The 115343-nt window shown below is 28.4% G+C and carries 104 protein-coding genes and 1 pseudogene (2 of these 105 cut by a window edge); 70 read left to right on the top strand and 35 right to left on the bottom strand.

Features of this window, described 5'->3' with window-relative positions; genetic code table 11:
• Nucleotides 1-1930: the 3' portion of an SH3 domain-containing protein gene (locus tag QIA27_RS01340; protein WP_301403709.1), read on the top strand. 77 nt of this gene lie to the left of the window's left edge; the window shows 1930 of its 2007 coding nt (coding positions 78-2007); its start codon lies beyond the left edge, outside the window; it ends in the stop codon at nucleotides 1928-1930.
• A 46-nt stretch (nucleotides 1931-1976) separates the two neighbouring features.
• Here the strand turns inward: QIA27_RS01340 and infA are convergent, their stop codons facing one another.
• Nucleotides 1977-2198, bottom strand: a complete 222-nt coding sequence (gene infA, locus QIA27_RS01335) for a translation initiation factor IF-1 (RefSeq protein ID WP_002556767.1) — start codon at nucleotides 2196-2198, stop codon at nucleotides 1977-1979.
• Between the two features lie 165 nt (nucleotides 2199-2363).
• On the opposite strand from infA, the gene QIA27_RS01330 reads away from it, so the two are divergent.
• The gene (locus QIA27_RS01330) at nucleotides 2364-2741 is read left to right on the top strand and encodes a TraR/DksA family transcriptional regulator (protein ID WP_301403485.1); all 378 of its coding nucleotides are present in this window, start codon (nucleotides 2364-2366) and stop codon (nucleotides 2739-2741) included.
• A gap of 11 nt (nucleotides 2742-2752) precedes the next feature.
• Here the strand turns inward: QIA27_RS01330 and QIA27_RS01325 are convergent, their stop codons facing one another.
• Nucleotides 2753-3922: an OmpA family protein gene (locus QIA27_RS01325; RefSeq protein WP_301403484.1), complete on the bottom strand. Its 1170-nt coding sequence runs from the start codon at nucleotides 3920-3922 to the stop codon at nucleotides 2753-2755.
• A 140-nt stretch (nucleotides 3923-4062) separates the two neighbouring features.
• Here QIA27_RS01325 and malQ point away from each other — a divergent pair, with 140 nt between their 5' ends.
• The 4 genes from malQ to QIA27_RS01305 all read left to right on the top strand — a co-directional run bounded on the left by malQ (nucleotide 4063) and on the right by QIA27_RS01305 (nucleotide 10393).
• On the top strand, nucleotides 4063-5583 hold the full coding sequence (gene malQ / locus QIA27_RS01320) for a 4-alpha-glucanotransferase (protein ID WP_301403483.1): 1521 nt from the start codon (nucleotides 4063-4065) through the stop codon (nucleotides 5581-5583).
• A 119-nt stretch (nucleotides 5584-5702) separates the two neighbouring features.
• Entirely contained in the window at nucleotides 5703-7547 is a 1845-nt protein-coding gene (locus QIA27_RS01315) for a putative glycoside hydrolase (protein WP_301403482.1), read from the top strand.
• A 27-nt stretch (nucleotides 7548-7574) separates the two neighbouring features.
• Nucleotides 7575-8561, top strand: a complete 987-nt coding sequence (locus QIA27_RS01310) for a calcium/sodium antiporter (protein ID WP_301353459.1) — start codon at nucleotides 7575-7577, stop codon at nucleotides 8559-8561.
• Nucleotides 8562-8641: 80 nt separating this feature from the next.
• Complete coding sequence (locus QIA27_RS01305) at nucleotides 8642-10393, top strand: hypothetical protein (RefSeq protein WP_301353458.1); 1752 nt, start codon at nucleotides 8642-8644, stop codon at nucleotides 10391-10393.
• A 26-nt stretch (nucleotides 10394-10419) separates the two neighbouring features.
• Here the strand turns inward: QIA27_RS01305 and QIA27_RS01300 are convergent, their stop codons facing one another.
• Nucleotides 10420-10587: a hypothetical protein gene (locus QIA27_RS01300; protein WP_110521921.1), complete on the bottom strand. Its 168-nt coding sequence runs from the start codon at nucleotides 10585-10587 to the stop codon at nucleotides 10420-10422.
• A gap of 76 nt (nucleotides 10588-10663) precedes the next feature.
• Here QIA27_RS01300 and QIA27_RS01295 point away from each other — a divergent pair, with 76 nt between their 5' ends.
• Entirely contained in the window at nucleotides 10664-12265 is a 1602-nt protein-coding gene (locus tag QIA27_RS01295; RefSeq protein ID WP_301353457.1) for a hypothetical protein, read from the top strand.
• Here the strand turns inward: QIA27_RS01295 and alr are convergent.
• The 6 genes from alr to QIA27_RS01265 form a co-directional block, all read right to left on the bottom strand.
• Entirely contained in the window at nucleotides 12257-13375 is a 1119-nt protein-coding gene (alr, locus tag QIA27_RS01290; protein WP_301403708.1) for an alanine racemase, read from the bottom strand. The genes QIA27_RS01295 and alr overlap by 9 nt on opposite strands.
• A gap of 46 nt (nucleotides 13376-13421) precedes the next feature.
• Nucleotides 13422-14096, bottom strand: coding sequence for a S2/P23 family protein (locus QIA27_RS01285; protein WP_301353456.1), 675 nt, complete (start codon nucleotides 14094-14096; stop codon nucleotides 13422-13424).
• A 23-nt stretch (nucleotides 14097-14119) separates the two neighbouring features.
• Nucleotides 14120-14839: a S2/P23 family protein gene (locus tag QIA27_RS01280; protein ID WP_301353455.1), complete on the bottom strand. Its 720-nt coding sequence runs from the start codon at nucleotides 14837-14839 to the stop codon at nucleotides 14120-14122.
• 162 nt (nucleotides 14840-15001) lie between these two features.
• Entirely contained in the window at nucleotides 15002-15418 is a 417-nt protein-coding gene (locus tag QIA27_RS01275; protein ID WP_301353454.1) for a hypothetical protein, read from the bottom strand.
• A gap of 3 nt (nucleotides 15419-15421) precedes the next feature.
• Nucleotides 15422-15850 carry a hypothetical protein gene (locus QIA27_RS01270; protein WP_301403481.1) on the bottom strand — a complete coding sequence of 143 codons (429 nt, stop codon included), beginning with the start codon at nucleotides 15848-15850 and terminating at the stop codon, nucleotides 15422-15424.
• Between the two features lie 27 nt (nucleotides 15851-15877).
• Nucleotides 15878-17014, bottom strand: coding sequence for an LIC_12708 family protein (locus QIA27_RS01265; protein WP_301353451.1), 1137 nt, complete (start codon nucleotides 17012-17014; stop codon nucleotides 15878-15880).
• A gap of 61 nt (nucleotides 17015-17075) precedes the next feature.
• On the opposite strand from QIA27_RS01265, the gene secA reads away from it, so the two are divergent.
• Complete coding sequence (secA, locus tag QIA27_RS01260; RefSeq protein WP_301386247.1) at nucleotides 17076-19775, top strand: preprotein translocase subunit SecA; 2700 nt, start codon at nucleotides 17076-17078, stop codon at nucleotides 19773-19775.
• Nucleotides 19776-19792: 17 nt separating this feature from the next.
• Nucleotides 19793-20404, top strand: a complete 612-nt coding sequence (locus tag QIA27_RS01255) for a superoxide dismutase (protein WP_301353449.1) — start codon at nucleotides 19793-19795, stop codon at nucleotides 20402-20404.
• A gap of 30 nt (nucleotides 20405-20434) precedes the next feature.
• Here the strand turns inward: QIA27_RS01255 and nagB are convergent, their stop codons facing one another.
• Both nagB and nagA read right to left on the bottom strand, forming a co-directional pair.
• A complete protein-coding gene (gene nagB / locus QIA27_RS01250; RefSeq protein WP_301353448.1) occupies nucleotides 20435-21241 on the bottom strand; it encodes a glucosamine-6-phosphate deaminase in 807 nt (268 codons plus the stop codon).
• 26 nt (nucleotides 21242-21267) lie between these two features.
• Nucleotides 21268-22473, bottom strand: coding sequence for an N-acetylglucosamine-6-phosphate deacetylase (nagA, locus tag QIA27_RS01245; protein ID WP_301386245.1), 1206 nt, complete (start codon nucleotides 22471-22473; stop codon nucleotides 21268-21270).
• A gap of 171 nt (nucleotides 22474-22644) precedes the next feature.
• Here nagA and fliD point away from each other — a divergent pair, with 171 nt between their 5' ends.
• The 5 genes from fliD (at nucleotide 22645) to QIA27_RS01220 (ending at nucleotide 28850) form a co-directional block, all read left to right on the top strand.
• Nucleotides 22645-24642, top strand: a complete 1998-nt coding sequence (fliD, locus tag QIA27_RS01240; RefSeq protein WP_301403480.1) for a flagellar filament capping protein FliD — start codon at nucleotides 22645-22647, stop codon at nucleotides 24640-24642.
• A 125-nt stretch (nucleotides 24643-24767) separates the two neighbouring features.
• Nucleotides 24768-25778, top strand: coding sequence for a flagellin FlaB (gene flaB / locus QIA27_RS01235; protein ID WP_301353444.1), 1011 nt, complete (start codon nucleotides 24768-24770; stop codon nucleotides 25776-25778).
• A 150-nt stretch (nucleotides 25779-25928) separates the two neighbouring features.
• A complete protein-coding gene (locus QIA27_RS01230) occupies nucleotides 25929-27044 on the top strand; it encodes an ATP-binding cassette domain-containing protein (RefSeq protein ID WP_301353443.1) in 1116 nt (371 codons plus the stop codon).
• Nucleotides 27045-27050: 6 nt separating this feature from the next.
• A complete protein-coding gene (locus QIA27_RS01225; protein ID WP_301353442.1) occupies nucleotides 27051-27950 on the top strand; it encodes an ABC transporter permease in 900 nt (299 codons plus the stop codon).
• A gap of 15 nt (nucleotides 27951-27965) precedes the next feature.
• On the top strand, nucleotides 27966-28850 hold the full coding sequence (locus QIA27_RS01220) for a glycine betaine ABC transporter substrate-binding protein (RefSeq protein ID WP_301353441.1): 885 nt from the start codon (nucleotides 27966-27968) through the stop codon (nucleotides 28848-28850).
• On the opposite strand, the gene yidD is transcribed toward QIA27_RS01220, so the two are convergent.
• Nucleotides 28839-29129 (bottom strand): membrane protein insertion efficiency factor YidD, encoded by a 291-nt coding sequence (yidD, locus tag QIA27_RS01215; RefSeq protein ID WP_301386241.1) that lies wholly within the window; start codon nucleotides 29127-29129, stop codon nucleotides 28839-28841. The two genes, QIA27_RS01220 and yidD, sit on opposite strands and share 12 nt — an antisense overlap.
• Before the next feature lie 114 nt (nucleotides 29130-29243).
• Here yidD and QIA27_RS01210 point away from each other — a divergent pair, with 114 nt between their 5' ends.
• From QIA27_RS01210 to QIA27_RS01190, 5 genes are all read left to right on the top strand, one after another.
• The gene (locus tag QIA27_RS01210; RefSeq protein ID WP_301386240.1) at nucleotides 29244-30479 is read left to right on the top strand and encodes a TolC family protein; all 1236 of its coding nucleotides are present in this window, start codon (nucleotides 29244-29246) and stop codon (nucleotides 30477-30479) included.
• Nucleotides 30480-30500: 21 nt separating this feature from the next.
• On the top strand, nucleotides 30501-31466 hold the full coding sequence (locus QIA27_RS01205; protein WP_301403479.1) for an efflux RND transporter periplasmic adaptor subunit: 966 nt from the start codon (nucleotides 30501-30503) through the stop codon (nucleotides 31464-31466).
• A gap of 18 nt (nucleotides 31467-31484) precedes the next feature.
• A complete protein-coding gene (locus tag QIA27_RS01200) occupies nucleotides 31485-34697 on the top strand; it encodes an efflux RND transporter permease subunit (RefSeq protein WP_301403478.1) in 3213 nt (1070 codons plus the stop codon).
• A 1-nt stretch (nucleotide 34698) separates the two neighbouring features.
• Entirely contained in the window at nucleotides 34699-35007 is a 309-nt protein-coding gene (locus QIA27_RS01195) for a PG0541 family transporter-associated protein (protein WP_301353436.1), read from the top strand.
• Nucleotides 35008-35464: 457 nt separating this feature from the next.
• Nucleotides 35465-37357 (top strand): AMP-binding protein, encoded by a 1893-nt coding sequence (locus tag QIA27_RS01190; RefSeq protein WP_301403477.1) that lies wholly within the window; start codon nucleotides 35465-35467, stop codon nucleotides 37355-37357.
• Here QIA27_RS01190 and QIA27_RS01185 read toward each other — a convergent pair whose 3' ends face one another.
• Entirely contained in the window at nucleotides 37358-39247 is a 1890-nt protein-coding gene (locus tag QIA27_RS01185) for a penicillin-binding protein (RefSeq protein ID WP_301403476.1), read from the bottom strand.
• Between the two features lie 130 nt (nucleotides 39248-39377).
• On the opposite strand from QIA27_RS01185, the gene hisS reads away from it, so the two are divergent.
• On the top strand, nucleotides 39378-40751 hold the full coding sequence (gene hisS, locus QIA27_RS01180; protein WP_301353433.1) for a histidine--tRNA ligase: 1374 nt from the start codon (nucleotides 39378-39380) through the stop codon (nucleotides 40749-40751).
• A 46-nt stretch (nucleotides 40752-40797) separates the two neighbouring features.
• Here hisS and QIA27_RS01175 read toward each other — a convergent pair whose 3' ends face one another.
• The gene (locus QIA27_RS01175) at nucleotides 40798-41925 is read right to left on the bottom strand and encodes a hypothetical protein (RefSeq protein ID WP_301353432.1); all 1128 of its coding nucleotides are present in this window, start codon (nucleotides 41923-41925) and stop codon (nucleotides 40798-40800) included.
• Nucleotides 41926-42107: 182 nt separating this feature from the next.
• Here QIA27_RS01175 and QIA27_RS01170 point away from each other — a divergent pair, with 182 nt between their 5' ends.
• The 16 genes from QIA27_RS01170 (at nucleotide 42108) to rseP (ending at nucleotide 57719) form a co-directional block, all read left to right on the top strand.
• Nucleotides 42108-43052, top strand: coding sequence for a tetratricopeptide repeat protein (locus QIA27_RS01170; RefSeq protein WP_301353431.1), 945 nt, complete (start codon nucleotides 42108-42110; stop codon nucleotides 43050-43052).
• 36 nt (nucleotides 43053-43088) lie between these two features.
• The gene (gene greA, locus QIA27_RS01165) at nucleotides 43089-45791 is read left to right on the top strand and encodes a transcription elongation factor GreA (RefSeq protein ID WP_301403475.1); all 2703 of its coding nucleotides are present in this window, start codon (nucleotides 43089-43091) and stop codon (nucleotides 45789-45791) included.
• Between the two features lie 13 nt (nucleotides 45792-45804).
• Nucleotides 45805-46902, top strand: a complete 1098-nt coding sequence (gene recA / locus QIA27_RS01160) for a recombinase RecA (RefSeq protein ID WP_301403474.1) — start codon at nucleotides 45805-45807, stop codon at nucleotides 46900-46902.
• 11 nt (nucleotides 46903-46913) lie between these two features.
• Nucleotides 46914-47681, top strand: a complete 768-nt coding sequence (locus QIA27_RS01155) for a hypothetical protein (RefSeq protein ID WP_301403473.1) — start codon at nucleotides 46914-46916, stop codon at nucleotides 47679-47681.
• Nucleotides 47668-48417: a pseudouridine synthase gene (locus QIA27_RS01150; RefSeq protein ID WP_301403472.1), complete on the top strand. Its 750-nt coding sequence runs from the start codon at nucleotides 47668-47670 to the stop codon at nucleotides 48415-48417. The genes QIA27_RS01155 and QIA27_RS01150 overlap by 14 nt, the downstream gene beginning before the upstream one ends.
• Nucleotides 48401-49066, top strand: a complete 666-nt coding sequence (gene cmk, locus QIA27_RS01145) for a (d)CMP kinase (protein WP_301353423.1) — start codon at nucleotides 48401-48403, stop codon at nucleotides 49064-49066. Before QIA27_RS01150 ends, cmk begins: the two co-directional genes overlap by 17 nt.
• 2 nt (nucleotides 49067-49068) lie before the next feature.
• Entirely contained in the window at nucleotides 49069-50724 is a 1656-nt protein-coding gene (locus QIA27_RS01140) for a 30S ribosomal protein S1 (RefSeq protein ID WP_301403471.1), read from the top strand.
• Nucleotides 50724-51335, top strand: a complete 612-nt coding sequence (locus QIA27_RS01135) for a tetratricopeptide repeat protein (protein WP_301403470.1) — start codon at nucleotides 50724-50726, stop codon at nucleotides 51333-51335. The genes QIA27_RS01140 and QIA27_RS01135 overlap by 1 nt, the downstream gene beginning before the upstream one ends.
• 86 nt (nucleotides 51336-51421) lie before the next feature.
• A complete protein-coding gene (locus QIA27_RS01130; protein ID WP_301403707.1) occupies nucleotides 51422-52117 on the top strand; it encodes a hypothetical protein in 696 nt (231 codons plus the stop codon).
• Between the two features lie 19 nt (nucleotides 52118-52136).
• Complete coding sequence (locus QIA27_RS01125) at nucleotides 52137-52415, top strand: hypothetical protein (RefSeq protein WP_301353420.1); 279 nt, start codon at nucleotides 52137-52139, stop codon at nucleotides 52413-52415.
• A gap of 223 nt (nucleotides 52416-52638) precedes the next feature.
• The gene (gene rpsB, locus QIA27_RS01120) at nucleotides 52639-53427 is read left to right on the top strand and encodes a 30S ribosomal protein S2 (RefSeq protein ID WP_301403469.1); all 789 of its coding nucleotides are present in this window, start codon (nucleotides 52639-52641) and stop codon (nucleotides 53425-53427) included.
• Complete coding sequence (gene tsf, locus QIA27_RS01115; RefSeq protein ID WP_301403468.1) at nucleotides 53424-54263, top strand: translation elongation factor Ts; 840 nt, start codon at nucleotides 53424-53426, stop codon at nucleotides 54261-54263. Before rpsB ends, tsf begins: the two co-directional genes overlap by 4 nt.
• Nucleotides 54264-54300: 37 nt before the next feature.
• Entirely contained in the window at nucleotides 54301-54855 is a 555-nt protein-coding gene (gene frr / locus QIA27_RS01110) for a ribosome recycling factor (protein WP_301353417.1), read from the top strand.
• A 4-nt stretch (nucleotides 54856-54859) separates the two neighbouring features.
• Nucleotides 54860-55552 carry a polyprenyl diphosphate synthase gene (gene uppS / locus QIA27_RS01105; protein ID WP_301403467.1) on the top strand — a complete coding sequence of 231 codons (693 nt, stop codon included), beginning with the start codon at nucleotides 54860-54862 and terminating at the stop codon, nucleotides 55550-55552.
• Nucleotides 55542-56399, top strand: a complete 858-nt coding sequence (locus QIA27_RS01100) for a phosphatidate cytidylyltransferase (protein WP_301353415.1) — start codon at nucleotides 55542-55544, stop codon at nucleotides 56397-56399. Before uppS ends, QIA27_RS01100 begins: the two co-directional genes overlap by 11 nt.
• Nucleotides 56400-56417: 18 nt before the next feature.
• Nucleotides 56418-57719 carry an RIP metalloprotease RseP gene (rseP, locus tag QIA27_RS01095; RefSeq protein WP_301386224.1) on the top strand — a complete coding sequence of 434 codons (1302 nt, stop codon included), beginning with the start codon at nucleotides 56418-56420 and terminating at the stop codon, nucleotides 57717-57719.
• Here rseP and trhA read toward each other — a convergent pair.
• Nucleotides 57716-58417 carry a PAQR family membrane homeostasis protein TrhA gene (gene trhA / locus QIA27_RS01090; RefSeq protein WP_301403466.1) on the bottom strand — a complete coding sequence of 234 codons (702 nt, stop codon included), beginning with the start codon at nucleotides 58415-58417 and terminating at the stop codon, nucleotides 57716-57718. The genes rseP and trhA overlap by 4 nt on opposite strands.
• A gap of 204 nt (nucleotides 58418-58621) precedes the next feature.
• Between trhA and QIA27_RS01085 the strand changes: the two genes are divergently transcribed.
• The 6 genes from QIA27_RS01085 to dnaB all read left to right on the top strand — a co-directional run bounded on the left by QIA27_RS01085 (nucleotide 58622) and on the right by dnaB (nucleotide 63559).
• On the top strand, nucleotides 58622-60316 hold the full coding sequence (locus QIA27_RS01085; protein WP_301353412.1) for a PTS transporter subunit EIIC: 1695 nt from the start codon (nucleotides 58622-58624) through the stop codon (nucleotides 60314-60316).
• A gap of 143 nt (nucleotides 60317-60459) precedes the next feature.
• Nucleotides 60460-60885 (top strand): 30S ribosomal protein S6, encoded by a 426-nt coding sequence (rpsF, locus tag QIA27_RS01080; protein ID WP_301403465.1) that lies wholly within the window; start codon nucleotides 60460-60462, stop codon nucleotides 60883-60885.
• An 11-nt stretch (nucleotides 60886-60896) separates the two neighbouring features.
• Nucleotides 60897-61346: a single-stranded DNA-binding protein gene (locus tag QIA27_RS01075; RefSeq protein WP_301353410.1), complete on the top strand. Its 450-nt coding sequence runs from the start codon at nucleotides 60897-60899 to the stop codon at nucleotides 61344-61346.
• Nucleotides 61347-61360: 14 nt separating this feature from the next.
• Nucleotides 61361-61651 carry a 30S ribosomal protein S18 gene (gene rpsR, locus QIA27_RS01070; RefSeq protein ID WP_004792283.1) on the top strand — a complete coding sequence of 97 codons (291 nt, stop codon included), beginning with the start codon at nucleotides 61361-61363 and terminating at the stop codon, nucleotides 61649-61651.
• 15 nt (nucleotides 61652-61666) lie between these two features.
• Complete coding sequence (gene rplI, locus QIA27_RS01065; protein ID WP_301353409.1) at nucleotides 61667-62167, top strand: 50S ribosomal protein L9; 501 nt, start codon at nucleotides 61667-61669, stop codon at nucleotides 62165-62167.
• Nucleotides 62168-62191: 24 nt separating this feature from the next.
• The gene (gene dnaB, locus QIA27_RS01060; RefSeq protein ID WP_301353408.1) at nucleotides 62192-63559 is read left to right on the top strand and encodes a replicative DNA helicase; all 1368 of its coding nucleotides are present in this window, start codon (nucleotides 62192-62194) and stop codon (nucleotides 63557-63559) included.
• A 10-nt stretch (nucleotides 63560-63569) separates the two neighbouring features.
• Here the strand turns inward: dnaB and QIA27_RS01055 are convergent, their stop codons facing one another.
• Nucleotides 63570-64940, bottom strand: coding sequence for a hypothetical protein (locus tag QIA27_RS01055; RefSeq protein ID WP_301403464.1), 1371 nt, complete (start codon nucleotides 64938-64940; stop codon nucleotides 63570-63572).
• A 139-nt stretch (nucleotides 64941-65079) separates the two neighbouring features.
• Here QIA27_RS01055 and QIA27_RS01050 point away from each other — a divergent pair, with 139 nt between their 5' ends.
• The 7 genes from QIA27_RS01050 to QIA27_RS01020 all read left to right on the top strand — a co-directional run bounded on the left by QIA27_RS01050 (nucleotide 65080) and on the right by QIA27_RS01020 (nucleotide 72500).
• The gene (locus QIA27_RS01050) at nucleotides 65080-66273 is read left to right on the top strand and encodes an acetyl-CoA C-acyltransferase (protein ID WP_301353406.1); all 1194 of its coding nucleotides are present in this window, start codon (nucleotides 65080-65082) and stop codon (nucleotides 66271-66273) included.
• An 83-nt stretch (nucleotides 66274-66356) separates the two neighbouring features.
• Nucleotides 66357-67367: a peptidylprolyl isomerase gene (locus QIA27_RS01045; protein WP_301353405.1), complete on the top strand. Its 1011-nt coding sequence runs from the start codon at nucleotides 66357-66359 to the stop codon at nucleotides 67365-67367.
• Between the two features lie 38 nt (nucleotides 67368-67405).
• On the top strand, nucleotides 67406-67834 hold the full coding sequence (gene nusB / locus QIA27_RS01040; RefSeq protein WP_301354310.1) for a transcription antitermination factor NusB: 429 nt from the start codon (nucleotides 67406-67408) through the stop codon (nucleotides 67832-67834).
• A complete protein-coding gene (locus tag QIA27_RS01035) occupies nucleotides 67821-69488 on the top strand; it encodes a tetratricopeptide repeat protein (RefSeq protein WP_301353404.1) in 1668 nt (555 codons plus the stop codon). Before nusB ends, QIA27_RS01035 begins: the two co-directional genes overlap by 14 nt.
• Nucleotides 69481-70236 (top strand): type I methionyl aminopeptidase, encoded by a 756-nt coding sequence (map, locus tag QIA27_RS01030; protein WP_301353403.1) that lies wholly within the window; start codon nucleotides 69481-69483, stop codon nucleotides 70234-70236. Before QIA27_RS01035 ends, map begins: the two co-directional genes overlap by 8 nt.
• Before the next feature lie 66 nt (nucleotides 70237-70302).
• Complete coding sequence (gene htrA, locus QIA27_RS01025) at nucleotides 70303-71727, top strand: DegQ family serine endoprotease HtrA (protein ID WP_301353402.1); 1425 nt, start codon at nucleotides 70303-70305, stop codon at nucleotides 71725-71727.
• Nucleotides 71728-71906: 179 nt separating this feature from the next.
• Nucleotides 71907-72500: a phosphoribosyltransferase gene (locus QIA27_RS01020; protein ID WP_301353401.1), complete on the top strand. Its 594-nt coding sequence runs from the start codon at nucleotides 71907-71909 to the stop codon at nucleotides 72498-72500.
• Here the strand turns inward: QIA27_RS01020 and QIA27_RS01015 are convergent.
• Both QIA27_RS01015 and asnS read right to left on the bottom strand, forming a co-directional pair.
• Entirely contained in the window at nucleotides 72497-73015 is a 519-nt protein-coding gene (locus QIA27_RS01015) for a hypothetical protein (RefSeq protein WP_301403463.1), read from the bottom strand. The two genes, QIA27_RS01020 and QIA27_RS01015, sit on opposite strands and share 4 nt — an antisense overlap.
• Before the next feature lie 21 nt (nucleotides 73016-73036).
• Nucleotides 73037-74425, bottom strand: a complete 1389-nt coding sequence (gene asnS, locus QIA27_RS01010; protein ID WP_301386599.1) for an asparagine--tRNA ligase — start codon at nucleotides 74423-74425, stop codon at nucleotides 73037-73039.
• A gap of 163 nt (nucleotides 74426-74588) precedes the next feature.
• Between asnS and murI the strand changes: the two genes are divergently transcribed.
• The 14 genes from murI (at nucleotide 74589) to QIA27_RS00940 (ending at nucleotide 90252) form a co-directional block, all read left to right on the top strand.
• On the top strand, nucleotides 74589-75371 hold the full coding sequence (gene murI / locus QIA27_RS01005; protein WP_301353399.1) for a glutamate racemase: 783 nt from the start codon (nucleotides 74589-74591) through the stop codon (nucleotides 75369-75371).
• Nucleotides 75368-76291 carry a ribosome small subunit-dependent GTPase A gene (gene rsgA, locus QIA27_RS01000; RefSeq protein ID WP_301353397.1) on the top strand — a complete coding sequence of 308 codons (924 nt, stop codon included), beginning with the start codon at nucleotides 75368-75370 and terminating at the stop codon, nucleotides 76289-76291. The genes murI and rsgA overlap by 4 nt, the downstream gene beginning before the upstream one ends.
• Nucleotides 76281-78617, top strand: a complete 2337-nt coding sequence (locus tag QIA27_RS00995) for an endonuclease MutS2 (RefSeq protein WP_301403462.1) — start codon at nucleotides 76281-76283, stop codon at nucleotides 78615-78617. The genes rsgA and QIA27_RS00995 overlap by 11 nt, the downstream gene beginning before the upstream one ends.
• Before the next feature lie 5 nt (nucleotides 78618-78622).
• On the top strand, nucleotides 78623-79009 hold the full coding sequence (locus tag QIA27_RS00990; protein WP_301353395.1) for a hypothetical protein: 387 nt from the start codon (nucleotides 78623-78625) through the stop codon (nucleotides 79007-79009).
• Between the two features lie 184 nt (nucleotides 79010-79193).
• Nucleotides 79194-79793 carry a V-type ATP synthase subunit E gene (locus QIA27_RS00985; protein ID WP_301403461.1) on the top strand — a complete coding sequence of 200 codons (600 nt, stop codon included), beginning with the start codon at nucleotides 79194-79196 and terminating at the stop codon, nucleotides 79791-79793.
• 9 nt (nucleotides 79794-79802) lie between these two features.
• Nucleotides 79803-80348 (top strand): hypothetical protein, encoded by a 546-nt coding sequence (locus QIA27_RS00980; RefSeq protein ID WP_301353393.1) that lies wholly within the window; start codon nucleotides 79803-79805, stop codon nucleotides 80346-80348.
• A 12-nt stretch (nucleotides 80349-80360) separates the two neighbouring features.
• Entirely contained in the window at nucleotides 80361-82088 is a 1728-nt protein-coding gene (locus QIA27_RS00975; RefSeq protein ID WP_301353392.1) for a V-type ATP synthase subunit A, read from the top strand.
• Nucleotides 82089-82109: 21 nt separating this feature from the next.
• Nucleotides 82110-83414 carry a V-type ATP synthase subunit B gene (locus tag QIA27_RS00970; protein ID WP_301353391.1) on the top strand — a complete coding sequence of 435 codons (1305 nt, stop codon included), beginning with the start codon at nucleotides 82110-82112 and terminating at the stop codon, nucleotides 83412-83414.
• A gap of 2 nt (nucleotides 83415-83416) precedes the next feature.
• Nucleotides 83417-84013, top strand: a complete 597-nt coding sequence (locus QIA27_RS00965; protein WP_301353390.1) for a V-type ATP synthase subunit D — start codon at nucleotides 83417-83419, stop codon at nucleotides 84011-84013.
• A 10-nt stretch (nucleotides 84014-84023) separates the two neighbouring features.
• Complete coding sequence (locus QIA27_RS00960) at nucleotides 84024-85850, top strand: V-type ATP synthase subunit I (RefSeq protein ID WP_301403460.1); 1827 nt, start codon at nucleotides 84024-84026, stop codon at nucleotides 85848-85850.
• A 16-nt stretch (nucleotides 85851-85866) separates the two neighbouring features.
• Nucleotides 85867-86301: an ATP synthase subunit K gene (locus tag QIA27_RS00955; RefSeq protein WP_004790144.1), complete on the top strand. Its 435-nt coding sequence runs from the start codon at nucleotides 85867-85869 to the stop codon at nucleotides 86299-86301.
• A 70-nt stretch (nucleotides 86302-86371) separates the two neighbouring features.
• Nucleotides 86372-87352: a hypothetical protein gene (locus QIA27_RS00950; protein ID WP_301403459.1), complete on the top strand. Its 981-nt coding sequence runs from the start codon at nucleotides 86372-86374 to the stop codon at nucleotides 87350-87352.
• A gap of 3 nt (nucleotides 87353-87355) precedes the next feature.
• Entirely contained in the window at nucleotides 87356-89182 is a 1827-nt protein-coding gene (gene lepA, locus QIA27_RS00945; protein ID WP_301403458.1) for a translation elongation factor 4, read from the top strand.
• Nucleotides 89183-89301: 119 nt separating this feature from the next.
• Nucleotides 89302-90252 (top strand): L-lactate dehydrogenase, encoded by a 951-nt coding sequence (locus QIA27_RS00940; protein ID WP_301403457.1) that lies wholly within the window; start codon nucleotides 89302-89304, stop codon nucleotides 90250-90252.
• Nucleotides 90253-90281: 29 nt separating this feature from the next.
• On the opposite strand, the gene QIA27_RS00935 is transcribed toward QIA27_RS00940, so the two are convergent.
• The 3 genes and pseudogenes from QIA27_RS00935 to QIA27_RS00925 form a co-directional block, all read right to left on the bottom strand.
• Entirely contained in the window at nucleotides 90282-91817 is a 1536-nt protein-coding gene (locus QIA27_RS00935) for a YifB family Mg chelatase-like AAA ATPase (RefSeq protein ID WP_301403456.1), read from the bottom strand.
• A pseudogene (locus QIA27_RS00930) lies at nucleotides 91814-92243 on the bottom strand (iron-sulfur cluster assembly scaffold protein). Before QIA27_RS00930 ends, QIA27_RS00935 begins: the two are co-directional and overlap by 4 nt.
• A 59-nt stretch (nucleotides 92244-92302) precedes the next feature.
• Nucleotides 92303-93571 carry a cysteine desulfurase gene (locus QIA27_RS00925; RefSeq protein ID WP_301386211.1) on the bottom strand — a complete coding sequence of 423 codons (1269 nt, stop codon included), beginning with the start codon at nucleotides 93569-93571 and terminating at the stop codon, nucleotides 92303-92305.
• A 178-nt stretch (nucleotides 93572-93749) separates the two neighbouring features.
• On the opposite strand from QIA27_RS00925, the gene QIA27_RS00920 reads away from it, so the two are divergent.
• Both QIA27_RS00920 and QIA27_RS00915 read left to right on the top strand, forming a co-directional pair.
• Nucleotides 93750-94070 (top strand): hypothetical protein, encoded by a 321-nt coding sequence (locus QIA27_RS00920; RefSeq protein WP_040351356.1) that lies wholly within the window; start codon nucleotides 93750-93752, stop codon nucleotides 94068-94070.
• Entirely contained in the window at nucleotides 94063-95355 is a 1293-nt protein-coding gene (locus QIA27_RS00915; RefSeq protein WP_301403455.1) for a hypothetical protein, read from the top strand. The genes QIA27_RS00920 and QIA27_RS00915 overlap by 8 nt, the downstream gene beginning before the upstream one ends.
• A 9-nt stretch (nucleotides 95356-95364) precedes the next feature.
• On the opposite strand, the gene QIA27_RS00910 is transcribed toward QIA27_RS00915, so the two are convergent.
• The 13 genes from QIA27_RS00910 to QIA27_RS00850 all read right to left on the bottom strand — a co-directional run bounded on the left by QIA27_RS00910 (nucleotide 95365) and on the right by QIA27_RS00850 (nucleotide 109900).
• Nucleotides 95365-96618 carry an ABC transporter permease gene (locus QIA27_RS00910; protein ID WP_418906221.1) on the bottom strand — a complete coding sequence of 418 codons (1254 nt, stop codon included), beginning with the start codon at nucleotides 96616-96618 and terminating at the stop codon, nucleotides 95365-95367.
• Nucleotides 96615-97295, bottom strand: a complete 681-nt coding sequence (locus QIA27_RS00905; protein ID WP_301386597.1) for an ABC transporter ATP-binding protein — start codon at nucleotides 97293-97295, stop codon at nucleotides 96615-96617. The genes QIA27_RS00910 and QIA27_RS00905 overlap by 4 nt, the downstream gene beginning before the upstream one ends.
• Before the next feature lies 1 nt (nucleotide 97296).
• Entirely contained in the window at nucleotides 97297-98550 is a 1254-nt protein-coding gene (locus QIA27_RS00900; RefSeq protein WP_301386209.1) for an ABC transporter permease, read from the bottom strand.
• On the bottom strand, nucleotides 98551-99579 hold the full coding sequence (locus QIA27_RS00895) for a hypothetical protein (protein ID WP_301386208.1): 1029 nt from the start codon (nucleotides 99577-99579) through the stop codon (nucleotides 98551-98553).
• Nucleotides 99576-100421 (bottom strand): signal recognition particle-docking protein FtsY, encoded by an 846-nt coding sequence (ftsY, locus tag QIA27_RS00890; protein WP_301386207.1) that lies wholly within the window; start codon nucleotides 100419-100421, stop codon nucleotides 99576-99578. Before ftsY ends, QIA27_RS00895 begins: the two co-directional genes overlap by 4 nt.
• Before the next feature lie 33 nt (nucleotides 100422-100454).
• Nucleotides 100455-101864 carry a hypothetical protein gene (locus QIA27_RS00885; RefSeq protein WP_301403454.1) on the bottom strand — a complete coding sequence of 470 codons (1410 nt, stop codon included), beginning with the start codon at nucleotides 101862-101864 and terminating at the stop codon, nucleotides 100455-100457.
• Nucleotides 101846-102923, bottom strand: a protein-coding gene (gene prfB / locus QIA27_RS00880) for a peptide chain release factor 2 (protein ID WP_301403453.1) whose coding sequence is annotated in 2 segments (ribosomal slippage) — nucleotides 101846-102869 and nucleotides 102868-102923 — 1080 coding nt in all. Because the reading frame shifts where the segments join, the coding sequence is not laid out codon by codon here. Before prfB ends, QIA27_RS00885 begins: the two co-directional genes overlap by 19 nt.
• A gap of 15 nt (nucleotides 102924-102938) precedes the next feature.
• Nucleotides 102939-103499 carry a hypothetical protein gene (locus QIA27_RS00875; protein WP_301403452.1) on the bottom strand — a complete coding sequence of 187 codons (561 nt, stop codon included), beginning with the start codon at nucleotides 103497-103499 and terminating at the stop codon, nucleotides 102939-102941.
• Nucleotides 103496-105811, bottom strand: coding sequence for an RnfABCDGE type electron transport complex subunit D (locus QIA27_RS00870; RefSeq protein WP_301403451.1), 2316 nt, complete (start codon nucleotides 105809-105811; stop codon nucleotides 103496-103498). The genes QIA27_RS00875 and QIA27_RS00870 overlap by 4 nt, the downstream gene beginning before the upstream one ends.
• Nucleotides 105812-105818: 7 nt before the next feature.
• On the bottom strand, nucleotides 105819-107279 hold the full coding sequence (locus tag QIA27_RS00865) for a hypothetical protein (RefSeq protein WP_301403450.1): 1461 nt from the start codon (nucleotides 107277-107279) through the stop codon (nucleotides 105819-105821).
• 15 nt (nucleotides 107280-107294) lie between these two features.
• A complete protein-coding gene (locus QIA27_RS00860) occupies nucleotides 107295-107756 on the bottom strand; it encodes a divergent PAP2 family protein (RefSeq protein ID WP_301403449.1) in 462 nt (153 codons plus the stop codon).
• 14 nt (nucleotides 107757-107770) lie between these two features.
• Nucleotides 107771-109009 (bottom strand): aminopeptidase, encoded by a 1239-nt coding sequence (locus tag QIA27_RS00855; protein ID WP_301353372.1) that lies wholly within the window; start codon nucleotides 109007-109009, stop codon nucleotides 107771-107773.
• On the bottom strand, nucleotides 109010-109900 hold the full coding sequence (locus QIA27_RS00850) for an HAD family hydrolase (protein ID WP_301353371.1): 891 nt from the start codon (nucleotides 109898-109900) through the stop codon (nucleotides 109010-109012).
• A gap of 113 nt (nucleotides 109901-110013) precedes the next feature.
• Here QIA27_RS00850 and QIA27_RS00845 point away from each other — a divergent pair, with 113 nt between their 5' ends.
• The 5 genes from QIA27_RS00845 to QIA27_RS00825 are packed head-to-tail and all read left to right on the top strand — an operon-like array spanning nucleotide 110014 to nucleotide 115005.
• Entirely contained in the window at nucleotides 110014-111792 is a 1779-nt protein-coding gene (locus QIA27_RS00845) for an aminopeptidase P family protein (protein ID WP_301403448.1), read from the top strand.
• The gene (locus QIA27_RS00840; protein WP_301403447.1) at nucleotides 111789-112475 is read left to right on the top strand and encodes a hypothetical protein; all 687 of its coding nucleotides are present in this window, start codon (nucleotides 111789-111791) and stop codon (nucleotides 112473-112475) included. Before QIA27_RS00845 ends, QIA27_RS00840 begins: the two co-directional genes overlap by 4 nt.
• 31 nt (nucleotides 112476-112506) lie before the next feature.
• Nucleotides 112507-113004, top strand: a complete 498-nt coding sequence (gene def, locus QIA27_RS00835) for a peptide deformylase (protein WP_301403446.1) — start codon at nucleotides 112507-112509, stop codon at nucleotides 113002-113004.
• Nucleotides 113001-113948: a methionyl-tRNA formyltransferase gene (fmt, locus tag QIA27_RS00830; RefSeq protein WP_301403445.1), complete on the top strand. Its 948-nt coding sequence runs from the start codon at nucleotides 113001-113003 to the stop codon at nucleotides 113946-113948. Before def ends, fmt begins: the two co-directional genes overlap by 4 nt.
• Nucleotides 113949-113997: 49 nt before the next feature.
• Nucleotides 113998-115005, top strand: coding sequence for a PASTA domain-containing protein (locus QIA27_RS00825; RefSeq protein WP_301386199.1), 1008 nt, complete (start codon nucleotides 113998-114000; stop codon nucleotides 115003-115005).
• Between the two features lie 31 nt (nucleotides 115006-115036).
• On the opposite strand, the gene QIA27_RS00820 is transcribed toward QIA27_RS00825, so the two are convergent.
• Nucleotides 115037-115343: the 3' end of a 16S rRNA (uracil(1498)-N(3))-methyltransferase gene (locus tag QIA27_RS00820; protein WP_301403444.1), read on the bottom strand. It continues 410 nt past the right edge of the window; the window shows 307 of its 717 coding nt (coding positions 411-717); its start codon lies beyond the right edge, outside the window; the stop codon is at nucleotides 115037-115039.

The raw sequence follows: 115343 nt of genomic DNA, 5'->3' as shown, positions 1-115343 counted from the left end.
TAAAGTTTTAAAAGGTGACAAATTTATTCAGATTGTAAGGCTTAACAATCCTTTGCAAGATATTGATATAAGTTTATTAAAAGTTGAAATTAATAAAGAAGTTCAATCCAATTCTAATGTTTTGTCAATATCTAGGGAAACGGATAATAATAACCTTTCTTTTGTTGAGATTAAAGTTGAGTATCTTTTTGAGGATCTAGGATTTATTAAGATTCCCCCATTAAAAGTAATTTATAAGGGTGATTTCTATTTATCCTCAGAGGTTGAAGTTAGTGTTCTAAGAGCCGATGAAATAGATTCTTTTGGTTTGCCAGTTGATTTATATTGGGATCTTGATGAAAAAGAGGTTTATGAATATCAAAGCATTGGGCTTGTTTTGCGTTCAAATTGGCTCTCAGATGGCAATTCTAATGAAATGTCTGTATTTTTGCCTGCTATTAAGGATGCAATGGTTGAAAAGATGCCTATATTTGGGGATATTAAATATAGAACTTTTAATAATAAAGAAATTTTAGATGTACCTTTTTATAACTTTGTGCTAACTCCTCTTAAAGATTCGAAAAATGTTTTAATTCCTAGCTTTTCTTTTAATATTGATTCTGGCCTTGTTAGGAAAACCCCCGAGCTTTTATTAAAAGTTAAACCAATTCCCAAAGAGGTTAAATCTCTAGCAGTGGGAACCTTTAGAATTGATTATGAGACCCCAACTTATTCGACAATTGAGCAAGATATATTTACTATTTTAATAAAAATTACAGGTCAAGGGAATTTTCCACATTTTTACTTTCCAGAGATTGAAACTTATAATTCTAAAATTCTTAATAAAAAGAAAAATTACAGTTTTAAACCTTCTAAAAGTGGGTACAAGGGCAGTATTTCTCAAATTTATACAGTTAAGCCCGGCACTAAAGGCAGTGTGTTTTTGAATATTGGTGATTTTAATTATTTAGATCCCGATAATGGAACAGTTTATACCCTTAAAGGAAAAAAATTGAAGTATGAATATTTGGGAGGGTTTAATAACATAAACAAAATACAGAATAATGTAGATTCTGATTTTAAACTGCTATCTTATGCTGATATTTTGAATTACAAAAATAAAACGTTTTTATTTTTTGTTTCATACTATTATTTACTTTTGATTCCGGGATTTTTATTATCTTTGGCTATTTTAATTAGCTATAAAAAATTTTTTGCAGCATCAAGTTTTGGGATAGTTATTTTAATATTGGCTGTTGGCATTAGTTTAAATGCTGTAAATGATGGCCTATTGTCAGAAAAAAATATAAATGATTTAATTGAAAATTATAATACCCAAAATTATGATGCGGCACTTATTAAGATTGATAATATTCTTAAAAAATATCCAAATTATTCAGGACTTTGGCTAAATAGAGCTCTTGTTTTAAGTAAAATGGATAGAGACTTTGATGCTATTTATTCAGCTTATAAGGCATTTTTGGCTTCTCCAAATAATGAGGCTCCCTATAAGGTGATTGATTTAATTGAAGCTAAAAATGGAGTTACAGATAGTATTCGTAACAATAGTTTTATCTTTTCTAATATTTTTTTTATTATTAGCTTATTTTTAATAAATTTTTTAGTCGTATCTATTTCTTATAGATTTTTAGCAAAAAATTTAAAAAAAATAATTATATTTTTACTTTTTTCTGCGATTTGTTTTACTATATTTGAAACATATTATTTTTATTCTGAGCAACAATCTGAGGTAGGAATAATTAAAGGCGATTTAGTCTCCCTTTATAAAGTTCCTGACAACTTTTCAAGGAGTTGGAGATTTTTAAAAGGGAATGCGAGTGTTTATATCCTTGACAGCAAAGACGATTTTGTTCTTATTGAAACAAGTTATGGACTTCAGGGTTGGATTCACAAAAATTTTGTTGTGTCTTTAAAAGATAATTTGATTTAAAAAATAAATATTTACATATTTTAAAATTTTTTAAAAGGGCTTAATTTTATTTTTCCCTGTATACTATTCTACCTTTTGTAAGATCATAAGGAGATAGTTCAACTTTTACTTTATCACCAGGAACTATTTTAATGAAATGTTTTCGCATTTTTCCAGATAGATGGGCAAGTACAATGTGTTTGTTTTTAAGTTCTACTCTAAACATTGTATTTGGAAGGGATTCTTTTACAATTCCTTCAGTTTCAATAGCTTCTTCTTTAATGTTCAAGACAACCTCCATATTTTTCTCTAATAGGATAAATTTTACATGATTAAACATATCATTTCAATTATTCTTTTTAAGAATAAAAGCATTATTTTTTGTTTACATTATAAGAAATTGTGTATATAATTACACGGAGTTTTTTAAAAATGTAATTTATAGGGAGGTATCATGCAAAAAGCTAGTTCTGGGCATGAGTTTATTGAAGAGATAAGAAAGTTTCTTTTAACTGAAAAAAGAGAGATATTGGATTCTATTAAGTCTGTAGAAAATAGCAAAAAGGAAATAATTAATAATGATATGTATCCAAAGGATGTTGTTGATATTGCTTTTGATAATATGGATGGAAATAATCTTGAAGCATTAGGTTTTGTTGAAAAGAGGAAGTTGAATTTAATAAATCAAGCGCTTTATAGAATTTCTCAAAATTCTTATGGTAAGTGCTTGGCTTGTGAAAAAGAGATTGCTAGAGAGAGACTTTTGGCGATTCCTTATGCCTTTTTATGTATTAGTTGTCAGACAAAAAAAGAAAAAAAGAGCAAAAGATGATACATCTTAAGCTAGTTATTTAATATTGTAATTTCTACTCGTCTATTTTTAGCCGTTAATGGGGACGATTTAGGATATTTGGGTTTTTTAGATCCCCATCCTTTAAATAGTATTTGGTCTTTGTTTTTTACTTTCATTTTTATTAAATAATTTCCAATTGCACGAGCTCTTTTTTCAGAGAGTTCGTGCATCTCTTCTTCCAATCCAAACTTGTCAGTATGTCCTTCTATTAGCAGGTTATTTTTTTTAAATTTTTCAAGAAGTTTAGCTATAAGGTCAAGTTTTTTATATTCTTTTTCCAGTATTTGGAATGAGTCAGGATAAAATTCAATATCGAAACTTAAATTAATTCCCTTGTTATTTTTTTCAACGCCAATAGATTTTATTTTTTTTTCTTGGAGGTAATTTTCAATTTCAGTTTCAATGAAATTATCATTTGGAAGTTCAATTGAAACTACTCTGCCAAGGGAGTTCCCAATCATTTTAAAATGTTGGTTGTTATTTTGCGTTATTTCAAATATATATTCATCGGTGTATTTATATGTATTGCCAATTTTATTATCAAAAAAAATTTTTTGGTTTACTTTTTGATAAAAAGAGATGTTTTTTATATTGTATTGTGATTCATAATTCGAGAGAATTATGTGGTAATGTTTCCCGTTGTACTCTTCTTTGCCTTTATATTCATAGTTAACATTAAATTTTACAACGAAATCTTTTATAGTCCTATCTATTTTTGACGCTTCTATATATTCTTCTGCAGGATATGTCCATTTTTCATTTATTTTAATAGGTGTTTTTGGAAATCTTGGAATGCCTCTAACAGAGGGTCTTTTTTGATTTGCTCCTATTATATATTCTCCTTGCTTATTTACGCTGAAGGTTTCTTCAAACTCTTCATTTAATAAATAAGGTTCATTAATATTTTCTCTTTTTAAGATTCTAAAAAAAGCTTTAATGTTTGCAAAGTTTTCTTGTGTGTCTTTTATTTCACTTGAAATTTGAATATTGGTTGTAGAATTTGAATTATGACGGTTGTTGAAATATATTTTTTGATTATCTGTACCTTCTAATCTAAACTTTGCACCCTTAATGTATTTGAATTCAAATATCTCAGAAGACAAAGCTAAGGTTTGAACCAAAAATAATAGTAACAATAGCACAACTGCTTTGGCACTCATTTATAGATTTTATCATAAAAGTATTTAATTTTTAAATTTTTCTTAAAATTGCTATTTAATATTTTGTTCTTATCTGATATTGATTATAATTTATAATACACCAAGCAATTGTTTAAATTATTAATTAATAGAGGTTTTATATGAAATATAAAAAAATAAGGATTAATTTAAATTTAAAAAGAAAAAGCGGTATTATGCTTAACATAAGCTCTTTGCCATCTAAATACGGCATTGGAGATTTGGGTAAAGGGGCTTATAAATTTATAGATTTTTTGTTTGCATCTTCGCAAAGTTATTGGCAAATGTTTGCTTATTCCCCTATTGATTTTACAAGATCTCCCCCCTATTCAATTTTTTCGGCTTTTGCTGGCAATGTTTATTATATTGATTTAGAAGCTCTTGACAAATTTATAGATTCAGATTTGAATCTTTTAAAGGAAAATGAAACTAGGTATTCTGATTTAAAAAAAATAAGCTTTAAAGATAAATTTCTTAAAGAAGCTGCTTTAAATTTTATTAATAGAGCTTCGTTTGATGAGGTTAGAAGCTTTGAAAAATTTAAAAAAAAGTCTTCTTATTGGCTTTTGGATTTTGCAAGTTTTGTTGCATTTAAAGAATATTTTTTAAAAGAACCAAAGGACGCTTTTAATGTTCTTTTTGATAGAGGAATTCTTAAAAGAAATGAAAAAGACTTATTTAAATTGAGAAATATCCTCTCGAAAGAGATTAAAGTGCAAGAGGTGTTGCAGTATTTCTTTTTTTCACAGTTTCAAGCTTTAAAACGCTATGCAAATGATAAGGGAATTGAGCTGGTTGTGAACGTGCCTCTTTTTATGGCATATGATTCTGCTGATGTTTGGGCACATCAAAAATATTTTAAGTTGAGATTTGATGCAAGCAAAGATAAGGTTGCAGGAATTTCTCCGGATTATTTTTTAGAACAAGAGCAAGCGTGGGATAATCCAGCTTATAGCTGGAATGTTTTAAAAAAAGTTAAGTATGAATGGTGGGCAAAAAGGATCGGGATTTTAAGAAAGTATGCAGATGTAATTAAAATTGATCATTTCAGAGGTTTTGTTTCTACTTGGGAAGTTAGTGTTGGAGAGTCTTATGCTTTTAATGGGCTGTGGGTAAAGTCGCCAGGACGAGATTTTTTTAATTTTATTTTAAGTGAAATTAAAGATTTAAAAATTTGGGTTGAAGATTTTGAAAATGATCTTGAAGATGTTTCAAGACTAAGAGATTTTTTTAATTTTCCAGGAATGAGAATAATGAAGCTTGCTTTTGATTTTGATTCGGGCAATCAGAATCTTCCTCATAATTATATTAAAAATTGTATAGTTTACACAGGAATTAATGATAATGATACAATACGAGAATTTGTTGACTCTTTAGATGATTTGCATAAAAAGTATATTTTTGATTATTTAAATACAAATGAAGATTTTGTTGTTTGGGACATGATAAGAAGTGCTATGAGCAGTGTTTCTGACAATGTAATAGTGCCAATGCAAGATTATATTAATTTAGGAGATGAATTTAGGGCAAATAGCTCAAAAAGTGCTTTGGATAATTGGATTTTTAGATTATTAGAAAGTGATTTAGATACTACTTTGAGTAAAAATATAAGTTTTATTACAAGGCTTTATGGCAGAGCTTAAGATTTTACAGAGGAGATTTGTTATAAAATTTCAACATTTTTGAATTTAATTGAAATTCAATTGGTCAAATAAAAATCATTGTTATTTAATATTTTTTGATTTGCAAGTATCATGTATTAATGTATATGAAAATTTTTATCTATTGGATAGTTATTTTCTCCTTTTTTGTTTTTAAAGTTTTTAGTACATATGCATTAACTGATGAAGAATTTTTTAAAAAATATAGTTTATTTTTTGTCCATAAAGGATTTTTGAGTAAAAATGTTAATGGAAAAATAACTAAAGTTCAGGTTAAGGGGATAGATTCTAGGTGGGTTTACCCTTTTTTAAAACTTGCTCCTAGTCGAATTACTTCTATTTATGAAGATGTTTATTCCCCAACTTCATTTGTGACTACAAGCAATAATTTATACGTTTCTCATGATTATTCAAAAAATTTTAGAAAATTAGTGGGAATTAATAAGTTTAACAGTAGTGCGTATATTACATCTAGTGCCTTTTCCCAAGGAGAGGATAAGCGTATTGCTATTGGAACTGCGATTCATGGTATTTATCTTAGTGTTAATGGGGCTGTTAGTTTTAGAAATTTAAATCGTTTAATTCCGCAGATTTATTTGGGTGCAGGGTATTATGACATTATTAGTGCTATTGAATTTTCAAAAGAAGATACAAATAGTTTATATTTTTCTTCTGGGGTTTATGGAGATATTTTTTTAATTAGCCAGAAAAGTGGATTTATTAAAAAAATTTCTTTTCCTTTTAAAAAACAAATAATACGTATTTTAGATTTATCTAGCAATAATTTGGAAAAAATTTTAGTGAGAACATATGACAATCATTTTTATTCTTATTTTAATGAGCAATGGGTATTTATTGGAAAATTATCTTTGCAAGATCAGGATTTTTTCGAAAAATCTCAAAGGATGCAGCTTGCTAAAAATAAAGGTTCTATTTATTTAACATCATATACATTGCGTAATAACAAGGCAGTTGATGAAAGATTTAAATTTATTAAAGATTCGGGTATGAATGCTGTTGTAATTGATTTTAAAGATGATAATGGTAATTTAACTTATTCTAGTAAGCTTTCTTTGCCCAATAATTTAGGATCTGTTAAAAATTTGATTGATGTTTCTTATATTCTTAAAAAAGCTAGAGAATTTGGAATTTATGTTATTGCTAGATGTGTTGTATTTAAAGATGCAAAATTGTATTATTATAACAATTTTAAGCATGCTCTTTGGAATAAAAAGACCAATAAACCTTGGGCTCATTTTATTAAAAACGTTGATTCTAATGGTCTTGTGAAATATGTGCAAGTAGAGCATTGGGTAGATATTTTTTCTCCTGCTACTTGGGAGTACAATATTTCTATTGCAAAAGAAATACAATCTTTTGGAGTTGATGAGATACAATTCGATTACATTAGATTTCCATCAGATGGTCCTGTATCTCTTGCAACTTCAAGAATGAATAAGTATGAGATGCAACCTGTTGATGCTCTTGAATCTTTTTTGATTATGGCAAGAGAACAACTTCATATTCCTATTTCTGTTGATATTTATGGGTACAATGGTTGGTTTCCTACTAATAGTATTGGGCAAAATATTGCAATGTTATCAGAATATGTTGACGTCATATCTCCTATGTTTTATCCTTCGCACTATACTAATGATTTTTTGTCGAGCAATTCTTATTATACAAAAAGAGCTTATAGGATTTATAAAGAGGGGAGCGATAGAGCATTTATGTTTTCTTTAGACGGGGTTGTCATTAGGCCTTATGTTCAAGCTTTTTTATTAGGAAAAGAAAAGTTTGTGGATGACGAGATTTATTTGAAATATTTAAAGTTTCAGCTTAAAGGGGTCAAAGAGTCATTTGGTAGTGGCTTTAGTCTTTGGAACGCATCTAATGTTTATTATATGGTTAAAGGTAGTTTGAAAGAATATTTAGATTCTTTTTAAATGCTGTTTCTTGTAAAGGAGATTCATTTGGAACATTTAATTCAATTTTTTTATGTAGGATTTGGTATTTTTTTATTGTATCTTGGTGGTGATTTACTTCTAAAAAGTTCAGTTGGCATTGCTAATTATTTGAAAGTTCCAACACTTTTAATAGGAGTTACAATAGTATCTTTTTCAACAAGTGCTCCAGAGCTTTTTACAAGTTTAGTAGCGGCTTTTAAGGGTAAAAACGAAATTGTTGTTTCTAATGTTATTGGTAGCAATATTATTAATATGTTACTTGCCCTGCCTTTAGCGGGATTCTTTTTAAGTATTAAGGCAGATTATAAAAGACTTAAACTTTCTTTTATGTTTCTGTTTTTATTAATGTTTCTTCTTTTATTGCTTTCATTTGATTTTAAATCTTATTCTTTTTTTGTAACACCTTATAATCGGTTCAGTTCATTGAGTATTTTAATTTTGTTTTTATCCTATTTATTATTCTTTTATAGAGAAGAGAAAGCACATGCTAGCTTTGAAAATTCTTTTCAAGAAGGTGTAAGCAATTTAAATCAGAGTTTAAATTTCATATTTATTAATACGTTAAGCTTTTTTATTAGCATGTATTTTCTTTATTTAGGGTCGAAATTATTAGTGGATGGAGCTCTTTATATTGCTAATAATGTTTTTAATGTTAGTGAAAAGTTAATTGGAATTATAGTTGTAGCTTTTGGGACAAGTGTTCCTGAGCTTGTTGTATCTCTTTTTGCAATAATTAGAAAAGAATCAGATATTGCATTTGGGAACATTATTGGTAGCAATATTTTTAATATTGGGTTTATTTTAGCTAGTAGTAGTTTTTTCAGCCCTATCTTGTTGCAAGATATTTATATTTTAGATTTTAGTATAATGGTTTTTATAACTTTAGTTTTATTTTTAGTTGTTAAAGTTAAAGGGGTTTTTAGTAGAGGCATTTCTTTAATTTTTTTGCTTTTATATATTTTGTATAATTTAATGTTATTTAACTTTTATTGATTATATGATCTTAATTTTAGCTTGTTAATATATTTTTATGTAATATGCTTTATTATTTTAATGTAATATAAGGGAACAATATGAAAAAATTACCAGAAATTTTTTATATGAGTAGCAAAGAAGTAGATATTTTAATTTCTCAACTAGGAATATCTTCTGATACCCAAAAATCAATTTTGAAAACGATTTTGTCTTATAAAAAAGATGCCATAGATTACTCTTCTTTTATAGAAGAGCATTCTGTAAAAATACGAGGTTTAAAAGGGGAGCTTGATTTTTTATTTCGAAAGCTTTATGAAGTTAAAAGAGGAATAATTACTAATAAAATAGCAACGGATGGAGAATTTTTGCCAGATGGCATAATTTTGACCGATGAAGCCAGTTATGATTTTTATTATTATTCTATTGACGATTTATTTTTAAAAACTTATATAGGAATAGAGCTTTTTAGTTCTTTGCTTACTGTTAAGAATGTGGAATCTAGTTTGTTGGTTTTTCAAAATGAATTTATAACTATTACAGATTCAGATATTAACTATAAATTTTTTGAAACAAAATCACAACTGAAAGAAATATTGATTTGGAAATCATTAATAATTCCATCGAGCAGGGCTTTATATTTTATTGATTTTGTTAAAAAAATATTTTTTAATATTGCTTCTAACAATATTGTAAAAGATGTTTTCGTTAGAGTAAAAGGATTAAAGCTTAGTGACTATGAGAGAGCTTTAGAAGAGGGTAAGAATGTTATTGGTGCTATTTCCAAGATTCTCTCTGGCATTATTGAAATTAAGGATGAAGTTCTTGGCAAGAAAGGAATCACCTTTTCAAAAAATTATTTTGTTTTTTTGGATTTTCTTAATCTTTTTATTAAAAATGAAAAAGACTTAGAAGAGCTTAAGGCTTTAGAAGCTATTAAAATTGATGAATCTTTAAAAGCAATTGAAAAGACTTTGGAGTTTAAAAAAGGTTCAATTGATACGGGAGAGTTTTTTAGCATTCTAAAAGTTTATTCTGAAGGTCTAAACGATCCTGAAAATTTTTTATTAGTTGCTAATATGTATTTCTTTGAATCTAAAATTCATGATATTTTGCCCAAAATATTTCAAGTAAAAGAAAATTTTTATTTGTACAAACCTTTTGCATATGAATTTTTCCTAGAAGAATATGAAAAGGTTTTGCAATTTCTTAATAGTGAATTGAGAGTTAGTATATTTAAAATTCTTAGTTTTGGGGATGATCCTTCTTCTATTTTCACAGAAGAAGGCTTAGAAGAAGTTATCAATAGATTAGTGGTATCTCGGTATATTATGAACGAGTATTGCTTAAAAAATAAAGTCAAATTTCTTGATCTTATTGTTTCTCATTACAGAAGAATTTATAAAACACAAAGTGTTCAAGTCCATATTAAAGATTTAATTAAAGTTGAAGCAGCGAAATATTTTAAGAATAGTAATGAACTGCTACCTTTATATAAAATATATAAACTTGATTTGTATTCACTTTTGAATGCTGCTTATAAAGATTTGAGTTTGTTTAAAAGAATTATTTTGTTTTTGACAGGTAAACATCAAAGCTATAAAGAAGCTTTGTCCAGATTGGATTTTAGAGCTGGTTTGAACAAAAGTGGAAGCGGTCTTTTTGATTCAAACGAAAGAGTTAAAAGACAATTGGAAAAAATTAGAAAACAAAGAGAAGAAATAAAAGCGCAAGTTAGAAATTCTTTTCCCAAAAAAGGTGCAACGTCTAAGCAAGCAGTAAATAAGAACTATACAAAACAAGAACAAGACGAAGCATGGGTCAAATTTGGTGATAGGATACAAAAAAAATAGTGTTTACAAGTAAGTGGATTTATTTGTTAAAATAAATCCCTTGGCTTTCTTGCTGTATTTTTTGAAGTTTGACATTCTGCATAATGTTTTATTTTTCCATTTTCAAATTTTGATTTCATTACAATTTTCCCTCCCCATCGACTTATTAGTTCTTTTGAACCTACTCTTTGTGCGTTTTTAGAAATTTTTGCCATTTTAAAGCTCCTTTTGATGGATTTATTGTATAATAAAATCTATCAAAATAAGGTTGATTTATCAAGGAATTTATTCATGTTATTTATAATGTTTTTTGTGAGCGCTTCTCTTTTTTCAAAAGAAGTTTACTATAGGTTTGCAGATTATTCTGTTAATTACAGCATAGTAGGTAAATATGAAATTACAAAAGAAGAGTCTGAGGAAGAGTATGGATATAAATTCACTTATGATCGCAATAATAATCTTATTTTAGTTGATTATATTGGTAAGCTTAGCATTTTAATGCCTTCTTTTTTTAATGCAAACCAAATTAAAATAGAAAGATCTAAGCACAGTGAAAGACGCATATTTCTAAATAGGGGACTTGCTTTTAAAAATAATAATGGCGTTTACATTGAACGTATAGAGTACATGAGTGATGGCAGGATTAAAAATATTTTTAATTATAATAGATCCAATGAAATGGTTAGGGATAGATATGATGTTTCTTATTATCATTTTTTATATGATAATGAGAGAGAGTTTAGTGTTTACAGATTTAATGAGTCAGGGATTCAAATTAAAGATTTAAATAATGTGTATTTTACAAAGATTACTTATGATCATGGTAAATTTGTTAAAACGGTTTTGTATTACGATGAGAATGGTTACATTGTAAGATCAAAAAATGGTACTTGTGGATTTAGATTGACTTATGATGCTAATCATAATCTTATTAAAGAGGAATATCTTGATAAATCAGCTTATATTGCTTCAAACCCATTTTCTGTAGCTACTAAAATATATCATTATGATGTTGATGGAAAAGTTATTGAGATTTTAAATTATGATATTAATAATAACTTAACCCCTGATGAAAATAATGTAGCAATTTATCGTTACGAGTATTCTTTTAAAGAAAAAGATTGTTATTATAAAGAATATAATTATGACAATGATAATAATTTAACAATCAGTCAAAATGGTTATGCCATGAAGAAGACTATTTTTTATATTCAAAATAATGAAAAAAGGATAATAAATTATAGTAATAAAATCAATAAAAATTATAATAGGGATATTCCGACTGTTTATGAGGAAAAATATGAAATAATGGATAATTTTAAAGGCATTGCTATTTATAGTTATAAATATGATGACAAATTTTATCTAATAGAAAATATTTTTTTTGATAAAAATTTCAATTTAATAGCTGATGTTAAAGGTGTGATGATTTACAGATATTCTTACGACAAAGAAGGATTTTTGATTGCTCAAGAACATTTTGGTGGAGATTTTGTTAACCCAATAGATGATTTTGAAGGAGTTTCAAAGTATAAATTTAGTTACGATTCTAATGGCAATATGATTTCAAAGAAAAATTATTCTAAGGATGGAGTTTTGGTTGCTGATTGTAATTTTGTTTTTGAATATTTATATGAATATGATAAACAAAATAGGCTTATTTCTCAAAAGAATTTTGGTAGCTTGGGACAATTGCAGGACGATATTCATGGAGTTAGTGTTTATAAATATGAGTACAATAAATTTGGGAAAATATCAAAACAGTCAAATCATGGTCCGGATTTGAGATTAAGAGATGACGTTGGGGGATTTTCAATTTATAAGTGGATTTATGATGCTAGAGGCAATTTAATAGATTTTCAAAAATTTGATTCTTTGGGTAATTTAATCTAAGTATTTTCTCTTTTCATATTTTCCTATATTACATAGTAATTCATAAGGACTTCTTTTAGAAAATTTACTCATTTGATTTATACTTAATTTTTCTGATACAATTTCTACTTTTGCACCCGTTTTAACTTTTAAGTCTTTGGGGATTTCTACTATTGTTATATTCATGCAAACCTTTCCTCTTATTTTACATTTTTTATTGTTTATTAAAAAATAAAAATTATTGTTGATATTTTGAGGTATTCCATCAAAATATCCAATTGGAATAATTCCTACTTTCATATCCTCTTGGGCTTGAAATATGCCTGAATATGAAATTTTTTCCCCTTTTTTTACATTTTGAATAAATGTAACTTTTGAAAATAAATTTAATACGGGTTTAAAATTTAGGATAGGTTTTTTGTTTTTTAGGAATGGGGAATACCCGTAAAGAATAAGACCCGGTCTTACCATATTAAATTGTGGGTTTAGTTTGTAGTTGAGAATGTGTCCCGAATTAGAAATATGAACAAATTTTGGATTTATATTTTTTTGTTTAAGTGTTTCCAAAAAAAATAAGAATTGTTCTATTTGTTTTTGTGTGGTTTTAAAGTTTTCTGTTGTTGGGAGATGTGAGCAGACTCCTTCTAGCTCTAGAAATTTTGAATTTTGAATATATGTGGCTATTTCAAGGGCACTATCTGTTTTTATTCCATATCTATTCATGCCAATATCAATTTTTAAGTGAACTTTTATTTTCTTTTTTTGCAATTCACATTCTTTTTCTATTAAAAATAGATATTCAAAATCAGCAACAAATGGTAATAATTCAAGTTTAATCAAATTTTTAATTTCTTTTTTATCCACTTTAATGTACAACAATATTTTTGTACTTTTATCAATTTTTTTAAGTGTTTTAGCATCTTTGATATTGGAAAGTCCAAAATAATTTATTTTTTTTGATTTTAAAAATTTAAAGATATTAATAAGTCCGTGGCCATATGCGTCGGCTTTTAAGGTGGCCACTATTTCTTTTTCACCAATTTTATTTTTAATTAAATTTAAGTTATGCTCTAAATTATTTAAATTTATTATTATTGTTTTGTTACTGCTCATTGCTTTATTATCATATATTTAGCTTTCTTAGAGAAGTAAAAATCTTTTTCTATTAGTTTGTGATTTATTCTATAATGGGTATTGGGAATTTTTTTACTTGGTTGTCTTTAAAATGTAATCTCAATTTTTTTTGGAAATCGTTATATATTTTAGGGTTAATTCTAATTTCATATCTTTTAGTTTCTTTGTTTATATTGTTTTCTACTGTTATTGCTGCCAAAATATAATACCAATTGTTATTTTTGTAATATTCTGCAATTGTTTTTGAGAGAGATTCAGTTCTTAATGTACCAAATGAATAAGCATCTTTTGAAAGCTCTTTTTCTGATTGTTGCTTTCCACTAGTGAGGATGCTTAGATTATTAATAAAATTTCCTTTATCTGGAGTTAAAAATTCTAATTTTGTGATTTTGTATTTTTTAGAAGCTTCGTTTGATAGGTCAAATGAAATAATAGCAGAAGATCCAATTTTTGAAAATACATTTATAAATGAGTAGCTAATTCCAACAAGTTCTTGTATCAAGGTTCCATTTAAATCTACCAATTCCATGTAAGGCTGGCTAATGGCAATATCAACAGATGAAAGTAAAAAACTTTGTTTTATTTTTTTAATTTTTGTTTTTACATTTTCTTTTACAATATAATTGTTATCTTCGAATATATTAATTTCGTTTTTAGAAAAAATATTTTTAGTTAGAAGAAGAATTATCGCAGTTAAAATAAATTTTCTAAGACTCATAAAATATTCCTTTTTGTTTATATTTATATATCTTCAAATAGATCTCCGGCTATGTCTTTTAATATAGGATTTTCTTGTAGTACTTCTTTTAAAAGTTCAATAATTAATTTTGAATTAAGAGAAATTTTATAAATTTTAGTTTTTTGAGTAAGTTTGTTTTTGACAGTTAAATTTGCAAGCATATAATTCCAATGACCATTTTGATATGTTAATTTAAAAGCATTCTTAAGTTCGTCGCTCATTAATATTCCAAATGGGTATGCAGTAACATATCCTTCTTCTTGTGAATTTTCAACAACTAGAAAAGAATTTTTAAGCTCTAGGTTAGAACCAGCTGTTATAAATTTAATATCTTCAATTTCATATTCTTTATCTCCATTTTTAGTTGTTTCAAAAAGGATTAATAGTGATGTGAAATTACTATGTTTATCGTCCATTTTTATAGGAGATAGTATATAGGAGTATCCAAATTTGTTTTTAAATTCTGGTATTGCTTGTCCATATTCATTTAAGATTGTCATTGCTTTTGTTTTTATCCAGGTTATGTCATGATTGCCATGTATGACTGGCAATTTTTTATTCAAAATTTTACCTGATATTAAATATAATTTTTCATCGCTTATTGGCTTTCCAGTATAGCTGTCTTGTTGTACAGACTGTGGTTTTTTAAAAAAAGCACAACCTAGCATCGACATAAGTATTATTATCATTAATTTTAAACGTTTATATGTTCTAAATATCATTATATCTTTTTCCTTTATACCATTTTAAGGTTTTTATTGGGTGGTAATTAAAATCACATTAAATTGTAATAATTAAATCCTAATAATATTAGAATACACATGTCAAAGTCAAGTTGCTTTTTAGTAGTTTTATTCTTTAAAAATTGCATCTTTATTTTTAATCTACAACAAAGGTATTTCTGCTGCTAAAAAATGAATTATTCCTATAATGATTGATATAATTCCGATTAACTGCTGATTATTCTCAAGTATTGATTTAAATTTGCCATATTTTTGGTTATTTTGAACTTCTGTAGGCAATTTTTGTTTTAAAAACAAGATAAATCCAATTAAAAATAAACTTATAGCTGGAATCAAATTTCCAATTATTGGCAATTTGTAGGGCTTAATTATTTCAAGGGTACTAGTTATTAAAAATAATAATCCAAAAACGCTTTTAACCTTTTTGTTATCATTTATTAAATTTACAAAATCTTCAAAAATTTTAAAAAATTTTATTTTTTCTACTAATATTGGGAATGCAAGTACTATTCCCCCTAAGATGTTAAGCAAAACAGACATGAAGTATATTTGCATCATATTTTATCCCCTAGTTTTTATTCTTTTGCTATAAAAAACATTTTTACTACCAGCTCTCTTTAGTATTATACTTAATAAACTTTCATTTTGATAGATTATATTAGCATATGTTGTAAAGTTTTTGCTGCTTATATAAAGCATATTGCTTTCAATTAATCTGTTATCCAGGTAAATATCTATCTTGGCTTTTCCCAGGTTAGATATTTTTTTTGTTTTTATGTTTATTTTTAAGGATAATCTTCCTTTGTCTTGTTTATAGCTTATTATCATTTTGATATTGTTTTTATTATTTTCGTAATTTTGAATCCTGGGAATTAGTAAAATTTTAAAAAATAAAAGAATTATAACAAAGATTATTCCAACAATGATATGTTTTTTTAATTTTTTTTGGTATTCAATTTCTAATTGTTGATTGCAATTAATCTTTTTCATTAGATTTGCAAATTTAACCTTTTATAATTACAGCTTTAATAACGTATTTAAGTTCCACCAATAGACACTAACACCAGTTTTTCCGCCATAAAGTATGCTAAGTATTCCGTCGTTAGATAAACTTTCACAGAGAAATATTAAATTTGAAGGCTCAATTAAAGCTATTTGGTCTTTTATTGAGCCTTTGTTATCCAATTTCCATATTAAATTGTTAGATAAATTTTTCATATTAGTAGATGCTATTATTTTATCTTTTTGTATTTTTATAATGTTTATAAAGCTTTCCTGTTTATCATTTAGCAAGTTTTTAGGAAGAGCAATTTTACTTATTATTTCCAGTTCTTTATTTTTTTTTAAACTCATTTTATAGATATATTGATCTTTAATTTTAATTCCAAGATCGTTTATGTTTTCATTGTCTCCAATGTTTTCATAGTAAGTGATTTTTACATAAAGAGTTTTTTTGTTAACTTCAAAAAAAACCTTGTCTATTGAGATATTGTATTTTTTATTTTGGTCGTCTACCATATTTAGTAGGTTTTTATTGACGTAAATTTTATAAAGCGGGGAAAATTCTTTATTATAAGAATATATTATGTATCCTTCGCTATATATTGATATTATTGCAATGTTGCCATTTTCATCAACGTTAACATCGTAAATTTGCGGGAATGGTGTGCCGTTTAAACCTTCTTGACCCAAAACTTCTACAGACGAGTTTTTGTTTAATATTAATATTCTCATAAAGTAGGCAATATTTTCTTTTTGATTGAACTTTGATTTTTTATTATTTAGCTTATCTGCAACAATAATAAAATCTTTTAGTGGATATATTGCTTGAATTCCTTCAAAATCTATTTTTTTTATTTTTAAATCGGGGTTTGTTTTAAATATTCCATTTTGATAAGTTTGTATTAATTTTCCGTAAGAGTTAAAAATCATTAATTTATTTGTTTTTATTTCTGCAATGTATACTAGTCCATTATACGTTTTGATATCGAAATTTGAATTTGTAAATTTGTCATCCAGGGGCATTATTGCGCCAGGAAGTGTTCCGAATGGTATTTTGAATTGTTCTTCTCCCAGTTCGTTTAAAGTTTTAGTATTACATGATATAATTGCAAAAAGCAAGCTGAATATAAAAATTTTATAGTGCTTTTTCATATTTTTATATTATTATTTAAAATGACTTTAAGTCAATTATTTAGGAGAATTAATACCTACCATGTTAAAAGCAGTACTTGAGACAACTATTGGCTCAAAAAGTAAAAGAGATTTAAAAGACTATCTTCCAACTTTAAGAAATATTAATAAACTTGAGCGTTGGGCATTATTGTTAGCAGATGAAGATTTTTCAAAAGAGACTGAAAAGCTTAAAGATGAATTAAAATCGGGGAATTCTTTAGAAAATATTTTAGAGCGAGCTTTTACCCTGTCTAGAGAAGCTGCTAGAAGGCGTCTTAAAGAAAGGCCTTATGATGTGCAAATCATTGCAGGACTTGCTCTTCACAAGGGCAAAATAATAGAGATGAAAACAGGAGAAGGAAAAACCCTCTCGTCAGTTCAAGCCGCTTATTTAAATAGTTTGACAGGAGATGGAGTTATTATTGTTACTGTTAATGACTATCTTGCGGAGCGTGATTCCAATTGGATGAAGCCAGTTTTTGATCTTTTGGGCGTTAGTGTTGGGGTTGTTCTATCTAATATGGATTATGAGTTAAGAAAGGCTCAATATGCCAAAGATATTACTTATGTTACAAATAATGAACTTGGATTTGATTACTTAAGAGATAATATGCGTTATGACTTGAATGAAAAATCTTTAAGAAAGTTTAATTATTGCATTATTGATGAGATCGATTCTATTTTGATCGATGAGGCAAGAACACCTTTGATTATTTCGGGGCCTACTGAGGGAAATACCAATGCTTATCTTGAGGTTAATTCTCTTGTATCTTTTTTAAAAGAGTGTTCCAAAGACCCCAAAACAGGTGATTATCCTTTAGAGATAGACGATCTTGATGGTGATTATACTGTTGATGAAAAAGCCAAAAGAATTTCTTTTACCGCTAAAGGACTTAATAATCTTGAGCAGCTTTTAGTTTCCAAAGGCATTATTAGTGGGTCTATGTATACTGATTCAAATTTCAATTATGTTCATTATATGACTCAAGCCTTGAAAGCACATTTGCTTTTTTTAAAAAATAGAGAATATATTGTTGGTGATTCTGGGGTTGAGATTGTAGATGAATTTACTGGTCGAGTTTTAACAGGGCGAAGATATTCTGATGGACTTCATCAAGCCATTGAGGCTAAAGAAGGGGTTAGAGTTGCTAATGAAAATAAGACCATGGCAACCATTACTTTTCAAAATCTATTTAGAATGTTTGATAAAATTTCTGGTATGACAGGTACAGCCGATACAGAAGCTAAAGAATTTCATAAAATATATAATCTTGATGTAGTTGTAGTTCCAACAAATAGATTGTTAGCACGAATAGATGAGGACGATACTATTTATTATACGGAAGAATTTAAGTTTAATGCAATTACAGATGAGGTTTATAAAACTTACAAAAAGGGGCAGCCGGTTTTAGTGGGAACTGTTTCTATTGAGAAATCTGAGATTTTATCAGCTATGTTTAAAAATAGAGGGATTAAGCACGAAGTTCTTAATGCAAAAAATCATTCTCGAGAGGCAGTTATTATTGCTGAAGCTGGAGCAAAACATGCAGTTACAATAGCAACAAATATGGCAGGTCGTGGTACGGATATTAAACTTGGAGGCAATATTGAACACAGGGTTAGAAAAAAAATTGGAACTAATGTAAGCCTTGAAGAATTTCAAGAGGCTGTTAAAAATGAAAGAGAAAATTATCTAAAAGATTATAATGAGGTTAAAAGTCTTGGTGGGCTTTATGTTATTGGTAGTGAACGTCACGAATCGAGGCGAATAGACAATCAGCTTCGTGGGCGTAGCGGCAGACAAGGTGATCCTGGGCGTTCAAGATTTTATGTGTCGCTTGAGGATGATTTAATGCGTCTTTTTGCTGGAGACAACCTGAGGTCATTAATGGGTAAGCTTGGAATGGCAACAGGAGAGCCTATTACGCATTCTCTTTTAACTAAATCTTTGATTAATGCCCAAAAAAGAGTAGAAGACCGAAATTTTGAAATTAGAAAGCATTTGTTAGAGTATGACGATGTTATTACAAAGCAGAGAGATTTTATTTATGCTCAGAGAAATTCTATTCTTGAAGATACAGCTATTAAGGATCGTATCCTTATTGCTTTAGAAGAATATCTTAGTTTTTTGCTTGAGGGGACAAAAAGTAGTGTAGTTTCAAATGTTTTTTTAAGTGAAGTAAATTTGATTTTTGCCTATATGCTTGAGAGTCTTGGTTCTATTGAAAACATTAATCCTTTTGATTTAAAGGCTAAATTAATGCAAATAGCAAAGGATAATTTAGATGAGAAGGAAAATTTGATTGGTAGGGATCTGTTTAATGGATTTTTAAGATATGAATATTTGAAGAATATTGATTTTAAATTTCAAGAACATCTTGCAAATTTAGACTCTTTAAGAGAGGCTGTTTATCTAAGGTCTTATGCTAATAAAAATCCAATTACAGAGTACAAGGAAGAGGGGTTTTCAATATTTAGCGAGCTTATTAAAGACATTAAAGTTTCTACCATAAGGCGTGTTCTTCAGTTAAAATTGGATAGCAGTTTTTCTGATTTTAAGTCAACAAAGAAATCTAAAAATGTTAATTCAATTCATAAAGAACTTTCAGAAATTGTTATTAATGAGAATAAAAACGTTTCTAATGTTCAAGTGGTTAGAAGTTCCCCTAAAATAGGCAGAAATGAGCCTTGTTATTGTGGAAGTGGGAAGAAATATAAAAATTGTCATGGTAAAAGTTAGAACCGGAGGAGGTTTTTATGTTTAAATTGCCAGAACTTGGTTATAATTATGATGCTGTTGAGCCTTATATTGATGCTAAAACTATGGAAATTCATCATAGCAAGCACCATAATGGGTTTGTAATGAATTTGAATTCTATTTTGGAAAAAATGGGAAAAAGTCATTTAGAAGACGTGTCATACATATTAAAAAATATTCATGATTTTCCAGAGGAGTTTCAAACTTTAATAAAAAATAATGCTGGGGGTTATTCGAATCATACTTTATATTTTAGAACTTTAAAACCAGGAAACAAGAGTAATCTTTTGGAAAGGTTTGAAAATGATGTTAATACAACTTTTGGAAGCTTAGATGTTCTTAAGTCTAGCTTGAAAGATACTGCGATGAAAATTTTTGGAAGTGGTTGGGCATGGTTAGTGTTGTGTCCTGATGGTGGGCTTAAAGTGATTTCAATGCCTAATCAAGATAGTCCTATAATGATGTCTTATAAACCAGTTTTGGGCATTGATGTCTGGGAGCATGCCTATTATCTTAAATATCAAAATAGAAGAATTGAATATGTCGATGCTTTTTTAAAGGCTTTGAATTGGGAAGAAGTTTCAAAAATTTATAATGAATCTAATAATTAGTTTTTATTTTATTCTAAAATGTTAAGTAATTTATTTTAAGTCATTGTTAAAGTTTTCTCTTTCTATGTCGTTAAAGTATTCTACTGTTCCAACTTTTAATTCATAAGTTGCATTTTTATCAGATACTATGATTGCGTTTTTGTGCAATTGAAGCGCGCTAATTGTCCACATATGATTAATACCTTTTTCAATAGCATGCTTTAATGCCCTTGCTTTGTTATGCCCATTTACTATTATTAAAATTTCTTGTGAATCCATAATTGTTCCAATTCCAACAGTTAGTGCACTTTTGGGAACTTTTTCCACATTCCCTTCAAAAAATCTTGAATTAGCAATGATTGTATCTTGGGTTAAAGTTTTAATTCTTGTTCTTGATGTTAAAGAGGAGCCTGGTTCGTTAAAAGCAATGTGACCATCAGGTCCGATTCCACCTACAAAAAGCATGATTCCTCCTAAAGATTTGATTTTTTTTTCATACTCTTCGCATTCTTTTTTGAGATTTAAAGCATTTCCATTTAGTATATTTATGTTTTCTTTTTTAATATCAATGTGAGAAAAAAAATTTTTCCACATAAATGAATGGTAACTTTCAGGATGGTTTTTTTCAATTCCTATGTATTCATCCATGTTAAAAGTTATGACATTTTGAAATGAAATTTTTTCATTTTGGTTTAATTCAATTAAATTTTTGTACATACCGATTGGGGAGCTACCTGTTGGAAGTCCAAGGATAAACGGCTTTTCTTTTGTTGGAGAAAATTCTTTAATTTTTTGCGCTACATGATTGGCTGCCCACTTTGATATGTCTTCATATGTAGGTCTGATTATTAGTCTCATTGCGATCTCCTTAAAATGGTTTAAAGTTAGAGATTGTTAAAAATTATTTCAGATTCTATCATTGTTAACTTTAGGTTAAAATCTTTATCTAAGACATTGATGTTTGCATCATATCCATGACATATTAACCCCTTGTTATCAATATTGAGAATTCTTGTTGGATTATAGGAGCTTGCTTGAACAGCATCACTTAAACTGTAGCCGAATTCTACTAAATTTTTAAGACCTTGTATCATTGTGAGTGTTGATCCAGCTATTGTATTGCTTTTTACGCTGTGGAATAATCCATCTTCTGCAATATAAACTTCATCTCCGTTTGCAATTAGTTTTCCAGAAGTTTGAAAATTTGGAGTAAGTCCATCAGTTACAAGTACTATTTTACTTATATCCTTAAGCTTCCTAATCATTAAAACTAATTTTGGATGTATATGATGGCCATCCGCAATAATTTCACAAGAAACATCACCGTGAATTAATACTGCCCCTATTGCATTTGGATTTCTGTGGTCAAGTTTTGACATTGCGTTGAAAAAATGGGTTGTATGAAGTATTCCAACTTGAAATCCTTCTATCATATTTTCATATTTTGCGTTTGTGTGTCCCGCTTGAAGGTTTATATTGTTTTCAAGGCAAAATATTGCAAGCTCTCTCATGCCTTTAAGCTCAGGAGCAACAGTCATTGTACTTATGTGTGTTTTTTTTTTGCCATTTGATCCTGCAAATACTCCCCCAGCTGCGTCTATTAGTTTTTGCATAACTTTAATACTAGGTTCGTGAAGATAAGAAACAGGGTGTGCTCCTCTTTTTTCGGGAGAAAAAAATGGCCCTTCAAGGTGAAGCCCTAAAATTTTAGCTCCCTTTTCTTTTCCAATTGCTGCTGTGCAAGCTTTTATTGTTTGAATCATTTCATCTATTGGTCTTGGATAAAGAGTTGGTAAAAATCCAACTACACCGTATTGTGCTAAATGTTCTGACATTTTAAGTATTGATTCTGTTGAACACTGATCTGTACCATAACCGTGAAATCCATGAATATGATTGTCGTAAAGTCCAGGAGTTATATAATTGCCTTTTGTGTCAATCATTTGGTATTCTTTCAGATCCATTTTTTTAAGTCTGTCAGATGTTACAATGTCAAAAATCTTATTATCTTTAATTAGGACTGCTGAATTATCTAGTTTGTCATTTCCAGTTAAAACGGATTTTGAGTTGAATAAGCAAAAATTTGGCATTTTCATGTTCCTTTTAATTTATTTTACTATAAACATTAATCTTTTTTAAATATTTTGCTTTTTAAATTTTTATTTTAAAGGGTTTGAATGCTTTAAAGTTTATGTTTTTAAATTTATTATATTTTATTTTCAATTTTATTAATGATATAATATGCTTTGGAGGGCATTATTATGGCATCAGGATTTTTTGTTCCTGGACTTGAGAGCAAATATAATATTAAAGAAATCCGTGAATCCATTTTAAAGCCTGATAAAGCCAAAATTGATTCTTCTTTTAAGAAACTTGAATCTTTGGAGCAAGAAAAAAATGCTTGGCAGTCAATTAATAGGAAAATTTCTACTTTAAATTCTCTTGCAAAAGAAATCACATCACTTAATAGTCCTTTTAATCTAATGTCAGGAAATTCTAGTAATAGCGAAATTTTAACCTTGTCTACTCGGTATGGATCTAAGAATGAGACTCACAAATTAATTGTTGATCAAATAGCTTCAGCTGATGTATTTTTGTCTTCAAACTTTGATCCTAAAAAAGTTACAATTCCAGAGGGTGATTATATATTTTTAGTTGGCAAGAAAGAAATTAATGTAAAAAGTAATGGTAACGTTGATTTGCTTGTGAGGGATATTAATAATAAGGGAAAGGGCTTTTTGTCTGCAAAAATAGTAAAAAGTGATAAAAATGGGAATAGTCGTTTTATTTTAGAATCCTTGAAGGAAGGTAAAGAGAACAAACTTGTTATCAAAGGGGAAGGGTTGTCTTTTGCTAAGCAGATTGGCATTTTAAGCGAGCTGAAAACCAATTTTAGTCCCACTCTTTCAGATATTGCTGCAAATCAATCTAGTAGTAATAATAGACTTGCTTTTGAAAATGATAGTCTTGTTTTAAATCCGCTTTCAGAGATATCGATTGAAATTCCTGAAGATATTGAAATTACATCTAGGAGTAAAATTAAATTTGAAGTTAAGTATTTTGATACAGGCTTAGAAGAGCCTGATAGTAAGATTATTTTTAATCCCGGAGAAGCTACATTTAAGGATGCAAAAGTTGACAGTGAAGATAGTGTAGTTGATCTTGGATCTGATTTAAAAACTTCTTTGGAAAAAAAATATATTCAAATGAATATGGTTAAAATATCTAGCAAGGAAGGTTCTTTGGAGCTTCCTTCAATAAATATTTCGAATAACTTTGAAGAAATTGAACTTGATGTTGGAGCTCTTTCTAATCTAGAAGAAATAAATATTGAAAATAAAGCAAATAATAAGGTAGTTGTGATTAGTAATGTCGAAGTTTTTGATCCAAAAAATAGAGACGGCCATTTGCCAATAAATGCTAAAAGTTTTGCTGAGAATGCAAAAATTAAATTTGATGGAGTAGATGTTGAGAGAGATTCAAATGTTATTAATGATTTAGTTCCGAATGTAACATTAAGTCTAAAAAAGGCTTCAAGTGATATGGTTGAGGCTAAAATTGAGCCTGATTATGAGGGGATTAAGAGAGTTCTTTTGGATTTTATTGGCGCTTATAATGAAGTTCTTGCTGAGATTAACATTGTAAGTTCCAATGAAGATCAATTTGGTAATCAAAAGTCTAATATAGTTGAAGAGCTGACTTATCTTAGTGAGTCTCAAAAAGAAGAGGCTTATAAAAACTTAGGCGTTCTAAGGTCTGAATTTTTATTAAAAAATCTTAAATCTAGATTAGAATCAATAATTTTTAAACCCTATGTTACTAGTGATCCTAATTTTTCAATAATTAATCAGATGGGAGTGTTTACCAACTCTATTTCTTCTTCTGGTGGGCTTTCTAGATATTTGAGACTTGATGAGAAAAAGTTTGATGAATCAATTCGCAATAACATCGATAATGTTAGAGAACTTTTTTTATTTGACCTTAATGGTGACAGAGTATATGATAATGGGATTGCCAAAATGCTAGGAGATTGCTTGTCGCCTCTTGTGACTTCTGGAGGAGTTATTTATAATAAAATAAAAAATTATGACTTAAAAATTGTTAATCAAAAAAATAAAGTCGAAGATTATAAAAAAAAGTACGACGATAGAGAGAGAAAAGTAGAAGGCGAGCTTAATACTTTAGATTTTACCGTTAAGCGAATGAAAGATCAGGAAAATACATTAAGGGCTTTTGATTTTAATCAAAGAAATAGGTAATAACAATTATTTTAATGCTATTGTTCTCTGTGTTTCTTTTTTTTAATTTTTTGTGCTATTCTTTTTAAAAGGCAAAAGGATTTGCCAAAAATAAATAATTAAACTTTATCATGGAGGAATGATATATGATTATAAATCATAATACATCAGCTATTAATGCTTCAAGAAATAATGCTATTAATGCTGCTAATCTTAGTAAAACTCAAGAGAAGCTTTCTAGTGGGTACAGAATTAATCGAGCTTCTGATGATGCTGCTGGAATGGGGGTTTCTGGTAAAATTAATGCTCAAATAAGAGGTTTATCACAAGCTTCTAGAAACACTTCAAAAGCTATCAATTTTATTCAGACAACAGAAGGTAATTTGAATGAAGTAGAAAAAGTTTTAGTAAGAATGAAAGAATTAGCGGTTCAATCAGGTAACGGCACATATTCAGATTCAGACAGAGGTTCTATACAAATTGAAATAGAGCAACTTACAGACGAAATTAATAGAATTGCTGATCAAGCTCAATATAACCAAATGCACATGTTGTCAAACAAATCTGCTGCTCAAAATGTAAAAACAGCTGAAGAGCTTGGAATGCAACCTGCAAAAATTAACACACCAGCATCACTTTCAGGATCTCAAGCTTCTTGGACCTTAAGAGTTCACGTGGGCGCAAATCAAGATGAAGCGATTGCTGTAAATATTTATGCAGCTAATGTTGCAAATCTGTTTTCTGGTGAGGGAGCTCAAACTGCTCAGGCTGCACCTGTTCAAGAAGGTGCTCAACAAGAAGGAGCTCAACAGCCAGCACCTGCTACAGCACCTTCTCAAGGCGGAGTTAATTCTCCTGTTAATGTTACAACCACAGTTGATGCTAATACATCACTTGCTAAAATAGAAAATGCTATTAGAATGGTAAGTGATCAAAGAGCAAATTTGGGTGCTTTCCAAAATAGGCTTGAATCTATAAAGAATAGTACTGAGTATGCTATTGAAAATCTTAAAGCATCTTATGCTCAAATAAAAGATGCTACAATGACAGATGAGGTTGTAGCTGCTACAACTAATAGTATTTTAACACAATCTGCAATGGCAATGATTGCGCAAGCTAATCAAGTTCCTCAGAATGTTTTGTCATTGCTTAGATAAAATTTTAAGTTAATTAGTATAAGTTATTACCAAAAGATCCCTTAAAGGATCTTTTGGTTTTTTATTTCAGATCGGCAAAATTTAATAATTTTAGTATAATTTATAATAATGTGTTATAAAGTATAATGCAGGCTTATTGAGGAGTTTGCTTTGAGTAGGGTTGCTGTTAAAATTAAAGATTGTTATAAAGTATTTTCTTATTATGTTGACAAAAAGCAGATAAGTCAAGCTATAAAAGACTATGAAAACGGCAAAGATAGAATGCAAATTTACAAAGAATCTTCTATTTTTATTGCAAATGCCAATATTAATCTTAATGTTTATGAAAATGAAATTTTAGTTATTATGGGTATGTCAGGCTGTGGCAAGTCTACTTTGGTCAGATGCTTAAATGGTATTTACAAAATAGATTCAGGATCTATTTTGGTAAATAACATGGAAATGAATGCTATAAATCGAAAAGATCTTTCTAATTTAAGAAAAGATAAATTTGCAATGGTTTTTCAAAACTTTGGACTTTTTCCCCATATGAATGTATTGAGAAACGTTACTTATGGGCTTGAGGTCAAGCATATCCCCAGAAAGATCAGAGAAGAACGTGCTATTGAGGTATTAAATCTTGTAGGGCTTGAAGATTCAAAATATAAGTATATTAATGAACTTTCTGGAGGAATGAAGCAAAGAGTTGGAATAGCAAGAGCATTGGTGGTTAATCCAGATATTCTTTTAATGGATGAAGCTTTTTCGGCGCTTGATCCATTAATTAAAGGAGAAATGCAGGAAGAACTTTTGAGGTTAGTAGCTAAGCTTAAAAAAACAGTTGTGTTTATTACTCATGATTTAATCGAAGCTTTTAAATTAGGACATAGAATTGCTTTTATGAGAGATGGAAAAATTATTCAAGTTGGAAAACCTTTAGAAATTTTAACCAATCCTAGTACTGATTTTATATCTCATTTTATTAAAAATTTGCCTGTTTTAAATATTTTAAAAATTAAAGATATTTTAAAAGATGATTTTGATTTAACTGGTAGTGATAATGATTTAAATGTCGTTATTAAATATCAAGGTGAAAATTTTAGTTTATACGATAAAGTTCTTAATAAAAGATATGATAATATTGTATCTTTAAATTTAGAGCTAAATGACGAAATAAAAAAAATTGTTGAATACTTGAATAAGCAAGACTATTTAATAATAAAAGAAAAGGGAAATATTGTTGGATATATTAATTTAAATGAAATTTCAAATTTATTGTCAAGATAGGAATTTATGAGTAAAGATTTTTTTATATTAAAAATAGATAATTTTTTTGATTTTTTGGTTGATAATTTTTCAATTTCTGATGGGGTAGGTTTTTCTAAGAGTATAATTTTTTTATATGAAAATTTAAAAAATTTATTTCTTTTTGTTAATCCTATTCTTTTTATTTTGATTGTATGCTTACTGAGTTTTGTTTTCTTGAAAAAGAGATTAATATTTTTAATTTTGCCCGGATTCTTTTTTATTTTGTATTTTAATCTTTGGGAAGCTTCAATGGATACAATCGCTATTATATTTGTTTCTGTGTTTGTTTCTGTTGTTTTGGGAATTCCTATAGGTATTTTTGGTGGATATTTCCCAAGATTCTACGTTTTTTTAAAACCCATTCTAGATTTAATGCAAGCTATGCCCCCATTTATTTATTTGATTCCCGCTATTCCTTTTTTTGGAATGGGTACAGCTTCTGCTATTTTTGCTACAATAATTTTTGCTATGCCTCCTGTTATTAGATATACAAGGTTGGGAATTGTTCAAGTTTCAGATGAAGTAATAGAAGCGGCCAAGTCTTTTGGCAGTAGTAATTTGCGTATTCTTTTGCAGGTTCAGCTTCCCCTTTCTCTTCAGAGTATAATTGAAGGTATTAATCAATCAATAATGATGGCGATATCTATGATAGTAATTGCTGCAATGGTTGGATCATCCGGGTTGGGTAGGACTGTGATTTACTCTATAGAAAGATTAAATTTTGGTGAAGGGTTAATATCTGGATTAGCAGTTGTTATTATAGCTATTATTTTAGATAGAATTATGCAGTCTATCTTTATTAAATTTAGTTATTTAAATACAGATCATTATGCAGGAAAGCGAGAAAATAAGTTTAAAAGATTTTTAGAAATATATAATAAGTAAATGGGGGGATATTTTATGAATTTTATATGTAAATTATTCATTGGATTTTGTGTTTTTCTTGTTTTTTTGTCTTGTGATGAAAGTAAGAATTCAAAAAATTTGAAGTCGGTAAAAATTGGATATGTAAATTGGGGTGGAGAAACAGCAGCTACAAATGTATTGAAGGTTATTTTTGAAAAAATGGGTTACAATGCAGAAATATTTTCAGTTACCACATCCGTAATGTATCAATATTTAGCGTCTGGCAAAGTAGATGGCACAGTATCTTCTTGGGTTCCCACAGCTGATAAATTTTATTACGAAAAGCTGAAAACAAAATTTGTTGATCTTGGTGCAAATTATGAAGGCACCATTCAGGGGTTTGTGGTGCCAAGTTATGTTCCAATTTCTAGTATTAGTGAGCTTAAGGGTAAGGGTTCTAATTTCAAAAACAAAATGATTGGCATAGATGCTGGTGCGGGAACTCAGATTGTTACAGAACAAGCACTTGATTATTATGGATTAAGCAAAGAGTATGAGCTAGTTCCTTCAAGCGAGAGTGTTATGCTTGCAAGTTTGGATTCTTCAATAAAGAGAAATGAGTGGATTTTAGTTCCTTTGTGGAAGCCCCATTGGGCTTTTTCTAGGTATGATATTAAGTTTCTTGACGATCCTGATTTAATTATGGGGGGTATTGAGAGCGTGCACACTCTTGTTAGACTTGGTCTTGAAGAGGAGGATCTTGATGCATATTATGTTTTTGATCATTTTTATTGGAATGATGATTTAATATTACCTTTAATGAATAGGAATGATAAAGAGCCTGGCAAAGAGTATCGCAATGCAGTTGAATTTGTTGAAAAGAATAAAGAAATTGTAAAGATGTGGGTTCCAGAAAAATATAAGACTTTATTTGATTAATCTTTTTTGAAATTCTTTTAAAGATGTTAAAATAGGATTGTATTTAGGAATAAAATCATTTCCTCCTTTGAATAATGCATTACATCTTGTTATTCTTAGTGTCATTAATATTAATGCTGTTAGTAAGTTGTATTTTTTAAGACATTCAATTGAATATTTTGAGCAAGTAGGTTTGTATATACATTGTAGTCCAAATACTTTAGATAAAGTGTTTTGGTAAATTTTTATTAAAAAAATAAGAGTATAATTTAAGATAAAGAAAATCTTAAAAATGTTCATATTTAGAATTGTATTATATTATAATAATTAATCAAACGGATTGAAAATATTAATTAGGTTTTATAATTTTTATTACAAAGGTGGCTTCAAATTAAAAAATTTTTTTTAATTTTTGTGACTGTCTCTTTTTCTTTTGCTGAAATTATTCAAATATCACCCGAACAAGCTGTAAATATGGCCTTAAAAAGCAGCTTGGATTCAGAAAATGCTTTATATAAGGAAAATATAAAAAAACTTTATAAAAATAATGCATGGAATGTTTTTGTTCCAAATGTTAATCTTAGCTCTACACTCAGCAGGAATTCTTCTGCTTTGGGTGAGTTTGAGAGAGATTATTGGGGTTTGGGTTTTGGGGTTGCGATTAGTCTTTCTTTGTCTCCTTCTGTTTTAAAGAGAATTGAACTTGTTATGTTAGAGTATGAAAATGCAAAAATAGAAAGGGAGAGCGCTGTTCGTAACATTAAGCTAAATGTTCTTAAATCGTACAATCAATTGATAGCGCTAAAGAGTACTTTAAAAGTTTTTGAGAGTCAAATACAAAATAGTAAGCTTAAATTTGAGCAAGCTAGAATTGCTTATAATAATGGACTAATATCAGAAATAGATTTTCTTGATGCACAGCTTAAGCATAAAAAATCGCAACCAGATTTAGATGGTCAAATTATTAATTTTGAAAAATCGAAAGAAATTTTCAAATTATTAATAGGATTAGACCCGGATCAAGATTTTGAAATTATTGGAGAATTGCCAGACGAGACGATAAATTTTTCCGTATTTAATGAGGCGTTAGATTTTAATGAAGCATTAGAGATTAGAGAGCTAAATATGCGCTTAAAAACGGCAGAGCAGCTTATTGATTCGCTTTGGCTGGATACTTTTTTACCAAGTCTTTCGTTGTCATTTTCTTACTCTCCTTATAGATCATTTCATGAAAATTCTAAAGGTTTTTCAAGTGGATTTTTGGCGTCTTTTAGCTTAAATTATGGTTTAACTGAAATATTTCCATTTTCAAAGAGTTTCACAAAAATTCAAGATAACAATTACCAACTAAAAATATTGCAAAACAATATTGAAGCTAAAATTAGAAATTTAAAATCTAGTATTGTACAAAAAAGAAAAGATATTAGAAGATATAAAGCGATTCTTGATGCTTCTAAAATTAATGTAGAATTAGCCAATAAAAATTATCAAATGGCATTTAATGCTTTTAATTCCGGAGTCATGGATCTTTCTAAATTAAATGATATTGAGCTTGTTTATAAGCAGAGTGATTTGAAGTTCATTGAAGATAAATTGAATTATTCCAATTCTATACTTGAATATAAGGATTTAATAAATTCATTAGATTAAGAAGCATTAAGAGGTATTTTTATGAATTTGATTTTTAATATTAACTTATATTTAAAGAAATATTTTACACTTTTCTCATTAGGCTTAGTTTTAATTTTGGTTGCCTGTGTGGGTAAGAACAAGCTAGATGAAAAAAATATTAATAAAGAGAAGGAAAGTTCTTATAGATTTCCAGTAATTGCTATAAAAGCCAAAAAGGGAATCTTGAGCGATTATTTGTCTTTAAATGGAGATGTAGATACAAAAGTTAAGGCAGATATTTTCCCAGATGCTGCAGGTAAAATAACCTCTTTGAGAATAAAACTTGGAGCTTACGTTCAAAAGGGACAAATAGTTGCAACTCTTGATCCTTCAAGGCCTGGTTCTGTATATTTGAAAAGTCCAGTAAGAGCGCCAATCTCAGGATATATTTTAAATATTAGAAAAAAAATTGGTGAAACGGTTAATCCCCAGTCCAGCATAGCAGTGGTAGGAAGAATAGATGCAAAGCAAATTTTAACTTATGTGTCTGAAAAATACATTTCAAATATTAAGGTTGGAAATGATGCTATTATTGAGGTTGGAGCTTATCCTAACGAAAAGTTTAAAGCTAAAGTTTCAGAAATATCTCCTGTTTTAGATTCTAAAAGTCGCACTATTGAGGTATATCTTACACCTATTGGTAGTAATTTAGATAAACTGATTATTGGCATGTTTTCTAAAATTAAACTTATTACTAAACGCTTTAGAGATGTAATTAAAATTCCAAGAGAGGCTGTTGTTGAAAGAGAAGGTAAAAATTTTGTATTTAAGCTTGATTTAGAGGGTAAAAGTGTTCAAATGTTACCCGTTACAGTACTTTTTGAAATAGATAACATTGCAGCTCTTTCGGGCGAGGTTGAAGAGAATGATTTAATTGTAATAGAGGGTATGTCTACTCTTTCTAATGGAACTCTAATAAATTTGGTAGATACAAGAGAAGGTCTTTCAGCTGAAAGCAATATTTAATTTATTGGGAGATGTGTTATGTTGGTAAAGAGAATAGTTAGCAAACCAATAACAATGTTAATTTTATTTTCATTGTTAATGATGATAAGTTTGTATACCTTTTCAAGATTAAAAGTAGACCTTTTGCCTGGAATTGATATTCCTCAAATAAGTATTCATACTGTTTATCCTGGTGCTTCTCCTAGAGAAGTTGAAGAGAGTGTTTCTAGAGTTCTTGAAAGTGGCTTGAGTTCAGTAAAGAATTTGAAAAATATATATAGTATTTCTTCTAAAGAGAGTAGTACTGTTTCACTTGAATTTTATCATGGAACCGATTTAGATTTGGTTCTAAATGAAATTAGAGATGCTCTTGAATTGGTAAAGTCCTCATTACCCAGTAAATCGCAGACACCCAGAATTTTTAGATACAATCTTAAAAATATTCCTGTAATGGAAATTGTTATTAATTCTGTAAGGCCAGTTTCTGAGCTTAAAAGATATGCTGAAGAGATCATTAAACCTGGACTTGAAAGGCTTGATGGAGTTGCAATTGTTACTGTTAATGGCGGAAGCAAGAAACGCGTTTTAATTGAAGTTTCCCAAAACAGATTAGAGTCTTATGGGCTTTCTTTGTCAAAAATATCTTCGATTATAGCATCTCAAAATTTTGAACTTTCAGCTGGTAATATATTGGAGAACAACTTAGAATATTTGGTTCAGGTGTCTGGAAAATTTAAATCAATTGAAGAGATAGGCAATGTGGTCATAGCTTATAAGATACCAGACATTTCTTCTGGCATAAATTCATCTGCTATTGAGATAAAACTTAAAGATATTGCTAATATTAAAACCGATTTTGAAGATTTGTCAGAATATGTTGAATATAATGGTTTGCCTTCAATTTCTTTATCGGTTCAAAAACGTAGTGATGCTAATTCTATTGCAGTTTCTAACGTTGTTATGAGCGAAATAGAAAAATTAAAATTATCTATGCCTAAAGATATGAAATTGGAAATTGCTTCTGATAGTACTAATTTTATTAAAGCGTCCATTTCAACGGTTGTAAATTCAGCCTATTTTGGGGCTATGCTAGCAATATTTGTTATTTTTTTCTTTTTAAGAAGCTTTAGAGCCACAATAATTATTGGAATTTCTATTCCAATAGCAATTGTTTTGACCTTTTGTTTAATGTATTTTGTAAATATTTCTCTTAATATTATGAGTCTTGCAGGTCTTGCACTTGGGATTGGAATGGTTGTTGACTGTTCAATTGTTGTAATAGACAATATATACAAATATAGGCAAAAAGGAGCAAAGCTTATTTCATCTTCCATCCTAGGAGCTCAAGAGATGATGCTGCCTATTACATCTTCAACTTTTACTTCTATTTGTGTTTTTGGTCCATTTCTTATTTTCAAATCAGAACTTGGGGTATATGGAGATTTTTTTAAAGACTTTTCATTTACGATTGTTATTTCTTTGGGAGTTTCTCTTTTAGTTGCGATTTTTTTGGTTCCTGTTTTATCAAGCCATTATGTAGGTTTGTACACAAGTTTTCAAAAAAATATTAAGAGTGCTTTTATTAGAAAAATCGATGCTTTTTTTGCTAGTGTTTATTATTTTTTAGAATTTTTGTATATCAATTTATTAAATATAGTTTTAAATCACAAATTGATTTTTGGGCTTATTGTTTTTTTTAGTTTTATTGGTAGTTTGCTTTTAGGATTATTGTTAGATGTGACAACTTTTGATAGAGGAAAAGACAACTCAATTTTTATTAATTTGAATTTTCCTCATAAAACTAATTTGGAATATGCAAAATTTTATTCTAATAGATTTTTAGAAATTGTAAAAAGTGAGGCTAAAGGATATAAAAGCATTATTTCTACTTCGAATGCCGAGAGAATAACTTTCAACGTATTGTTTCCTCTTAAGGAGGAGTTAAAAGGCAAGTTAATTGAAAGTATAGATTACGATGCTATTAAGTATAAAATTATGAATCGTATTGGTAATCTTTATCCCGAATTTAATATTGAGTCTTCCAGCGGCAATGCTTTAGGTGGTGGAGATTCTATTAAAATTAAAATTTCAGCAAATGATTTCGAATATATAAAAGATTATGGAAAAACTTTAGTTTCTATGTTAAAAAAGGAAATTCCAGAACTTGTAAATCCAAGGCTTAGTGTAAGTGATTTTCAGCTTCAAATTAGTGTTGAGATAGACAGAGCGTTAGCATACAATTATGGTATTGACATGAATACCATTTTAAATGAGTTGAAGGCCAATGTTAATGGTGTTGTTGCTGGGCAATATGTAGAGAATGGGCTTAATTATGATATTGTTCTTAAGCTTGATAGAATGGATGTTCAAAATTTAAAAGATTTAGGAAAAATATTTATTACAAATCCATCTGGAGTTAAAATTCCTTTTTCGTCAATAGCTACCTTTGAAAAAGCTAATAAAGCCGAATCTATTTACAGAGAAAATCAGGCTTTAACTATTTATCTTAATGCGGGCATTTCTCCAAATGATAATTTAACTCAAATAACCGCAAAAGTTATAGATTTTATTAATAATAAAGTACCCCATAAAGAGGGCACAGCGCTTAAGGTTGAAGGAGAGTATAATGAATTTTCAAATATTATGAATCAGTTTAAAATAATTATTATGATGGCTATTATTGTTGTGTTTGGCATTATGGCTTCTCAATTTGAATCTTTCTTAAAACCTTTTATTATTATTTTTACAATTCCTTTAACGGCTATAGGAGTTGTGCTCATACATTTTCTTGCAGGAGAAAAACTTTCTATTTTTGCTGCAATTGGAATGCTTATGCTTGTTGGTGTTGTTGTAAATACGGGAATTGTTCTTGTAGACTATACTGGTTTATTGATCAAGAGAGGATTTGGCCTAAGAGAAGCAATTATTGAATCTTGCCGTTCAAGGTTTAGACCAATTCTAATGTCTTCTTTAACTTCAATAATAGGGCTTATTCCGATGGCATTTTCTAGTGGGAGTGGAAATGAACTTCTAAAGCCAATTGCATTCACTTTTATTGGTGGAATGACAGCTAGTACATTTCTTACTTTGTTTTTTATTCCCATGCTTTTCGAAATTTTTTCCAATATTGTTTCAAGTTTTAAACTTAGGTTAAAAAGAGTGTCGTCTAATGTAGATGTTGAAAAACCATTCGAAATTAATAATTTAACTAAAAGTAGTTATAATAATCTATTTGAAGAAGATGGGGATTGATATGATTAAATTTTATAGATATAGAATTGAAATAATTTCTAACTTATCTTTAGAGCTTGATGTTCTTGAATGTATGGAAAAAATAGAGCAAGAGTTAGGAGAGCCTATATATTATTCTAAGATAGAAAATGTTTACGGAAAAGGCAAGAAAGGGGAAAAACATGGAAATGGTGTTTGGCCTGAAGAAAATTTTATTTTGATTATTTATACCTCCAATCAATCTATTGTTAATAGGTTGAAAGATATTGTAGATAATTTGGATCGTTCTTACCCTACAGAAGGGATTAATTTTTTTGTTTTGAGGAATTAATGCTTGAGAGTAGAATTTTACTTACTTTTTTGGGTTTTCTGTAATAAGTAAAGAATTTCTCTTTTACACCTTATGTCTTTTGTTAAATTAATTATATTTCTTGCATTTCTAAAGAAAATAAAGAGATTTTTTAGAAAGAGTGACTGATTATCTTAAAGGTGATAAAATAAATCTTAGCAATAGAATTGTTTTTATATTTATAAAAACAATTTGATGTTTTAGGTATTTTGAGGAAAAATATTATTTGTGAAAACATTAAAACGGAAATTTAATTTTAGATTCTAAATTATTTTTTTATTAAATATTTTTTAAACTTTGTTTTGATTTTTCAAGTTTTTATTTTTATTAGCTTTTTGTATGTTTTTTACAGCAGGAGGCTTTGTAAATAATTTTTTATGAATTTATGGTTAATAATGATATAATAAACCATGTTAATTTTTGTTAAAAGGAGGATTATATGTCAATAGCAAAGGCATTCTTTGAAGTGGCTGATCAACAAAAGGATAAGATTGCTCAAATATATAAAGTTTGCAATGGATATGCCCATGTTACTTATAGCGACTTAAAAAACAATGTTTTAAAGCTTGCTTCCTTTTTAAAGTCAATCAATGTTAAACATCAAGATAAAATATTTATTTGTTCTGAAAATAGGGCCGAATGGACCGTGATAGATTTTGCAATTTTATCTTTGGGTGCCGTTGATATTCCAAAAGGTTCTGATGTTACTCTTTTTGAAGCTGAAATTATTTTTAACTCTGTTCTTCCATGTGTAGTTATTTTAGAAAATTTAAATCTTCTTGATATGTTTGTTCAAATTAAATTTGCAGTAAAACCGATATTTATTATTATTGAAAATTTAGCCAAAGAAGATAGATTAAAGTATAGTGATTTTGAAATTTATACTTATAGCGATTGTATTTCATTTGGGGAAAAATTAAGAAAGGACTTAGAAATTATTGACATTGCAAGTAAAGTTGATTCTAATGACATGGCAACAATAATATATACTTCTGGAACAACAGGTCATCCAAAAGGGGTAATGCTTAGTCATGCTAACCTTCTTTATCAGGTTTCTAGTTTTAGCTTAATGGTTGATACGCAAGTGGGTCAAATATTTATGTGCATTTTGCCAATTTGGCATTCCTTTCAAAGATCTTTTTCTTACAATATTTTTCTCAAGGGTATGGTTTGTTTATTTTCCACTATTGTTCCAAGGGCAATGCTTGATGATATTAAGAATATTAATCCTCATTATATTGCAGCTGTTCCTAGGCTTTGGATTGCAATAAGGCAAAATATTTACAAAGAAGTTTCTAAGAAACCGTTTATTTCTAGAATAATTTTTCATTTTTTTATAAAATTGGCATTTCTTAGTGATATTTGTTATAGATCGGTAATGGGGTTTTATCCGGACAATGGGTTTAGTTTATTTTTCCCTATAAAGAAAATTTTGGGAATATTTGGGTTAATCTTATTATTCCCTTTTAAAGCTTTGGGAAATATTTTGATTTTTAATAAAATAAATAAGATTTTAGGTAATAGTTTTGTTGTTGGAATTACTGGTGGCGGGAGCATGCCTTTATCTGTTGTTAGATTTTTTAATTCAATTGGTATTGAACTTGCTAATGCTTATGGATTGACAGAAACTTCTCCTGGAGTAGCTTCTAATAAGTATAAAAAAGTGATTATTGGGACTTGTGGTAAAATTTTACCTGGAACTGATGCTGAGATTAGAGATGCTGATGGAAATAAACTTAAAAAGCCCGGAAAAGGAATTTTGTTTGTAAAAGGACCCCAAGTAATGCTTGGATATTACAAGGACAAAGAAGCAACTTGTAGGATTATTGGTTCTGATGGTTTTTTAAACACAGGTGATATTGTAAAATTATCTAAGGACAATGTTGTTCAAATTATTGGCCGAGAAAAAGATACAATTGTTTTGAATAATGGAGAGAATGTTGAACCTGCTCCAATTGAGATTAAGCTTGAAGAATCAGCATTAATAGAAAAAGCGGTTGTTGTAGGGCAAGATCAAAAATTTTTAGGCGCTCTTATTCTTCCAAATTTTGAAGAAATAAATAAATATTTAGAAAGTGTTGGACAAAAAATTTTTGATGCTAGCAATAGACAACAAATTATTGCAAATAATATTGTTCTTAAGGCTATAAATGATGAAATAAAAAAATTAATCAATAGAACTAATGGGTTTAAGCCTTTTGAGCAGATATTGAAGTTTACTCTTTTAGAAAAACCATTTGAAGTTGGTAAGGAAATGTCAATTAAAATGGATATTAAGCGAAGCTATATTTTAAATTTTTATAAAAATGAAATTAAAAATTTATTTATCTGATTATTTTAAATACAGTTCAAGTTCTGCTATATCTTCTAATTTTGTATTGGGGGATATACTTTGCTTGTAGACAAATCCATCGCCATTTATTTTTATTTTTATGGTATTTTTATAGTATTTTAATATGTCTACTACTTCTCTTTTGGAAAGATTTATAAAATTGGGCAAGTGTGTGTCGTTTTTATAATTAGTAGTAATTTTAGGAATTTTGATTTTTGATGGCATTTTGATTTTTTTATATGCGCTTGTATTTTGTTGGTATTCAATAAATTCTATTATTTCTTTTGCCATTGGAGCTGCTATTCTTGTTCCATATATTATTTTTTTTGGATATCTGTATACAATGTAAATAATATATTTTGGTTGTTCTGTGGGGTATATTGCCAAGATAGAAGATGTATAGTCTTCTTCTGAGTATTTGCCGGTTTTTCTGTCAATAGCTTGAGATGTTCCGCTTTTTGCAGAAATGTCAAGGTTTTTAATTTTAAGATTTGGAATTCCACCTTTATTTACAACTTCTCTCATCATTTTTAAAACTTTTTGTGCTGAACTTTTGGATATTGCTCTTTTTATTTCTTCTTTATCAAATTCTTTAATAATTTCTTCTTTATTGTTGCTTATTTTTTTTATTATTCTAGGTTTTAACATTATTCCATTGTTGCCTAGTATGCTTGCAGCTTGTAATATTTGAACCGCTGACACCCCTATTTCTTGTCCAAATCCAATTGTAGCTTTACTTCGTCCTGACCATTTTGAGTAATGATTTAAGAGTCCTTTTGTTTCTCCGGGAAATGGAAATCCAACTTTTTTACCAAATCCAAAATCTAAAAGTTTTTTGTAAAAGTATTCATTGCTAACTTTATCGGTAATGTAAGCTATTCCTACATTTGATGAATAAATTAAAATCTCTGTAGAGTCGATATACTTATAGGGAGGATTTAAAGTTTTGATTGTAATTTTTTCTCCCGATGGAAATTGTTTTTGATATATTCCGTTGTCTAAAAATTTTTCTTCTAAATTTAATTTTCCACTTTCTAATATTATTGCAACTGTAAAAATTTTATTAATACTTCCAGGCTCATAGGTTAACGAAGAAGAAAGGTTTTTTCGTATTTCTTCAGGATATTCAGAATAAAAGTTTGCATCATATTGAGGAAATTGAACCATAGACAATATTTCTCCATTTTGAGAGTTCATTACTAAAGTAATTAAACTTTCAGGATTATTTTCTTCAAAGTATTTTTTAGCTATTTTGCTAATACCTTGTTGTATATTCATGTCTATTGTTAAGTAGATGTTGTTTGTTTCTAATTCTTCATTTAAAAATTGTTGTTTGGTCTGATCTTTTCCTAATATACTATTTAGAGAAAATTCAATACCCTCAAGGCCAAGATTATCTGTTCCCACAAAGCCAGTAATATTACTTGTAGCATGGCGGAAAGGATAAATTCTTGTGTAATCAGGATATAAAGCAATGTTTGAGAGTCTGCCTTCAGCTTGAATTCTTTTAATTAAATCCGATTCTTCCCTTTTTATTTTTCTTTTTATATATAAAAATCCTTTATTGGAAGAGAGCTTTTCCTTTAAAATTTTTGAATCAATTTGGAGTATTGCACCAAGAGTTTCAGATGTACTGACAATATTTTCTATTTTTTGAGGATTTGTTCCAATTGAGTAGGACTTTGAAGAGAATGCTATTGGTTTGCCATTTCTATCGTAAATTGTTCCTCTTCTGACAATATCACTTGACTTTGAAGATATCATGTTGTCTGGGATGTTATTGAAGACCATTAGTGTGAAATATTTGTAAATAGTTAGCAGTGTTATGCCTAAGAATATTGTTAATATTGTTTTTATTCGATATTTGTTATTAAGTATTCTTTTGGTCATGAATTTTGGACCTCTTAAATTATTTTATGATTATATGAAGTAAAAAATTATTCATTTTTTTTTGTATCTATATTATTATATGTTATTATATTCTGAAAAAGTAGATACTATGTAGCGAGGGTATAATGTAATGGATATTAAAACTTTAAAAGGCTTTAAAGATTATTTACCGAAGGATTCTTTGATTCGAATTCATATTGTTAGGCAGATATTTAGTATTCTTAATTCTTATAATTTTGAGTTAATAGATACTCCAGTCCTTGAATATTCAGAGCTGCTTTTAAAAAAGGGTGGGGATGAGACTGAAAAGCAAATTTATAGATTTAAAGACAATGGAGGCAGAGATGTTTCCATGCGATTTGATTTAACTGTTCCTTTTGCTAGATTTATTGCTACAAATATTTCTGGTTTAAAATTTCCTTTCAGACGTTCTCAATTTGGAAAAGTTTTCAGAGGAGAAAATTCTCAAAAGGGTAGATACAGAGAATTTATGCAATTTGATTTTGATATAGTTGGAGAGGATAGTTTTAGAGGCGATGCTGAGATTCTTTCTGTTGTGTATTATGGACTTGAAGAGATTTTTTTGAATTTTATAGAAGGCATTAATAAAAAATTTATTATCCATTATTCTCATCTTGGTATATTAAATTCTTTTTTTGAACAGTTGGGAATTAAAGAAAAATCTATTTTTATCTTAAGAAATATTGACAAAATAGATAGAATAGGAATTGAGAAGGTTAAAGAGGAGTTGCTTCTTGAAATCGAAGAAGAAGCAGTAGATTTAATCTTAAGTTTAGTGAACTTGCAAGGTACTTTTAAAGATAAAATAAAAACCCTGAAAAGTATTTTAGGCGATAACAACGAATCTATTAAGAGAGTAGAAGATGTTTTCAAGCACCTTAGTTTATTAAAAATTCAAGATTCTTTTAACTTAAATCTTAAAATAGCGCGTGGGCTTGATTATTATACAGGAATTGTTTTTGAATCTGAGGTGTTTGGTAGTAATATGGGAAGTGTTTGTAGTGGGGGAAGATATGATAATTTAGTTTCTTCGTTTTCGAATTCTATTCAAAAAGTTTCAGGAATTGGGGGATCTTTTGGTGTTGACAGAATAAAGGATATAATTGATCTTGAAAAGTTTAGTTATATTAAAATATTTGTAACTAAGGCTAGATCTAAAGTTTTAATTGTAAACCTAGATAGTGCTTTGCAAAATTATTATTATGAACTTGCTACTAGGTTTAGAAATCATGATTATTCTAAGATCAAAAATATTTCTTGTGAAGTATATTTTAAAAATAAAAATGGTAAAAATATTAAAGAGCAAATAGAATATGCTTTAAGCAAAGAGATAAGATTTTTAGTTTTTGTTGGTCAAGAAGAATACAAGGAAAATAAAATGAAAGTAAGAGATTTAACGAAAAAAGAAGAGTTGCTGCTTTCTTTTGAAGAGTCAATAAATCTTATTAAATGTAATGAAAAGTTGCTGTGCACTCCTTTTTAATCTTAAATGTTGATTGTATTGAAAAATTTTAGCAAAGATATTAAGATTAATTTTCATTTTTATCTATTTTTCTAATTGTTATTGCATTTAAGGCAAGTTTATTATTTTTGTATTCTATTTGTCCAAGTATTTCAACACTGTCTTTAAAATCAATATCAATATCAAAGGTTGTTTTTGTTGGGATAATTCCCGAGAGTACATTTTTGTTGTATCCCACGTAAAAGTCGAACTGAATTATGTTGTCTTTTTTTTCGACATTATTTACTACGCCTTCCCATTTTACATATACGTTTGAATAGATTGATGGATCTTTTTTAATATCTTGCAAGTTTAGATATTCATTAAAGCTAATAAAATCTGGTCTTGATATAAAACTTGCAAGATTTTTGGCTTTTAGTTTTATGGATTCGGATGCATTTGAATTTAATATTTTGTTTATTTCTACTCTTGCAAAATTATCTTTTCCTGTTTTTAAATAAGCTTTGATTTTTTCAAAAGAATTTTTAATTTCATCGCTGGTTAGTATTAATATAAATTGGCCTTCTTCATTTTTTATTTTTTCTTTGCTATTTATTTTAATGCCGTCAATGTAAGCAGCAATGTTGTTTAAATTTTTGTTTATTTCTGTTTTTCGATTTGTGGATATTGTTATTTTTTGTTCATAAAAAATAAAATAGATTGCTAACATTGAAATAAATACAATGCCCCCAATAGCAATTATTATGATTAACTTTGTTAAAATTTTATTGGGTATTGCCTTAATTGTTGGAAACAGTTTCTCATATAAGTTGCTATTTTTTAAAAAAACGGATCCTTTGATAGGATTTTTTCGAATAATTTCAAGAGACAGCTCTGATCGATCGACTTCTTGATTTTCTTCTATCATTTTAAGCCATATTTGAATAGCTTTTTCTTCTTTGCCTTGGCTTACTAAAAGTATAGCAATAGCTTGTTTTATATTTGATTCGCTAGGGTTTAAAGTGTAAGCTTTTTTAAGATATGTTTGAGCATTGCCAAGGTTTCCAATACGAAGATAAGACATTCCTAAGACATAGTGATACAAATAGTAATTTTTGTAGAAAAAAATTTCTTTTTCTAGGAGCTTTATTGCTTGTGAATATTTTTTTGAATTATAGTAATAAATAGCCCTGTTAATAATTTTATTAGGTTCCATATAGCTAGAATTTGACCCCACAATTTTCTTTTTAATATTATAATATAAGATTTTATTTTAAAAAGATAATAAGTAGAATATTGTTATTTTGCCTTAATTTCTTGTTTGACTAAAAATTGATAAATGATATAATTATATTAAGTATAACGGGGGTTTTTGTATATTTTTAAAATGGTGGGGATGTGTCATCAGAAAGAATCGTTGAATTGATCAAAGAGATTTATTTAGATTTTAGAAAAGGCAATTTCAAAGAGGCTTTAGTAAAATCCGAAGAAGCTCATTCTCTTGATTTTGATAATATTGAAATTTTAACGGCTTTGAAAAGCTCTGTGTATTGGAATGGTCAAGTTGAAAGCCTCGATAGAATAGGGCAAGATTATGAAAAGGCAGAATTTTTAATAAGAGAGTGGAATAGTTTTGCAGGTCGATATTTGAAAAAAATGGGTTGTAATTTTTTGCAAGGTCGTAATTCTATAAAATATTTTGTGTTTCAGACTTGTCTTTACATATATAAAAATATATACAAACTGCATCCAGAAAATTTGGACCTTTTAATAAAAATTGCTAAGTCTTATAAAGGTATGGGAAATTACGAGAGAGCAATTAATGTCTTTTTGCAAATATTAGGAGATGCTAAGGAAAACGCAGATGTTGTTGCAGAGCTTGCTGATTCTTATGCGCTGGTTGATGAAATTAAAGAGGCTAAAGTCTTATTCAGAGAGGCTTTTTTTATCAATCCTCAAAAAATAGATATATATTCTCTTGAGTCTGATATGATTTTAAGATTAATAGATCTTATTAAGTCTGACAGAAACATTTCAGATGATCTTATAAAAGAATGGATTCCTGTTTATGGTTCTCTTAATGGTGTTTTTAATGTTAAAAGAGAATTAAGGCCCATAGAGCTTGGACAGCTAAAGCAGTCTGTTTATAGTTTGCGTAATGAACTTAAAGAAAAGTCTTATAGATCAATAAATGAGAGTATATTACTTCCAAGGCTTATTAATAAGTATTTTTGGCTTATTGATCATTATGTAAGGATAAAAGAGGATAGAGCACGCATTGATGAAATTTTGTTGTACATAAAAGAAATAGACTTGGGAATTTATCAACAGTATGTAAATTAGTTGCTTGACACTAAAAATCAATGTTAGGAGAGTTTAATGTCTAATGTTACCATAGAAAAATTAGATAGTATTTTGCAAGAAGATAAGTGGACAAGAATAGTTGTTAATAACTATTCTCTTGCCAAAATAAAAGAATTGGATGATTTGATAGATAATATAATTGATGAGGGGTTAACAGAGGATGTGCTTGATATTTGTGGCAGACATTTAAAGGATGTTAAAAAAAGCATAGCAGGTCTTTATATTTCTGGAATGCTTATATATAGTAGGCGCCCGCTAAATGATATGAATTTGCTTGCTGTTATTGATTTATTTTCTCAGAATTTAAAATGGGCCCTTGTTGAGCATATATGTAATGAAATGCTTTTTATTTCTGAGAATAAGCATGCTCTTTATACTCTTGCAAAAATATATGCCCAAAATAATGAAAATGATAAGCTTCCAAGTATTTGGACTAGAATTGTTGAAGCAGATATTGATGACACTGTATTTGTAAGGCAACTTGCTACTTATTATGAAACTATTGATTTGCAAAAATCAATTTTTTATTTTAGAAAGGCTATTTATCGTTTTATTGATAAAAAACAAATGTCAGGAATCAGAGAAGTATGGGCCAAACTTATTCATTATGTTTCAGATGATTTTGATTCTTTTTTGCTTATTTTGCAAAAAATTGAAAAAGATCTTGGATTTAAAAAGGCTATAGTTCTTTATGAAGATTTATTTGATCATTATTCTTTGACTGATAATGTTGATGAGACAATAGAAATTTTAAAAGGTATTTTGAAGCTTGATAATAAAAATCATAAAGCAAGAGAAAATTTAGTTAAATTTTTAAGAGAAAGATATAAAGATGTAAAGAATATTGAGGATTATCTTGTAAAGTCTGATATTGAAAACTTGGACAAAAATTTTGTTGACGTATATTCGGATTTTGAAAAATATTTATTTTTTGCAAAGGGCAACTTTGTTTATCATCAGACTTGGTCTGTTGGAATAGTAAGGGATGTAAATGATCATGGCATTACCGTTGATTTTGTTTCAAAAAGAGGTCATTTTATTGGCTTTGATATGGCGATGTCGGCTCTTTCTCCTCTTAGCAGGGAGGATATTAGGGTATTAAAGGCTATAACACCCAAAGAGGAACTTGCAGATAGAGTAAAAAAAGATATTGAGTGGGCTATAAAAGTTATTATAAAAAGTTATAAAGCTATTGATTTAAAGGGAATAAAAAAAGAGTTAGTGCCAAGCTTGATGACTCAAAGTTCATGGAATTCATGGAGCTTGAAAGCAAGGCAAATCTTAAAAGATAATCCCCATTTTGTTATGGATTCTGGAAAGCTTGATTGTTATATATATAATGAGAGATCTTCCAATTTGAATGAAAAAATGTATGATAAATTTAAAATTGAGAAAGATTTTTATAAAAGATACGAAATATTTATAAACTATTGCAATGTTAAGGGAATTGTTAAGGATTTGCATATTGAAGAAGAGATGCTTAACTATTTTTTGATTTATGTTAACAATTTTACAAAGGTTGATCATCATGTTATAAGTTCTTACGTTATTCTTAAATCTTTAGGTAATTTTTCTGAAGAATTATCATCAAAAGTTAATATAGAAAAAGATGTTAATTTAGAATCCCTTTTAAAGGAGTATTCGAAAGGAATAGTAGATCTTTTTGATTCAATTTTGAATGCAGAAATTAAAAAAGAATTGGTTGTTTTAATTAAAAGCGAACTTAGTAATTGGATTTTGTACTATAAAGAACTTTTTCCTCATTCTGTTAATAAGAAATTGGTTGAATCACTTTACAAAGAAGATCCCAAAGAAGTGGAAAAATTATTTAATTATGTTATAAAAAATTATAAGATCTATAAAGATGCTTATATTTGGATTTTAAAGCACTGTAAAACCTATTTTATTGAACTGAGTTATTCAGATTCAGATCTTTTGGTCAATTTGATTAAAATTTTAACAGACAGTGTTATCAAAATTAATAATAAAAATAATTCTGTTGCAAGTAAAAGAATTTATAAAATGATAATTAATCTTTTAGTTAAAGACGGTTATCTTAAATCAGTCTTAGGATCTGTGAAAGATGAAGAGCTTGCTAAGAGAGTTTATATGACCTGTTTTTATGTAAAAGATTTTCCCCCCAAGGATCTTCTAGAGATTAAGTCTATAATAAGGCAATTATTTGATTCGGTTGAGTTTGAAGATGAAAAGATGCAACTTGCAGGCGAGAGAATGGAAATTGGATTTTTAACCATATTAAGTTCTTTGAATAAAAAGCAAAAAGAGCTTAAGCATTTAAAGGAAGTTGAAATTCCAGAAAATTCAAAAGAAATTGGGAAAGCTCGTGAACTTGGCGATTTAAAAGAAAATGCTGAATATCATTCTGCTAAGGAAAAGCAACAGTTTTTGACAAAAAGATTAAATTCCTTGATGTTGGAAATAGAGAGTGCAAAAGTTATAGATACTAAAGATCTTCAAAGTTCTGTTGTTGGTTTTGGGACTAAGGTTATCATTTTAAATGAAGCTACGGGTAAAGATGAATCTTATTTGATACTTGGACCTTGGGAATCAAACCCTGATGAAGGCATTATTTCGTATAAATCACCTTTTGGAGAAAATTTGCTTGATTCTAAGGAAGGAGATAGTCTTAATTTTGTTATAAATAATACTAATTTTAGATATTTTGTAAAGAAAATAGAACCCATAAAATTTAGCTAGGAAAAATTTAAGAATGTCAAAGTTAAAGGAAAAAAGAGAAAAAGTTGTTAGTATGGAGAGAGTAGGCAAAGAGGAAGCTATTGAACTTGCAAGAGTTCAAATAGAAAAAACTTTTGGAAAAGGAAGTCTTATTAAGATGGGAGAATCTCCCGTCGGGAAAGGCATAAAGAGTATATCAAGTGGATCTATTGTATTAGATGAAGCTCTTGGTATTGGTGGATATCCTAGGGGACGCATAATAGAAATTTTTGGTCCTGAGTCATCTGGCAAGACCACTTTGACTCTTCAAGCAATTGCTGAAGTACAAAAAGAAGGAGGTATAGCTGCTTTTATTGATGCTGAGCATGCTCTTGATCCTGTTTATGCAAAAGCTTTGGGAGTTAATGTTGCAGAACTTTGGCTTAGTCAGCCTGACACTGGAGAACAAGCTCTTGAGATTGCCGAGCATTTAATCAGAAGCGGTGGTATTGATTTAATCGTAGTTGATTCTGTAGCAGCTTTAACCCCTAAATTAGAGATAGATGGAGAAATGGGAGATTCTCAGATTGGCCTTCAAGCAAGGCTAATGAGTAAGGCTCTTAGAAAGATTACGGGTATACTTTCTAAATCTAATACTTGCATTATGTTTATTAATCAAATAAGAATGAGAATTGGTATTATGTTCGGCAATCCCGAGACTACTACTGGTGGGCATGCTTTAAAGTTTTATGCATCTCTTAGGCTTGAGGTTAGAAAAATCGAACAAGTAACCAGGTCAGGCTCAAGTGATGATGTTATTGGCAATAAGATTAGAGTCAAGATTGTGAAGAATAAGGTTGCCCCACCTTTTCGTAAAGTAGAATTAGTAATTTATTTTGGGAAAGGTATTTCTAGAGAAGCTGGGATTTTAGATGCTGCTATTAAGTATAATTTAATACAAAAAACAGGCTCTTGGTATTCATTAGGAGATAATAAGTTGGGACAGGGGAGAGAGAGTGTTATTGAGTATCTTGGCAGAGAAGTAGAACTTACAAATGATTTGGATAAGAGACTTAGAAAAATAATTTTTAATAATTTTGATCAAGAGGATGTAAATTTTATTAGATTTAAAGAAGATGAATGTGAACAGTAGGGAAAGTTTAAGTGTCAGAATTAGGTAGTTACTCTATCAGTCTTGATAATTTTACAGGCGGAATAGAGCTTTTTTTTGAATATGTTAGTATGAATAAGCATGTTTTAAGAACTTTAAGTTTAAATCAAATAATTGAAGAGTTCATAGATGTTTCAAGTGATCTTAATATAAGTATTAGAGGATTGATTGATTTTTTTTATCTTGCTAACAATTTGTTTTATTGGAAAACTCAAATTTTATTCCCATTAAAGCTTGAATACAAAGATAAAGTGGAGCGCAAAGCTGTGGAAAAGTTAATAGATCGTAGCAAGAATAGAGAAAATGAAAAATTACAATTAAATCAAGTAAAGAGTTTTAAATTCTATGACTCAAAAATGATTAAAGATTTTATTTTTGGCAATAGTGATAATTTTGTTAAAAATATTAATGCGATTGCTAATGATAATAATAAAAAGAAAAATTTAAAGAGAAAGTCTAGTGCATTAAAGAAAAAAGTTGTTAATAAAAATTTTTTGTGCAATAAAAAATTTAAAGTTGTTTGTAATAAATATGAATTGAAAATTTTTGAGAAAAAAATGAAAATTATTTCTATCTTAAATAAAGAGAATAGTATAATTTTTGATTCTCTTTTAGATTTTAATGCTGACAATTATTCTTTTGAGAGATTTTCTTATTTTTTAGTATCTCTTGAATGCAAAATGCTTAATATTGTGAATTTAGGATATCTGAATAATAAGTTAGTATTGTATCGAGGTTGTGAAATTAATGATTGCACTTAAAACCTCCAGAATTCAAGTGTTTTTAGCCGAAAAGGGGGTAGGGTCAAGAAGATTTTGCGAGGAGCTGATAAAAAAGAAGCTTGTAAGAGTTAATGGCTCTATTGCTAAGCTTGGTGATAAAGTATCTTTAGGGGATAGAATAATTTATAAGAAACAGGTTTATGTTTTTAAAGACTTTCAAGGTAAGAGTAAAATTTATCTGGCCCTTAACAAGCCTAAAAATTATTTATGTTCCAATTTTGATGTTAATGGAAGAAAGCTGGCAATATCCTTAGTTCAGCCTTTGTTTAAAGAGCGTATATTTTCAATTGGTAGGCTTGATTTTAAAAGTTCTGGACTTTTATTATTCACTAATGATGGTAAATTTGCAAATGATATTATTCATCCAAGGGGAAAAGTTGAAAGAGAATACATTATTGAATCAAAAAAAGATATTGATGAAAATTTGCTTATTTCTTTTAAATCGGGTATAAAGGTAAAAAAAGAATTTTTTAAATTAAAGTCTTATGAAATTTTAAATAAAAATTCTGCTAGATTGATTTTAGATGAAGGGAAAAATAGGGAAATAAGAAAAGTGTTTTTAAGCAAAAATGTTTTTTTAAAAAAAATTCATAGAATTAGAATTGGCAATATTAATTTGGATAGTTTAAAGGAAGGTCAGGTAAAAATTGTTCCTTTGGTTAAGATAAATAGATTAAAATCCAGGCTGGAGAAGTTAAATGATAATAGCAATTGATGGACCTTCAGCATCAGGAAAAAGTTCAATTGCAAGAGAGCTTGGTGCAAAACTGGGTTATAAATTTATCAGCTCCGGTTATCTTTATAGGATAATAACTTTAATTGCCCAAAGATCTTCCATGAATAGCTGCGATTTTATTAGCGAGAGCAGACTTTTAAATTTGATTCTTGAGAATGATATAAGTTTTAATAATTCCAGCTTTTTGCTTAATGGAGAGAATGTTGAAAATCAAATTTTAAATGATAAGATTGATTTTCAAGTTTCTTTTTATTCTTCTTATGTTGGAATAAGAAATATTGTGAATAAAAAATTAAGAGAGGTTGTTAAATTTAGCGATGATAATTATATAATAGAAGGTAGAGATATTACTACTATTGTTTTTCCAGAATCTGAATTCAAAATTTATCTTGATGCTTCTGTTAAAGTTCGAGCCTTGAGGCGATATAAGCAAAGAAATGGAAATGAGACTTTAGAAGAATTAGAGCGTACTCTAGAAATAAGAGATGATGTTGATAAGAAAAAACAATATGGTAAGTTAAAATTATCAAAAGGGGTTTTTTACCTTGATACAAGCTACAAAGGATTAGACGATGTATGTAATATTATAATAGAAAAGTTTAATTTGAAAAAAGTAAGAGAGAGGTGAGAATGGAAAATCAAAAAGATTTACAAGAAAATTATTTGAAAGTACTTGAAAGAGTAGAGCTTGGAAGTCGAGTTTCTGGTACTATTGTTAACATTATGAAAGATTATGTTCTAGTAGATATTGGTTATAAATCAGAAGGCTTTGTCAAGATTGAAGAATTTGAAAATATTCCCAAAATTGGCGATAAGCTTGAAGCAATCGTTGTAAGAATAGGTGGAGAATTGGGTCTGATTTTAAGTGTTGAAAAGCTTGAGTCTTTAAATTTTCAAGATAAAGTTAATGAATATATTCAAAATAAAAAAATAATCAAAGGTAAAGTTTTAGCTGAACTTCCGAATGGTTATAAGATTCAAATTAATGAAAATGTTTCTGGCTTTATGCCTTTTTATTTAAGCTCTAAATCTAAGGATGAGAAATTAAAAAGAGGTCTTATTGTTGAATTTTATATTCTTGAAGCAAGCGAAACGGATGGTTTAAGACTTATTCTTGATAGGCGTACTTTAGAAAGAGAAAGAGAGCTTGCTAAGAGAATAGAGTTGGTAAGTTCTTACAACGAAGAAGATGTGGTTGATTGTGTGGTTGATCGTATTACAGAATATGGTGCGATTGTAAAAATTAAAAATTTTGTTACAGGAATTTTACATAAAAGAAATATTGCTTTTAATCAAGTTGAAAATATTGAAGATTTTGTTAGGGTTGGCGATAAGTTAAAATTGAAAATTATTAAGATAAATCCACAGACAGGCAAAATGGAACTATCTCTTAAGGCCTTAAAAGCAAATCCTTGGGATTCTGTAGATATTAAATATAAAATTGATAGCATTGTAAAAGGGAAAGTTGTAAAAATTTTACCCTTTGGAGCTGTTATTGAGCTTGACAGCGAATTGTCGGGGTTTTTACATATAAGTAATTTTTCTTGGATAAGAGTAATAAAGAGTCCTCAAGAATTAATAAAACTTGGTCAGATAGTAGAAGTCAAGATTTTAGAGATAGATAAAGAAAATCAAAAAATATCATTGGGTATTAAACAGATCAATGAGAATCCTTGGGAGAGATTAACTGAGAAATATCCTATTGGAAACGTTATTCAAGGCGTTGTTACTAATATTACAAAAACAGGTGCTTTTGTAAATATTGAAGAAGGCATAGATGCTTATGTGAGTAAGTTTGATATTTCTTGGCTTGAAGAGATTGATCCTGAAGAATATTTCAAGATAGGTGATTTAGTGAACGGGAAAGTGCTTGAGGTTGACAGACGAAAGAGAAATGTTAGATTGGGAATTAAGCAGTTAGAAGAGAGTCCTTGGGAAGATTTTTCTAAAAGCTATAAAAAAGGCGATGCTATTGAGGTTGAGATTGTAGAAAAAAAGTCAAAAGGCTTTCAAGTGAGAGTTTATAATAAAATAATGGGATTTATTAGCAAAATTCAACTAGGAGACACAAAGGAATCTAGTTTAGAAACTTTTGAAAAATTAAACATTGGGGATAAGCTTAAAGTGGTAATAACAAGTATTGATTCTAAAGACAGATCGGTGCTTCTTTCTTATAGGGAGTATGAAAATCAAAGATCAAGAGAAGAGATTTCTTCTTATTTGTTTAAGGGCAATGATGAGGAATCTTATAAGCCATTTGAAAATTTGCTAAAGAGGGATGAATAATGGCTAAGAACGGTCTTTTAGTTTTCTTTAGTGCTATTGTTTTTGTTTTCGTATCTATTGTTGTTGTTTTTTATAATTCTTTAGGCAAAGATTATGTAAAGAGTGGTGGAGAAATAGTAGAAAATCTTGAAAAGGATTTAAATGACTATTTAAGAGAAAATGACGCTAAAGAGAAGGAAAAAATATCTCTTAAGATAAAGGAACTTATTTCAAAGGAAAAAGAAATTTCATCTTACTTTATTCCAAGGTTTTATTTAGCCAGATCTGTTTATTTGCAAAGTCAAGCACAGTATGATGAGGCTATTAAAGATTTAGATATTGTTATTAAGGCAAAAGGGATTGAAAGCGAAATTGCTTTTATTAATAAAGCTGCAATTTATGAAAAAATGGGATTAAAGGAAGATGCTTTATTGGTTTATGAGGATCTTATTAATAGTACTAGTTTGGGCTTTTTAAAGGTAAGAGCTCTTTTGAGTAAGGCAATATTGATCGAGGAAAAAGATAAAGATCTTGCTGTGAAAGTATATGAAGAGATTGTTAAATTTCCTTATGAAAATAATTTATACATAAATATAGCAAATAATAAAATTTTAGAACTTAAGCAAAATTAATTTGTATTTTTGGGGGAGGTTTTATAATTTTTTTTATCTTATATTTTGTATTTTGTCTAGGGTTTTTTGGATGTGGTCTAGACAATATTTTAATACTTCCTTCGCCAGAAAAGATTGATAATCGAATTTCTAGAGATTCTGTAGCCTTTTTTTTGCCAGCAGGCTATTTTTCTAATCAAGCAGCTGAAAAGCTAAGGGGTTTTGATATCTATTATAAGTTTTATCCAGAGGGCGCTAATTATCATATAAGTAGTTTTCGCAAAAGTGTAGAAAAAGATTTTGAAGCCTTAAAGGGTGTTTTTGACAATGTTAGTGAATTTAATAATAGAGGGTTTTATAAAATAAATTTGAGTTCTACTATTTATTCGGGTAAACCTGTTTTTAAATTAAATAAAGAATGGGTCGATAGCAAATTACCTTTATATTTTGAAATAAATTTTGGAGAATTAAGAAAAGATGTTCCCGGTGAAGCTTTTATTATTGTAAGAAATGGAAATACTTCTTCGTCTCCCGTTATTCTTGAGAAGCAAAACATATATAGATCCTACATTGATAAAGGGGAATATATAGGTTTCTCAAAATCTATTAAAAAGTCTAATTTTTTAGATAAAGATAAAAGGCCGCTTGATCTAAAACATATAAATGACGATTTTTTTACAAAAGATATTGCCCCTAAATATAATTTGGCAATTTTTGTTATGGGTGTGGGCAGTATTGTTGACGATGCTTACAGTGTTCTTATTGATCTTGGGGATTTGTCGGGATTTAGTTTGTCTGACTAGTTGGTTTTAAGGGGTAAGTATGATAGTATTTTTTTTTCATTTGATTTTAACAAACATTGTTATTTCTTTTTTAGTAAGCTTTTTTGTTATGTTTTTAAACATATTGAATTTTAAGTTTGTAGTAGTTTATTTAATAAGTTTTTTAGGTGGCATTGTATTTCTATTTTTTATTCCTTTTTTCTATTCTGATTATTATGAAAGGCAAATAGATCTTGTTCTTTATTTTTTTCCTAGTTTAGGTTCAGTTGTTTTAATAGGTTTGATTAAATTCTCTGAAAGAAATAAGAACGATTTATAAAAGAATGGTTTTTAAAGGAATTGTGTAGAGATAGATATCAACTTAGCTTTTAATATTTTTTATTAATGTGGTTTGTTAATAATTTTATTAAAGAGAAAGATGTTTGTTTTTGATTTAGTGGACTTATTAATTGGATTGTTTTATTATATTCTTATAAAATAGTGTATAATTTCCGCTATGTGATGTCATAGTGAGTAAAAGAGAAGGATAATAGGAGGTTGATTTGGCAATTATTACAATGAAGAGCTTACTGGAAGCTGGAGTTCATTTTGGCCATCAGGTAAAAAGGCTTGATCCTAGAATGAAAAGATTTATTTTTTCTGAAAGAAATGAAATACATATTTTAGATCTTCAAAAGACTTTACAGGGCATTAAAGATTCTTATGAGCTTGTTCAAAGGGTGATAAAGGATGGTAAAAAGGTGCTTTTTGTTGGAACCAAAAAGCAAGCTAGTGAGATAATCGAACAAGAAGCAAGAAGAAGTGATATGCCATATGTTAACAATAGATGGCTTGGGGGCATGCTTTCTAATTTTAATACAATTAGAAAATCTGTTCAAAAATTAAAAAAGCTAGAAAAGATGGAAGTTGATGGAACTTTTGATATGATAAGTAAAAAAGAAATTTCACAACTTAATCGTGAAAAATTAAAATTAGCTAAAAATTTAACAGGCATCAAAGACATGGAAACACTGCCCGGCGCTATTTTTATCATTGATCCTAAGCGAGAACAAATAGCTATTAATGAGGCTAGAAAATTAAAAATTCCTATTATTTCTGTGGTTGATACAAATTGTAATCCGGATGTTATTGATTGCCCAATTCCTGGCAATGATGATGCGATTCGTTCTGTTGCTTTGTTTACCAAAATAATATCTGATGCTATTTTGGAAAGTGATAAAGAGGTCGGTATTCAAATAATTGAAAATTTGAATGAAGAAGATTTGATGAAAGAAATTGAAATTAAAAATGATAAAAGTGATTCTATTGAAGAAGGGGAGAGTGATTTATGAGCATTATTAGTCCTCAAGATGTAAAAAAGCTTAGAGAAGAAACCAATGCTGGTTTTGGAGATTGTAAAAAAGCTTTATCTGCTGCTGGTGGAGACTTTGAATTGGCTAAAAAAAAACTTAGGGAAATGGGAATTGCATCTGCTGAGAAAAGACTTAACCGAGATGCAAAAGAAGGCAGAGTATTTTCATATTCAAACAATATTCATGCTGGGCTTTTGCTTGTTTCTTGTGAAACAGACTTCGTTGCTTTAAATCATAATTTTGTTAGTTTGGGCAATTCTTTAATTAAAGAATTGGTAGAGAGCGGAAGAAATTCTTTAACTGCTTCTCAAGAGTCAGAGCTTAAAAATTTAGCAGCTACGATAAAAGAAAATATTCAGGTTAAAAAAATTTTTATTACCGATATTCAATCTAATGAATTTGTAAAAATTTATTTGCATGGTGAACAGTCCAAGATAGGTGTTTTAGTAAAATTGAAAGTGGATGATTTTTCTAAAACTGAAGATGAAATGTTACAAAATTTTGCTATGGATTTAGCGTTGCATGTGGCTGCGTTTGCTCCTATTTATTTGAAAAATGATGATGTTTGTCCAAATTATATTAAGGAGCAAGAAGAGATATTTGCTAAACAATTAGAATTTAGTGGTAAGCCAGAAAGCATAGTCAAAGGTATAGTTGCGGGGAAAATAAAAAAACATCTTGCTGAAATTTCTCTTCTTGAACAAAGTTTTGTAAAAAATGATAAAATCACTGTTAGGGAAATGTTGGAAGAGATTTCAAAATCAATTGCAAGTAAAATAGAAATAGTTGAGTTTAAGTATTTAAGAATAGGGTAGATAATATACTGCTTTTTATCAGCAAGGAGGAGTTTGTATGGAAGATTATAGGGCTTTTCTAGATGAAAAGATGAGTAAGGTTCTTTTATCACTTGATAATGAATATAAAACGTTAAGAACAGGCAGAATTAGTAGTAATATTTTTGATAAGATTTTTATTCAATACCATGGTCAAAAAACACCTATAACCCAAGTGTCAAGCATTAGGATTCCTGAAGCAAGGCTTGTTGTTATTCAACCTTGGGATAAAAGTATCTTGAATAAGATAGAACAAGCCATACTTAATTCTGATCTTTCTATGAACCCTTCAAGTGATGGTTCGGTTATTAGAATTAAGGTTCCAGCTTTAACTAGTGAAAGGCGGCAAGATATTGTAAAGCATGCTAAAAAAATAGCAGAGGAACATAAAATTTCAACTAGAAATATACGACAGGATTTAAACAATAAGGTTAAAAAGCAAGAAAAAGAATCGGAAATCACAGAGGACAGTTTAAAAAGAATTTTAGATGATATTCAAAAATCCACTGATGTTTATATTAAAAAGATAGATTCTATTTTAGAATCTAAAATTCAAGAAATAATGGAAGTTTAAAGCCATGAATAAAAGTTCTCTTCCAAGGCATGTTGGAGTCATCATGGATGGCAATAGAAGGTGGGCTTTAGGTAAGGGATTGTCTTTTTTAGAAGGTTATAAAGAAGGTCTTAAAAGAGCAAAAGAAATAGTTAAGCATTCTTTAAAGGTAGGTATCAAATATTTATCTTTTTATGTATTTTCTACTGAAAATTGGAAAAGGGATGATTGTGAAATAGAAAATTTAATGTTTTTAATTGCTAGTTATTTAAGGGCAGAATTTAATTTTTACAAAAAAAATGGAATAAAAATAATAGTTTCAGGAGATATTGAGTCTTTAAGTGAAGAAGTAAAAAGTTCTATAAAAGATTCTGCTAGCTTTTCTAAAAATTTTAACAATCTTATTTTAAATTTAGCAATCAATTATGGGGGTCGCAATGAAATACTTAGAGCTGTTAAAAAATTTGTTTCAAGCGATTTTGATTTAGAATCTTTAGATGAAAATACTTTTTCCAATTTTTTGGATAATCCAGAATTGCCCGATATTGATCTTTTAATACGTACAGGTGGAAATATTAGAATAAGTAATTTTTTCTTATGGAGGATTGCTTATTCTGAATTAATTTTTTCAAATGTTTTGTGGCCTGAATATTATAACAATAGGTATATTAAAGATTTGGAATGTTTCCAATTTAGAATAAGAAATTTTGGGAGATGATTTATTGAGCAAGGTTAAGAGATTCTCGTTTTTTGCAAGGTTGGGAACATTTTTATTTTTTGTTCCTTTAATTTTATTTTTAATATTTTTAGATTTTAAAAATTATTTGTTTCTTAACATTTTAATTTTTATATTTAGTGGCTTTGCTGCAAAAGAAGTTAATGATTTGTTAAAATTTAAATCGTCAGGACTTTCAGGCACATTATCTTTTTTTTTAGGGTTTGTTCCTCCAATTTTAACTTATATTCATTTTAATGTTTTTTATTTAGGCATGAATGTGGTATATTACTTGGTTATAGCGTTAGTGTTTAGTAATTGGATTGTTAATTTGGTGTTTATAAAAGAACATGAGATTGGAAACTTTTTATCTCAAGCAACGTCAATACTTTTTATCCTCATATATCCTGGTGTATTAATGTCTTTTATAGTTTCTATTACAACTTTACCTAAGGCTCCATTTTTAATGTTAATACTTTTTGCCATGGTAAGCGGAAATGATACTTTTGCATATCTTTTTGGATATTTTTTAGGGAAAAACAGCTATCGTCCTACTATTATTAGTCCAAATAAAACATTAATGGGTTTTTTTGGGGGTATTTTGTTTTCTGTGTCTACTGCTATATTTGCAGTAGTTTTTAGATTAATAAATTTAAGCTATGGAGAATCTATTATTTTTGGCATTTTGATTGGAGTTCTCACCATTATTGGTGATTTATTTGAATCTGGATTAAAACGAAGTGCTGGGGTAAAAGATTCTGGGAAAATCATTCCTGGTAGAGGTGGGGCTCTTGACTCGATTGACTCTTTTCTTTTAACAGGTCCGATATTTTATTTATACTTATCTTAGTGATTTTTGGAGGAAATTATGTATATTCTTTTTAGTGTACTTGCTCTTAGTTTTATAATATTTATTCATGAGCTGGGGCACTTTTTATTTGCTAAACTTTTTAAAGTTAAGGTTGAAGCTTTTTCTGTGGGCATAGGTCCTAGCATATTAAAGTTTAAAATTAATAATACTGAGTATAAACTTTCTCCAATCCTTTTAGGAGGATATTGCAAGCTTAAAGGATTTGATCACTTAGAAAAAGAACTTAAGGCAAATAAAGAATTAGAAGCAGATAAGGATTCTTTGTTTGGAATTTCACATTTTAAAAAAATTTTAATATATTTTGCAGGCCCTTTGTTTAATTTGATTTTTTCATTTATTGTTTTCATTTTTATAAGTATGATGGGTGTTATATATTTTGATCATTCTTCAAAGGTTAATCTTTTAAATAAAAATTCTTTTTTAAAAGATAAATTTAGAGATGGTGATGTTATATTAAAAGTTAATAATAAAAAAATTGAATATTTTTCTGATTTGAGAAATATTATTCCGGAGGCAAAATCCACAGTTACATTTGATGTTTTAAGGGAAAAAGAAAATATTACTTTTGAAGAGACCGTTAGTTTGCAAGATTTTTTAAAAGAAATTGGCCCTTGGGTTGATCTTGTGATAGCAGATGTAGTTTTAAATTCTCCTGCTACGATTGCAGGAATGAAATCGGGTGATAAAATAATTAGCATTGATAATATTCTTTTGAAAAATAAGAGAGATTTAGATAATTTGCTTAAGAATTTAAATTCGGATGTTGTGGAGATTAAGTTTGCTAGGAATGGAGAAATTTTTTCTTCAAAATTAGTATTTCAGGATAAAGATAAAATTGTTGGCATATATTTTTCACCACCTTTAAAAAGGATAATTAAAGTAGAAAATGTTTCAAGTGCCGTTAAAAATTCTTTTTTTAAGGTTTTAAGTGCTTTGCAAGACATTTTGTATTCTATTTTTTTATTGATAACAAATTTTTTAAATACTTCTAAGAGTATATCAGGCCCTGTTGGAATTGTAAGTATTCTCTCTTCATCCTATTCTTTAGGGCTATTGCATTGGATTAATAGCGTTTCTGTATTAAGCTTAATTCTTGCTGGTATGAATCTGTTTTTTATTGTAATACCTATTTTTGATGGAGGACAAATTTTTATAACCTTTATTGAACTTTTACGTGGAAAAAGATTTAAGGCCAAAACCATTTATTCTTTTTATAGCTTTGGTATTTTTTTAGCGCTGTTTCTTTTTGGCTTGGGCCTTTTTAACGATTTGAAAGGTCTTTTACATGTATTTAATTAAAAATTAGAAATATATTTTAACATAAGCCAAAAGTGTGATACTGATGCGATTATTATTAATATATGAAATACATCATGCATTTTCATGTTAATTTTTGGATTAAATTTTTTACTTAAAATGTATACTATTCCGCCTATTGTATATACGATTCCACCAAAAACTAGCCAAAAAAATCCTTTTCCGTTAAGGGCTCTGTAAATGGGTTTAATTTTAAAAAGGACGATCCATCCCATAATTATAAATATGGATCCATTGATCCACCCAGGACTATTTGTAAATATTGCTTTAAAAATTATTCCGATTATAGCTAGACTCCATACTATACATAAGATTATTAGTCCTGATTTGTTTGGTACAAGAATTGCACAGGCAGGAGTATATGTTCCTGCTATTAGAATAAATATTGAAATATGATCAAATTTTCTAAATATTTTTTTTATTTTACTTCCTTTTGGAAATATGTGGTAAAGAGTACTCATTGCATATAATAGAGTCATTGAAAATCCGTAAATAAAGAATACAAATATATGTAAATCTTTTTTCTTAAGAGCAGATATTGTAATAAGAATTGTTGTTCCAATTATAGACAAAATAATTCCAAAAAGATGGGATATAGAACTAAAAAGTTCATTTTTTGGTATTTTGCTTGTATTGTCATCGCTTAATGAGCAATTTTTAAGTTCGGCTTTTGTAATCACAATTTTGCCTCCGTTTAATCGTTTGTTTATAAAAAATATATAATACATTACTTTAATTGTAAGTTTTTCTCAAGATTAAATTAAATTCTTACGGAATTTATTCAATTTTATTATTTGACTTGTTTAATAAGTAAAGTTTTTTTTTGTAAAAAAAGCTTTATAATAAATAGTGTTTGCTGGAATTAGTATTGGGAGAGGCTTAGCATGATTAATTTTATTAAAATAATTAACTTTTCAAGTTTGCAAAAATTTTCTAAAGCACTACGAGTGCCTATTTCTATTTTACCAGTTTCATGTTTATTGATTGGTATTGGATCTGCATTTTCAAATCCTTCTGGTTACGTTTATATTGATAAATTTTTCTTTCAAGATATTTTAGGTTTAATGAAGGCAATAGGCAATGCTATTCTTCTCAATATGCCTTTAATTTTTTCTATTGGAATTTCTATTGGGGTTGCAAGAATGGGGCAGGGAACAGCTGCTTTAGCAGGGCTTGTTGGTTATTTAACATTTAATATTACTGAAAATTATTTTATTGAGACTTTCTCAGGGCTTGTTGAAGCAGAGGCAATGTCTTCTGTGGGTCGCATAAATTTTCTTGGTGTTCAAACTTTAAATACGGGAATTGCAGGATCTTTAGTTGTAGGTCTTGCAGCTGGATATTTACATAACAAATTTTATAATATGAAGCTGCCAAAGCCTTTTTCTTTTTTTTCAGAGTGTCATTTTGTGCCTATAGTAATAATTGTGCCTTTTTGTGTTATTTTAGCCATATTTTTTTGCTTGATTTGGTCAAGTTTTGACAAATTAATTGCATCCTTAGGTATGTTTGTTTTTAGATTTGAATATTTAGGTAGTTTTCTTTATGGATTTTTGAATAGACTGTTATTGCCTTTGGGATTACATTCTATTTTATCTTTTCCTTTTGAATTTACTTCTTTAGGGGGGGTGGAGACGATTAATGGCGAGACATTTAGAGGTCTTAAGAATATATTTTACGCTCAGTTACTAGACCCATCACTTGGTAAATTTTCATCAGGCTTTGCTAAGATTAGTAGTGGATTTTATCTTTCTATCATGTTTGGACTGCCCGGAGCAGCATTGGGGGTTTACAAGGGAATTGTCCATGAAGATAAAAGTAAGATTGCAGCTCTTCTTTTTTCTGGGGCTTTGACGGCTTTTTTAACAGGAATAACCGAACCTTTAGAATTTTTATTTATCTTTACAGCGCCCTTGCTTTATTTCGTTCATGCCATTTATTCGGGATTTGCATTATTGCTTGCTAATTTTTTTGATGTTACGATTGGCAATACCTTTTCTACGGGTTTTTTGGATTTTTTTATGTTTGGGATACTTCAAGGAAATTCTAAGACAAATTGGATTAGTGCGGTGCCTTTAGGAGTAATCTTTTTTACCCTTTATTATTTTACTTTTAGTTGGCTTTATAGATATTTTGATTTTCAGATATTTGTTGCAGATGATCCATTTTTTGAAGGTCAAGAAGGTAAACTAGAGAGTCTTGGGATTGCACACCTTTTAATTCAAGGTCTTGGTGGATTTGATAATATTACAAAGCTTGATGTTTGTTCTACAAGATTACATGTAGATGTTGTTAATACCGAGCTTGTTGATAATAATTTGCTTAAAGAAGCCGGAGTTCTTAAGATAGGGTTTGTTAATGGTAAGGTGCAGCTTTTTTATGGATCTAATGCATATTATATTAAAAAGGCTATTGATACCTATTCTCCAAAAAGCCTTTTTGAAGCTAGTGTTATGGTTGCAGTTGATAATGTAAAAAAAGGCTTTAAGACTTATATTGAGATGAAAGAAGACAAAAAACTTGAGAAGCAAGGCAAGTTGGGAAAAACCTATAAACTTAGCGAATCAGAAGAAGATTGAGAGTTGAGATTGTGTTTTAGTTGCTTTTTTGCGTTTGTAAATAAAGTTTTTTATTGTTGAAAAAAATTAATCTCTTTTATATACTAACTAAGTAGCCTTTGTTGCATATTTTGCAATGCGATAGACCGTAAGGAGTTTTAATAATGATTAAAAGATATGAGGCATGTTTTTTGTTTAAAAGTGAAGAGATTGAGTATAAAGGTTCTTTGGAAGAAGTTAAAAAATCTTTGGAATTGTTTGGTGCAACTGATGTTGTTAGCAATTTTATTGGAGAGAGAGCCTTAGAATATCCTATCAAAAAACAAGCTAGAGGTCGTTACGAAATAATAGAATTTAGTATGGAAGGTAATAATTTAAAAGAACTTGAATCAAAGCTTAAGTTAATTAAAAACTTGCTTAGGTATATGATTTTGGTCAAAATAGTTAGAAAGATCAATACTAAAAAAATTAAAAGAAGAAATTTTAGGGAATTTAGAGACAATATTGACAAAGACAAAGACAGTCTTAAGGGTGGTTCTAAAATTGAAACACCAACGGGTTCTGAAAACGCAGATATTCAGGAAAAATAAAAGGGTTTTTAATGGCTGATATTAATTCATTAGTATTATCTGGTAGACTTACAAGAGATTCTGAGCTTTCTTATACAGAGAGTGGTATGGCTGTTCTTAGGTTTTCTTTAGCTAATAATAGAAGAATGAAGAAAAATGATGAATGGATTGATTATCCGCAATATTTTGACTGTGTTATTTTTTCAAAAAGGGCCGAAAGTCTCAATGATTATTTGAAAAAAGGTAAACAAGTTGTAGTAAGTGGATCTCTTAAATATGAGAGCTGGCAAGATAGGAATACAGGTGATAAGAGAAGCAAGGTGAATATATTTGTAGATAATTTACAAATGTTTAGCTCAGGTTCTAATACTTTTCAAATGCAAGATTCAGATATTAATAGTTTGTCAAACTATAAAAAAGAAGATGTAAGTAAGGATATTGATATTGTTGATGATAAATTTAGCGAAGATATACCTTTTTAATGGAGTTTAAATTTATGTATAAAGATAGAGATGTAAATCAAAGAGATTCAAGATTTGAAAATCAGCAAGATGGTTTCAAAAAAAATTCAAATTTCAGATTTTTTAAGAGAAAGTCATGTAAATTTTGTGATTCTGGTAAACATCCTGATTATAAAGATTTTGATTTTCTTAAAAAGTTTATTACCGAGCAAGGTAAAATTTTACCTAAAAGAATTACTGGGACTTCTGCTAAGCATCAAAGGCGCTTGGCATTAGAAATTAAACGGGCAAGATATATGGCCTTGTTGCCTTTTGTAAAAAAATAGTTGTTTGGGGTAATTATGAAAGTTATTTTAAAGGAAGATTTTATTAACCTTGGAAGAGAAGGAGATACCGTAGAGGTAAAAGATGGATTTGCAAGAAATTATTTGCTACCCAAAGGTTTTGCAGTTTTTTCAAATAAACATAATGTTGAAATTTTTAATCAAAAAAGAAGATCAATATTAAAAAAGCAAGAGGCAAAAAAGCAAGTTGCCAATGATCTGAAATCTAAGCTTGATCTTGTTAAATTAGAATTTTTTATGAAATCCAATGATTCTGGTAAATTGTTTCATAGCATTAACAGTTTGAATATTGCTGATGAACTTTTTAAGCTGGGTTTTGACATAGAGAGAAAAAAAATAGATATACATCATGGAACTTTAAAGACTTTTGGAATTTATGATGTGACAATTAAGCTTTATGAAGGCATTAGTTCTATTATTAAAGTAGAGATAAAAAAAGAAAAAAAGCAAGAGGATAAAAAGTCTTTAAATAAAAAATTAAATAAAGTAGATGAGTAAATTAAAAGAGAAAGGGTGTAGTTTGTGGCTTTAGCAGCTTTTTCAAATTCTGCACTTCTTTTTAATGATGGTGCAGAAAAAGCGGTAATTTCTAGTATATTTTATAATTCAGATAAATTAGAGCAAATTGCTTTTCATGTAAGAGCTGATGATTTTTACAATGAGACTCACAAGTTGATTTTCAAAGCAATGGTTTCGCTTTATGAAAAAAGGGAAAATATTGATCCTATTACTGTTTTTGAAGAAGTGTCTAAGAATGTTTCAAAGACACAACTTTTGGTTAAAAAAGATTTAATCAATTTGCCAGATTATTTAGATTCACTTTCAGTTTATTTGCCAACAGATAGAACTATAAATGTTTATGCAAAAATTGTAAAAGAACAGAGTATCCGTAGAAGCATTTTAAATGTTTCTAAAGAACTTAATGATTATATAAATGATTCTACTAAAACTATTAATGAGATTGTTGAAGAATCTCAACAAAAGATTCTTTCAATTGAGTTAGATTATTCTAGTAAAAACCTCTATCATGCTAAAGTTATTGCAGAACGTGTTCATAATGAGATATATGAACGTAGCATGAAGAAAAAGGAAGCAAATTTTGGTATTCCGAGTGGCTTTAAAAAGGTCGACTCTCTTATTGGAGGGTTTAGAAACAGTGATTTTATTATAGTTGGTGCTCGTCCTAGTATTGGTAAAACGGCATTTGCTTTAAATATTGCATCTGCTATAGCATTGAGAAAAGAAGGAAAGAAAAAAGTAGGATTTTTTTCTCTTGAAATGACAGCGGATGCTTTAATAAAAAGAATAATATCGTCTCAATCTTGTATTGATAGCTTTAAAGTTCAAAATAGTATTTTATCTGGACAAGAGATAAAATCATTAAATGATATTGTAAATGAGATTAGTGATTCTGAGCTTTATATTGAAGATACTCCCAATATTAGTTTACTAACTTTAGCAACTCAAGCTAGAAAGCTTAAGCGATTTTATAGTATAGATATAATATTTGTTGATTATATCAGTCTGATTTCTTTTGAAACAAAAAATCTCCCAAGGCATGAGCAAGTTGCTTCGATTAGTAAATCTCTCAAAGAGCTTGCTAGAGAGCTTGAGATCCCTATTGTTGCATTATCTCAGCTTACAAGAGATACAGAGGGGCGTGAACCTAATCTTGCTAGCTTAAGAGAATCAGGGGCATTAGAGCAAGATGCTGATATTGTAATTTTACTTCATAGAGATAAGGATTTTAAATTTGAGTCTTCTGCTGAGATAGAACCAATAGAAACTAAGGTTATTGTAGCAAAACATAGAAATGGTCCTACAGGTAGGGCAGATATATTGTTTTTACCGCACATTACTAAGTTTGTTAACAAGGACCACCATTATTAATTTAATGTTGTTATTTAATGACTATTCCAATTCCCAAATAATTGAAGTTAATAGAATGTTTTTCTAATTTTTTTTCATCTAGATTATAAGCTAGAGGAACATAGCTGACTTTTGAATATATTTTGAAAGTATACTCGGTGTTGTGGTATTTTAGCATTTTGAACAAAAATCCCAATTCATTTTCAATTCCAGCTTGAATGACGTTGCTTATTCTTATTGGTCTAAAGATGTTTTTAATATCTCGGTTATTTTGATTATAGGCAAAAAATAATCCCGAAATGATGTAAGGATTGAATGTTTTTTGAGGTAAAAATTCATACATGATGCCCGACGATAATCGATTTGTAAAACTATTAGTTTCATTATAATTGGTGTAATAATTTGTTGATAGTGAAAAGTAATGATTGATGTTTTCATTTATTTTATAAAATATCGAATTTCTTATTTTAAGTGGGATCATAATATCAAATCCAAAGTAAAAATTATTACTTACAATATTAAATTCATTTTTAGATTCTGATATTTTTGTATATTCTTCAGGCGCAATGATTATTCCAAATCCCCCAACGCTTAAGAAATTTTCTTTGGTTGAAAAATTTTTAATGTTTAAATTATTTGTTATGAAAAAATTTTTAGAGTAAAATTGATAATTTATTCCAATTCCTGTTTCTGCTTCTTGTATTTTTGAATATGTTTTAAGGCTTTTAATTTGATTTTGAATTTGGGTGTAAAATTTTATATCAAATCCGATATTTTCATTTTTTAAAGTAATTCCAATACTGTTTTTGATAAAATAATCTGCAAAATAAGATAAATCTATATAATTTTCTAAATTTAAAAAATTCATGTAAGAGTAATTTAGAGCAAAGCTTAAAAATCCTCTATAATTGTAGCTATCGTAGCTTTTTATACTTGGAATTGGACGGTGTTGATTTAAGATAAGGTGAATTATGCTTTGCATTAAGTGACCTCCCCAGTCTCCAAATAATAAGTTTTTAATTCCAATTCCCAAGTCTATTTCTCCGAAATTTTTTCCATTAATTAGCAATAAAATTGGAAAATAATACATGAAACCTATTTCAATTAAGTCTGTTCTACTAATTAAAGATTTTGGGGAGTCTTTATAACCTCTAAAAGTTAACATGTGTGCTTCTAAATTTACTATAAAATTGTATTTTGAAGCATAGGTGAAAATTAGAGAACCACTTCTTGAATCATCAAAAAAATCGCTTAATGAAAATCCAAATCCATCATTTAGTATTTCAAAATAATATTTGTCAATACCTTCATTTTTGTATTGGATTGCATGATTATAAGAATAAACTTTTAAAGTAGAAATTATAAATATAAATATTATTAAAATTATTTTTTTAAAGTGCATTACAAAATTATAACACTTTAGCTTTTTTATTAAGCAATTTAAGTTAAATAGTTTATTTTTTAATTGAATAAACTTAGTTTTTATAGTGAGCTATTGTATAATTCAATGGAGTTAGCAAAGACTTTAAGGAGTAATTGTGATGAAAAAAGTAGCTATTATTGATGGGCTTAGAACACCTAATGCCAAGTTTGGAGGTTCTTTTAGAGGTTTGGATATTATTAATGAATCTTCAAAAGTTGTTAAAGCTTTACTTGGAAGAAATAAGTTATGTAAAGTGGATGAGGTCATCATTGGAAATGTAATATCTGCGGGACTTGGTCAAAATGTTGCAAGGCAAATTGCCCTAAGGTCTGGTTTAGGTGATGCTGTGCCCGCATTTAGTGTCAATAAAGTTTGTGGTTCTGGTCTTAAATCTTTGGAGCTTGCATTTAATTCTATTGTTCTTGGAGAAAATGATATTGTTTTAGCTGGAGGAGTGGAAGATTTAACCAACTCTCCTTATTTATTACCTAGAAAGATTAGATTTGATGGTCTTAAATTTGGCAATTTTGGACTTGAAGATTCAATCCAGAAAGATGCCTTAACAGATTCTTTAAATTTTATTTCCATGGGACTTACAGCAGAAAATCTTTCAGAAAAATATAAAATAACAAGAGAAATGCAAGATGCATTTGCATATAATTCTCACTTAAAGGCGCTAAAGGCAAGAGAACTTGGATATTTTGAAGATGAAATTTATCCCTTGACTGTTTTTGATAAGAAGACTAATTCTAGTAGGGTTGTCTCAAGTGATGAAGAAATAAGAGATAATTTAACTCTAAATAAGCTGGCATCTCTTAATCCTGTTTTTAAAGAATTAGGCACAATAACCGCGGGGAATTCTTCTAGTTTGAATGATGGGGCTTGTTTTTTGATTTTGGCAAGTGAAGAAGGAGTAAAAAGATTAGGGGTAAAGCCATTAGCTTATATTGGAGGATTTAAAAGTGTGGGGCTTGATCCGCTTTATATGGGTTTTGGAGCTTATATGGCTATTGAAGGTATTATTAGTAAATTAAGTTTAAACCCCAGCGAAATAGATTTGATTGAGGTGAATGAAGCATTTGCAGCTCAAGCATTAAGCGTTGAAAAGGCCTTGTTTGAGAAATATAATATAACTAGCGATATTATTAATGTAAATGGTGGCGCTATTGCTTTGGGGCATCCATTTGCAGTTAGCGGTTCAAGAATTTTATTAACACTTTCTCGTTCTATGAAAATGAATAATAAAACAAAAGGAATAGCATCTGTTTGTGTTGGCGGTGGGCAAGGAATTTCTAGTTTTTTGTATAGATAGATGAAAATGCTTTATTAACTAGATTTAAATGTAAAATTTTGTTAAATTAGTGGGTAAGTGATTCTTTAATAAGAGGTTATGTTATGAAGGGTTTTTTATTTTTGGTAATATTGGGAACTGTGGGGATTAACTCTTTTGCTCAAAATACTCCCGTTGCTATTATTAATTTACATAAAAATGAAATTATTACTAAAACTGGTTTTGACTCTAAGGTTAATATATTTAAAAAGACTCAAGGACGAGATTTGACTATTGCTGAGAAAAAGCAAGTTTTGCAAGTTTTAATAGCAGATGTTCTTTTTAGTCAAGAGGCTTCAAAACAAGGAATTAAGATTTCAGATGATGAGGTTATGCAAACAATTAGAACTCAATTTGGACTTGTAAATCTTACTGATGAGCAAATAAAGCAGATGATAGAAAAACAAGGTACAAATTGGAGCGAGCTTTTGTCTTCAATGAAAAGATCTTTGTCTTCTCAAAAACTTGTTTTAAAGCAAGCTCAGCCTAAGTTTTCTGAAGTTAAAACTCCTAGTGAGAAAGAAATTATTGAGTATTATGAGGCTAATAAAACTAAATTTGTAAATCCTGATATTTCAAGAGTTAGTCATGTATTTTTTTCTACTAAAGATAAAAAAAGATCAGATGTTTTAGATCAAGCAAAAAATATCTTAAGTCAAATAAGATCAAAAAAAATTACTTTTGAAGAAGCTGTAAGAAAATATTCAAATGATGAGTCTTCTAAAGCCAAAAATGGAGATCTTGGATTTTTGTCAAGAGGCGATCAAAATGCTCAAAATCTTCTTGGGGCTGATTTTATGAAAGAAGTTTTTAATTTTAATAAGGGAGATATATCTTCGCCTATTGCTTCAAAGGAAGGATTTCATATTGTTAAAATTACAGAAAAATATGCTCAGAGATTTTTAGGCTTGAATGATAAAGTGTCACCTACTACAGATTTGATTGTCAAAGATGCAATAAGAAATAATATGATTAATGTTCAACAACAGCAAATTGTTGTTCAAGTGCAGCAAGATGTGTATGGTAAGCTTAACAAGTCTGCAAATATTCAAATTTTGGATTCTAGTCTAAAATAAAACATATTTTTATTTATATGATTTTGGGTATGGATTTAATGCATGAAGTTAGAGTTTTGGCTTTTCAAAAGATTTATAGTATTGATATTAATCAAAGCGCAATGGACGATATTTTTGATATTTTTAATATTGAGGATAAAGGATTAGATATAGAAAATGAATCTATTAAGTCTTTTTATTCTTCTTTAGTGAATGGTACTTTTAATAATTTAGAATATATTGATAGCTTGATTAGGGATATTTCTTTAAATTGGTCCTTAGATCGAATGGATAAGGTTGATCTTGCAATACTTAGAATGGGCGTTTATTCTTTAAAGTTCCAAAATTTTGAAAATTCAAAGCGTGCTGTGATTGATGAGGCAATTTTGATTGCCAAGAAATATGGCAGCAGAAACTCTTACAAATTTATAAATGGTATACTTGATGCTTTATTAAAAAATATGGAGAATTGTATTGAAAAAAAATAAAACTTTAGCGTTCATTTTATTATTCTTATTAACGGGCTTTTTCGGTGTTTTTTATTTCTATTTCAATCCCAATGTTTTGTATTTTTTAAAAGGTGAGAAAGATTTTAGTAAACTTATTATAGAAATTGATTTTTATATTGATAAAAAAAAATTTTCTGATGCCAAAAAATCAATACAATTTTCATTATATTATGCCAATACTGAATTTAAATGGCTAGCTCTTATTAAAAGAGCTAAGGTTTTGGCTTTAAATACAGGCGACTACCGTCTTATGGGGGATGTAGTAAATCTCAGTGTTAAAGCTTTGCCGGGTAATTTGAAGCTGAGAGCTTTAGAAGTTTATTCTAAACTTAAAATTGGGTCTTTAAAAGACGCTTATAGAATTGCAAATCAATATCTTTCAAATAGTGAAGAGTATCGCGGTCTTTATAATGAAGTTTTTATGAAAAATTTAAGTGCAGATAATGAAGTTTTGGATTTTAACAAATTTATTGATAAAATTTATAAAGAAAAGGATGCTCGTGTTTTTGAAGAGATAGGTTTAAATCTTAAAAATAATGCATTTTTAGTAAATGCAATGTTTTTGTATATAGAGAAAAAAAACATGGAGGCTGCCAAGCGCATACTTTTTAAAATTAAAGAAGACAAAAACTTTTTCAAAGAGCTTGCATATATTTCATACAATCTTAATGATTTGGATTTTACAATTTCCAATCTTAAGTTCATTGAAAATGGAGATGACCCCGCTTTACTTTTTTTGCTTGCTGATGCTTATTTTAAAAAAGGAGATATTAAGAATGCTAAGAATGAATATTTAAAGCTTTATACAAAATTTCCTGATTATAATGTTCTTGTTTATTTAAATCTTGCACTTATAGCTAATAATGAGAATGATCCTAAAAGAGCAATTTCTTATTTAAATAAGGCTAATGAGGTGTTTAAAGACAATAAAATAATAAGTTATTATTTAGCAAACATATACTTTAGAATTAAAAATTATTCTAAAGCCAATGAAATTGTGGCTAATTACAAAGAAGACCCTTTATTTTTTAAAATTTATTTTGCATTAAATTATGCAAATTCTGAGTATGAGGCAAAAAAATCTTATTTGTGGCGACTATTTTACAAAACAGAGTACAATTCTAGTATTGCTCAATTTTTGGCTTGGAATTTGTTGCTTTATTCAGATTTAAAGGACTTAGATTTATTTTTTAAAATTTATAATTCTTATGAAAATAAACAAGATTGGTATGATTTTTATAAATTTTATTACTATTTCCTTAAAAGAGATTTTATTAGTTCAAAAAGGGTAATTCTTAACAATAAGGCTCAAAAATATATGTTTGGAAGTTATTATAATCTTGGAGTTTTAAGCTTTTCTCAGAAAGATTATAAAGAATCAGAAAGATATTTTAATGAAGGCATCTCTTTATTACCTAGCAGTTTTTATGATAGAGATACTAGTACTAATTATGAGCTTGAGCTTGTATCAAAAATCTACTTAAAACAAGGCATTAATTATCTTTATTTGGGGAAAATGGAAAAAGGCAAAGAGGCTATTTTAGCTTCTTACTCTTTTTACGAAACTGATGAAGGAAGGCTTTATAAAAATATGATAGATACGCTTAGAGAAAGGAAGTTAAATTTTGACTAAACTGAGATTGAAATCTAGAGATGAAATTAAAAAAATAAAAGCTTCAGCTAGCTTGTTAGCGCTTACCTTGTTAGAAGTTGAAAGGAATATTGTTCCTGGTATTAGCACTAAGGAACTTGATTTGATAGCCTATGATTTTATTATTAAAAATAGAGCTAAGCCTGCTTTTAAAGGATATCATGGGTTTAAGGGCACTATTTGTGCATCTGTTAATGAAGAGGTTATTCACGGCATTCCAGGGAAAAGAAAGCTAGCTGATGGAGATATTGTTAGTATTGATTGTGGGGTTATTCTAGATGGTTTTTATAGCGATATGGCAAAAACTTTTAAAGTGGGAAGTGTGGATTCTAGTATCGACAAACTTTTAGAAGTTACAAATACTGCTCTTTACAAAGGCATTGCTGAGATGAAAGTGGGAAATAGAATTTTAAATATATCAAAAGCAATAGAAGATTATATAAAGCCATTTGGTTTTGGAATAGTTAGAGAATATACGGGTCACGGTGTTGGATTTGAACTTCATGAAGAACCAAGTGTTCCAAATTATTATGCTCCTTTTTTTAAAAATATTAGAATTCAAGAGGGTATGGTTTTGGCTATTGAGCCTATGGTAAACTTAAAGGGGCATAAGGTTTCAATAAAAAGTGATGGTTGGACTGTTTTTGCATCTGATCTTAGTTATTCTGCACATTTTGAACACACTGTTGCTGTTGTTGGTGGATTGCCTTTAATTTTAAGTGAAGTTTAAATTTTAAATTAATCAAATATTAAAATTTTGTTTATAAAATTAAGTAATTATGTGGAGGTTATAAAAGTGGAAAAAAAGTTTTTTTCTGGATTTATTCTCAGTTTTTTGGCTTTGGGTATTGGGTTTTTTATTGGAATGCATTACTTAGATTCTAATAGAAGCAACATTGTTTTTGCAGAAGAAAAGGACAATACAGTACAAGCTTTGCAAGATTCTTTTAGAGAAGTTTCCAAGAAAATTTTACCATCGTCTGTAGAAGTTCATGCAACAGGGGTAATTAAGCAGAGTTTCCCTATTCCATTTTTCTTTTTTGATATGCCAGAATTTGATTCTGAGAGAAAAAGCAATTGGGCGGGGTCTGGAGTAATAATTGGTAGAGATTCCCAAAAAAAATCATTATTTTATGTGGTTACAAATAGTCATGTAGTAGATAAGGCAACTGAACTTGAAGTTGTATCTTATGATAAGAAAAAGCACAAGGCTAAGTTAATTGGTAAAGATGAAAAAAAAGATATTGCTCTTATTAGCTTTGAAAGTAATGACTCAACTATTAAAGTAGCTGATCTTGGAGATAGTGATAAGCTTGAAATAGGTGATTGGGTTATGGCAGTAGGTAGTCCTTTTCAATTTAGTTTTACAGTTACAGCAGGTATTGTAAGCGGATTGCAACGTTCTGCAAATCCTAATTTGCAATCAAGAAATTTATTTATTCAAACTGATGCTGCAATCAACAGAGGTAATTCGGGCGGTCCTCTTGTAAATATAAAAGGCGAAGTTATTGGGATTAACGCTTGGATAGCTTCAAATTCTGGTGGAAATATTGGGTTAGGTTTTGCAATTCCTGTTAACAATATTAAAAGTACTGTAGATTTTTTCCTTAAGGGTAAAAAAATTGAATCAGCATGGCTTGGAATTTCTTTTTATCCGTTAAAGACAAGAGATTCTGAAGTACTAAAAAGCTTGGGAGTTGAAAGTAGTGATGTTTCAGCTGCAATTATTGCCTCTCTTTATCCAGGTTCACCCGCTATTAAGTCGGGGCTTCGAGCAGGCGACATTATTGTGAAGATTAATGGAGTTTCCATGAGTGTGTTTCAAGATGTTACATCATATATTAGCGATTTTTATGCTGGTGAGAAAGTAAATGTAGAAGTTTTAAGGGGTAATGTCAAAAAAAATATTGAAATTATTCTTGCTGTTAGACCTAAGGATAAAGAACTTTCTTCTTCAAAAATGCTTCCAGGCTTTGTTGTTTATCCATTAGTTGAGGATATTAAAGCTCAGCTTAATTTAAGAAATTGGATTAAAGGTGTTGTTGTTGATTATATTGATAAAAATTTAGCATCAAGTATTAAGATGAAATCAGGAGATGTAATTCTTTCTGTAAATTCAAAAAATGTTTCTAATTTAAGAGAATTTTATGATGCTCTTGAGATTGGAAAAAATACTTATAAAATTTTAAGAGGAAACGATTCTTTTAAAGTTTCGTTTTAGTAAATTTTAGTTTTGGGTTAAGAGTTGATCTTAGCCCTTTTTTGTTTTATGCATAATTTGTTAAACTTTGTTTTAGATTGTAATGTTTTATTTTGTGCAAATATTTATTTGAAAATTAACAAATAAATATTTTAATCAAAATAAAATTTATTGTTATTAGGAAGGAATAAGTTTGGATTATGAAAAAATATGTTTCTTATGAAGAAATAAGAATTAATGGGTTTAAGCTTGCTTATAAAATTTATAAAGATGGTTTTATTCCAGATATTATGTATGTCTCTTTGAGAGGGGGGGCCTATCTTGGTAATATTATTAGCGAATTTTTTAAATTTGTAAAAGTAGATAAGCCTCTTTTATATGCGGCTGTTGTTGCTAGATCTTATGATATTTTTAATGAGCAAAAAAAGATAATGATAGATGGTTGGACTTATGATCCAAAATATTTAAGGGCAGGCGATAAAGTTTTATTTGTTGATGATATTTTTGATACGGGTCGTACTATTGTTTATTTAAGAGGTGAAGTTTTAAAAAAGGGTATAGAGAGTAAAAATGTTAAAATAGCAGTTTATGATTATAAGGATCATGGATTTGTAGATTATATTCCTGATTATTATGTTAATAAATATTCTAGCCAAGAAGAATTAAATACTTGGATTCATTATGGAAATCATGAGCTGATAGGATTAAATGAAAGTGAATATAAGAATAGTTTCGAATATATAGATGATGAGTTTAATGAGGTTTTAAAATTTTTAGCAAAAAGTAAATCTTAATTATTGTCCTCTATATATTCTATTAAAGTGTACCCTTTTGTTTTTAACATTTTAATTATTATTCCTAGGTTATCCTTTAATATTGGGCCGATTAGTGCATGAGTTTTTTCAGTTTTAACTGGAAATTTATTAGTATTTTTAATTACCTCAAAGCTATCATTTTTATAGCTGGGGTAAACTTTGACATAACGATTTGTTGTATAATTTTCATTATTTGTAGTTTTTTGATTGATGTTATTGTTTAAATTCCTGTTAGGGTAATTAATTTTTTTTGATTTTTGTATGTATATATTGAAATTTATATTTTTTTTACCGTTTGTATCTTTAAAAATCGATTCTTTTTGGGGCTTTTTGGGGTTTGAGTTTGGATCGTAAGTCTTAGATTTTTTTTTTATTTTTGTTTCTACGTTTGAAAATAATTCTAATTTATTGTTTAATCTTTCATCTTTTACTGGAAATATTCTTGTTGCAAAAAGAAAGAGTAGTATTAATTTGCAGAGTTTTGTTAATCTCATTTCCTTGTTTCCTTTTTTTGATTAAAAATAAAGATTTTTAGGAGTCCTTGGGAATGGTATTGAATCTCTTATATTAGAGATTCCTGTTGAGTATTGCACCAATCTTTCAAGTCCAAGTCCAAAGCCAGAATGAGGAGTAGAGCCAAACCTTCTTAGATCAAGATACCAGTTTAGATGCTCAATGTTTAGGTTTAATTCTTTTATTCTATTTTCTAATTTTTGCAAGTTATCTTCTCTTTCGCTTCCTCCTATAATCTCTCCAATTCTTGGAACAAGTATGTCCATTCCTTTGACAGTTTTATTGTCTTTGTTTATTTTCATGTAAAATGCTTTAAAATTTTTTGGATAATCAATAACCACCACTGGTTTTTTAAAAGTCTCTTCTGTTAAGTATCTCTCGTGATCTGTTTGCAAATCTATTCCCCAGTAAGGTTTTATTTCAAAATTTTTTTTTGAGTTTTCAAGAATTTCAATTGCTTTAGTATAGGTAATAACCTCAAAATTTGAATTTATTACGTTTTCTAGTTTTTTAATTAAACCTTTTTCAATGTAATTTTCTAAAAAATCCATATCTTGTGAGCATTCGTTTAAAATTGAACTTAAAAGATATTTTAAAAGATCTTCTGCTAGGATAATATTGTCGTTAAGTTTGTAAAAAGCCATTTCTGGTTCTATCATCCAAAATTCTGAAGCGTGGCGCGTGGTGTTGGAATTTTCTGCTCGAAATGTTGGGCCGAATGTATATATTTTAGATAAAGCCATTGCATATGCCTCCCCGTGCAATTGGCCGGTGACAGTGAGAAAAGCTTCTTTCCCAAAAAAATCGTCTTTAAAATCAATATTGTTAAGTGCATTGTTTGGTTTATTAAATTTTAGCGTGGAAACTCTAAACATTTCTCCAGCACCTTCCCCATCATTTGACGTAATTATTGGTGTATTAATATAAAAAAACCCATTTTTTTGGAAATATTCATGAATTTTGTATGAAATTTTATTTCTTACCCTAGCAATAGCTCCAAATGTATTGGTTCGTATTCTTAAATGAGGTATTTCTCTTAAAAATTCAAAAGTATGTCTTTTTTTTTGTAATGGGTAAGTTTTTGGATCTGTTTCTCCAATTACATTAAAACTATATGTTTTTATTTCATAATTTTGTCCTTTTGCAGGACTTTCTACTAATAGGCCCGTTAACGATATACTTGCTCCTGTTGTTAGTTTTTTTAGTTCTTTTTCACCAAATTGATTTTCTTCTTCGTTTATTACAGCTTGAATTCCTTTAAGCGTTGAGCCATCATTAATTTCTATAAATCCAATCTTGCCATTACTTCTTGCAGTTCTAATCCAACCGTTTATTGTAACATTGCTGTTTAAAATTGGATTTTCTAAAATATCTTTAATGCTTGTAAACATTTTATTCATCACCCTAAATACTTATTAATATTGTTAAATCAATTTTATTATAGCTTAAAACTTTTTTTTAAAAAAACATTCAACAATTTTTATTATTTAAATTCTTGAAATTAACTTTATTAATATTTATACTTTACTTTTTAGGGGTGATTATTATTTTGTAATGAAAAATTTCAAAGAAGTAATAATTGTTTTTGATTCAGGAATAGGGGGGCTTTCTTATTTTAAATATATTAAAAGTAAAATAGAAGGATACCAATATATTTATGTTGCCGATAATAAAAATTTTCCTTATGGAGAAAAGAGTTCAGAATATCTTTTAGAAGCAGTTTTGTTTTTAATTGAGAAGCTTAAAAAGATCTATAATATTATCGCATTAGTTTTAGCTTGCAATACAATTTCTGTTAGTGTATACAATAAATTAAATTTTGTTTTTCCGGTAGTCTATACTTTACCGGATGTGAGTTCAATTTCAGATCTTGCTTTAAAAAAAGTTCTTTTGATTGCAACAAATACTACCCTTGAAAGCAAATTTGTTAAGGATCAAGTGAGTATGCATGATGACTTAATTGTAAAAGCCGCTGGAGAGCTTGTTAATTTTGTTGAATATGGGGAAAGGTGTAGAAAAGATGCTCTTAGATGCTTGGAAGCTTTAAAATTTGAAGTTGTAAACACCGGTAGAGAAATTGTTTTTCTTGGATGTACGCATTATTTGCATCTTAAGGCAATGATAGAAGATTTTTTAAAAATTCCTGTTTATGAGAATCGCGAATTAGTGGTGCAAGACCTTATTAGATCAATGAATTTTTTTGAATATAAAGAGAATCATCATAAAAATGATATTGACTTTGTAGATGAATTTTATTTAACTAAAAACGAAAATTTGACCTTTTATCAAAATTTTTGCAAAAAATATAATCTCCACTTTAAAGGAATGATAGTTTGAATTATCTTGAATTTGAAGTTATTTGGGGAGTTAATAATATATATTCTGTTTTAGAACTTAGCAGTAAGTTAATTTATGAAGGAATTTTTAAAGGGAAGGTATTAGAAACAGGCTGTAAGGAGTATAGCCCTTTAGTTCCAGGGGATGTAGTTTTAGGGTATATTTATGGTTCTCGTAAGGTGTATATTGATAGGCGGGTAAACAGGAAAAATATTCTTTGGCGTTATAACAGGAAAGCAGATCTTAGGCAGACAATTGTTTCTAATGTTGATAATGTTTTGATTGTAAATTCTGCTAACTTTCCTGAGATGAAAAATTTTTTTATTGACAGAGTTCTTGTTATTGCAGAAGAGCAAAATATTGTTCCTGTTATTGTGATTAATAAAATTGACAAAGGAATAAGCCAAAGGGTTGAAGAATTTTCTGAAATTTATAAAAATCTAGGATACAAAGTTTTGAAAACCTCTGTTAAAACTTTTGAGGGTATTAAAGAAGTAAAAGAGGTCTTGAGAAATTCAAGAACTTCTTTTATTGGCCAGTCTGGTGTTGGTAAATCTTCTTTAATAAATTTGATTGATTCAAAAGCTTCTCAATCAGTAAATGAAATTTCACATAAGTATTCTAGAGGAAAACATACTACCGTTTATTCAATATCATTTCATTCTGAGAGTGGGATAATAGTTGATACTCCCGGAATAAAAGAGTTTGGAATTGAAACATTGCCTTTTGAAAATCTTAAGTATTATTTTAAAGAGTTTGAAAATTTTGCTAGTTTTTGTAAATATAAATCCTGCTTACATGTTAGTGAACCTTGTTGTTCTGTTACGAGTGCTTTGGGTAATGGTATTTCTAAGCTTAGGTACGAAAGTTATTTAAAGATTTTATCAGAGCTTAAAAATTATAAAAATTATGCAAGATAAATATTTAAAAAATATTGACTTTTATGAAATTTTATCTTTAGTATCTGAATACGTTTCTAATCCGGACACTGTTGGTTTATTAAATAATCAAAAAATATTAAAAACAAGAGAAAGTTTAGAGAAAATGTTTTTCTTAGTGAACCTCATTAGAATGCTTTTTGAGAGTTGTAAAGGATATCCAAATTCTTTTATAAATAGCTTGGAATATCCCATTTCATTATTGTCAAAAGAAAATTCAAGAGTTTCTATTGAAAATTTGAGAGATATTGCGGGGTTTTTAGATGAGGTTTTGAGAATAAATTTATTTTTGCATAAAAATAGTGATATCAAGCATCTTGATGTTCAAATTTTATCTGATTTATTGTTTTTAAGTCCAGAGCTAAAAAATTTGCTTAGTGAATTGAAAGAATATATAGATTTTGATGCTCTTGAATTGAAAAGTGGCGTTGTAAAAGAATATGATTCGGTTGAATTTGAAATTAAGAATTTAAATAGACGAGTTGAAAAGCAGATAAAAAGAATAATTAGTTTGAATATAGAATATTTGGCTTCTAATTTTGTTTATTATAAGTCGAATAAACATACCCTTGCTCTTAAGTCTAATTTTAAAGGTAAAATTAAGGGCAATATTATTTCTATTTCGTCATCAGGTGAAACCTTTTATATTGAACCAAATGATATTGTAAATGATAATAATAGGTTAAATTATTTGAATTTAGAAAAAAAAAGAATAATTCTAAAAATTTTACAGGATCTTTCTAGTAAAGTTCATAGCAACATTGTTCTTTTAGATAATCTTTATAATAATTTTTTGTATTATGATTCTTTAAAAGCACGAGCGATTTATGGAATCAAAACTAAAGGGATATTTCCTGAGATTTCAAATGTATTAAATATTTTTGATGCTCATCACCCTTTATTAAAGGATCCAAGGGCAATAACTTTTACTCCTGCTGAGAATCGTGTTGTAATTATCACTGGGCCCAATGCTGGTGGAAAAACGGTAACTTTAAAGACAATTGGGTTACTTAGTGCAATGTTTCAATTTGGGATTCCTATTGTTGTTGGTGAGTCTAGCACTTTTAAAATTTTTGATAACATTTTTATTGACATTGGTGATGAGCAATCAATTTCTAATTCTCTTTCAACTTTTTCAAGCCATATGAGCAATATTTCCTATATTTTAAAACATACTACAAAAAATAGCCTTGTAATATTTGATGAATTTTGCTCAGGAACAGACATTGATCAGGGGCAGGCGCTTGCTATTTCAATTCTTGAATATTTAATTAATATTAATTCTTATGTTTTAATATCAACTCATTATAATGCTCTTAAATATTTTGCATATACCCATGATGGTGTTATTAATGCTTCTGTGCGCATGGATTTAGAGACAATGCAGCCCAATTATGATTTAATTTTTTCCATTCCTGGTGAAAGCTATGCTTTTAATGTTGCTAGTAAGGTTTTGGTTGACAATAGCATAGTAATTCGTGCTAATGAAATTTATTCATCTCAAAAAACAGAAGTTAATGAAATTTTAGAAAGATTAATAGAGAAAGAGAAAGATTTGCTTGCAATTAAAGAAAGCATGAATAAGAAATTAATTCAAATAGAATTGCAAGAAAAAGAAATAGAAAATATGTATCAAAATCTTTTATTAAAAGAAAAAAATATTGAAATAGAGCTTTTGAATGAACATAATGAATTTTTAAAAAATTCAAGAAAAGTTTTGGAAAATTTAGTTAGAGAAATAAAAGAAGGTAATATTGATGTTTCAAAAAATAAAGCTTTTATATCAGATTTGGAGAAAAATGTAGCCCTCAAGTTAAATAAAGTAGATTCTCTTAACAGTAAGAGAAATATGGCAGTAGATTTTAAAATAGGAGACAGAGTTAGAATAGTTAATTCTAATGCAAAAGGAAAAATAGTTGGGATTTCTAAAAAGAAGATTACTGTTAGTGTAGGTGCTTTTAATGTTAGCGTTTCTAGTTCAGAGATATCTTTGGAAAACTTTACAGAACAGAAAAAAGAGAGCGGTAAAAATTTTGGCTTCTCAATTGATTATGATAAGGAAAGCCCGTTAAGTTTTACCGTTGATATTAGAGGCATGAGAACTGTTGCTGCTCTAGACTTTTTGAATAAGAAAATAGATAATATTATATTAAATGGCATTAATAAATTTGAGATCATTCATGGAAAGGGGGAGGGTCATCTTATGAGGGAAGTTCACAACTTGTTAAAAGAGTTGAAGTTTGTTAAAAAATATTATTTTGCTCATCCTAGTGATGGAGGGGCTGGAAAAACTATAGTTGAGATTTAATTTAAGTGAATATATCAAAATTTAATGAATTTGAAAATGTATTGTTTCACATTTGTCTTGATGTTGATTTTGTGCTTGAAGATGAATTTGGCAATTCGTATGATATTCATCCCAATAGACCTTTTAGAGGTAAGGCTGCAAATGGTTTATTGGATGGTCTTTTTAGTGTTACAACAACTTTTACATCAGGCTATGGATCTAAGTTTGGAAGAGGTTATTTGATTATTATTGAGATATTAACTTTAAATTTTGTTGATGGTGAATTTTGGGATAAGATAAATAGAAGAGGTATTGAAATCTTTAGAGAGGGCCTTAAAAATAAATTTCCAAGCAAAAATCTCGATATAGTGCTTGATGGTAATGTTTATAAAATTATTGGACCATTTTTTTAATGGTTGTATTATTTCTAATAATTGAGAATAAATATATTTTTTTGAAGAAGTGTGTGCTAATTTGATATGTCTTATTAATATTATTAAATTTTTGGTATTAAAAATTTATTGCATGCTTTTTAAAGGTTTTGTTTACTAATAAGTATTAAGTTATTATTTTTATGTTGTATGACAAGGAGTTTTAATGCAATTTGAAGTAAAGGATCTGATAAATAAAATTAAAAAAGATGGTCTTGAAGAAGCCGAGAGAGTATCTAATGATATTATTTTGAAGGCTAAAAAAGAGGCAGAAGAAATAGTTGCTAAAGCAGAAGAAGCTGCCAGAGTGTTAAAGGCAAAATCACAAAAAGAAATTGATGATTATAAATGCCATGCTCTTGAAGCTTCTAGGCAAGCAATCAGAGACTTAATTATTGGTGTTGAGAAGAATCTTAAATCTCTTTTTGAAAATACTTTAAAAGATAATGTGGCGGAAGTTTTTAGTAATAATAATTTCTTAGCAGAGCTTATAATTAAAATAACGGATTCTTGGCTTAAGGAAGAAAAATTAGTTTTTCAATTAAATGAATCTGATTTTTCTAGCTTAGAGCAGATATTAAGATTAAAACTTGGAAATAAGCTTAAAGAAGGGATAGAAATTAAGCCTTTCAAAGGCATAAACAAAGGTTTTAAGATTCAAAAAAAGAATATTGGTTTGCATTATGATTTTTCAGTGGAAACTATTGCAGACATTCTTTTTGATTATCTTAATCCAAGATTTAAGGAAGTTATAAAAGTGGTCTAGGAGACTTTTGTGTTGGATTCATATTATTATGTTTTATCTTCTTTGCCTTATATTGATTTAAGATCTTTAAAAGATTATAGCGTTTCAGATTTTTTAAGTAATGTCGAAATTTCTTTAAGCAAAAAAGACTTCAATTTTTTAAAAGGGTTGCTAGAATTTAAGGTAGATAAGGGTAAATCAAGAGCCGTTGATCTTTTTATTGATTTTGAAGATACAATAAGATATACACTTGCAGCTTTAAGGGCAGAAAAGTTGGGGTTATCTAAGGATATTTATTTGGAATCTTCTTATTTCTCGAATTATTATCTGAATATTTTGAGAAATATTTGCTTGAAAGAAAATTCTTTTGAAATAGAATTAGGTTTTGACCTTCTTAAGTGGCAATTTTTGACTGATCTTGAAGTTGGGCATGAATTTGATTTTGAGAAAGTAATAATTTACTTTTTGAAGTTAAGGTTATTTTTAAGGCATAATTTATTTAAAGAAAAATTGGGTATTCAAAATTTTGACTATATTTGTCAAAATTTAATTGATAAAACCAATCAAAAAGTTTAGAAAAGGAATTTTATGAAGACAAAAGGAAAAGTCGTTGGAGTGAATGGAAATTTGGTTACTATTGAAGTAGAAGGTTCAGTTTCTATGAATGAAGTTTTATTTGTAAAAACCGCTGGTAGAAATTTAAAAGCAGAAGTAATTCGTATTAGAGGCAATGAAGTTGATGCACAAGTTTTTGAATTGACAAAAGGGATATCTGTTGGAGATGAAGTTGAATTTACAGATAAGCTCTTAACAGTTGAATTGGGACCAGGTCTTTTAACCCAAGTGTATGATGGACTTCAAAATCCTTTGCCTGAACTGGCTATTCAATGTGGATTTTTTTTAGAAAGAGGGGTATATTTAAGGCCCTTGAATAAAAATAAAAAATGGAATTTTAAAAAAACCTCCAAAGTTGGAGACATTGTTATTGCAGGAGATTTTTTGGGTTTTGTAATTGAAGGAACTGTCCACCACCAAATAATGATTCCATTTTATAAAAGAGATTCTTATAAAATTGTGGAAATTGTAAGTGATGGTGATTATTCGATTGATGATCAAATTGCTGTAATTGAAGATGATTCTGGCATGAGGCATAATATTACAATGTCTTTTCATTGGCCTGTTAAAATTCCTATTACTAATTACAAGGAGAGACTTATTCCTAGTGAGCCTATGTTGACTCAAACTAGAATTATAGATACATTTTTCCCAGTTGCTAAAGGGGGAACTTTTTGCATTCCAGGTCCTTTTGGCGCTGGAAAAACGGTTCTTCAGCAGGTTACAAGTCGAAATGCTGATGTTGATGTAGTGATTATTGCAGCTTGTGGTGAACGAGCAGGAGAAGTTGTAGAAACTCTTAAAGAGTTTCCCGAGTTGACAGATCCAAAAACAGGTAAATCTTTAATGGATAGGACTTGTATTATTTGTAATACATCCTCAATGCCAGTTGCAGCTAGAGAAGCCTCTGTTTATACCGCTATTACTATTGGTGAGTATTATAGGCAGATGGGCCTTGATATTCTTCTTTTGGCAGATTCAACTTCAAGGTGGGCTCAAGCTATGAGAGAAATGTCTGGTCGTCTTGAAGAAATTCCTGGTGAAGAGGCTTTTCCAGCTTATCTTGAATCTGTTATTGCTTCCTTTTACGAAAGGGCAGGCATTGTAGTTCTTAATAATGGCGATATTGGATCTGTAACAGTTGGTGGTTCTGTAAGCCCTGCTGGTGGTAATTTTGAAGAGCCAGTTACTCAAGCAACATTAAAGGTTGTAGGAGCATTTCATGGACTTACAAGGGAAAGGTCTGATGCTAGGAAATTCCCAGCTATTAGCCCTCTTGAATCTTGGAGCAAATATAAAGGCGTTATTGATCCTAAAAAGACAGAATATGCAAGATCTTTTTTGGTAAAAGGTAACGAAATTAATCAAATGATGAAAGTTGTTGGGGAAGAAGGCATAAGTAATAGTGATTTTTTAATTTATTTGAAATCTGAACTACTTGATTCATGCTACTTACAACAAAATTCATTTGATTCTGTTGATGCTGCTGTTAATTCAGAGCGTCAAAATTATATGTTTGATATAGTATATAATATTCTTAAAACCGATTTTGAGTTTTCTGATAAGCTTCAAGCGAGAGATTTTATAAATGAATTAAGACAAAATTTGTTAGACATGAATCTTTCTTATTTTAAAGATTCTAAGTTTAATAAATTGGAGCTTGCTTTGAGTGAGTTGGTAAATTTTAAAAAGGTAATTTAGGAGGTTTGGAGAAATATATATATGAAAAGAGTCTATAGTAAAATAGAGTCTATAGCAGGCAATGTAATAACTGTTACAGCTCAAGGTATTAAGTACGGTGAGCTTGCTATTGTGAAAGCAAAAGATACAAGTTCTCTAGCCGAAGTAATTAAACTTGATCGAGAAAAAGTTTCTCTTCAAGTTTATGGTGGTACAAGAGGTGTTTCCACGTCAGATGAGATAAAGTTTTTAGGGCATTCAATGCAAGTTTCATTTTCTGACAATTTGTTGGGTAGAATTTTTGATGGTTCTGGAAATCCTAGAGATGGAGGGCCTTCTCTTGATGATAGTTTAATTGAAATTGGGGGACCTTCTGCAAATCCTACAAAACGCATTGTTCCTAGAAATATGATAAGGACAGGCCTTCCAATGATAGATGTTTTTAACACTCTTGTTGAATCTCAAAAATTACCAATCTTTTCTGTTTCTGGCGAGCCTTATAATGAGCTTCTTGTGAGAATTGCACTTCAAGCAGAGGTTGATTTGATAATTCTTGGTGGAATGGGACTAAAGCATGATGATTATTTGACTTTTAAAGATTCTTTAGAAAAAGGAGGTGCGTTAAGTAGAGCAATTTTTTTTGTTCATACTGCTAATGATTCTGTTGTTGAATCTTTAACTGTTCCTGATATTTCGCTTTCTGTTGCTGAAAAGTTTGCCCTGAAGGGTAAAAAAGTTTTAGTTCTTCTTACAGACATGACAAATTTTGCTGATGCAATGAAAGAAATATCTATTACGATGGAACAAGTACCTTCTAACAGAGGTTATCCTGGAGATTTATATTCTCAGCTTGCATATCGTTATGAGAAAGCTATTGATTTTGAAGGTGCAGGATCTATTACAATACTTACGGTTACAACTATGCCGGGTGACGATGTTACTCATCCTGTTCCTGATAATACTGGGTATATCACAGAAGGTCAGTACTATTTAAAGGGTGGCAGAATAGAACCTTTTGGATCACTTTCAAGACTTAAGCAAATGGTAAATAGTAAGACTAGAGACGATCACAGGACTATAATGGACTCAATGATTAAACTTTATGCATCTTCAAAAGAGTCTGTAGAAAAGAAGGCTATGGGATTTAATATGACCAAGTGGGATGAAAAATTGCTTAAGTATAGTAACATGTTTGAAAGCAAGATGATGGATTTATCTGTTAATATTCCCTTAGAAGAGGCTTTAGATTTAGGTTGGGACATTCTTGCTAGTTGTTTTAGTCCAAAAGAAACGGGAATAAAAACAGACCTTATTGAAAAATATTGGCCTAAGAAAGAGACCTATTGATTATGCCTAAAATTAAATTGACCAAAAATGATCTTAAAAAGCAAAAAGATGAACTTAAAATGTTTAAAAGATATTTGCCTACTTTGCAGCTTAAGAAACAACAGCTTTATATGGAAATTGTTAGAATTGAAAATTCTTACAGAATTAAAAATCTTGAGCAACAAAAACTTAAGGAGAGTATTTCTAATTGGATTTCTCTTTTTAGCGAAAAATTTCCTTTTGAAAGTTGGATTCAGGTAAAAACAGTGGTCAAAAAGTCTGTAAATATTGCAGGGGTTGCAATTCCTATATTTGATTATATTGAATATGAAAATATAAGGCACGACTTGCTTTTTACGCCTTATTGGGTAGATAAGGGGATTGAAATTCTCAAAATTGCAATTCAAATTGATGTAGAGCTTAAAATTTTAAAAAAACAGATTGATTTGCTTTTAAAAGAGTTTCGAGTAACATCTCAGAGAGTTAATTTATTTGAGAAAGTTATGATACCAACAGCTAAGGCTAATATAAAAAAAATTAATGTGTATCTTGGAGATCAACAAACCGCAGCTGTTGTAAGAGGTAAAATTGCTAAGTCTAGTTTGATAAAAAAAAAATAGGAACAAGCTTATGATTGTAAAAATGAAAAAAGTTTTACTTTTGACTTTATCAAAATATAAAAAAGAATCATTAGAGATTTTAAGAGATTTTGGAGCAGTTCATATTAATTCTTGCAATAAAAATTCAGATTCTTTAAAAAAAAGCATTGATAATCGGCGAATTTTAATACAAGCTCTTTCGTTACTCAGAGAAGATGGGGGCGTTAAGGCTTTGAAATCTTCTAATGGAAATTTTTTAGATATTGCAAAAAGCATAGTCAATTTGGGCAATGAGATCAAAGAATTTCAAGATATTAAACGATCTTTACTACATGAAAAGAATTTGATTTCCGTTTGGGGAAATTTTTCTTTAGAGTATATTGATAAATTGAAAGAATCTAACATTTATATTAACTTTTTTAAAATCCAAAAAAGTGAATATAAAAATTTATTAAGAGACCCTAATGTTAATGTATTTTTGATTAAAAATGTAAAAAATACTTCTTATTTTGTGAGTGTTGGTGAGTTTGAGCAAAAAATTGAAATTGCTGATGAGTTTAAGTTTAATTTTGATCTTGATTATATTAATAATAAATTAAAGGTTGTTGATGAGATTTTAGATCAAAAATTGACCCAAATTTCTCTTTTTAATAAATATATTGATATTTTAAGAGATGAGATAAAAAATTACGATCAAATCGTAGAGTTTGAGCAAGTTTTAGCTGATATGCAAACTGATTTTGAAGATTTTTCGTATATTACGGGGTTTGTTCCAGCTGAAAGTCAAGAATCTCTTAAAACTTCAGTTTTAAAAGCAGGTTTTGCAGTTCAATTTGCAGATCCTGAAGAAAATGATATTATTCCAACCTATATAAAAAGAAAAGGAATTGCCAATTTAGCTGCGCCTATTTTTAATATTTTAGAGACAATTCCTGGATATAAAGAAAGGGATATAAGTTTTATTTTTATGTTATTTTTCTTTGTGTTTTTTGGGATGATAATAGGTGATGCGGCTTATGGAGTGATATTTTTTTTGATAGGAATTTTTTTTAGCTTGAGTTTCATTCTTAAAGGCAAGCCTTTAACTCCAGTTCATGGGTTAATATTTTATCTTAGTGTATCATCGATACTTTATGGCTCTATGACTGGAACTTGGTTTGGTAGTCCTTTAATTCTTGAAATGTTTCCTATTTTGAATTCATTTAAAGTTAGTTATTTGACAGATAAAAATAGTGTTCAAAATATTATCTTTATTTGCTTTTCAATAGGAGTTTTGCAAATTTCATTAGCCCATGCTTGGAATTTTTTCAGACAAGTAAAAGAAAAGCCCCATATTCATTCAATTGCGCAGATTGGTTGGCTCATAGGTATAGTTGGCCTTTATTACCTTGTTTTGAATTTAATACTTAGCCAATCTCGATTTCCTATGTATAATGCTGTTTATAACGCAATATATTTTGGCGTTGCACTTGTGTTTGTTTTTGGCAAGCAAGATGGTTCAAATTTTTTCAAGTGTATATTGAAAAGTTTTGGGGGCATTATAGAGCAGTTTTTAACTACTGTGTCGGGATTTGCAGATATAATATCTTATATTAGACTTTTTGCAGTTGGACTTGCAGGGCTTTCAATCTCAGCAAGTTTTAATGCTATGTCAATGCCTTTGTTAAAATCTTCTAATATTGGTCTTATAGTAGTTGGAATTATTGTTATTCTTTTGGGGCATGTTTTAAATATAATGTTATCTTTACTTTCAGTAATTGTTCATGGAGTAAGGCTTAATATGCTTGAATTTTCAAACCATTTAGGGCAAGAATGGAGTGGATATGCTTATAAGCCTTTTAGAAAAATAAAAAAATAAATAAAAAGGAGTACTTATGGATATAGGTTTAATAGGAGTTAATTCAGCTTTAACAATCTCGGCAATAGGTTCCGCGTTGGGTATGGGAGCAGCAGGCAGTGCTGCTATTGGAGCATGGAAGAGATGCTATATGCAAGGAAAGCCAGCACCATTTTTATTGATTGTTTTTGTTTCAGCACCATTGACTCAAATAATATATGGATATATTTTAATGAACACGTTATATGAGGTAATGATGCAGACAAATCCATGGTTGTTACTTGGAGCTGGTCTTGGCGGTGGGTTTGCGATTGCTGTTTCTGGATTTGCTCAAGGTAAAGCGGCAGCAGGCGCTTGTGATGCTTTTTCTGAGACCGGAAAAGGATTTGCTACATACTTGTTAGTTTTAGGATTAATAGAATCTGTTGCTCTTTTTGTAATGGTATTTTTAATGATATTCAAGTTTGTTTAATTTTGATTATTATTATTTTTAATATTAAGTTTTCTCGTAATTTATGAGTTAATTTAATATATTTATTATTATGAGAAATTGGGTTTTATTGTTTTTTGCTCTGCCTTTTTCTATTTCTTTGAATTCTTCAAGTAATAAAAATTTTCCGTATTGGATTTTACTTGAAAAAGGTAGGCAATTTCTTTATTCTAAATCTGAGTTTAGTAAGTCTAATATTACGAATGCTATTAATTATTTGCAGGAAGCTTTGCTTAGAAAAGGTGTTTATCCTGAAGCCAGTTATTATTTGTCAGTAGCTTATGGTATGTCTGGCAATGCTGTTCTTGAGAAATTAAACCTTTACAAGTCTTTTGAAGACAAAGATTATTTACTAGATGGATCTTTTGAAAAAAAAATACTTTTTTCTTTAGCCAAAATGGCCGAACTTGAGAATAATTATGTTGATACGATTGATTATTTAAACGAAATATTAAATAAGTTTTCAACTAAAAAAGATTATTATAGTTATCATGATTATGCTCAAAGCGAAAATAGTACATCAAACAATAAATTTAATGTTTCATTTTATTTGACTTCTTATTTAAAACAAGTAAGAGGGGCTTTTGGTATTGATTTTACCTTTAATCTTTACAGATTTAAGAACTACAATGTTATTGATACGCATCAGTTATTGTCAAAAGTTTATTTGCGCTTGAAGGCTTATGAACTTTCAATTACTCATGGGCTTATAGCCGCAGTAGGGATTTTAACAAGAATGTATGATTATGTTTGTTATTATGAACCTATGTATCAGTTTAAAAATTTAAGGTCTTTTGTTCAAAAAATTAATGAGTATAAGTCAATAAAAAATGCTTTTGAATCTACAGATTTTTGGGAAATAGTTTACAATATTGCTGTTGCTACTTATGCATATTCTAATGGCAATTATAGATTTAGAGCAATAGATACTTGGAAATTAATAGTGGATCTTGCACCAAGGTTTTCTCCTTATATTACGAAATCAAGAAGTCAAATTAAGGATTTTGTATTTAAAAAAAAGGTAAATTTTTAAATCTTGATTTATGGTTTAGGGGGAGCAAGTATTAGTATTCGTAAGAAAAATTTTTGCATTATTGCACACATTGATCATGGTAAGTCGACATTAGCCGATCGATTTATTCAAAAGGCTAAAATAATATCTGATCGTGATTTTAAAAGTCAAATGCTTGACAGTATGGAGATTGAGCGAGAAAGAGGAATTACAATAAAAAGCCAGGCAGTAACAATTACTTATAAAAGTAATGATGGTGATATTTATGAGTTAAATTTTGTGGATACTCCAGGCCATGTTGATTTTTCTTATGAAGTATCAAGAGCAATTTCATCTTGTGAGGGTGCTCTTTTATTAATTGATGCAAGCCAGGGAATACAAGCTCAGACAGTTTCTAATTTTTATATGGCTTTTGAGCACGATTTAGAAATTATTCCTGTTATTAATAAGATAGATCTTCCAAATGCTAATATTGACTTTGTAAAAAAGCAAATAAAAAATGATTTGGGATTAAATGAAGAAATTGCTATTTTGATTTCTGCTAAAAATGGAATAGGAATTGATGATTTGCTTGAAGCTATTTGTAAGTATGTGCCATCCCCTAAAGGAAGTATTAAAGATCCATTAAGAGCATTAATTTTTGATTCCCATTATGATTCTTATAGAGGGGTTGTTGTTCACTTTAGGATTTTCGAAGGACAAATCAAGACAGGTGATAAGATTAAGTTAATGCATACTAATAGCGAGTATGTAATTGAGGAGATTGGAGTTTTTAAGATATTGCTTGAAAGAAAAGATAGGTTAGAAGCAGGGGATGTCGGATATTTTATTGCAGGAATAAAAAATATATCAGATGTGAAGATTGGCGATACAGTAACTCTTTGTGATTGTCCTGCATTATTCCCTCTTGAGGGATTTAAAGAAGTTAAGCCTGTAGTGTTTTCTTCAGTGTATCCTGTTGATGCTAATCAATACGATGATCTTTTAAAGGCAATGGATAGATTAAAGCTTAATGATGCATCTTTAATATTTGAAAAAGATTCATCAGCGGCTCTTGGGCATGGTTTTAAGTGTGGATTTCTTGGTCTTTTGCATTTAGAGGTTATTCAAGAGCGTATTGAGCGTGAATTTGATTTAAATGTGATATTGACTTCTCCTTCTGTTAGATACAAAATAATTTCTAAAAAGGGAGAATCTTATTTTATTGAAAGTCCTGAACAATTTCCCGGAAATGAAGCTATTGAAAGTGTTCTTGAACCTTATATTAGAGCCAATATTATTGTTCCTACAGAATTTTTAGGAAATATTATGAGTGTGTGTCTGTTGAAAAGAGGAGTGCAGACAAACTTAATTTATCTTGATACTAAGCGTGTTGAGCTTATTTATAAAATGCCTCTTTCTGAAATCCTTTTTGATTTTTATGATAAGATTAAATCTGTGAGTCGTGGATATGCTTCTTTTGATTATGAACTTTTAGATTATGAGTATACAGATTTAGTAAGATTAGATATATTGGTCAATGGGGATAGGGTTGATGCACTTTCTCAATTGGTTTTTAAAGATAGTGCAAGAACTAAGGCTATTGGGATTTGTAAAAAGTTGAAAGATGAAATAGCAAGACAACAATTTAAAATAGCCATTCAAGGTGCTATTGGCTCTAATGTTATTGCTAGAGAGACAATTTCTCCTGTTAGAAAAGATGTTACTGCTAAGTGTTATGGTGGTGATATTACTCGTAAGCGAAAACTTTTGGAGAAGCAGAAAGAAGGTAAAAAGCGAATGAAGATGGTAGGGAATGTTGAGATTCCACAAAGTGCTTTTCTTGCGGTTTTGAAATCTAATGATAATTAAATGTATTTTTAATTTTTGAAAGTATTTTATTGGCAAAGCCCTTAGAAATGCGATAAAATATTTTTATCATTGTTTATTTAAAATTAGTTGTATGTAGTTTAAATTTATATGGAGTTATTATGCTTAAGTCTAATAAAGTTGTTCTTATTGGAGCTGGTGGGGTGGGTTCAAGCTTTGCTTATGCTTTGACAATAGACAATTCGCTTGTACATGAACTTGTAATTATTGATGTTAATGAAAATAAAGCAAAAGGTGAGGTCATGGACCTTAATCATGGCCAAATGTTTTTAAAGAAGAATATTAATGTATCGTTTGGGACTTACAAAGATTGTGTTAACGCAGATATTGTTGTAATTACGGCAGGACTTAATCAAAAGCCTGGTGAAACAAGACTTGATTTGGTTGATAAAAATTCTAAAATTTTTAAAGATATTGTAACTAATGTTGTAGCTAGTGGGTTTGATGGTATTTTTGTTGTTGCAAGTAACCCTGTGGATATTATGACTTATGTTACAATGAAATATTCCAAATTTCCTATTCATAAGGTTATTGGTACTGGTACTATTCTTGATACTTCAAGACTTAGATATTTTTTAAGTGATCGTTTTAATGTGAATACTCAAAATATACATTCATATATTATGGGTGAGCATGGTGATAGTTCTTTTGCTACTTGGGATGAAACAAAAATAGCAATGAAGCCTTTATCAGAATATCTTGCTGAAGGTAAAATAACTGAGTTGGAGCTTGATGAAATTCATAAAAAGGTTGTGAGTGCTGCTTATGAGGTAATTAAGTTAAAGGGGGCAACCTATTATGCTATTGGGCTTGGTATTAAGAATATTGTAAATGCAATAATTGGAGATCAGAATATTATTTTGCCAATATCTTCTTATATTAATGGTCAGTATGGGGGATTAATTAAAGATATTTATATCGGAGCACCATCTATAGTTTGTAAAGAAGGAGTTAAAGAAGTTTTAAACTTTAAGATAAGCTCTAAAGAGCTTGAGAAGTTTAACAATTCTGCCAATCAGCTTAAGAGCTATATTGATAAAATAGAATTTTAGTTTTAAGACCCCAAATATTTTAGGGGTTTTTATTTTTCAAGCATATTTTCTCCGTTTTTTCTATGTTCAATTGCCTCAAGTAAGGCTTCTCTTGAAATATTTTCTTCTTCTTTTAAATCGGAGATTGTTCTTGCAATTTTTAGTATTGAATGTGTTGCTCTTGAAGATATGTTGAGTTTGTTTAGAATGTAAATTAAATCATTTTTCAAGATTGCACTTAATTCGCAAAATTTTTCAATGTGATCGGAATTAAGATCAGAATTTTTATTTATGTTTGCAAAACTTTCATATCTTATATTTTGGATGTTTCTTGCTTTTATTATTCTTTGTTTTATTTCGCTTGAACTTTCGCTTGTTTCGCTGAGTAATTTTTCATTATTAATTGCTCTTGTTGGAACTCTAATATCAATTCTATCAAGCATTGCAGCTCCAAGTTTTTTCCAATAATTTGAGATTTCTTGTTGTGAGCAAAAACAATCTGTATTTTTTTTGCCAAGATTTCCACAAGGGCAAAGATTCATTGCAAGCATTAGTTGGAAATTGGCGGGGTATTTGAATAATTTGGAACTTGCTCTTGAGATTGAAATTGATTTGTCTTCAATAGGTTCACGTAAAGATTGTAAGATGGATTTTTTAAATTCTAAAGCTTCATCTAGAAATAATATTCCATTGTGGGCAAGAGACACTTCTCCAGGTAAAGGATTTGGACCCCCTCCAATTATTCCTTCTTTACTAGCAGTATGGTGAGGATTTCTAAAAGGTCTTTGTTTTATTATTTTGCTGTCTATTAATTTTCCTGATATTGACCATATTCTATTTGTTTCTATCAGTTCTTTGTTTGTAAGTGGAGGAAGAATAGATTGGGCGCACTTAATGCTAAGTGTTTTCCCGCTTCCAGGTGGACCAAATAACATAATGTTATGTCCCCCGGCAATTGCTATTTCAATTGCTCTTTTTGCTCTTTGTTGTCCTTTTATATTTTTAAAGTCATAATCTAAAATATAATCTTGTTCAATTGTTGGTTGTGGTTTAATATTTGTTCTTGGGGGAAGTATATTGTCGTTTAATTGTTCTATTATTTTTATAGTTTCTTTTAAATTTTTAACACCCCAAATATTTAAACCATCTATTAGGCGAGCTTCTTCTAAATTTTCGAAGGGAACTATTGCAAATTTTATTTCCTTTTCTTTGGCAAGAGCAATGGCTGGCAAAACCGCTTTTATTGATCTTATTTTGCCATCTAATTGCAATTCTCCCAATACTAAGATTTCTAAATTTTCATTATTTTTGTTTTCTTGGATTTTAATAATGCTAATAGCAATCGAAAGGTCAAAAGCTGTTCCAAGCTTTTTAATTCCAGCTGGTGCAAGATTTATTAATATTCTATCTTTGAGGAAATGAAAATTTGAATTTTTGATAGCTGATTTTACTCTTTCTCTTGATTCTTTAATTTCGCTTCCAGCAAGCCCCACAATATCAATTCCAGAAATTCCTTTTTTAATATCTATTTCAATCTCAATTAGCTCTCCTTCATATCCGATTGATGAGTGTGAATAGATTTTCATCTAATAGCTCTCCTTAACAGGCTTGTAGTTTTCCAAACTATCTTTTAAAGATTTATATGGCAATAAAAAACAGTCTTTTCTATTTGTATTTGTGAATGCGTTAAAAATTTTTAAACTTGCGTCAATTTCGTTTAGATTTGTAAAATCGCTGCTTATTACTTTTTGTACCAAGTTTAGGATTTCGGGTTTTAGTTTATTATTGCACAATTTGTTTAAAGCGTTAGCGCTTGCAAGTAAAATCATGCATCCAGATGCATGATGTTTGAAATTAAATTTTCCGTTATTTGCTTCTATTATTTGGAATAAAATTTGATCCCCGCATTTAGATTGATGTTTGAAATTTTGGTTTGTTTCTATTTTGTGTATTATGTAATTATTTACTTTACTAAGCCTTATTAATTTTCTTTTAGTTTCTTCAGTGAGCATAATTTAATTTTATTTTCTTTGATTTATTAAATCAATAATAAAAAATATTATGAAGATTTTTATGAAAGCTCTTTTATTACTTTTTTTAACCCCAATATGAAAATATCAATTTCTTCTTGTGTATTGTAAAAATAAAAGCTAACTCTTAAAAGATGGTTTTTATTTAAATTTTCTGGAAAAAATGCTACATAGGAGCAAGTTTTTCCAGCTCTAGTTGCTATTCCCATTGTATCTAGATAGGTTTCAATATCGTGTGAGTGAATATTTTTTACCGTAAATGATATTATTGAATTTCTTTTAAGATTTGTATTTAGTAAAAATTCGACTTCATCAATCTCTTGTAATTTTTTTACCCCGTATTCGATTAATTGCTGATCATGTTCTAAAATAAAATCCATAGAAATATTATTAATATATTTTATTGCCTCTTTAAGTCCAATAATTCCCGCAATATTTGGGGTTCCTGATTCAAATTTATTAGGAGCATCGAATGATTTAAATTTAATTTTTTTATTTTCTATGAATATTTCTTCTACAGTGTTTCCCCCCAATTTTGAGCTATGAAGCTTTTCAGCCATTTTATTTGAAATGTATAAAATTCCTATTCCTGTTGGAGCAAGCATTTTATGTCCAGAAAATACCAAAAAGTCACAGCCAATTTTTTTAACATCTATTTTTATATGGGGTGCCATTTGTGCGGCATCTACAAAAAGACTTATATTATATTTTTTTGCTATTTTTCCAATAGATTCCAAATCGTTAATGGTCCCCAAAGTATTATTTATTCCTGAAATACTGATGAGTTTTGTTTTTTCCGTAATAAGTTTTTCAATTTCTTCAGGGGTAATAATTCCCATTTCATTGAATTTAGCAAATTTAATTGTTAGATTAGCTAATTTTGCAAGATTTGCCCATGGCAGTAAATTACTATTATGCTCAAGAGTTGTAAGAATAATTTCATCTTTTTTTTTAAAGTATTTTGAGTAAAAAAATGAGTTTGCGATGGTGTTAATTCCATCTGTAGTGCCAGAGTTAAATATTATATTTTTTGCAGATTCTGCATTAATGAAATTTTTTACAAGTTCTCTTATTTTTTCTATTGTTATGCTAGATTGAATTGCAAATTTGTGACCGCTTCTATGTACATTTGCGTTGTAGTTTTCATAATATTCTATGCTAGAATAAATTACTTTTTTAGGTTTTTGAGAGGTTGCTGCATTGTCAAAATAAACTATATGCTTATTGTTAAATTTTTTATTTAAAATAGGAAAATCTTTTCTTAAAAACTTGACCTTTTCAGCGTTGCTTTTTATTTGTTTGAAGTCCATAATCCTTACAAGTTCCTTTGTATTAATTTTTAGCTTTAATCATTATAGCATTATTTTATATTTCACAAAAAAGTTTAAAATAATGATTAATTAATAATTATTTTTTAAATTGGAAGTTATTTTTTTGTATCAATTTTGTTTATTGGTTATGTTTTTTGATTATGATATACTCGTTTATATGAAAGAAGTAATTTATAGATTTGAAAAAGTTGAAGATTATAAATTGGTTCCTGTTAATAATATTTATGGGAATGTAACTAGCACAGGGGAGATTTTTTGTGATCTTGTTTTCGAATCTACAGAGATTTCTGAAGAGATTGCTTACACCAAAACTAAAGAAGGTGTTTTAGAAGAGGCTTCAAAAGAATTAAAACGTGGAGAAGAGGGCAAAATAGTACTAATCAATTCTTTTATAGGAATTTCTATTACAAAGACTACTGCCAGAAATATTGCTTATTGGCTTTTAAAAAAAGTTGATGAATTAGAAGATAATGAGTAAAACATCTGAAGATAGAATTAAGATTTATTTATCAAAACTTAAGAAGCATAGAAATAAAATTTTAAGCAAAAAGAGTATTAAAAATATTATTGAAATATCAGGTATTTCTGATAATGATATTGAAAATATGGAGCTTCATTTTAAAAGATCTTATACAAGAGTTAAAAGATTTGTTGATATGGGTAGGGTAGATGTTGCTTTTAGAGAGCTTGAATCTATCTATTTTTATTCTCTTCACGATAAATCAATGTTTAGTTTATTTTTTTCTCTTTTTAAAGAGATTACTGATAGGGTAAATACTAAAGAATCTAAAAAAAAAATGATCCATGTAAGTTTGCAGGCAAAAGAATTTGGAATAAGAAACGATTTGGATTTAATTAACTACTATGAATTTAAAAAATCCAAGAACAGAATATTAATATTAACTTTGAGTTCTATCTTGATATTTTTTATTTCTTTTATCACTTACAGATCTTTTCAGAGTTTCATTAATGTAAATGGGAGCGGTAAAATGGCTTTAAAAGAAAAATTTACCCCTTCTTTTGCATTACAGGGTCTTCCCCCTATTACTATGGCTACGGATTTAGTAGTTGAAGCTGCTAATCTTATTTCACACTCTAAAGGCTTATATTACATAGAAATAGAGGATGCTAAAGTTTTAGTGTTTGAAGATGCGCATTTGTATCAACTTAAAGCGGGGATTGTCTCAACAACGAATCCTGTTAAAAAGATTTCTTACAGAGTTACAGTTTACGATGATCTTGGTAAATCTGTGTTTAATCAGGTTTTTGACAAAGAAAGTGATTTTTCTGCAAAATGGGGTAAAAATGTTTACATTCCAATTGATGTTATATCAAGTATACCAAGAGCTATTGATTTTAATCCTAAAAAAATAGTATTAGATATTATTGAGATTGATTTTTTTGAGAATGTTGATGATAAAATTGGTGTAAATCTTGACTCAGATTCTTTTATATTAAAATTTAAATATATTGGAAGTTATTTTAAAGAGTCTTTTGGGATTTGTAAAGCAAATACTGTGATAGAAGTTTTCAATTCTTCAAAGGATGTTATTAAAAATTTAGAGATTGAAATTAGTTATATTGATAAGGAAGGTAGAATCATTAGGTCTTTGAGACGCAAATTAATTTCTTCTGCAAATTCTTTTTTAAAATCTAAATCTAAACAGAGCTTCACAATTAGTACAATTTTTCCAAGTGAGATTTATCCTACAATTGAAAAGGATTTTTCATCTATTAAAATTTATAATGTTGTGATTAAGTAGCGCTTTAAATTATCTTAAAATTTCTTTTTCTTTTAAATTTGAGATAATGCTAAGCGGAATCAGTGTGGTTAAAATGGTTATTAGCATATATAAGCCAAGAAGTGTTAAATTAAAGCTCAGGCTTAAATTTATTTGAAATTCAGATACGTAATATTCTGAGTTTAATATTTCAGAATTTTCTTCTCCAAATATTTTTAAAAAAAAGTTTAAAACATTATCAACAAAGTTTATTAAATAAGATATTTTAAGTGTTAAATAATTCCCAATTATTATTCCAATCCCACAAAAGGTGGTGCTTAATGTGAGCGATATCAAAAGAAATATTATTTTTATGTTTAAATTATTCATTCCAATTGATTTTAGTATTGCAATTTTCTTTTTATTTTCAAAAATAAGCATTGAAAGGGACGAAGATATATTGATGCTTGCAAATATTATAATTAAAGCCATAATGAATATTAAAAGTTTTTTACTTATATCTAGATTATTATATTTATTTAAGTAAAGTTCATAGAATGTTTTTGTTTGGAATTCTTGAAATTCAGTTTCTAAATTCTGTTTCAAGAGTTCATTGGTTTTTATGGAATTGGAATTTGTTTTAAGTCCAATTATGCTTTTTGAAAACTTTTTTGACATTAAATTTTCATTTTCAAAAGAAATTAACACTAAATTGTTATCAATATCTTTTAGTCCGGTTTCAATTATTCCTGAGATATTAAACTTTTTTATTCTAGGCATTATTTTATTGTTTTTTGTATTTGGAATCAAAATGTCAATTTTTTCATTGAGATTTACATTAAGTTTATTTTTTATTTGATTTGAAATGAGTATGGAATCCTTTTTTAAATTTTTAGTACCTTTTATTAATTTTATTGATTTGTTTTCCAATATGAATTCGTTTTCTATTGCTCTTATTAATACACCTTGTTTTTTATTATTTCCAATGATTCCGTAAGTTCTTTTCTCAAAAAAATAATTTAAATCTTTGTAATTATATTTTTTTTTAAATGAGCTTAACCTGTCTTTTAGGGAATGAGTTTTGTTTGTGTCGTTGTATTCTATTTGTATGGAAAATCCCTCACTTTCAATATATTTATTAATAGTAGAAGTCATAATATTGCTAGACATATAGTAGACAATAATTAATGGAATCATTACTAAACTTAATGATATTCCAGAACCTATTAAGGCTATTTTATTTGTTGAATTTTTAAAAATTATGTAAGCAATTTTTGTAATTTCTGTTAGCTTTAGAAGCATCATAGTTTTTTTAATGTCCTATCTTTAAATTCATATTTTGAATCTGCTTTGTTTGCAAATTGAGGGTTATGACTAACTAGTATTAAGGTTTTTTTAAAATTTTTTGCTGTATTTATAAGTAGATTTTCTACAGTTTTAGCTGTGCTTAAGTCTAAATTCCCCGTAGGTTCATCACACAAGATTATATTAGGTTCATTGATTAACGCTCTAGCAATAGCAACCCTTTGTGATTCGCCCCCTGAGAGTTCTGAAGGGTAATGTTTTGCTCTGTTTTCTATGTTTAGTATTTTCATTAGATCTAGAGCTTTTTTATTTATTGTTTCTTTTGTTTCTTGGCCCGAGATAATTTTGGGTAAAATTATATTTTCAATTACATTAAACTCATTTATTAAATTATAGTTTTGAAATACTAAACCTATTTGTCTGTTTTTATATAAACTTAATGTTTTTTCATTTGCATTTTTCAAAGATATTCCACACGATATTATTTTTCCAGAATCTATTTTATCAATTCCCGAAATCATATTAAAAAGAGTTGATTTCCCACAACCACTTTTTCCTTGAATTGAAATAAATTCGCCTTTTGTTACAGTTAAGTTTAAATTTTCTATTACTTGAATTTTTGTTTTATTTTTTTTGTATGCTTTGCAAAGATTTTTTATAATTAATATATTTTCCATTTTACGATCCATTTATAGTTTCAATGTTTTTTTGATTTCCAATTTTTTTTGTTGCTTTCATGCTTGAATATATTGTGGAAAAGCATGCAAAGCAGAAAGTAAATGCTAAATCGCTTAAAAATAATTTAGGAGTAATTGTATTTTTTATTATTTGTATTTTAATGCCATCTATTTTTAAGGCCAATATTTGATTTAAAAAATTTATTAAAGTGTTTACCAGATTGTCAATTATTTTTAAAATTTCATTTATATTTAGGGAAATTGAAATTCCTAGTATTAATCCAAGAAGCCCTCCCACAGTGCAGATTATTACTGAATGAATAAAAAAAATTTGCTTTATCTTTTTTATTCTAAGTCCCATAGCTAATAATATTAAAATAGCTTTATTTTTATTTATTATTATTCTTTTTTGCAGATAATATGCATTAACGGCAATAACAATGAAAATGCTTGCTAAAATAATTAACATTGTATTTCGTTCTATTTTTAATGCCTTATAAAATTCTTTATTGTATTCATTCCAAGTTTTTACTTTTAATTTTGGATTAATAGCTTTGATCTTTTCAATTAATTTTTTACTTGGATTTAAATTTTTTGTTTTTACTTGGTAATTAATGCTAGAATTATGTAAAATTTTATTTTTAATAAAATAGTCTATATTCATGAAAATTAAAGTTTCATTTATTTTTGCATAATTACTTTTGAAAATTGATTTTATTTCAAATTTTTTTATATCATTTCCTAATGATATAAGGTTTTTTATTTCATCGGTGATTATTAATTCTAGGGTATCATTTTCAAATAAGTTGAAATTATAGGAGAGCACATTTCCAATAATGATCTCATTGTCTTTAAGATCCAGTTCAGCTTTTTCAAGTCCTGTAAATGAAATAAAATTTTGATCTTTTTTGAGATCTTTAATATCAACTGCAATGATATTTAAAATGGTTGGATAATAATAATTTTGAATTCCAATGCCTTGTGTTTCGTATATTTTATTTATATGTCTTATTCCTTCAATCTTTTTAATTTCTTTAATTTCTTCTTGAGTAAGTTCATTTTCTATTTTTAAATTTCCACTTTCTACATTTGTAATGCTAAGGAAAAAATCATTTTGAAAACCATTCATGATTGATATTGTTAGGATTATTATTATTTCACCTAAGGCGATGCTTAATATTATTACAATTGTGAGGGCTAGGCTATTTTTTTCTTCTAGTATTAATTTTTTAAGCAAAAAATTTCTTATATTCATTTAATTTGTTCCTATTGGTTTTTCTTCGATAACTTTTCCATTTTTGTGTTTTATTCTAAGAGCGGGGGTTTTATTGTAGTAAATTTCTTCTTCATATTCATTATCATTGTGGTATTCGGTTTTTAGATAAATTGTATCGTTTTCATAAATTTTTTTGCTTTTTAATTGATTGTCTTGGTTATATTCGTATTCAATTTTGGTATTGGTGTATTGGTCTTTATCCTTTTCTTTAGTGTTTTGAAAAATTATCATATCAGATGAGTTGTATTGAAAATCATTTGTTTTTATAAGTTCATTATTTTTATATGTTTCTTCTTTAATCAGATTGTTTCTTTGATAGGTAGATATGATTTTTGTATTTTCTTCTTCAAAGGTATTTACTGTTTTTTGTTCATCTAGATATTGGTTTTTTTCTTTAGATTTTATTTTATTATTAACAATTATTGTACTGTTTGAATTTCTTTTTTTATCATCATATTTTATCACTTTTGTTGTTGATTTTTTGATGTCAAAATATGTAGATTTTATGTCGCCATTAATTCCATAGTTCCAAATTTGAAAATTTGATCCTGTTATTTTTAGTAATTTACCATTTTCGTCTTTAGAATAGTATATTAATTTTGGTTTTTGGTTTATTGTTTTTAAATTTTTGGATATTAAGTTACCGTTTTCATAAAAGTAATTTGCTGTTTCAAGAATTTTTCCCTTGTTGTCATATTCAATTTCTTGTATTTTGTTATATAGATTGTCGTAAACTTCTTCTTTTCTTTTTATATCTTTTGTATCATAATATGTGATTTTTATTGTGTTTTCTATGATTTGAATTGTTTTGTATTTTATTAAATCAGCGTCTTTATATAAGTAAAGTTTCTCGGTATCATCAATAGAATGGTACTCAATGTAAAACCCTGTTTTTGGCTTTTCGTTTAATTTTTGGTATTTATTGAAAAATGCATCAGATGCAAAGTAGCTTTTTGCATAAATAATTTGTGGTATAAATAGAAGAAGTATTAATTGTTTTTTTTTCATAGCAATTTATTAAGATATTCATTGATATCAAATTCTTTAATGTCTTCTAGTTTTTCTCCAAATGTAGTAAAGTATATGGGCTTTTCAAGAATTTTTGAAATATTTATTAGTGCACCTGCTCTGGAGGATGAATCAAGTTTCGTGATTATTATTCCGTCTATTTCTATTGCGTTATTAAAAATTTCTGCTTGACTGTTTGTATTTTTTCCAATAGTAGAATCGATTACAAGTATTTTTTGATAATTTATGTTGGTGTTTTTTATTTGCTTTAATATTACATTGTTTATTTTTTGAAGCTCTTTTATTAAATTTTCTTTATTTTGCAATCTTCCAGCTGTGTCAATAATTAATGCGTCGTAATTTTTAAGCTTAGCGCTTGAGATGCTGTCGAATATTACAGCTGATGGATCGCTTCCTTGGTTTTGAGATATTATTCTGATTCCGATTTGTTCACCATAAATTTTCATTTGTTCAATTGCGGCTGCTCTGAATGTATCGGCAGCCGATATTAATATATTTTTACCTTCATTTTTTAATTTATTTGCAAGTTTTGCTATGCTTGATGTTTTTCCAATTCCGTTTATGCCAACTATTAACAAAATGTTTAATTTATTGTTTTCTAGAGTAAATTTTTTTGTGTTAATATAATTGCTTAAAAGTTCTTTTAGTTTTTCAATAATAATTTTTTCGTTTTTATTTTTTTCTTTTGTTAATTTGTTTATTATTTCTATTACAATTTCATTATTAATGTCTGATTCTAATAGAATGTCTTCTAAGTTTTCAATAATGTTTTCTTGTTGGTTACTTTTAAATAAATTTTTTATTTTTTCTAAAATGCCCAAAAGTTTGTTCTCCTAGTATATTGATTGTTAAATCTATTCTCCCAGATTTGCTTCTTTAATATATTCTACTAAATGAGTTATTAATGAAATAAAACTGCCAATAGTTAAAGTAATGCCTGCTCCAAATAGGAATGTTGCAGTTATTTGTTCTGCTTTTGCCATATAAACATCTTCAGCTGGTAATTTTTTGTTTATAAAGTGATTGCCAGTTATTTTATAAAGTGCTTCTGCATTGTTGAGCAATGTTCCTGCAAAAATGGTTCCTATTGTGCTTAATGTAAAAACAGCCAGATTAACATAAAACTTATCCCTTGTATTGATAAGTCTATTTTTGCTGGTTTTTATCATTTCTATTTCTACTTGATCTTCTTCTTTATTTATTAACTTAAATCTATCTTTATATCCGCTAGATTTAAGCAAAATGATGTCTTGATTTTCTGGTTTTTCAATTTCAATTGGGGTTTCTCCTATAAATATACCTTTTCTAAAAACTTTAGATTTTACATTGCTTGTAATTGCTACTTTTTTAGAGATTGTTCTTTTTAAGTCAATATTTAATATTATTGAATCTGCATTTTTCACCGTTCTTTTAGTAGAGTAATTTTCAAAGTTTGTACTTGTGATTTGTATTTCAATTTCTTTGTTTGGGATTTTAGAAATGTCAAAAATATTATCGTAATAGATTCCTTTTGAAACAAATTTTTCATTTATATAGATTTTTGCATCTGGGTTGTTTTTTACGTTAATATTGATTTTTAAAAATTCTCTACCTAATATTTCTTTGAAACTATGTTTTGTTATTTTATCTGCAATTTCATTAATAGAAGATGATGTTTTAAATACTGCTTTTTCAGTTTCAATTTTCTCAGGAGTAATGTTGCTAATTTCTAGCAAATAATAATTTTCTATTTTTTTCAGATCAATATAGCTAATGAAAAATAATTCTTCTCTTATGAAAAATTCTTTATTTAAATTTGAGATGTTTATTTGTTCTTCGATTTTTTTATATTTTACTTTTAGTTTGTTTAAATTGTTAAAATATTCTGAAAATTTTTTTTGCTTGCTGTTAATATTTTGAATATCTTTTTTAAGCTCATCAATTTTGGTTTTGGTGCTATGCGTTTCTTTTGCGGTTATTATATTTTGAAGTTTTTTTTTATCCATTTCTTTTTTTAATTTACTAATTTCAAGTTCTGTTTTTATTATATCTTGATTTATGTAAATATCTTCAATGATATTCTTATCATTATTGTTTACAGTATGTTCTGTTATTTTGTCGTAGACTTTGTCCAATTGTTTTTCAATTCCTTTTTTAAGGTCAATATTTTCTGTTTTTGTATTAATAATATAGGAAAAGTTGTACTTGATATTACTTTGAGAATTTATTTTTTGTATTGTAAATATTAGTAACGGTATTACTAGCGTTAGTTTAAGCTTTTCCATTTTAAATACTCTTCTATGAAATTATCTATATTGCCGTCCATAACCGAAGTGGTGTTTGAATTTTCAAATTTTGTTCTGTGATCTTTTACCAAATTGTAAGGTTGAAATACGTAAGATCTTATTTGGTTGCCCCAAGAAATTTCTTTTTTTGTGTCTTGTTTGGATTTGTTTTTTTCGTCTTCTTTACTCTTATAGTATTCGTAAAGCCTTGATTTTAAAACTTTCATTGCCATGTCTTTGTTTTTGTGCTGACTTCGGTCGCTTTGAGATTGAGTTACTATTCCTGTTTTAATGTGAGTTATTCTTACAGCAGAGGATGTTTTGTTGACGTGTTGTCCCCCGGCTCCTGATGCTCTGTATGTATCAATTCTTATGTCTTCCGGTTTGATTATTATTTCTATTTTTTCATCAATAACAGGGTCAACAAATACTGATGCAAAGGAGGTATGTCGTTTTTTAGCAGCATCAAACGGAGAAATTCTTACAAGACGATGTATTCCAACTTCACTTTTTAACAGTCCATAAGCATACTCACCTTTGATTTCTATTGTAACAGATTTGATTCCACCTTCTGCTTCAAGCAAATCAATAAGTTCTGTTTTGTATTTTTTTCTCTCAGCATATCTTGAATACATTCTGTAAAGCATTGCAACCCAGTCACACGCTTCAGTGCCTCCAGCACCAGAATGAATAGTTAAAAAAGCACCATTTGCATCAAGCTCTTCTTTAAAGTAAGATATTGTGAGCAAATCTTTGTACTGTTTTTCAAGTACATTAAATTCGATTTCCAAGCTGCTAGTATCTTTTTCATTTTCAATAATTTCGCACAGATCGTTTAGGTCTTTGATTTTGTTTATTAGCTCTTCCCACGGATCAATTTTGTTTCTTAAGATGCTTTGAGCTTTAATAACTTCTTGGGCTCTTTTAGGATCATTCCAAAAATTTTTTTGGTTTATTTCTTTTTCATATTTTTCGATTTTAGCTTGAATTTCTTTTTTGTCAAAGCTTCCTCCAAATGTCTTCGGCTTGTTTAAGCAATGTATTTATTTTTTCTTTCATTTTTATTTCTCACTATTATTGATTGTTTATTAATATAATTATATTTGGAATTAAAGATAAAATAAACATTATAAAAAAATATATTGGTTCGTTTTCTAATATTTTGATTTTAGGTTTTTTATCAAAGTTTTTTTTTATTGATGTTATTGAGATTAAAGCTATTAGTATGCCAAGTGCAGACAGAATAAGTATTTCTAATCCTTCAAAAAATCCGTTGTTCTTATCAAGTGCAAAAAATGTTATTGCAATTAAGCTGCTATTTGAAAGCATAAAATCGTTTGAATAATTTGATTTTTTGTTGTAAGCAATAAATATATCATTTAATACTTTAAATGATAATATCAACAGGTAAATTAAAATTACATAAAAAATTGGCATTAAGAACAATAAATTGTTCTTTGCAAGCAGTTTATAAAGATAAAATGATGTTGAATATATTAATAAAGAGGTAGTTGTTATTATGATGTATTTTTTTATTAAGATTGCATTGTTTTTGATTTTTATGTCCTCAAATCCAATAAAGTGTATTAAAGTCAAGTTGTTAATAATCAAGCACGCAATTAAATTATTAGTCATAATTTTATTATATCCTTTTCATTCTCAAGAGGAGTTTTGAGTGCTTTTTCTTTATTTGTTTTCAAAAAATGTATTATTTTTTTAATTTTTAAGGTTAGACTATATTTTTTTATTAAGTTTGAGCTTGCTTGTAAGATAAAAATAGATATTATGACCGATAAAGTTTCAAAAGGAATATAGCTTAATGTTGAAAAGTATATAAATGCCAATAGCGATCCGTAGAGTATTTGCTCAAATTTGAAGTGAGGTGTTATTTGAATTTCTGTTGCCATTGTAAATATTAAGAGCATTGGTATTGGAGAAATAAGCAATGTTAGCATATCTGAGCTGATGTAGTTTAGTAGTCCTATATTATGTGTTATGTATGAGATTATCATTAAGCTTATATAAAATGACAATGGTATTAATTTATTAATTATATATTTGCCAACTATTAATAAGAGTCCAAAATAAAGCAAGATTGGAGATATTTTTTTTTCATTATTAACTCCCACAAGACTTTCAATATGAAATCTTGTGACAATTATGTTGAAAACGGAAAAAATGTTTTTATTTACAAAATTTTCAATTGCATCTATTTTTTTGTTTTCATATCTTGTGAAGGTATTCAAACTTTTTAAATTTTTTATGTTTGGATTTGTTTTAATTATTTCGTTCCAAGTTGGAATTATTGATATTGAGTTTTTAAATCCTTCTTGATAGGCTTGCTTAAAACTTACTGGAAAATTTAATACAAAAAACATAAAAGAAATTAATATAGGATTTGCTAAAAATGCTGATAGCCTGAAGAAGTAAAAGAATACTAAAAAAGTAAATAATAAGGAGATTATTTTTAGCATAATTTCTAAATTTAAAGGCAATATAATGCTTATCATTAAGGCATTGTAAACAAAAAAAGACAAGCATTTGTAATTAATTTTTAGCATTATTGGTATATAGATTGCTATGCTAATAAATATTAACAGCAAAGTGTCTGTCATGAATTTTGTATTGTTTAGGAAAGCAAATATTAAGCTGGGCAATAATGCTAGTATGATAGTAAAGTATATATCTTTTAAGTTGTTTTCAGTGTATATTACCCCATTTATTAGATTTTCATTTAGAATTTTACCTTTAATTTCTTTTTGAACTTTATGTATTTCTTCTTCTGCTTCTTTGTCTGTATATTTAAATATTTTTAATTTGTTGCTATCATTTATTTTTTTATTCTTTAAGTATGAAAAAATAATATTTTCCATTTGCAATGGCGAAAAACTAGGTATAAACAATGCTCTAATTTTGTCATATATTGACTTTTTCTTTAATATGGTGATGCTATAAATATCTCTTGTTATTGGTATGTTTAATGTTTTAATTTTTATTTGGTTGGCTGGGTTGTTTAAAAAAATTTCATATTTTTTTGTATCAATTTTTTCATTTATTATTTGACTGAAAGAAGTTCCAATTTTTACTTTCAGTATTCTGCTTTTTATTTTTTTATTACCATTTATGGCTATAAATTTTTCCTTATAAGGATTGTTATTCTTTATAGCAAGATTTGTGTTGTATAGATCTTCAATATTTACTAATAAAATATTATTGTGAGGATTTATATCATCTTTTGCGTTTTTGTTGTATAAAAAGTGCATTATCATTTCGTGATTTGTATAAGGATATGCATTTTCTAAGGATTTAATTTGTATTTTTCTGTTTTTAAAAATACTCAATTTTTCCAATTCTTTTTTCAATTTGTCTTTGTTTGATATTATTGTTATTTCTTTGAATTTAAATATTTTGTCGATTATTTGGAATCCTGAAAGAATTTCTTCTAATTTTTCTGACATCAGCGCTTCTGAAATATTTGTAAATGCATCTTTTCCGTTTGTTAATAAAATCATTTTGTCTATTTTTTTACATTTGTTTATGAATTGAAATAAAGAACTTTCGTTAAACCAAGGGATTCCTAGTTGAATTAATTTTTCCAGGGTTTTTTCTCTTGAGATTTCATCTTCAATTGGGATTTTTTCGGTTTTTATTTTTCCTTGAAATTTGATTAGTGCTGATTTTAATTCTTTCCCATCTGGAAATTTGGCTGTGTATATTTTTTCTACTATTCCAGATATTGGAGAGTATGTGTACAGTTCTATGTTTGAATTTTTCGATAAAATTTGATTTTCTTCTATTTTTTGTTTTTCAATTATGTATGTTACAGATTTTGAATTTTCTATTTCAAGGGGTATTAGTGCATACTCGGGTATTTGAATCTCGTCAATGCTCACTTCATATTTATTATATTTTTTATAAATTGTTTTTACTTTTTCTAAGTCTAGCATTAGTTATTTATCCTTGAATATATTTTCTATAGGTTTTTTCATTTATGTTTAAAAGAATTGTAAATCTTATTGCTTTAAATAGGAATAGCAATATAAAGAAAGGTAATGAGAATAAGAAGAGTATTTTGTAATTTTTTTTATCTATGTTGATATTATTTTTGTTTTCTTTATATATTAAGATTGGGTTTTTATTTTTTAAAAACAGACTAGCAAGATCTTTTTTAAGAGCTTCATCAATAAATGATTTGTCTACTTCGTAAACGGTTTTAGGATTAATTTCTATCTTATTGTTTTTGATTTCAAAGTAATTTTCTTTTATATTTTTAGTAATTTCCCCATATTTAGCAGTAACATTGTATTTCAATTCGTTTTGATAAAGAATATGGGATAGGTACCCTACAATGTTGGGCATGTCTTTGTTATATCCCAGCATTATATAAATATTATTAGGATTTAAATAATCAAAATAATTTAGTTTTTTACTGTAAAGGTAGTTGATGTTGTTATAAGAATTTAGCATATGGTTTGAATAAGCGAATGGTATTAATGAGAGTGTAAATAGTAGTAGATGTATTGCTATTTTTGATTTTAAAGCTTTTTTTTTCTCTTTAATTTCGATCGGGAATAAGAATGTATCTTTAAAATTGCTTTCTGTTTTTATCCAGCTGAAAATTAAGAAAATGCAGAGGGCTGGTATTGCAGTAAATACAATAAAAGTGGGATCAATATTTGTAGTAAAAAAAGTTATTATTGTAATGAAATATATAGTTGTGAATATAAACAAAAATAATAATCGTTTTATCTTTGTTATTAGTGTTAAAAAATTTATTTCTTTTAAATATATTTTATTGTAATTTTTGTTAAAATTATTGATTATTGAAAATAGCAAGTAAGAGAGAACTGTAAATGGATAAAAATATATTATTTCTTTGCTTATTATAAAAGTAAGGGATGAAATTAATAGAAAAATTAAAGTAAATATAGAATTTGCTGGGTCTAAAAAAATTAATAAAATTATTATGATTAGAAATATTATGCTTGAAATAAAATTGATTTTTGTTTTGTAGTCAAGAGAATGCATGTCAACATTAACATTGAGATCTTTTTTTAGTTTTTTAAAATTTATAGTTTTAAACCTGTTTTCAACATAAAGAAGTTTTTTATTTTCTATGTTGAAAAGATTGGGTAGTTTTTTTAAAAATATATTTTTCCTTAGATCAAGATTGTTAAGTTTGTTTGTCTCATTTATTGTGATTTTTTTATTTTCGGGAAAGTCTAAAATGTCAATTTTAGTTGTGTATTCTGAGATTGTTTTGTACCCTAGTGAATTTATATATTCATTAGCAATTTTCAGATCAGCTTCATTTGTAAAGTATAAGGGCTTGTAGTCTCCAAATTGAGCGATATCGCAGGAATTAATAAGTGGCATTGTTGTAATTAAACATAAAAAACTTAAAAAACGCACCATTTATTTTTTCCTATGCTATAAGTAGCATACAATATATGCAGAGAATATTCCTATTATTATGCCCGTTAGAACCTCTTTCTTTTTATGCCCTTTGACTACTTTTATTTTTGTTGTGTCAATTTTTATTTCTTTTTTTAATTTTTCTGATAATGCATTCAAATATTCTGCCTGAACCCCAGACATATATCTTACGCCGAAAGAATCTCTTATTGTAATAAGGGCAAAGGCAAGAGCTATTATAAAATTTGTACCTATTCCTTCAGTTAGTGCAATTGAGGTTGAAAGAGCAGTAACTGTTGATGAATGACTGCTTGGCATGCCTCCTGTTTCTAGAAAAATTTTTTTTAAAAGATGTACTGGAGTTAGTTTTAACTTTCTTGTTTTTACGGTTTGGACGCCATATTTAATAACTTGAGCAGAAATTCCTGATATAAGGCAAGATAAAAAAAGATCATTGGTAAGCAATGCCATTATCATTATTAAACCTCCTTTTATATTGTGAATTTGCCAGCTTTTATTATTGTGTATTCTTTTCCATTTTTTCCTACTCCAATGACATTTAAGTCGTCGCTTCCAATCATTAAATCTGTGTGTATTAATGAAACGTTGCATCCGTAAGTTAGTTTATCGGTGTCGGTTTTTAAATCTTCTTCGTTACTTAAGCAAGATGGATATGCGGCTCCCAGCGCTATGTGGCAGCTTGCATTCTCATCGTATAATGTGCTGTAAAAAATAAGATTGCTTTGATAAATAGGGGAGCTGCTATCAACTAGTGCTACTTCTCCTATATATTTTGCTTGTATGTCGGTTTCGATGTGTGATTTTAATATTTCTTTTTGTTTCTCATCATCACATCCAAAGTCAACAACTTTTCCATTTTCAAATTTTAACCATATTCCAGATATTAGTGTTCCAAGCACCATGACAGGGCGAGTGGCATACACAATTCCTTTTGTTTTTTTATAGTTTGGAGTTGTAAAAACTTCTTCTGTCGGCATGTTGGCATTGAATTCTATTTCTGTTCCTTTGATTTTTTCGCTTCCGCCTGTCCATAGAGAAGTTTCAAGCAGATATACTTCTAAGTTTGTTTTTTCGTTTTTAAAAATTACTTTTTCTAGGTTAAGTTCATTTAATATGTTACATCTTTTGTGAAGTTTTTTTCCATGGGATTCCCATTTTTCTATTGGATTTTCACTGTCAAGTAACAATATTTTCTTTTGTATTTTGAAAAATTCTTCTAAGGTTTTATTTTCTTCTTTTTTATTTAAAACTTTGGAAGCCCATTTTGGACCTGGTGAACAAACAACACACCAAGCTATTTCGTTACTCATTATTGCTTGCGATAAAGTTTTGCTTGCCAAACTTAAGGCTTTTTGATAAATTGACATTTTTTGACCAATGCTTTCTTTTAAGTCTTCAAAATTTTCTGTATCATCGACGCTTATTCTTGCCCATTTGTCTTGAACCATTTCTTCTAAAAAGGCCTTTTCGGCATTTGGAATAAATTCTAAGCTTTTTTCTTTTGAGAATTTTAATCTTGATTTTAAAATATCAATGTCTTTAATATTTAGCTTGACATATTTAGCCCCATGTTCATAAGCTTTTTTTGCTAATATTCTTAAAAAATTGTAATTTTCGATTGATCCTTGAATTAAAACACACTGATTTTTTTGTAAATTAATTCCCTTTAAAATTATAAGTTCTGCATATTTTATTAAATCTTTCTCCATTTATTCCTCCTGAATAGGTTCTTCTAAAACATTCTCATTAATGTAATTTGCAACAGCTTCTTCATCATTTGTTCCTATTACTTCTAAGTAAGATAGCATTTCTTTTAATCTATAATTTGCATTTCCCATTATTAATCCCTTTTTTACATTTTTTAACATATCAGTATCATTAAATCCATCGCCAAAAGCTATGGTTTCGCTTAAATCAATATTGATAGTTTTAAGAACTTCTTTTAATGCATTTCCTTTTGAAACTTTATGATCTACAATTTCTAGTGAATTTGGAGTAGAAAGGTATGCATTTATTTCTCCTCTGTATTTCTCTAAAATCATTACTTCATATTCTATTAGGCTTTCTTCTTTGCCAGCTAATACTATTTTTGCAACATTTTCAAAATTTTCAAGCTCGCTAAAGTCTTTAATTTCTTGAATTTTACTGATTGGACTGACTATTTCATGTCTTAAGATATTAGATTCTTTTTTTAATTTTTGGCATTTATCCATTGCAATTTTAGTCTTGATATCAATATTTAATTGGTCGTCGTATTGATCTGCTTTATGTAAAAAATGAGGTATGTGACTAAACTTTTTATCTCTTAAATTTAAAATTTTCTTTACTACTTCAGGAGATAAATTGCGACTTTTTATTAATTTCCATTCTTGGTTGTAGACTTTTGCTCCGTTTAATGTAATGAAAAATGAAGCTTGCAGTTGATCTATTTTTTTTGTAATTTGGATGATTTCATTTTTACTTCTTCCTGTTGCTATTATGAATTTCTTTTTTTCTTTTGTTAATTTTTTGATTACAAGTTCTGTAAATGCTCCAATATAGCTTTTTGATAGTAAAAGAGTGCCATCAAGATCAGAGACAACTGCTTTAATATTTTTCATATTTTATCCTTTAGGAGTTAATTTCAAGCTAAATTATATCAAATAATTTTTTATTTTTAAATTGATAATTATTTGGTATACTACTACTAGTAGAGTTTATAAAGGGGATTTTTTTGGATATTAATAAAAGATTAGCTTTGCTTAGAAAGCACATGAGGGAAAATGGAGTTGATGCTTATTTGGTAGCAGGTTATGATCCTCATTTTAGCGAATATTCTCATGAAAGGTATAGTACTCGCGAGTTTATTACAGGCTTTTCTGGTAGCTTTGGAATGGTAATTGTAACATTGTCCAAAGCTGCCCTTTTTACGGATGGTAGATATTTTTTACAAGCCGATCAAGAGCTTAAGGGTACTGAAGTTGAATTAATAAAGCTTGGAGTAAAAGGATCACCTGATATTTTTACGTATATAAATTCAAATCTTCAAGAATCAAGGCTTGGAATTTACTCTGACGAGATTAGTATAAAGTTTTATAAAGAGTTGTCTGAAAAATGTAAAAATACACATGTCGAGGTTTTAAATCAAGATCTAATTGATTTAATTTGGGAATCTAGACCTCAGCTTGAGTTTAGTAATATAGTTGAATTGATTGATGCTGAAAAGAATAATAAAAGAGCTGAAAAAATCAAATCTACTTTTCCAATTTTAGAAAAAAATTTAGCAGATTTTTATGTTATTACTGCTCTTGATGAAATTGCTTGGATATTGAATTTAAGAGGTTCAGATGTTAAGCAGTCTGCATTGTTTTATTCGTTTCTTTTAATATCTAGGAATAAAGACCGAAAAAACGTTCTTTTTATTGATACGAAAAAACTTGATTCAAGTGTTAAAGAAACGCTTGAAATGGATAATTTTGAAATAGAGCCTTACGGTAATTTTTATTGCTTCTTGAATCAAATAAAGAATGAAGGTAAATTTTTTGTTTCATTTTATACTAATGTTAGGGTTTTGAAAGTTCTTGGTGAGGCTAATGTTATTTTGGGGGAAAGTATTGTAAGCAATCTTAAGGTAGTAAAAACCAATTATGAACTTCTTAAGATGAAAGAAGCCCATGTTATTGATGCTATTGGCTTGATTAAATTTTTACTTAAATTTAAAAGTCTAAGTAAGGCTGAATTGGCTGAATTAGATGAAATGGACATTGCTGATATGCTTTTACATTTTAGAAAATTAAATAAAGATTTTTTTAGCTCTAGTTTTGATTCAATAGTTGGTTTCAAGGAAAATGGTGCTCTTCCACATTATAAGCCCAAAAGAGGCAAAAAAATAAATTCTAATGGCCTTCTTTTAATTGATTCTGGGGGTTCGTATTTTGGACTTGGTACAACAGACGTTACAAGAGTTTTTCTAATAGGAAATGCTTCTAGTGAAGAAAAGCATGACTATACTTTGGTTCTTAAGGCTTTCATTAGTCTTGCCTCTTTAAAGTTTCCATATGGATCTTCCGGGGCTTTTCTTGATGGAATTTGTAGATTGCCGCTTTTAAAAAATGAGTTAAATTTTATTCATGGCACGGGACATGGTGTTGGATTTTTTCTCAATGTTCATGAACTTCCAGCTTCTATTAGTCCTAATTCTAATTATCCTTTTAAAGGATCTGAGGTAGTTTCGATTGAGCCTGGGCTTTATAGAACATTTAGTCATGGGATAAGGATTGAAAATTTAGTTTTTGTAAGGCAAGCTTTGACAAATGACTTTGGATCTTTTTTAGAGTTTGAAAATTTAACTCTTGTTCCCTTTGAAAAAGAATTAATAGTAAAAGAAATGCTCTCGGAAGATGAGTTAAACTATATCAATAATTATCATGAATGTATATTTTTGACTTTAAAAGAGCATTTTAATGATGAAGGGGAGTTGGAATTTTTAGCAAAGCTTACAAGTAAAATATGAGATTTATAATTGCATTTTTAATGATTTTAAATCAGGGATTTTTAAACTTGTTTTCTTTAACGGAAGATATTATTTTTGAGAGTTCTTATGAGATTGCAATTAAAAAAGCTCAAGAATTGGATAAAAATGTTTTAATTTTGGTTGGCAGAGATATTAAAGAAAATCTAATAAAAGATTTTTTAAATTCTTTTAGAAATGATGAGATTGTTCGCACGGTATCTAGAAAAAATATTTTTTTAGTTATAGATAAGAATAATAAAATTTTTAATAAAATTAATCTACAAAAAAGTCCAACTATTTTTTTTGTAGATTCTAAAAATGAGCAAATAAAGGCAGCTTATGCAGGAACCGCTTTGAGTAGTATTCAATTTGATAAGAATTTTTTGAACTATGTTATGGGGTCTATAAAATCAACAAGCTTTCTAAAAGAGCAAAAAAATTATGAAATTAATACTATTAATGATAGGATCTTCTTTTATAAAACGTTACAAGGTGATTGGCGATTAAAGTTTGACGGTAAAGACAGAAAGCTTGTTCTTTTTGATACAGATCTTAAAGAATTTTTAGTTTTTAAAGATATTGATGAAAACAAGCTTTATGCTATTCCCAAGTCCAGGATCGGTAATATTTATTTTTCATTATTGGGAAATGAGGAATGGAAGCTTTTTGGAAAAATAAAATGAGCGTTTTTTGTTTGAAAGGGGGATGAGTTTTATGGAAATGGTATTTTATCCTAATGATTTGCTTCGTGTTAAGACAAAACAAATAGATAATATTGATGATAAAATTAGAGATTATGCAAAAAAGATGATAAAATTGATGGATATTAGTGGTGGAGTTGGGCTTGCTGCTCCTCAGGTAGGCCTTGATTTGTCACTTTTTGTAGTTAGAGAGAATAAAATGGCAAGGCCTTTGGTTTTTATTAATCCTTTGATTACAGAGACTTCATATGAGCTTAATTCCTACAAAGAAGGATGTTTAAGTATACCGGGAGTTTATTATGATTTAATGAGGCCTAAGGCTATTGTGGTAAATTTTTATGATGAGAATGGAAAATCTTTTACTATAGAAAATTCTGATTTTTTGGCAAGAATTATTCAGCATGAAATAGACCATTTGAATGGAGTTCTTTTTATTGATTATTACGAAGAAAGGATAAAAAATAAATTGTTAAAGCCTTATATGAGAGAAAGAGGTCTTAAGGCGAGATGAAAATATTTTTTGTAAGCTCCTCTTCTATTGCTTTAGAAGTTTTCAAGGAAATTGTAAAGCATTATGAAGTGGTGGGGGTTTTGACTTTGCCCGATAAGCCTAAGGGCAGAGGACAAAAGTTAAGTCAAAATGTAATAAAGATGGAGGCTATTGCTAAAAATATTAAAGTTTTTGATCCCTTGATTCTTGATGACAATACATTAAATTTAATTAGAGATTTAAATCCAGATTTAATGTTGGTTTTTTCTTATGGCAAAATATTTAAAAAAGAATTTTTGGATATTTTCCCGAATGGGTGTATTAATGTTCATCCTTCTCTTTTGCCCAAGTATAGAGGCGTTTCTCCAATTCAATCTGCAATTTTAAATGGAGACTCTGTTAGCGGTATTACTATTCAGAGCATGGCCTTGGAAATGGATAGTGGCAATATTTTAGTTCAAAAAAAATTTGAAATAAGATCTTATGATACAAGTTATGATATTTTAAAGCTTGTTTCAAGCCTTAGTCCAAGCCTTGTGTTAGAAGCTTTGGAAAAAGTTGGCAAGGGGTTTTTAGGAATTCCTCAAAAATCGAGTGAAGCTACTTTTTGTTCTTTTTTAAAAAAAGAAACGGGATTTATAGATTTTAATCTAAGCGCATTTGAGATTAAAAACAGGATTAATGCATGCAATCCTTGGCCACTTGTGAGAGCTAGGCTTGATTATGGTGACGTTATTTTTCATAGATCTGATTTTTTAAAAATAGATTTATATAAAGAGAAAAAAGTAGGAGAAATTGTTGATTTTAATCCTGAAAGAGGATTATTTGTTAATACCGGAGAAGGGATTCTTTTGCTCTTAGAAGTTCAAAGACCCGGGAAAAAGGTTTTGGATTTTAAATCTTTTTATAATGGGAGTAGGCAATTAATAGGACAAGTGTTTTCTTCAATAGGGGGGATATATTAGTTTTAATAATAATGACAATCTAGAAAATAAATTTTCTAATGAAGAGGAATTGTTTAAAAATAAACTAGATCTGATTCAGAGCGGCAAAAATTGTAATAATGAAGTGCCAATTTTGCCTAAAACTACAATCAAGGCATTACTTTTAGTTATTTTTGGGTCCTTAATTGTTTCTTTTGCGATTTTTTTTATGGTTTTAGAAAACAAGGAGATTGTAGTTGTTCCAAATCTTTATTCTCTTACTATTGAAGATGCTATTATTGAATTGCAGAGAAAAGAGTTGATTCCGCACATTGAATTTAAATTTTCTTCAAGCTCTCTTGACAAAGGAAAAGTGATAGAGCAGGGTCCAAAACCAGGAACTGTTTTAAGGAATGGCAATAAGGTTATAATTTTCATTAGCAAAGGAGCTATAATAAACAGAGTTGATAGTTTTATTGGCAAAAACATTGACGATGTTATCATTAATTTAAAGGCCAATTCTTTTGATAATTCTAAATTACTTTACCATATTGTTGAGCCTCTTGAAGTTGAGAGTGAATTGCCAAAGGGCATAATAATTCGTCAAAATCCATTGCCAGGTAGTCAAATATCAAGTTTAACAGATCTTCAATTTTTAGTTAGTAAGGGTAAAGATCGCTTGGACAAACATGTTAAAAATTATATTGGAATTTATTATAAAGATGCGATTGCTTCTCTTTTAAGTGATAGTATTAGCTTTGATATTGATTTGGCGAATACAGATGATTTTGGAAATATTGTTTTTCAGTCTATTCCAGCTGGAACTAAAATAAATGAATCAGATAAAATTTTAATCACTATTGCAAATCCTAAGGTTGACAATAATATTGTTTTTGGAATTTTGACTTATAAATTAAAGCAACATCCATCTTATGTTGATATATCCGTTAGGTTAAAAGGTTTGGACGGTGAGAATTCTTTGATTTATTCCTTTAAGTCAAAAGGAGGGTTGATTAAATTGCCCTATGAAGCTTATAAAGGCTCTATGATTGAACTTTATATTTATGATAAGCTTATTAACCAAACGGTTATAAATTGACTTAAAATGATAAAAAGTTTTTAACATAAAATCAAATATTAATTAGTTTTGATGCAGTAATGATAGATGCGGCGATTATGGCTGTTTCTGTTCTTAGAATGTTTGGGGATATACTGTAAGAGGAAAAATTATATTGCGTTATTAATTGTTTTTCTTTTTCTGTAAACCCCCTCTCGGGTCCCACAATAATGGTTGCATTGTGTATTTGTTCTATATTAATTAAGTTGTTTTTGCTATTTTTTTCAAGCAATATTTTTATTTCAAAATTTTCTTGTTTAATATATTGAAGACTGTCTTTTAAATTTTTCATAATTTTTATTTTTGGTAAGTGTGTTACT

It is taken from the genome of [Borrelia] tanukii, assembly GCF_030439725.2.
Lineage (GTDB): Bacteria > Spirochaetota > Spirochaetia > Borreliales > Borreliaceae > Borreliella > Borreliella tanukii.
Note: the sequence above shows the minus strand (reverse complement) of the source record. Positions and strands in the feature narration are given on the sequence as shown.

Bases quoted from the DNA above. Each gene is read 5' to 3' on its own strand.
- QIA27_RS01330 (WP_301403485.1), top strand. From the start codon at position 2,364: ATGCAAAAAGCTAGTTCTGGGCATGAGTTTATTGAAGAGATAAGAAAG.
- QIA27_RS01325 (WP_301403484.1), bottom strand. From the start codon at position 3,922: ATGAGTGCCAAAGCAGTTGTGCTATTGTTACTATTATTTTTGGTTCAA.
- malQ (WP_301403483.1), top strand. From the start codon at position 4,063: ATGAAATATAAAAAAATAAGGATTAATTTAAATTTAAAAAGAAAAAGC.
- QIA27_RS01315 (WP_301403482.1), top strand. From the start codon at position 5,703: ATGTATATGAAAATTTTTATCTATTGGATAGTTATTTTCTCCTTTTTT.
- QIA27_RS01305 (WP_301353458.1), top strand. From the start codon at position 8,642: ATGAAAAAATTACCAGAAATTTTTTATATGAGTAGCAAAGAAGTAGAT.
- QIA27_RS01300 (WP_110521921.1), bottom strand. From the start codon at position 10,587: ATGGCAAAAATTTCTAAAAACGCACAAAGAGTAGGTTCAAAAGAACTA.
- QIA27_RS01295 (WP_301353457.1), top strand. From the start codon at position 10,664: ATGTTATTTATAATGTTTTTTGTGAGCGCTTCTCTTTTTTCAAAAGAA.
- QIA27_RS01285 (WP_301353456.1), bottom strand. From the start codon at position 14,096: ATGAGTCTTAGAAAATTTATTTTAACTGCGATAATTCTTCTTCTAACT.
- QIA27_RS01280 (WP_301353455.1), bottom strand. From the start codon at position 14,839: ATGATATTTAGAACATATAAACGTTTAAAATTAATGATAATAATACTT.
- QIA27_RS01275 (WP_301353454.1), bottom strand. From the start codon at position 15,418: ATGATGCAAATATACTTCATGTCTGTTTTGCTTAACATCTTAGGGGGA.
- QIA27_RS01270 (WP_301403481.1), bottom strand. From the start codon at position 15,850: ATGAAAAAGATTAATTGCAATCAACAATTAGAAATTGAATACCAAAAA.
- QIA27_RS01265 (WP_301353451.1), bottom strand. From the start codon at position 17,014: ATGAAAAAGCACTATAAAATTTTTATATTCAGCTTGCTTTTTGCAATT.
- secA (WP_301386247.1), top strand. From the start codon at position 17,076: ATGTTAAAAGCAGTACTTGAGACAACTATTGGCTCAAAAAGTAAAAGA.
- QIA27_RS01255 (WP_301353449.1), top strand. From the start codon at position 19,793: ATGTTTAAATTGCCAGAACTTGGTTATAATTATGATGCTGTTGAGCCT.
- nagB (WP_301353448.1), bottom strand. From the start codon at position 21,241: ATGAGACTAATAATCAGACCTACATATGAAGACATATCAAAGTGGGCA.
- nagA (WP_301386245.1), bottom strand. From the start codon at position 22,473: ATGCCAAATTTTTGCTTATTCAACTCAAAATCCGTTTTAACTGGAAAT.
- fliD (WP_301403480.1), top strand. From the start codon at position 22,645: ATGGCATCAGGATTTTTTGTTCCTGGACTTGAGAGCAAATATAATATT.
- flaB (WP_301353444.1), top strand. From the start codon at position 24,768: ATGATTATAAATCATAATACATCAGCTATTAATGCTTCAAGAAATAAT.
- QIA27_RS01225 (WP_301353442.1), top strand. From the start codon at position 27,051: ATGAGTAAAGATTTTTTTATATTAAAAATAGATAATTTTTTTGATTTT.
- QIA27_RS01220 (WP_301353441.1), top strand. From the start codon at position 27,966: ATGAATTTTATATGTAAATTATTCATTGGATTTTGTGTTTTTCTTGTT.
- yidD (WP_301386241.1), bottom strand. From the start codon at position 29,129: ATGAACATTTTTAAGATTTTCTTTATCTTAAATTATACTCTTATTTTT.
- QIA27_RS01205 (WP_301403479.1), top strand. From the start codon at position 30,501: ATGAATTTGATTTTTAATATTAACTTATATTTAAAGAAATATTTTACA.
- QIA27_RS01200 (WP_301403478.1), top strand. From the start codon at position 31,485: ATGTTGGTAAAGAGAATAGTTAGCAAACCAATAACAATGTTAATTTTA.
- QIA27_RS01195 (WP_301353436.1), top strand. From the start codon at position 34,699: ATGATTAAATTTTATAGATATAGAATTGAAATAATTTCTAACTTATCT.
- QIA27_RS01190 (WP_301403477.1), top strand. From the start codon at position 35,465: ATGTCAATAGCAAAGGCATTCTTTGAAGTGGCTGATCAACAAAAGGAT.
- QIA27_RS01185 (WP_301403476.1), bottom strand. From the start codon at position 39,247: ATGACCAAAAGAATACTTAATAACAAATATCGAATAAAAACAATATTA.
- hisS (WP_301353433.1), top strand. From the start codon at position 39,378: ATGGATATTAAAACTTTAAAAGGCTTTAAAGATTATTTACCGAAGGAT.
- QIA27_RS01175 (WP_301353432.1), bottom strand. From the start codon at position 41,925: ATGGAACCTAATAAAATTATTAACAGGGCTATTTATTACTATAATTCA.
- greA (WP_301403475.1), top strand. From the start codon at position 43,089: ATGTCTAATGTTACCATAGAAAAATTAGATAGTATTTTGCAAGAAGAT.
- recA (WP_301403474.1), top strand. From the start codon at position 45,805: ATGTCAAAGTTAAAGGAAAAAAGAGAAAAAGTTGTTAGTATGGAGAGA.
- QIA27_RS01150 (WP_301403472.1), top strand. From the start codon at position 47,668: ATGATTGCACTTAAAACCTCCAGAATTCAAGTGTTTTTAGCCGAAAAG.
- cmk (WP_301353423.1), top strand. From the start codon at position 48,401: ATGATAATAGCAATTGATGGACCTTCAGCATCAGGAAAAAGTTCAATT.
- QIA27_RS01140 (WP_301403471.1), top strand. From the start codon at position 49,069: ATGGAAAATCAAAAAGATTTACAAGAAAATTATTTGAAAGTACTTGAA.
- QIA27_RS01135 (WP_301403470.1), top strand. From the start codon at position 50,724: ATGGCTAAGAACGGTCTTTTAGTTTTCTTTAGTGCTATTGTTTTTGTT.
- QIA27_RS01125 (WP_301353420.1), top strand. From the start codon at position 52,137: ATGATAGTATTTTTTTTTCATTTGATTTTAACAAACATTGTTATTTCT.
- tsf (WP_301403468.1), top strand. From the start codon at position 53,424: ATGAGCATTATTAGTCCTCAAGATGTAAAAAAGCTTAGAGAAGAAACC.
- frr (WP_301353417.1), top strand. From the start codon at position 54,301: ATGGAAGATTATAGGGCTTTTCTAGATGAAAAGATGAGTAAGGTTCTT.
- uppS (WP_301403467.1), top strand. From the start codon at position 54,860: ATGAATAAAAGTTCTCTTCCAAGGCATGTTGGAGTCATCATGGATGGC.
- rseP (WP_301386224.1), top strand. From the start codon at position 56,418: ATGTATATTCTTTTTAGTGTACTTGCTCTTAGTTTTATAATATTTATT.
- QIA27_RS01085 (WP_301353412.1), top strand. From the start codon at position 58,622: ATGATTAATTTTATTAAAATAATTAACTTTTCAAGTTTGCAAAAATTT.
- rpsF (WP_301403465.1), top strand. From the start codon at position 60,460: ATGATTAAAAGATATGAGGCATGTTTTTTGTTTAAAAGTGAAGAGATT.
- QIA27_RS01075 (WP_301353410.1), top strand. From the start codon at position 60,897: ATGGCTGATATTAATTCATTAGTATTATCTGGTAGACTTACAAGAGAT.
- rpsR (WP_004792283.1), top strand. From the start codon at position 61,361: ATGTATAAAGATAGAGATGTAAATCAAAGAGATTCAAGATTTGAAAAT.
- rplI (WP_301353409.1), top strand. From the start codon at position 61,667: ATGAAAGTTATTTTAAAGGAAGATTTTATTAACCTTGGAAGAGAAGGA.
- QIA27_RS01055 (WP_301403464.1), bottom strand. From the start codon at position 64,940: ATGCACTTTAAAAAAATAATTTTAATAATATTTATATTTATAATTTCT.
- QIA27_RS01050 (WP_301353406.1), top strand. From the start codon at position 65,080: ATGAAAAAAGTAGCTATTATTGATGGGCTTAGAACACCTAATGCCAAG.
- QIA27_RS01045 (WP_301353405.1), top strand. From the start codon at position 66,357: ATGAAGGGTTTTTTATTTTTGGTAATATTGGGAACTGTGGGGATTAAC.
- nusB (WP_301354310.1), top strand. From the start codon at position 67,406: ATGCATGAAGTTAGAGTTTTGGCTTTTCAAAAGATTTATAGTATTGAT.
- QIA27_RS01020 (WP_301353401.1), top strand. From the start codon at position 71,907: ATGAAAAAATATGTTTCTTATGAAGAAATAAGAATTAATGGGTTTAAG.
- QIA27_RS01015 (WP_301403463.1), bottom strand. From the start codon at position 73,015: ATGAGATTAACAAAACTCTGCAAATTAATACTACTCTTTCTTTTTGCA.
- asnS (WP_301386599.1), bottom strand. From the start codon at position 74,425: ATGTTTACAAGCATTAAAGATATTTTAGAAAATCCAATTTTAAACAGC.
- murI (WP_301353399.1), top strand. From the start codon at position 74,589: ATGAAAAATTTCAAAGAAGTAATAATTGTTTTTGATTCAGGAATAGGG.
- QIA27_RS00995 (WP_301403462.1), top strand. From the start codon at position 76,281: ATGCAAGATAAATATTTAAAAAATATTGACTTTTATGAAATTTTATCT.
- QIA27_RS00985 (WP_301403461.1), top strand. From the start codon at position 79,194: ATGCAATTTGAAGTAAAGGATCTGATAAATAAAATTAAAAAAGATGGT.
- QIA27_RS00975 (WP_301353392.1), top strand. From the start codon at position 80,361: ATGAAGACAAAAGGAAAAGTCGTTGGAGTGAATGGAAATTTGGTTACT.
- QIA27_RS00970 (WP_301353391.1), top strand. From the start codon at position 82,110: ATGAAAAGAGTCTATAGTAAAATAGAGTCTATAGCAGGCAATGTAATA.
- QIA27_RS00965 (WP_301353390.1), top strand. From the start codon at position 83,417: ATGCCTAAAATTAAATTGACCAAAAATGATCTTAAAAAGCAAAAAGAT.
- QIA27_RS00960 (WP_301403460.1), top strand. From the start codon at position 84,024: ATGATTGTAAAAATGAAAAAAGTTTTACTTTTGACTTTATCAAAATAT.
- QIA27_RS00955 (WP_004790144.1), top strand. From the start codon at position 85,867: ATGGATATAGGTTTAATAGGAGTTAATTCAGCTTTAACAATCTCGGCA.
- QIA27_RS00950 (WP_301403459.1), top strand. From the start codon at position 86,372: ATGAGAAATTGGGTTTTATTGTTTTTTGCTCTGCCTTTTTCTATTTCT.
- QIA27_RS00940 (WP_301403457.1), top strand. From the start codon at position 89,302: ATGCTTAAGTCTAATAAAGTTGTTCTTATTGGAGCTGGTGGGGTGGGT.
- QIA27_RS00935 (WP_301403456.1), bottom strand. From the start codon at position 91,817: ATGAAAATCTATTCACACTCATCAATCGGATATGAAGGAGAGCTAATT.
- QIA27_RS00925 (WP_301386211.1), bottom strand. From the start codon at position 93,571: ATGGACTTCAAACAAATAAAAAGCAACGCTGAAAAGGTCAAGTTTTTA.
- QIA27_RS00920 (WP_040351356.1), top strand. From the start codon at position 93,750: ATGAAAGAAGTAATTTATAGATTTGAAAAAGTTGAAGATTATAAATTG.
- QIA27_RS00915 (WP_301403455.1), top strand. From the start codon at position 94,063: ATGAGTAAAACATCTGAAGATAGAATTAAGATTTATTTATCAAAACTT.
- QIA27_RS00910 (WP_418906221.1), bottom strand. From the start codon at position 96,618: ATGATGCTTCTAAAGCTAACAGAAATTACAAAAATTGCTTACATAATT.
- QIA27_RS00905 (WP_301386597.1), bottom strand. From the start codon at position 97,295: ATGGAAAATATATTAATTATAAAAAATCTTTGCAAAGCATACAAAAAA.
- QIA27_RS00900 (WP_301386209.1), bottom strand. From the start codon at position 98,550: ATGAATATAAGAAATTTTTTGCTTAAAAAATTAATACTAGAAGAAAAA.
- QIA27_RS00895 (WP_301386208.1), bottom strand. From the start codon at position 99,579: ATGAAAAAAAAACAATTAATACTTCTTCTATTTATACCACAAATTATT.
- QIA27_RS00885 (WP_301403454.1), bottom strand. From the start codon at position 101,864: ATGGAAAAGCTTAAACTAACGCTAGTAATACCGTTACTAATATTTACA.
- QIA27_RS00875 (WP_301403452.1), bottom strand. From the start codon at position 103,499: ATGACTAATAATTTAATTGCGTGCTTGATTATTAACAACTTGACTTTA.
- QIA27_RS00870 (WP_301403451.1), bottom strand. From the start codon at position 105,811: ATGCTAGACTTAGAAAAAGTAAAAACAATTTATAAAAAATATAATAAA.
- QIA27_RS00865 (WP_301403450.1), bottom strand. From the start codon at position 107,279: ATGGTGCGTTTTTTAAGTTTTTTATGTTTAATTACAACAATGCCACTT.
- QIA27_RS00860 (WP_301403449.1), bottom strand. From the start codon at position 107,756: ATGATAATGGCATTGCTTACCAATGATCTTTTTTTATCTTGCCTTATA.
- QIA27_RS00855 (WP_301353372.1), bottom strand. From the start codon at position 109,009: ATGGAGAAAGATTTAATAAAATATGCAGAACTTATAATTTTAAAGGGA.
- QIA27_RS00850 (WP_301353371.1), bottom strand. From the start codon at position 109,900: ATGAAAAATATTAAAGCAGTTGTCTCTGATCTTGATGGCACTCTTTTA.
- QIA27_RS00840 (WP_301403447.1), top strand. From the start codon at position 111,789: ATGAGATTTATAATTGCATTTTTAATGATTTTAAATCAGGGATTTTTA.
- def (WP_301403446.1), top strand. From the start codon at position 112,507: ATGGAAATGGTATTTTATCCTAATGATTTGCTTCGTGTTAAGACAAAA.
- fmt (WP_301403445.1), top strand. From the start codon at position 113,001: ATGAAAATATTTTTTGTAAGCTCCTCTTCTATTGCTTTAGAAGTTTTC.